The sequence below is a fragment of the Thiohalobacter sp. COW1 genome, assembly GCF_016629505.1.
In the GTDB taxonomy this organism is placed as follows: domain Bacteria; phylum Pseudomonadota; class Gammaproteobacteria; order Thiohalobacterales; family Thiohalobacteraceae; genus Thiohalobacter; species Thiohalobacter thiocyanaticus_A.
Genome location: NZ_AP024239.1, coordinates 2,974,789 through 3,085,920 on the forward strand (window position 1 = coordinate 2,974,789; position 111,132 = coordinate 3,085,920).

At 64.9% G+C, this 111,132-nt stretch carries 111 protein-coding genes, 1 tRNA gene, 1 other RNA gene and 2 riboswitches (2 of these 115 cut by a window edge); of the genes, 69 read left to right on the plus strand and 44 right to left on the minus strand.

Annotated features, from left to right (window positions below; genetic code table 11):
- The 3 genes from COW1_RS14075 to COW1_RS14085 all read left to right on the plus strand — a co-directional run.
- Positions 1 to 488, plus strand: partial view of a chemotaxis protein CheB gene (locus tag COW1_RS14075; protein WP_201344538.1) — the end only. It extends 550 nt beyond the left edge of the window; only the last 488 of its 1,038 coding nucleotides appear in the window; the start codon falls outside the window, past its left edge; its stop codon occupies positions 486 to 488.
- A gap of 17 nt (positions 489 to 505) precedes the next feature.
- Entirely contained in the window at positions 506 to 979 is a 474-nt protein-coding gene (locus tag COW1_RS14080) for a chemotaxis protein CheW (RefSeq protein WP_096367347.1), read from the plus strand.
- Positions 980 to 1,384: 405 nt separating this feature from the next.
- The gene (locus COW1_RS14085; protein WP_201344539.1) at positions 1,385 to 2,836 is read left to right on the plus strand and encodes a DASS family sodium-coupled anion symporter; all 1,452 of its coding nucleotides are present in this window, start codon (positions 1,385 to 1,387) and stop codon (positions 2,834 to 2,836) included.
- Between the two features lie 41 nt (positions 2,837 to 2,877).
- Here COW1_RS14085 and COW1_RS14090 read toward each other — a convergent pair whose 3' ends face one another.
- Positions 2,878 to 3,255, minus strand: a complete 378-nt coding sequence (locus tag COW1_RS14090) for a hypothetical protein (RefSeq protein ID WP_201344540.1) — start codon at positions 3,253 to 3,255, stop codon at positions 2,878 to 2,880.
- A 238-nt stretch (positions 3,256 to 3,493) separates the two neighbouring features.
- On the opposite strand from COW1_RS14090, the gene COW1_RS14095 reads away from it, so the two are divergent.
- From COW1_RS14095 to COW1_RS14105, 3 genes are all read left to right on the plus strand, one after another.
- The gene (locus tag COW1_RS14095; RefSeq protein ID WP_096367344.1) at positions 3,494 to 4,957 is read left to right on the plus strand and encodes a sensor histidine kinase; all 1,464 of its coding nucleotides are present in this window, start codon (positions 3,494 to 3,496) and stop codon (positions 4,955 to 4,957) included.
- The gene (locus tag COW1_RS14100; protein WP_201344541.1) at positions 4,954 to 6,357 is read left to right on the plus strand and encodes a sigma-54 dependent transcriptional regulator; all 1,404 of its coding nucleotides are present in this window, start codon (positions 4,954 to 4,956) and stop codon (positions 6,355 to 6,357) included. Before COW1_RS14095 ends, COW1_RS14100 begins: the two co-directional genes overlap by 4 nt.
- A gap of 233 nt (positions 6,358 to 6,590) precedes the next feature.
- Entirely contained in the window at positions 6,591 to 7,007 is a 417-nt protein-coding gene (locus COW1_RS14105) for a DUF4168 domain-containing protein (protein WP_096367342.1), read from the plus strand.
- 112 nt (positions 7,008 to 7,119) lie between these two features.
- On the opposite strand, the gene COW1_RS14110 is transcribed toward COW1_RS14105, so the two are convergent.
- The 4 genes from COW1_RS14110 to metK all read right to left on the minus strand — a co-directional run bounded on the left by COW1_RS14110 (position 7,120) and on the right by metK (position 11,829).
- The gene (locus tag COW1_RS14110) at positions 7,120 to 7,851 is read right to left on the minus strand and encodes a 16S rRNA (uracil(1498)-N(3))-methyltransferase (RefSeq protein WP_201344542.1); all 732 of its coding nucleotides are present in this window, start codon (positions 7,849 to 7,851) and stop codon (positions 7,120 to 7,122) included.
- A 147-nt stretch (positions 7,852 to 7,998) separates the two neighbouring features.
- Entirely contained in the window at positions 7,999 to 8,856 is an 858-nt protein-coding gene (gene metF / locus COW1_RS14115) for a methylenetetrahydrofolate reductase [NAD(P)H] (RefSeq protein WP_096367340.1), read from the minus strand.
- 100 nt (positions 8,857 to 8,956) lie between these two features.
- Positions 8,957 to 10,369: an adenosylhomocysteinase gene (gene ahcY, locus COW1_RS14120; protein ID WP_096367641.1), complete on the minus strand. Its 1,413-nt coding sequence runs from the start codon at positions 10,367 to 10,369 to the stop codon at positions 8,957 to 8,959.
- Between the two features lie 15 nt (positions 10,370 to 10,384).
- Positions 10,385 to 10,514: riboswitch (S-adenosyl-L-homocysteine riboswitch) on the minus strand.
- Positions 10,515 to 10,659: 145 nt separating this feature from the next.
- The gene (gene metK / locus COW1_RS14125) at positions 10,660 to 11,829 is read right to left on the minus strand and encodes a methionine adenosyltransferase (protein ID WP_096367339.1); all 1,170 of its coding nucleotides are present in this window, start codon (positions 11,827 to 11,829) and stop codon (positions 10,660 to 10,662) included.
- Positions 11,830 to 11,980: 151 nt separating this feature from the next.
- On the opposite strand from metK, the gene COW1_RS14130 reads away from it, so the two are divergent.
- The 8 genes from COW1_RS14130 to COW1_RS14165 all read left to right on the plus strand — a co-directional run bounded on the left by COW1_RS14130 (position 11,981) and on the right by COW1_RS14165 (position 21,230).
- Positions 11,981 to 12,544: a thioredoxin family protein gene (locus COW1_RS14130; RefSeq protein WP_201344543.1), complete on the plus strand. Its 564-nt coding sequence runs from the start codon at positions 11,981 to 11,983 to the stop codon at positions 12,542 to 12,544.
- A gap of 281 nt (positions 12,545 to 12,825) precedes the next feature.
- A complete protein-coding gene (locus COW1_RS14135) occupies positions 12,826 to 13,260 on the plus strand; it encodes a hypothetical protein (protein ID WP_096367337.1) in 435 nt (144 codons plus the stop codon).
- Positions 13,261 to 13,591: 331 nt separating this feature from the next.
- Positions 13,592 to 15,580: a transketolase gene (tkt, locus tag COW1_RS14140; RefSeq protein WP_096367336.1), complete on the plus strand. Its 1,989-nt coding sequence runs from the start codon at positions 13,592 to 13,594 to the stop codon at positions 15,578 to 15,580.
- 155 nt (positions 15,581 to 15,735) lie between these two features.
- Positions 15,736 to 16,737, plus strand: coding sequence for a type I glyceraldehyde-3-phosphate dehydrogenase (gap, locus tag COW1_RS14145; RefSeq protein ID WP_201344544.1), 1,002 nt, complete (start codon positions 15,736 to 15,738; stop codon positions 16,735 to 16,737).
- Positions 16,738 to 17,022: 285 nt separating this feature from the next.
- Positions 17,023 to 18,207, plus strand: a complete 1,185-nt coding sequence (locus tag COW1_RS14150; RefSeq protein ID WP_096367334.1) for a phosphoglycerate kinase — start codon at positions 17,023 to 17,025, stop codon at positions 18,205 to 18,207.
- Between the two features lie 91 nt (positions 18,208 to 18,298).
- Positions 18,299 to 19,744 carry a pyruvate kinase gene (pyk, locus tag COW1_RS14155; protein ID WP_096367333.1) on the plus strand — a complete coding sequence of 482 codons (1,446 nt, stop codon included), beginning with the start codon at positions 18,299 to 18,301 and terminating at the stop codon, positions 19,742 to 19,744.
- A 151-nt stretch (positions 19,745 to 19,895) separates the two neighbouring features.
- A complete protein-coding gene (gene fba, locus COW1_RS14160) occupies positions 19,896 to 20,960 on the plus strand; it encodes a class II fructose-bisphosphate aldolase (RefSeq protein ID WP_096367332.1) in 1,065 nt (354 codons plus the stop codon).
- Positions 20,961 to 21,032: 72 nt separating this feature from the next.
- The gene (locus COW1_RS14165; RefSeq protein WP_201344545.1) at positions 21,033 to 21,230 is read left to right on the plus strand and encodes a hypothetical protein; all 198 of its coding nucleotides are present in this window, start codon (positions 21,033 to 21,035) and stop codon (positions 21,228 to 21,230) included.
- A 75-nt stretch (positions 21,231 to 21,305) separates the two neighbouring features.
- Here the strand turns inward: COW1_RS14165 and COW1_RS14170 are convergent, their stop codons facing one another.
- On the minus strand, positions 21,306 to 21,644 hold the full coding sequence (locus tag COW1_RS14170; RefSeq protein WP_201344546.1) for a hypothetical protein: 339 nt from the start codon (positions 21,642 to 21,644) through the stop codon (positions 21,306 to 21,308).
- A gap of 29 nt (positions 21,645 to 21,673) precedes the next feature.
- Between COW1_RS14170 and COW1_RS14175 the strand changes: the two genes are divergently transcribed.
- Positions 21,674 to 22,858: a cation:proton antiporter gene (locus tag COW1_RS14175; protein ID WP_096367330.1), complete on the plus strand. Its 1,185-nt coding sequence runs from the start codon at positions 21,674 to 21,676 to the stop codon at positions 22,856 to 22,858.
- Positions 22,859 to 22,972: 114 nt separating this feature from the next.
- Positions 22,973 to 23,266: a GIY-YIG nuclease family protein gene (locus COW1_RS14180; RefSeq protein ID WP_096367639.1), complete on the plus strand. Its 294-nt coding sequence runs from the start codon at positions 22,973 to 22,975 to the stop codon at positions 23,264 to 23,266.
- Between the two features lie 126 nt (positions 23,267 to 23,392).
- On the opposite strand, the gene COW1_RS14185 is transcribed toward COW1_RS14180, so the two are convergent.
- The 4 genes from COW1_RS14185 to modA are packed head-to-tail and all read right to left on the minus strand — an operon-like array spanning position 23,393 to position 26,904.
- Positions 23,393 to 24,379: a serine/threonine protein kinase gene (locus COW1_RS14185; protein ID WP_201344547.1), complete on the minus strand. Its 987-nt coding sequence runs from the start codon at positions 24,377 to 24,379 to the stop codon at positions 23,393 to 23,395.
- 6 nt (positions 24,380 to 24,385) lie between these two features.
- A complete protein-coding gene (gene modC / locus COW1_RS14190; protein ID WP_201344548.1) occupies positions 24,386 to 25,465 on the minus strand; it encodes a molybdenum ABC transporter ATP-binding protein in 1,080 nt (359 codons plus the stop codon).
- On the minus strand, positions 25,462 to 26,142 hold the full coding sequence (modB, locus tag COW1_RS14195) for a molybdate ABC transporter permease subunit (protein WP_201344549.1): 681 nt from the start codon (positions 26,140 to 26,142) through the stop codon (positions 25,462 to 25,464). The genes modC and modB overlap by 4 nt, the downstream gene beginning before the upstream one ends.
- 6 nt (positions 26,143 to 26,148) lie before the next feature.
- Positions 26,149 to 26,904 carry a molybdate ABC transporter substrate-binding protein gene (gene modA / locus COW1_RS14200; RefSeq protein ID WP_201344550.1) on the minus strand — a complete coding sequence of 252 codons (756 nt, stop codon included), beginning with the start codon at positions 26,902 to 26,904 and terminating at the stop codon, positions 26,149 to 26,151.
- A 157-nt stretch (positions 26,905 to 27,061) separates the two neighbouring features.
- Here modA and COW1_RS14205 point away from each other — a divergent pair, with 157 nt between their 5' ends.
- Positions 27,062 to 27,310 (plus strand): hypothetical protein, encoded by a 249-nt coding sequence (locus COW1_RS14205; protein ID WP_369801214.1) that lies wholly within the window; start codon positions 27,062 to 27,064, stop codon positions 27,308 to 27,310.
- 36 nt (positions 27,311 to 27,346) lie between these two features.
- On the opposite strand, the gene COW1_RS14210 is transcribed toward COW1_RS14205, so the two are convergent.
- A complete protein-coding gene (locus COW1_RS14210) occupies positions 27,347 to 29,188 on the minus strand; it encodes a SulP family inorganic anion transporter (RefSeq protein WP_201344551.1) in 1,842 nt (613 codons plus the stop codon).
- Between the two features lie 274 nt (positions 29,189 to 29,462).
- On the opposite strand from COW1_RS14210, the gene COW1_RS14215 reads away from it, so the two are divergent.
- The gene (locus COW1_RS14215; RefSeq protein ID WP_096367324.1) at positions 29,463 to 29,810 is read left to right on the plus strand and encodes a hypothetical protein; all 348 of its coding nucleotides are present in this window, start codon (positions 29,463 to 29,465) and stop codon (positions 29,808 to 29,810) included.
- A 6-nt stretch (positions 29,811 to 29,816) separates the two neighbouring features.
- Here COW1_RS14215 and COW1_RS14220 read toward each other — a convergent pair whose 3' ends face one another.
- The 8 genes from COW1_RS14220 to COW1_RS14255 form a co-directional block, all read right to left on the minus strand.
- Complete coding sequence (locus COW1_RS14220) at positions 29,817 to 30,878, minus strand: HD-GYP domain-containing protein (protein WP_201344552.1); 1,062 nt, start codon at positions 30,876 to 30,878, stop codon at positions 29,817 to 29,819.
- A 157-nt stretch (positions 30,879 to 31,035) separates the two neighbouring features.
- A complete protein-coding gene (locus COW1_RS14225) occupies positions 31,036 to 31,626 on the minus strand; it encodes a phospholipid-binding protein MlaC (protein ID WP_096367322.1) in 591 nt (196 codons plus the stop codon).
- Between the two features lie 54 nt (positions 31,627 to 31,680).
- On the minus strand, positions 31,681 to 32,367 hold the full coding sequence (locus COW1_RS14230; protein ID WP_201344553.1) for a hypothetical protein: 687 nt from the start codon (positions 32,365 to 32,367) through the stop codon (positions 31,681 to 31,683).
- 121 nt (positions 32,368 to 32,488) lie between these two features.
- A complete protein-coding gene (locus tag COW1_RS14235) occupies positions 32,489 to 32,941 on the minus strand; it encodes a ligand-binding protein SH3 (protein WP_096367320.1) in 453 nt (150 codons plus the stop codon).
- A gap of 267 nt (positions 32,942 to 33,208) precedes the next feature.
- Entirely contained in the window at positions 33,209 to 33,709 is a 501-nt protein-coding gene (locus tag COW1_RS14240) for an Hsp20/alpha crystallin family protein (protein WP_096367319.1), read from the minus strand.
- Positions 33,710 to 33,740: 31 nt separating this feature from the next.
- Positions 33,741 to 34,064 (minus strand): chaperone modulator CbpM, encoded by a 324-nt coding sequence (locus tag COW1_RS14245; RefSeq protein WP_201344554.1) that lies wholly within the window; start codon positions 34,062 to 34,064, stop codon positions 33,741 to 33,743.
- Complete coding sequence (locus COW1_RS14250; protein WP_096367317.1) at positions 34,054 to 35,022, minus strand: DnaJ C-terminal domain-containing protein; 969 nt, start codon at positions 35,020 to 35,022, stop codon at positions 34,054 to 34,056. The genes COW1_RS14245 and COW1_RS14250 overlap by 11 nt, the downstream gene beginning before the upstream one ends.
- Positions 35,023 to 35,112: 90 nt before the next feature.
- Positions 35,113 to 35,559, minus strand: coding sequence for an Hsp20/alpha crystallin family protein (locus COW1_RS14255; protein ID WP_096367316.1), 447 nt, complete (start codon positions 35,557 to 35,559; stop codon positions 35,113 to 35,115).
- Positions 35,560 to 36,111: 552 nt separating this feature from the next.
- Here COW1_RS14255 and COW1_RS14260 point away from each other — a divergent pair.
- The 4 genes from COW1_RS14260 (at position 36,112) to COW1_RS14275 (ending at position 40,063) form a co-directional block, all read left to right on the plus strand.
- On the plus strand, positions 36,112 to 38,265 hold the full coding sequence (locus tag COW1_RS14260) for an adenosylcobalamin-dependent ribonucleoside-diphosphate reductase (RefSeq protein ID WP_096367315.1): 2,154 nt from the start codon (positions 36,112 to 36,114) through the stop codon (positions 38,263 to 38,265).
- Positions 38,266 to 38,381: 116 nt separating this feature from the next.
- Positions 38,382 to 39,074: an NrdJb gene (locus COW1_RS14265; protein ID WP_096367314.1), complete on the plus strand. Its 693-nt coding sequence runs from the start codon at positions 38,382 to 38,384 to the stop codon at positions 39,072 to 39,074.
- 60 nt (positions 39,075 to 39,134) lie between these two features.
- Positions 39,135 to 39,359 carry a hypothetical protein gene (locus COW1_RS14270; RefSeq protein ID WP_096367313.1) on the plus strand — a complete coding sequence of 75 codons (225 nt, stop codon included), beginning with the start codon at positions 39,135 to 39,137 and terminating at the stop codon, positions 39,357 to 39,359.
- 86 nt (positions 39,360 to 39,445) lie between these two features.
- A complete protein-coding gene (locus COW1_RS14275) occupies positions 39,446 to 40,063 on the plus strand; it encodes an alpha/beta hydrolase (RefSeq protein ID WP_157745714.1) in 618 nt (205 codons plus the stop codon).
- 17 nt (positions 40,064 to 40,080) lie between these two features.
- Here COW1_RS14275 and COW1_RS14280 read toward each other — a convergent pair whose 3' ends face one another.
- The gene (locus COW1_RS14280; protein WP_096367311.1) at positions 40,081 to 40,260 is read right to left on the minus strand and encodes a hypothetical protein; all 180 of its coding nucleotides are present in this window, start codon (positions 40,258 to 40,260) and stop codon (positions 40,081 to 40,083) included.
- Between the two features lie 249 nt (positions 40,261 to 40,509).
- Between COW1_RS14280 and COW1_RS14285 the strand changes: the two genes are divergently transcribed.
- From COW1_RS14285 to COW1_RS14295, 3 genes are read left to right on the plus strand one after another with little or no spacing between them, the layout of a single operon-like run.
- Positions 40,510 to 42,246 (plus strand): AAA family ATPase, encoded by a 1,737-nt coding sequence (locus tag COW1_RS14285; RefSeq protein ID WP_201344555.1) that lies wholly within the window; start codon positions 40,510 to 40,512, stop codon positions 42,244 to 42,246.
- A 5-nt stretch (positions 42,247 to 42,251) separates the two neighbouring features.
- Positions 42,252 to 42,959, plus strand: a complete 708-nt coding sequence (locus COW1_RS14290; protein WP_201344556.1) for a general secretion pathway protein GspB — start codon at positions 42,252 to 42,254, stop codon at positions 42,957 to 42,959.
- 49 nt (positions 42,960 to 43,008) lie between these two features.
- The gene (locus COW1_RS14295) at positions 43,009 to 43,485 is read left to right on the plus strand and encodes a TerB family tellurite resistance protein (protein WP_096367308.1); all 477 of its coding nucleotides are present in this window, start codon (positions 43,009 to 43,011) and stop codon (positions 43,483 to 43,485) included.
- A 122-nt stretch (positions 43,486 to 43,607) separates the two neighbouring features.
- Here COW1_RS14295 and COW1_RS14300 read toward each other — a convergent pair whose 3' ends face one another.
- Entirely contained in the window at positions 43,608 to 43,961 is a 354-nt protein-coding gene (locus tag COW1_RS14300) for an HU family DNA-binding protein (RefSeq protein ID WP_201344557.1), read from the minus strand.
- Between the two features lie 412 nt (positions 43,962 to 44,373).
- Between COW1_RS14300 and COW1_RS14305 the strand changes: the two genes are divergently transcribed.
- The 3 genes from COW1_RS14305 to COW1_RS14315 all read left to right on the plus strand — a co-directional run bounded on the left by COW1_RS14305 (position 44,374) and on the right by COW1_RS14315 (position 49,804).
- Positions 44,374 to 48,465, plus strand: a complete 4,092-nt coding sequence (locus COW1_RS14305; RefSeq protein WP_201344558.1) for a cyclic nucleotide-binding domain-containing protein — start codon at positions 44,374 to 44,376, stop codon at positions 48,463 to 48,465.
- 123 nt (positions 48,466 to 48,588) lie between these two features.
- On the plus strand, positions 48,589 to 49,464 hold the full coding sequence (locus COW1_RS14310; protein WP_201344559.1) for a PfkB family carbohydrate kinase: 876 nt from the start codon (positions 48,589 to 48,591) through the stop codon (positions 49,462 to 49,464).
- Entirely contained in the window at positions 49,457 to 49,804 is a 348-nt protein-coding gene (locus COW1_RS14315; protein ID WP_201344560.1) for a Rieske 2Fe-2S domain-containing protein, read from the plus strand. The genes COW1_RS14310 and COW1_RS14315 overlap by 8 nt, the downstream gene beginning before the upstream one ends.
- Positions 49,805 to 49,921: 117 nt before the next feature.
- On the opposite strand, the gene COW1_RS14320 is transcribed toward COW1_RS14315, so the two are convergent.
- From COW1_RS14320 to COW1_RS14330, 3 genes are all read right to left on the minus strand, one after another.
- On the minus strand, positions 49,922 to 50,104 hold the full coding sequence (locus COW1_RS14320; protein ID WP_096367304.1) for a hypothetical protein: 183 nt from the start codon (positions 50,102 to 50,104) through the stop codon (positions 49,922 to 49,924).
- A gap of 223 nt (positions 50,105 to 50,327) precedes the next feature.
- Positions 50,328 to 51,014, minus strand: coding sequence for a deoxyribonuclease V (gene nfi / locus COW1_RS14325; RefSeq protein ID WP_201344561.1), 687 nt, complete (start codon positions 51,012 to 51,014; stop codon positions 50,328 to 50,330).
- Positions 51,011 to 51,301: a DUF6763 family protein gene (locus COW1_RS14330; protein ID WP_201344562.1), complete on the minus strand. Its 291-nt coding sequence runs from the start codon at positions 51,299 to 51,301 to the stop codon at positions 51,011 to 51,013. Before COW1_RS14330 ends, nfi begins: the two co-directional genes overlap by 4 nt.
- Positions 51,302 to 51,616: 315 nt before the next feature.
- Between COW1_RS14330 and djlA the strand changes: the two genes are divergently transcribed.
- Entirely contained in the window at positions 51,617 to 52,450 is an 834-nt protein-coding gene (djlA, locus tag COW1_RS14335; RefSeq protein WP_242466444.1) for a co-chaperone DjlA, read from the plus strand.
- A gap of 203 nt (positions 52,451 to 52,653) precedes the next feature.
- Here the strand turns inward: djlA and COW1_RS14340 are convergent, their stop codons facing one another.
- Positions 52,654 to 53,118, minus strand: a complete 465-nt coding sequence (locus COW1_RS14340; protein WP_370590869.1) for a CopD family protein — start codon at positions 53,116 to 53,118, stop codon at positions 52,654 to 52,656.
- A gap of 3 nt (positions 53,119 to 53,121) precedes the next feature.
- Positions 53,122 to 53,931, minus strand: a complete 810-nt coding sequence (locus tag COW1_RS14345; protein WP_201344563.1) for an alpha/beta fold hydrolase — start codon at positions 53,929 to 53,931, stop codon at positions 53,122 to 53,124.
- 287 nt (positions 53,932 to 54,218) lie between these two features.
- Here COW1_RS14345 and rpe point away from each other — a divergent pair, with 287 nt between their 5' ends.
- The 6 genes from rpe (at position 54,219) to trpC (ending at position 60,362) form a co-directional block, all read left to right on the plus strand.
- Positions 54,219 to 54,905, plus strand: coding sequence for a ribulose-phosphate 3-epimerase (gene rpe / locus COW1_RS14350; protein ID WP_096367298.1), 687 nt, complete (start codon positions 54,219 to 54,221; stop codon positions 54,903 to 54,905).
- 126 nt (positions 54,906 to 55,031) lie between these two features.
- The gene (locus tag COW1_RS14355; RefSeq protein WP_201344564.1) at positions 55,032 to 55,709 is read left to right on the plus strand and encodes a phosphoglycolate phosphatase; all 678 of its coding nucleotides are present in this window, start codon (positions 55,032 to 55,034) and stop codon (positions 55,707 to 55,709) included.
- 288 nt (positions 55,710 to 55,997) lie between these two features.
- Positions 55,998 to 57,482, plus strand: a complete 1,485-nt coding sequence (trpE, locus tag COW1_RS14360; protein ID WP_201344565.1) for an anthranilate synthase component I — start codon at positions 55,998 to 56,000, stop codon at positions 57,480 to 57,482.
- A gap of 286 nt (positions 57,483 to 57,768) precedes the next feature.
- Positions 57,769 to 58,347, plus strand: coding sequence for an aminodeoxychorismate/anthranilate synthase component II (locus COW1_RS14365; protein ID WP_201344566.1), 579 nt, complete (start codon positions 57,769 to 57,771; stop codon positions 58,345 to 58,347).
- Positions 58,348 to 58,533: 186 nt separating this feature from the next.
- On the plus strand, positions 58,534 to 59,565 hold the full coding sequence (gene trpD / locus COW1_RS14370; RefSeq protein WP_201344567.1) for an anthranilate phosphoribosyltransferase: 1,032 nt from the start codon (positions 58,534 to 58,536) through the stop codon (positions 59,563 to 59,565).
- Positions 59,562 to 60,362, plus strand: coding sequence for an indole-3-glycerol phosphate synthase TrpC (gene trpC / locus COW1_RS14375; protein WP_201344568.1), 801 nt, complete (start codon positions 59,562 to 59,564; stop codon positions 60,360 to 60,362). The genes trpD and trpC overlap by 4 nt, the downstream gene beginning before the upstream one ends.
- Positions 60,363 to 60,834: 472 nt before the next feature.
- Here trpC and crp read toward each other — a convergent pair whose 3' ends face one another.
- Positions 60,835 to 61,473, minus strand: a complete 639-nt coding sequence (crp, locus tag COW1_RS14380) for a cAMP-activated global transcriptional regulator CRP (protein ID WP_201344569.1) — start codon at positions 61,471 to 61,473, stop codon at positions 60,835 to 60,837.
- A gap of 398 nt (positions 61,474 to 61,871) precedes the next feature.
- Between crp and COW1_RS14385 the strand changes: the two genes are divergently transcribed.
- The 3 genes from COW1_RS14385 (at position 61,872) to speD (ending at position 63,804) form a co-directional block, all read left to right on the plus strand.
- On the plus strand, positions 61,872 to 62,312 hold the full coding sequence (locus tag COW1_RS14385; RefSeq protein ID WP_201344570.1) for an OsmC family protein: 441 nt from the start codon (positions 61,872 to 61,874) through the stop codon (positions 62,310 to 62,312).
- A 225-nt stretch (positions 62,313 to 62,537) separates the two neighbouring features.
- Positions 62,538 to 62,942 (plus strand): VOC family protein, encoded by a 405-nt coding sequence (locus tag COW1_RS14390; RefSeq protein WP_096367289.1) that lies wholly within the window; start codon positions 62,538 to 62,540, stop codon positions 62,940 to 62,942.
- A 64-nt stretch (positions 62,943 to 63,006) separates the two neighbouring features.
- A complete protein-coding gene (speD, locus tag COW1_RS14395) occupies positions 63,007 to 63,804 on the plus strand; it encodes an adenosylmethionine decarboxylase (protein ID WP_096367288.1) in 798 nt (265 codons plus the stop codon).
- Positions 63,805 to 63,961: 157 nt separating this feature from the next.
- Here speD and coq7 read toward each other — a convergent pair whose 3' ends face one another.
- Positions 63,962 to 64,609, minus strand: a complete 648-nt coding sequence (coq7, locus tag COW1_RS14400; protein ID WP_096367287.1) for a 2-polyprenyl-3-methyl-6-methoxy-1,4-benzoquinone monooxygenase — start codon at positions 64,607 to 64,609, stop codon at positions 63,962 to 63,964.
- A 138-nt stretch (positions 64,610 to 64,747) separates the two neighbouring features.
- On the opposite strand from coq7, the gene COW1_RS14405 reads away from it, so the two are divergent.
- The 7 genes from COW1_RS14405 (at position 64,748) to COW1_RS14435 (ending at position 73,459) form a co-directional block, all read left to right on the plus strand.
- Positions 64,748 to 65,056 carry a ferredoxin gene (locus COW1_RS14405; RefSeq protein WP_096367286.1) on the plus strand — a complete coding sequence of 103 codons (309 nt, stop codon included), beginning with the start codon at positions 64,748 to 64,750 and terminating at the stop codon, positions 65,054 to 65,056.
- A 533-nt stretch (positions 65,057 to 65,589) separates the two neighbouring features.
- The gene (rplM, locus tag COW1_RS14410) at positions 65,590 to 66,018 is read left to right on the plus strand and encodes a 50S ribosomal protein L13 (RefSeq protein WP_201344571.1); all 429 of its coding nucleotides are present in this window, start codon (positions 65,590 to 65,592) and stop codon (positions 66,016 to 66,018) included.
- Positions 66,019 to 66,032: 14 nt separating this feature from the next.
- Positions 66,033 to 66,425 carry a 30S ribosomal protein S9 gene (rpsI, locus tag COW1_RS14415; RefSeq protein WP_096367284.1) on the plus strand — a complete coding sequence of 131 codons (393 nt, stop codon included), beginning with the start codon at positions 66,033 to 66,035 and terminating at the stop codon, positions 66,423 to 66,425.
- Between the two features lie 38 nt (positions 66,426 to 66,463).
- Positions 66,464 to 66,537 (plus strand) — tRNA-Gln (locus COW1_RS14420).
- A 723-nt stretch (positions 66,538 to 67,260) separates the two neighbouring features.
- Positions 67,261 to 67,899, plus strand: coding sequence for an OmpW family protein (locus COW1_RS14425; RefSeq protein WP_201344572.1), 639 nt, complete (start codon positions 67,261 to 67,263; stop codon positions 67,897 to 67,899).
- Between the two features lie 342 nt (positions 67,900 to 68,241).
- Positions 68,242 to 69,264 carry a porin gene (locus COW1_RS14430; RefSeq protein WP_157745713.1) on the plus strand — a complete coding sequence of 341 codons (1,023 nt, stop codon included), beginning with the start codon at positions 68,242 to 68,244 and terminating at the stop codon, positions 69,262 to 69,264.
- A 343-nt stretch (positions 69,265 to 69,607) separates the two neighbouring features.
- Positions 69,608 to 73,459 (plus strand): DUF3683 domain-containing protein, encoded by a 3,852-nt coding sequence (locus COW1_RS14435; RefSeq protein WP_201344573.1) that lies wholly within the window; start codon positions 69,608 to 69,610, stop codon positions 73,457 to 73,459.
- Between the two features lie 229 nt (positions 73,460 to 73,688).
- On the opposite strand, the gene rpiA is transcribed toward COW1_RS14435, so the two are convergent.
- Together rpiA and COW1_RS14445 are read right to left on the minus strand one after the other, a co-directional pair.
- Positions 73,689 to 74,351 carry a ribose-5-phosphate isomerase RpiA gene (rpiA, locus tag COW1_RS14440; protein WP_096367280.1) on the minus strand — a complete coding sequence of 221 codons (663 nt, stop codon included), beginning with the start codon at positions 74,349 to 74,351 and terminating at the stop codon, positions 73,689 to 73,691.
- A 31-nt stretch (positions 74,352 to 74,382) separates the two neighbouring features.
- Positions 74,383 to 74,568: a hypothetical protein gene (locus COW1_RS14445; RefSeq protein WP_201344574.1), complete on the minus strand. Its 186-nt coding sequence runs from the start codon at positions 74,566 to 74,568 to the stop codon at positions 74,383 to 74,385.
- A gap of 118 nt (positions 74,569 to 74,686) precedes the next feature.
- Here COW1_RS14445 and ilvA point away from each other — a divergent pair, with 118 nt between their 5' ends.
- Positions 74,687 to 76,201 carry a threonine ammonia-lyase, biosynthetic gene (gene ilvA / locus COW1_RS14450; protein WP_201344575.1) on the plus strand — a complete coding sequence of 505 codons (1,515 nt, stop codon included), beginning with the start codon at positions 74,687 to 74,689 and terminating at the stop codon, positions 76,199 to 76,201.
- Between the two features lie 202 nt (positions 76,202 to 76,403).
- Here the strand turns inward: ilvA and COW1_RS14455 are convergent, their stop codons facing one another.
- The 6 genes from COW1_RS14455 to COW1_RS14480 form a co-directional block, all read right to left on the minus strand.
- Positions 76,404 to 76,625 (minus strand): hypothetical protein, encoded by a 222-nt coding sequence (locus tag COW1_RS14455; RefSeq protein WP_201344576.1) that lies wholly within the window; start codon positions 76,623 to 76,625, stop codon positions 76,404 to 76,406.
- Between the two features lie 168 nt (positions 76,626 to 76,793).
- Complete coding sequence (locus COW1_RS14460; protein WP_201344577.1) at positions 76,794 to 77,252, minus strand: EVE domain-containing protein; 459 nt, start codon at positions 77,250 to 77,252, stop codon at positions 76,794 to 76,796.
- Between the two features lie 132 nt (positions 77,253 to 77,384).
- Positions 77,385 to 78,005 (minus strand): 5-formyltetrahydrofolate cyclo-ligase, encoded by a 621-nt coding sequence (locus COW1_RS14465; RefSeq protein WP_201344578.1) that lies wholly within the window; start codon positions 78,003 to 78,005, stop codon positions 77,385 to 77,387.
- Positions 78,006 to 78,206: 201 nt separating this feature from the next.
- Positions 78,207 to 78,392: non-coding RNA, 6S RNA (gene ssrS, locus COW1_RS14470), on the minus strand.
- Between the two features lie 201 nt (positions 78,393 to 78,593).
- Positions 78,594 to 78,914 carry a cell division protein ZapA gene (locus tag COW1_RS14475; RefSeq protein ID WP_096367275.1) on the minus strand — a complete coding sequence of 107 codons (321 nt, stop codon included), beginning with the start codon at positions 78,912 to 78,914 and terminating at the stop codon, positions 78,594 to 78,596.
- The gene (locus COW1_RS14480) at positions 78,911 to 79,120 is read right to left on the minus strand and encodes a TIGR02449 family protein (RefSeq protein ID WP_096367274.1); all 210 of its coding nucleotides are present in this window, start codon (positions 79,118 to 79,120) and stop codon (positions 78,911 to 78,913) included. The genes COW1_RS14475 and COW1_RS14480 overlap by 4 nt, the downstream gene beginning before the upstream one ends.
- 156 nt (positions 79,121 to 79,276) lie before the next feature.
- Between COW1_RS14480 and COW1_RS14485 the strand changes: the two genes are divergently transcribed.
- The 13 genes from COW1_RS14485 to COW1_RS14545 all read left to right on the plus strand — a co-directional run bounded on the left by COW1_RS14485 (position 79,277) and on the right by COW1_RS14545 (position 95,513).
- Positions 79,277 to 79,840: a UPF0149 family protein gene (locus COW1_RS14485; protein WP_096367273.1), complete on the plus strand. Its 564-nt coding sequence runs from the start codon at positions 79,277 to 79,279 to the stop codon at positions 79,838 to 79,840.
- Positions 79,841 to 79,983: 143 nt separating this feature from the next.
- Positions 79,984 to 81,291: a Xaa-Pro aminopeptidase gene (gene pepP / locus COW1_RS14490; protein WP_201344579.1), complete on the plus strand. Its 1,308-nt coding sequence runs from the start codon at positions 79,984 to 79,986 to the stop codon at positions 81,289 to 81,291.
- Positions 81,284 to 82,516: a 2-octaprenyl-6-methoxyphenyl hydroxylase gene (gene ubiH, locus COW1_RS14495; RefSeq protein ID WP_201344580.1), complete on the plus strand. Its 1,233-nt coding sequence runs from the start codon at positions 81,284 to 81,286 to the stop codon at positions 82,514 to 82,516. Before pepP ends, ubiH begins: the two co-directional genes overlap by 8 nt.
- A gap of 101 nt (positions 82,517 to 82,617) precedes the next feature.
- On the plus strand, positions 82,618 to 83,841 hold the full coding sequence (locus COW1_RS14500) for a UbiH/UbiF/VisC/COQ6 family ubiquinone biosynthesis hydroxylase (RefSeq protein ID WP_201344581.1): 1,224 nt from the start codon (positions 82,618 to 82,620) through the stop codon (positions 83,839 to 83,841).
- Positions 83,842 to 84,000: 159 nt separating this feature from the next.
- Positions 84,001 to 85,107, plus strand: coding sequence for a hypothetical protein (locus COW1_RS14505; RefSeq protein ID WP_201344582.1), 1,107 nt, complete (start codon positions 84,001 to 84,003; stop codon positions 85,105 to 85,107).
- Positions 85,108 to 85,168: 61 nt separating this feature from the next.
- A riboswitch (glycine riboswitch) is annotated at positions 85,169 to 85,266 on the plus strand.
- Between the two features lie 186 nt (positions 85,267 to 85,452).
- Positions 85,453 to 86,547, plus strand: coding sequence for a glycine cleavage system aminomethyltransferase GcvT (gcvT, locus tag COW1_RS14510; protein WP_096367268.1), 1,095 nt, complete (start codon positions 85,453 to 85,455; stop codon positions 86,545 to 86,547).
- A gap of 207 nt (positions 86,548 to 86,754) precedes the next feature.
- On the plus strand, positions 86,755 to 87,150 hold the full coding sequence (gcvH, locus tag COW1_RS14515; RefSeq protein ID WP_201344583.1) for a glycine cleavage system protein GcvH: 396 nt from the start codon (positions 86,755 to 86,757) through the stop codon (positions 87,148 to 87,150).
- A 119-nt stretch (positions 87,151 to 87,269) separates the two neighbouring features.
- Entirely contained in the window at positions 87,270 to 88,667 is a 1,398-nt protein-coding gene (gene gcvPA / locus COW1_RS14520) for an aminomethyl-transferring glycine dehydrogenase subunit GcvPA (RefSeq protein WP_201344584.1), read from the plus strand.
- A gap of 299 nt (positions 88,668 to 88,966) precedes the next feature.
- Complete coding sequence (gene tpx, locus COW1_RS14525) at positions 88,967 to 89,464, plus strand: thiol peroxidase (protein ID WP_096367265.1); 498 nt, start codon at positions 88,967 to 88,969, stop codon at positions 89,462 to 89,464.
- A gap of 208 nt (positions 89,465 to 89,672) precedes the next feature.
- Positions 89,673 to 91,121: an aminomethyl-transferring glycine dehydrogenase subunit GcvPB gene (gene gcvPB, locus COW1_RS14530; RefSeq protein WP_201344585.1), complete on the plus strand. Its 1,449-nt coding sequence runs from the start codon at positions 89,673 to 89,675 to the stop codon at positions 91,119 to 91,121.
- A 2-nt stretch (positions 91,122 to 91,123) separates the two neighbouring features.
- Complete coding sequence (locus tag COW1_RS14535) at positions 91,124 to 91,489, plus strand: diacylglycerol kinase (RefSeq protein ID WP_370590870.1); 366 nt, start codon at positions 91,124 to 91,126, stop codon at positions 91,487 to 91,489.
- A 317-nt stretch (positions 91,490 to 91,806) separates the two neighbouring features.
- Positions 91,807 to 92,745: a carbohydrate kinase family protein gene (locus COW1_RS14540; protein ID WP_201344586.1), complete on the plus strand. Its 939-nt coding sequence runs from the start codon at positions 91,807 to 91,809 to the stop codon at positions 92,743 to 92,745.
- A gap of 311 nt (positions 92,746 to 93,056) precedes the next feature.
- Positions 93,057 to 95,513, plus strand: coding sequence for a bifunctional diguanylate cyclase/phosphodiesterase (locus tag COW1_RS14545; RefSeq protein WP_201344587.1), 2,457 nt, complete (start codon positions 93,057 to 93,059; stop codon positions 95,511 to 95,513).
- Positions 95,514 to 95,602: 89 nt separating this feature from the next.
- Here the strand turns inward: COW1_RS14545 and COW1_RS14550 are convergent, their stop codons facing one another.
- The 3 genes from COW1_RS14550 to COW1_RS14560 are packed head-to-tail and all read right to left on the minus strand — an operon-like array spanning position 95,603 to position 97,152.
- Positions 95,603 to 96,298 carry a hypothetical protein gene (locus COW1_RS14550; protein ID WP_201344588.1) on the minus strand — a complete coding sequence of 232 codons (696 nt, stop codon included), beginning with the start codon at positions 96,296 to 96,298 and terminating at the stop codon, positions 95,603 to 95,605.
- Between the two features lie 2 nt (positions 96,299 to 96,300).
- Positions 96,301 to 96,900 (minus strand): TetR/AcrR family transcriptional regulator, encoded by a 600-nt coding sequence (locus COW1_RS14555; RefSeq protein WP_201344589.1) that lies wholly within the window; start codon positions 96,898 to 96,900, stop codon positions 96,301 to 96,303.
- Positions 96,901 to 96,918: 18 nt separating this feature from the next.
- Entirely contained in the window at positions 96,919 to 97,152 is a 234-nt protein-coding gene (locus COW1_RS14560) for a sulfurtransferase TusA family protein (protein WP_096367258.1), read from the minus strand.
- Between the two features lie 315 nt (positions 97,153 to 97,467).
- Here COW1_RS14560 and COW1_RS14565 point away from each other — a divergent pair, with 315 nt between their 5' ends.
- Positions 97,468 to 97,809 carry a zinc ribbon domain-containing protein YjdM gene (locus COW1_RS14565; protein WP_201346119.1) on the plus strand — a complete coding sequence of 114 codons (342 nt, stop codon included), beginning with the start codon at positions 97,468 to 97,470 and terminating at the stop codon, positions 97,807 to 97,809.
- Here the strand turns inward: COW1_RS14565 and COW1_RS14570 are convergent, their stop codons facing one another.
- Positions 97,810 to 99,870, minus strand: coding sequence for a thioredoxin domain-containing protein (locus COW1_RS14570; protein ID WP_201344590.1), 2,061 nt, complete (start codon positions 99,868 to 99,870; stop codon positions 97,810 to 97,812).
- A gap of 83 nt (positions 99,871 to 99,953) precedes the next feature.
- Between COW1_RS14570 and COW1_RS14575 the strand changes: the two genes are divergently transcribed.
- The 9 genes from COW1_RS14575 (at position 99,954) to COW1_RS14615 (ending at position 108,406) form a co-directional block, all read left to right on the plus strand.
- On the plus strand, positions 99,954 to 100,682 hold the full coding sequence (locus tag COW1_RS14575; RefSeq protein ID WP_201344591.1) for a glycosyltransferase family 2 protein: 729 nt from the start codon (positions 99,954 to 99,956) through the stop codon (positions 100,680 to 100,682).
- Positions 100,679 to 101,344 carry a TVP38/TMEM64 family protein gene (locus COW1_RS14580; protein WP_201344592.1) on the plus strand — a complete coding sequence of 222 codons (666 nt, stop codon included), beginning with the start codon at positions 100,679 to 100,681 and terminating at the stop codon, positions 101,342 to 101,344. Before COW1_RS14575 ends, COW1_RS14580 begins: the two co-directional genes overlap by 4 nt.
- A complete protein-coding gene (locus COW1_RS14585; RefSeq protein WP_201344593.1) occupies positions 101,341 to 102,957 on the plus strand; it encodes a glycosyltransferase family 39 protein in 1,617 nt (538 codons plus the stop codon). Before COW1_RS14580 ends, COW1_RS14585 begins: the two co-directional genes overlap by 4 nt.
- The gene (locus COW1_RS14590; protein WP_201344594.1) at positions 102,957 to 104,105 is read left to right on the plus strand and encodes an MFS transporter; all 1,149 of its coding nucleotides are present in this window, start codon (positions 102,957 to 102,959) and stop codon (positions 104,103 to 104,105) included. Before COW1_RS14585 ends, COW1_RS14590 begins: the two co-directional genes overlap by 1 nt.
- A 131-nt stretch (positions 104,106 to 104,236) precedes the next feature.
- The gene (locus tag COW1_RS14595; RefSeq protein ID WP_201344595.1) at positions 104,237 to 105,448 is read left to right on the plus strand and encodes a class I SAM-dependent rRNA methyltransferase; all 1,212 of its coding nucleotides are present in this window, start codon (positions 104,237 to 104,239) and stop codon (positions 105,446 to 105,448) included.
- Positions 105,449 to 105,450: 2 nt separating this feature from the next.
- On the plus strand, positions 105,451 to 106,242 hold the full coding sequence (lgt, locus tag COW1_RS14600; protein WP_096367253.1) for a prolipoprotein diacylglyceryl transferase: 792 nt from the start codon (positions 105,451 to 105,453) through the stop codon (positions 106,240 to 106,242).
- 212 nt (positions 106,243 to 106,454) lie between these two features.
- Entirely contained in the window at positions 106,455 to 107,249 is a 795-nt protein-coding gene (locus COW1_RS14605) for a thymidylate synthase (RefSeq protein WP_096367252.1), read from the plus strand.
- Positions 107,246 to 107,737 carry a type 3 dihydrofolate reductase gene (folA, locus tag COW1_RS14610; RefSeq protein ID WP_304941084.1) on the plus strand — a complete coding sequence of 164 codons (492 nt, stop codon included), beginning with the start codon at positions 107,246 to 107,248 and terminating at the stop codon, positions 107,735 to 107,737. Before COW1_RS14605 ends, folA begins: the two co-directional genes overlap by 4 nt.
- A gap of 240 nt (positions 107,738 to 107,977) precedes the next feature.
- Positions 107,978 to 108,406 carry a hypothetical protein gene (locus tag COW1_RS14615; RefSeq protein WP_096367250.1) on the plus strand — a complete coding sequence of 143 codons (429 nt, stop codon included), beginning with the start codon at positions 107,978 to 107,980 and terminating at the stop codon, positions 108,404 to 108,406.
- A 171-nt stretch (positions 108,407 to 108,577) separates the two neighbouring features.
- Here the strand turns inward: COW1_RS14615 and COW1_RS14620 are convergent, their stop codons facing one another.
- The 4 genes from COW1_RS14620 to pgl form a co-directional block, all read right to left on the minus strand.
- Entirely contained in the window at positions 108,578 to 109,414 is an 837-nt protein-coding gene (locus COW1_RS14620; RefSeq protein WP_201344596.1) for a symmetrical bis(5'-nucleosyl)-tetraphosphatase, read from the minus strand.
- Between the two features lie 201 nt (positions 109,415 to 109,615).
- On the minus strand, positions 109,616 to 109,996 hold the full coding sequence (gene apaG / locus COW1_RS14625) for a Co2+/Mg2+ efflux protein ApaG (protein WP_096367248.1): 381 nt from the start codon (positions 109,994 to 109,996) through the stop codon (positions 109,616 to 109,618).
- Positions 109,997 to 110,113: 117 nt separating this feature from the next.
- On the minus strand, positions 110,114 to 111,100 hold the full coding sequence (gene glk, locus COW1_RS14630) for a glucokinase (protein WP_201344597.1): 987 nt from the start codon (positions 111,098 to 111,100) through the stop codon (positions 110,114 to 110,116).
- Positions 111,097 to 111,132: the 3' portion of a 6-phosphogluconolactonase gene (gene pgl, locus COW1_RS14635; RefSeq protein WP_201344598.1), read on the minus strand. It continues 708 nt past the right edge of the window; the window shows 36 of its 744 coding nt (coding positions 709–744); the start codon falls outside the window, past its right edge — the gene reads right to left on this strand; the stop codon is at positions 111,097 to 111,099. The genes glk and pgl overlap by 4 nt, the downstream gene beginning before the upstream one ends.

A 111,132-nucleotide genomic window follows, 5' to 3' on the forward strand; every position in this document is an offset into this window, starting at 1 on the left:
TGGTGCTGGCGCAGCACATCGGCGATGCCTTCGTGCCGCTGCTGGCTGAGCAGCTGCAGCGCATGACCGGCATCCCGGTGGCCGTGGCCCGCGAAGGCAGCCCGATCCTGACCGGCCAGGTCACGCTGGTGCCGGTCGACCGGCGTTTCACCCTGACCGATCAGGGTCTGATCGCCCTGACCGGGGAAGTCATTCCCGGCACTTACCGCCCCTGCATCGATGACGTCATGGAACAGGTGGTGGGGTATTACAAGCACAGTACCTGCGCCGTCGTCTTCAGCGGTATGGGCGATGACGGCAGCCGCGGCGCGGGTGCCATCGTCCGTGCCGGCGGTACAGTTTTCGCCCAGTCCGCCGACACTTGTGTCATAAGCAGCATGCCGGATGCCGTGCGCCGCAGCACCACGGTGGGCGAATCCGCTGCGCCCGAGGCGCTGGCGCGGCGCATGCTGGACTGGATCGCCGATCGCAGGCAGTCCGACAACTAGGCCCTGGAGGTCACGCCATGGACGTCGTACAGGACAAGGTTCGCAGTCTTCTGGTCCCGCTGCGGGACCGTACCCTGCTGGTCCCCAATATCGCCATCGCCGAACTGATCCCCTGGCAGGACCTGGCGCCGGTTGATAGCGCCCCCGACTGGCTGATGGGGATTCTGAACTGGCGCGGGTACGAACTGCCGGTGATTTCCTTCGAGGCCGTGCGCGGCGATGCCCGGCCCGCGACCGATGACCAGACGCATATCGCAGTGATGAATTCGGTCAGGGGCGAGCAGGGTGTGCCCTTCTATGCGCTGGTCACCGCCGGCATCCCCCACCTGGCGCGCCTGGGCGAGGGCGAGTTGCAGCATACCGGCGCCTTCGACGGTGTTGCGGCCAGCGGCGAACTGGCGCGGGTGCAGTTCGACAACCAGCGCGCCATCATCCCCGACCTGGATGCGCTGGAGGCGCTGGCGGCGGACTACGTCCGCCAGGTCGCCTGATCCGGCCGTCTAGGCCGAAAGAGCAAAAAGGGGTCGGTGACAAAAGAGAGTAATTCGTATCATTATTTGTCACCGACCCCTTTTCTCACAAAAGAGAGTAATTCGTATCATTATTTGTCACCGACCCCTTTTCTCCCTTTTCTCTTTTCTCCGTCATTGCGAGGAACGAAGTGACGTGGCAATCTCCTGCTGCAGGATCAACCGGTTGGTGATTGCCGCGCTTCTCCCATAGACTCCCTTCGGGCTTCATTATGGGTACCCCATCCTTCGGGTCCGGGCACCGCAATGACGCTCAAGTAAGTGCCATTCGTCGCCCTGTTTTCCGTCTTTTCCTTTTGCTGCATTGCTGACCGGCTGACATCCGCGTAGATTGCCCCGGATCGTGATCGGGCTCCGGATTTCTCTATGACGCCTTCTCCACAACCCTGGCGCCAGCGCCTGGGCCTGTTTCTGGGGCCGGGGCTGTTCCTGTTCATGGCATTGATGGAAACGCCGGCCGGGATCTCTGCAGTTGCCTGGCAGGTGGCCGCGCTCACTGCCCTGATGGCGGTCTGGTGGGTGACAGAGGCCGTGCCCATCCCGGTGACGGCGTTGCTGCCGGTGGCGCTGTTGCCCCTGCTGGGCGTGATGGATATCGCCGATGCCGCCGCGCCCTATGCCAATCCGCTGATCTTCCTGTTCCTGGGCGGGTTCATGATCGCGGCCGCCCTGCAGCGCTGGAACCTGCACCGGCGCATCGCCCTGCACATCCTGGGGCTGACCGGCCATGGCCTGGACCGGCTGGTGGCCGGTTTCATGACCGCCACCGCGGCACTCAGCATGTGGGTGAGCAATACCGCCACGGCGGCGCTGATGCTGCCGATCGGGGTTTCGGTGCTGGTGTTGCTGGAGGAGCAGGAGGTGGCCCCGGAGCACGGCCGCAACTTCGCCCGCGCCCTGCTGCTGGGCATCGCCTTCGGTGCCAACATCGGCGGCATGGCCACCCTCATCGGCACCCCGCCCAACGCCCTGCTGGCCGGTTATCTGGCCGAGCAGTATGGGGTGCAGATCGGCTTCGTGCAGTGGATGGCGGTGGGGCTGCCCGCCGCCCTGATCCTGCTGCTGGCCTGCTGGTGGGTGCTGTGCCGCCGGGTCTTTCCCCTGCCATCATGGCGTATCGAGGGCATCCAGGATCTGATCGCCCGCCAGCAGGCCGCGCTGGGTGGGATGACCGTGCCCGAACGCCGGGTGGCGCTGGTATTCGCCGCCGTCGCTCTGGCCTGGCTCGGCCGGCCCCTGCTGGAGACGGCACTGCCGGGTGCCGGGTTGAGCGACCCGGGAATCGCCGTTCTGGGAGCGCTGCTGCTGTTCCTGATTCCCGCCGGCGGCGGGTTCAGGGGCGGGCTGCTGCAGTGGGAGGCGACCGCCCAGCTGCCCTGGGGCGTGCTGGTACTGGTCGGCGGCGGGCTCAGTCTGGGCACGGCGATCAGCAGCAGCGGCCTGTCCGGCGCGGTGGTGGTCGGTCTGGGCGATCTGGGGGGCTGGCCGGTATGGGCGGTGATCGGTCTGGTGGCCCTGGTGGCCATGCTGCTCAGTCATGTCACCAGCAACACTGCCACCGCTGCCACCCTGCTACCTCTGGCCGCGGCACTGGCGTTGAGCCTCGGCCAATCCCCCCTGCTGCTGACCGTCCCCGTGGCGCTGGCGGCCTCCTGCGCCTTCATGCTCCCGGTGGCCACGCCGCCCAACGCCATCGTGTTCGGCAGTGGGCGGCTCGAGGTGCCCGACATGGTGCGGGCCGGCTGGCAGCTGAGCCTGCTGGCGCTGGCGGTGGTGACCCTGGTGGTGCTGACGCTGGTGGAAGCTGTGCTGAGTTGAGCGTTTGCAGGGAGCGCCGCAAGGGAGGCTTGAGATGCAACTCAGGGCAGGGCCTGGCCGCCGATTCTCAGGCGGGTGTCGGTATAGCGTTCGGCCTGCTCCTCGTCGAGCATGGCCAGTTTGCTGATGACCACGGCCGGGCCGGGATCGATGACGGAGCGGGTCTGGGAATCGTGCAGGCTTTCGCCTTCGGCATCCAGGAATTGCAGGGTCAGGGTGGCGTAATGGGATTGGTCGCAGCGGTTTCTGACCCTGGCCTGCCACTCGATTTCCACGATGCCGTAACCCTCATCCGGTTCGCCCACGCTGTATTCGATCAGCTCGATGCAGTCCTCGGTCGGTGTCTCCCCGGCCAGGCTGAGGGCCGGGACGGCAGTGCTGGCAATCATGCCCAGCACCAGCAGCAGATCGGCTTTCATAATCGCTCCATCCTTTCGTCTGGCCCGTTGATTGCAGCTTCCATGCCACGGGCTGTCCGGCGGACGCCGGTCTTGTCCCGGGCTGGGTGTGATATTCAGTTCATATTGAGAATAGGCGAGAATTCAATAAATTGAATTCAATACCCGGGGTCATGCCGGGGTTGTCGAGAGGCCGCCGGGCTACGCCATGAGCGCCCATGTGCCAGAATGGCGCATGCATGAATCAATGGAGAACAGAATGGGACTCCAACACTACAACCTGCGCGCTGCCTTGCTGGTTTTCGTCCTGTTGCCCGTGCTGGCCCTGGCGGGATTGGCCGGCTGGTATACGCTGCAGCTGCTGGAGAGGCAGGGCGAGAAACGCATGCGGGACGAAATCGACCTGATCGCCCGCGCCATCCGTCAGCCCCTGGGCTATGCCATTGAACAGGGGCGCGAGGGCAGCCTGGCCCAGGCCCTGGACTCGGCCAGCCGCATCGGACGGGTCTACGGGGTCTATGTCTATGATTCCGACGGCAACCGCATCGGCACCAGTGGCCCGACGGCGCCCGCGGCCGGCAGTCGCCGCGCTGCGGAACTGGTGTCCGAGGGAGACCGCCGGGACGAATTTCAGCGAGTGGAGGGGGGCGAGGACGTCTATTCCTATTTTCTGCCCCTGGCCGACAGCGGGGGGCGCATCAGCGGTCTGCTCCAGGTCACGCGGCGGACCAGCGAGTTCCGGGACTATATCGCCCGTCTGCGCACCCAGGGGCTGGCGGCGTTGGTGCTGACCTCTCTGCTGCTGACCGTTGTCATCTATATCGGTCATCACAAGGCGGTGGGCTCGCATGTTCGCGCCATGCTGACGGCGATGCGCCAGGTCAGTCGCGGGCAGCGTGACCGGCGTCTGCCCATGCACGGCCCGCGCGAATTGAATCAGCTGGCGGTGGGCATCAATCGGATGCTTGAGAGCCTGACCACCCAGCGCGAGGTATTGGATGAACACCGGCGCGAGCAGGCCAGGCTGGAGGATCGACTGCACCAGTCCGAGCGCATGGCGGCCATCGGCCGTCTGGCTGCAGGGGTGGCGCACGAACTGGGCGCACCGCTCAACGTGGTCGACGGAAAGGCCCAACGCGCTCTGCGCCAGCCGGGGCTGGATCCCCATCTGGTCCGGGGATTGGAGGATATTCGCGCTGAGGTCAGACGGATGAATTTCATTGTCCGCCAGTTGATGGATTTCGGCCGCAATAATCCGCTGCAATGCCAGCCGGAGCGCGCCGACCGGCTGATACGCACGGTCCAGGCCCAGTGCGGCGACGCGGCGGCAGGTCGCGATGTCGTCCTGGAGATGGTTGGGCAGCCGCCGGCGCCGGTGTTGCCACTGGACCGGCTGCGGATGGAGCAGGCGCTGTCGAATCTGTTGCGCAATGCCCTGCAGGCGGCGACCGCACGGGTGCGTCTGGGATGGTTTGTCGAAGGCGATCAGGCGGGTTTCAGCATCGAGGACGACGGCCCGGGCATTCCGGCATCGGAGCGGGAGAAGATCTTCGAACCTTTTTACACCACCAAGGGGGTGGCCGAGGGGACCGGCCTGGGACTGGCCGTTGCCGCGGCTGCGGTCAAGGACCACGGTGGCCGGATCGAGGTCGATCCGGGTTCCATGGGTGGGGCGCGGTTCCGGATCCTGTTGCCCCTGGCCGATGCCGAGGTGCAGTCATGAGTTCAGCGCAGACAACAGCCGCCGCCCCGCAACGGGCCTTGGTGGTGGAGGACGATGCCGCCCTGCGCACGCTGCTGGTGGAGGAACTGGAGGATGCCGGTTATGCCGCCGAGGCGGTACCGGATGCCGAACAGGCCTGGCAGCGCCTGCAGGCCCGGGAACAGGACCTGGTGATCAGCGACCTGCGCCTGCCCGGCGCCGATGCCATGACTCTGCTGGGCCAGGTGCGGCAGTTGCCGGCCGCGCCCGGCTTCATCATCATCACCGCCTTCGGCACTGTCCCCCAGGCGGTGGAGGCGCTCAGAGAGGGGGCGGATGATTTCCTGACCAAGCCGGTGGACCTGGAGCACCTGCTGATGAGCGTGCGCCGGGTGAGCGAGACCCGGCGTCTGCGGCTGGAGTTGGCACGGTATCGGGCGCTGCTCGGCGAGGCGGACTTTCACGGCATGGTCGGCCGCAGTGCGCCCATGCAGCGCCTCTATGGCCAGATCCGTCAGATCGCCCGTGCCGCGGGTCCGGTGCTGATCGAGGGCGAGAGTGGCACCGGAAAGGAACTGGTCGCCCGCGCCCTGCATCGGGAGAGCGAACGCGCGGATGGCCCCTTTGTTGCCATCAACTGCGCCGCCATTCCCGCCGAATTGCTGGAGAGCGAACTGTTCGGGCATGCCGCCGGTGCCTTCTCCGGAGCGCAGAAGGCCCGGCGTGGCCTGTTCCTGGAGGCCAGTGGCGGCAGCCTGCTGCTGGACGAGATCGGCGAGATGCCGCTGGCGATGCAGGCCAAGCTGCTGCGGGTGCTGCAGGAGCAGACGCTGCGGCCGGTTGGCAGCGACCGCGAGGAAGGGGTCGATGTGCGCATCCTGGCCGCGACCAACAGCGATCTGGCCAGTGAGGTGAATGAGGGCGGCTTCCGTGAGGACCTCTACTACCGGCTCAACACCTTTGCCCTGCAGGTCCCGCCGCTGCGGGAACGGGGTGAGGACCTGGAACTGCTCACGGCGCGTTTCATCGATCAGTTCAGCGCCCGCCAGGATCATTCAGTGCAGGGCATCACTCAGGCCGCGCTGCGCCGGCTCCAGGCCTACAGCTACCCCGGGAATGTGCGCGAACTGGCCAATGTCATCGAATGGGCGGTGACCTTCTGCCATGAGAGCCAGATCGATCTGGTGCATCTGCCGGAGCGGCTGTCCGGGACGGTGACGCTGGAGTCCGCGCCGGCAGCCGACGCGCCCCCGCCCTGGCGGGGAGAGGATGAACCCCTGCCTACACTGGCCCAGGTTGAACGGCGCTACATCGACCATGTGCTCGAACAAGTCGATGGCAACAAGCGCCAGGCTGCCCAGATTCTGGGCATCGGGCGCCGTACCCTGTACCGCCGCCTGGGCGAGAGTGACACCGACTGATCCGGGCGTCCGGCACATGTGCCGCTTTGCCACAGCCCTGATGCGATAAAGCGGCTGCCCGCAGTTCACGGGCGCGCAGCCCGAATGGCCCTTCACGCGTTCTGTCCTGTCTGCAACTCCTTGATGTTTATTTTGTATTCCTGTTGTCCACCGGAGGGATCAGCGCTGCAGAAAGCAACTGGCATGGTGGTTGCTCCTGTCCTGTGTGCCATTCAATGAACACGGAGTAGACCATGATCAAATCTGTACTCGCACCCGTTGCAATCGCCCTCTGCGGACTGGGGCTGTCCTTCAGCGCGCAGGCTCAGGAATATGGCCAGGGTCAGGGGGGCGGCTACCCGCAACAGGGACAGCCGCCCGCTGCCCAGCAGCCCGGAGGTGCCACTGCGCCCCAGGTGGATCTCAGCGATCAAGAGATCAGCCAGTTCAAGGCGGCGTTCGACGAGATCAGCACCATCCGTCAGGCCTATGCCGGCGAACTGCAGAATGCCGAGGATCCGAACAAGGCGCGCGAACTGCAGCAGCGGGCGCAGTCCGAGATGGTGGAGGCCGTCGAGGATTCCGGGCTGTCCGTGCAGGACTATAACCGCATTGCCGGTGCCATCCAGCAGGACCCCGAACTGCGCAGCCAGGTACTGGGTACCAACTGAACCTGACGGTTCTGCCTCCTCCTTCATGATTGCCCCGCTTGGCGGGGCTTTTTTTGTTTTGGAGCGAGGAGTGAGGCAGGTCAGGTTAGCGTAGTCTAACCTGACCTGCGTGCTAGCGCAGATCCCCGTACAGGCACTGCAGGGCAGCCAGGGCGGCCAGTCCGGCGGTCTCGGTGCGCAGGATGCGCGGGCCCAGGCGTACCCCCTGAAAGCCGGCGGCGCGGGCCTGGTCCCGCTCGGCCGGGGCCAGTCCGCCCTCGGGGCCGATGAGCAGGCTGAGGGCTGGCGTCTGCGCCAGGTCGTGCGGGCCGCGCTCAGCGATCGGGTCCAGCAGCAGCCCGAGCCGGTCCGGGGCATGCGCGGCCAGCGTCGCATCCAGCGTCTGCATGCCGGCCAGTTCCGGCAGGCGGTTGCGGCCGCACTGCTCGCAGGCGTGGATGATGATGCCCCGCCAGTGCTGCATGCGCTTGTCCAGGCGCTCGCCGCTGAGCTTGACCTGGCTGCGTTCGGTGGCCAGCGGCACGATGCGGTTCACCCCCAGTTCCACCGCCTTCTGCAGGATCAGGTCCATCTTCTCGCCGCGCGCCACGCCCTGCAGCAGTTCGATGTCCAGCGGGGATTCGCGTTCCTGTGCGATATGTTCGCCGACACTGACCTGAGCGCCTTCCCGGCGGGTGTCCTCGAGCGTGGCATGGTATTCGCCGCCATCGCCGTTGAACAGGATCAGGGCAGCGCCCGGTTTCAGCCGCAATACCTTCACGGCGTGACGCTGGGCGCGTTCGTCGAGCTGGGTGGTGGTGCCGCTGGCGAGCGGCTGGGGCAGGTAGATGCGGGGCGTGGGCATTACGCCAGCGCACGGGGTTGGGGGCAGTGACGGGAAACGCAGAGGACGCGGAGACGCCGAGACGCAGAGAATTCAATCCTGTTCATCTTTGCGCCTCTGCGTCTCTGCGGCCTTTGCGTTAATGTCGCCGAGGTATGGAAGGATCCGTCAGTCCCTGACCGGCAGACCCAGGTTCTTCCAGATGGCGATGGTCGGTGCCGAACGATTCATCACATAGAAATGGATGCCGGGCACACCGGCGTCCAGCAGGCGCTGGCACAGCGCGGAGACGACCTCTTCGCCGAATTTGCCCAGCGACTCCATATCGTCGCCGTAGGCGATCAGGCGCTGGCGGATCCAGCGCGGGATCTCGGCGCCGCAGGCGTCGGAGAAGCGGGCCAGCTGCTTGTAGTTGGTGATGGGCATGATGCCCGGCACGATCGGCAGGTCGATCCCCATCCTCTCGCAATCATCGACGAAACGGAAATAGGCGTCGGCATTGAAGAAGTACTGGGTGATCGCGGTATTGGCGCCCGCGTCGACCTTGCGCTTGAAGTTTTCCAGATCCTCGAAGGCGGTCGGTGCCTGGGGATGGAACTCCGGATAGGCCGCAACCTCCAGCTTGAAGGTATCGCCGGTCTCGGCGCGGATGAACTCCACCAGTTCATTGGCATAGCGGAATTCGCCGGTGTCGCGCATGCCGGAGGGCATGTCGCCCCTGAGGGTGACGATACGGCGCACGCCCGCGTCCTTGTAGCGCTGCAGCAGTTCACGGATGTTGTCCCGGGTCGAGCCGATGCAGGACAGGTGCGGCGCGGCGTCGCCACCGGACTTGATGATCTCGGCGACGGTCTCGTAGGTGCCTTCCTGGGTGCTGCCGCCGGCACCGAAGGTCACGGAATAGAAATTGGGATTGAGCTTGTCCAGCCGCGAACGGGCCAGGCGCAGTTTCTTGGCGCCTTCCTCCGTTTTGGGCGGGAAGAACTCAAAGCTGTAGGATTTCTCGTACTTTTGCTGAGTTTTCATAGGTAGGCTTCTGATCTGTTGGCAGGTGGTTGAAGACAGTAGGCGATGGCGGGGCGACGGCGTCTGCCGTCGCCCCTCGCCGGTGTTTCAAACTGCCTGATCAGTAGCGGTAGTGCTCGGGCTTGTACGGACCCTCGACCGGCACGCCGATGTAGTCGGCCTGTTCCTTGCTCAGCTTGGTCAGCTTCGCACCGATCTTCTCCAGGTGCAGGCGGGCGACTTCTTCATCCAGGTGCTTGGGCAGGATGTAGACATCGTTGTCGTACTGGTCACCCTTGGTGAACAGCTCGATCTGTGCCAGCACCTGGTTGGTGAAGGAGTTGGACATCACGAAGCTCGGGTGGCCGGTGCCGCAGCCCAGATTCACCAGGCGGCCTTCGGCCAGCATGGTCACGCGGTGACCGTCGGGGAAGACGATCTGGTCGACCTGCGGCTTGATGTTGATCCACTCGTGCTTGCGGGTCTGCTCGATCTGGATCTCGTTGTCGAAGTGACCGATGTTGCAGACGATGGCCTGATCCTTCATGGCGGCCATGTGGTCATAGGTGATGATGTCCTTGTTGCCGGTGGTGGTCACGAAGATGTCGCCCAGCGGTGCGGCCTCTTCCATGGTCACCACGCGGTAGCCTTCCATCGCGGCCTGCAGGGCGCAGATCGGATCGATCTCGGTCACCCACACGGTCGCACCCAGGCCACGCAGCGACTGAGCCGAGCCCTTGCCGACGTCGCCGTAGCCGCAGACCACGCCGATCTTGCCGGCGATCATGGTGTCGGTGGCGCGCTTGATGCCGTCGACCAGAGACTCACGGCAGCCGTACAGGTTGTCGAATTTGGACTTGGTCACCGAGTCGTTGACGTTGATGGCGGGGAAGGCCAGTTCGCCCTTCTTGGCCATGTCATACAGACGGTGCACGCCGGTGGTGGTCTCCTCGGTCACGCCCTGGATGTTCTTCTTGATGTTGGAGTACCAGTTCGGGGACTCCTTGAGCTTGGCCTTGATGGCGTTGAACAGGGCCACTTCCTCTTCGCTGCTCGGGTTGTCCAGCACGGAGAGGTCGGACTCGGCCTTGGTGCCCAGCATGATCAGCATGGTGGCGTCGCCGCCGTCGTCCAGGATCATGTTCGGGGTCTCGTCGCCGAACTCCATCAGCTTGTGGGTGAAGTCCCAGTACTCTTCCAGACTCTCGCCCTTGTAGGCGTAGACCGGCACGCCGCTGGCGGCGATGGCGGCGGCGGCGTGATCCTGGGTGGAGAAGATGTTGCAGGACACCCAGCGCACTTCGGCGCCGAGCGCGACCAGCGTCTCGATCAGCACGGCGGTCTGGATGGTCATGTGCAGGCTGCCGGCGATGCGCGCGCCCTTGAGCGGCTGCTCGTCACGGTATTTCTCGCGCGTGGCGATCAGACCGGGCATTTCGGTCTCGGCGATATCGATTTCCTTGCGACCCCAATCGGCGAGATTGATGTCGGCAACCTTGAAGTCAGTGAAGTTCTTGTCCATCACGGCGTTCATGTAGTTGGTCTCCCAAGTTACCGAGCGCAGTTGTTCATCCTGAACCCGCTTTCTCCGAGCCTGGCAGGAGGCGGCGGAGTTTATGGGTCGGGGCGGGCCCTGATCCCATAAACTCCGCGCTCCTGTTGCAACGCTCCTCGAAGCGCGGTTGACTGTTCTCTAACAGTCGTTACATAAAAAACCTGTTAAGGAATTTCTGATCATTCCTTTTCCCGTCATTCCCGCGAAGGCGGGAATCCATGGTTTTCAGAAACCTGGATGCCCGTCTGCACGGGCATGACGGATTGAATTCAATGCAGGCCGGCGCCGTCGCGCAGCAGTTCGGCCTTGTCGGTGCGTTCCCACGGCAGGTCGATGTCGTCCCGACCCAGGTGACCGTAGGCAGCGGTCTGCTGATAGATCGGCTGCAGCAGATCCAGCATGGTGATGATGCCCCAGGGGCGCAGGTCGAAGTGCTCGCGCACCAGGGCGGTGATTCTGTTTTCCTCGATGTGGTGGGTGCCGAAGGTCTCCACCGTGATCGAGGTCGGCTCGGCCACGCCGATGGCGTAGGACACCTGCAGTTCGCAGCGGTCGGCCAGCCCCGCGGCGACGATGTTCTTGGCCACGTAGCGGCAGGCGTAGGCCGCGCTCCGGTCCACCTTGGACGGATCCTTGCCGGAGAAGGCGCCGCCGCCGTGGCGGGACATGCCGCCGTAGGTGTCGACGATGATCTTGCGTCCGGTCAGGCCGCAGTCGCCCATCGGTCCGCCGATCACGAAGGTGCCGGTCGGATTGATGTGGATCCGGTTCGGGTCGCACCCCGTCAGCCAGCCTTCCGGGATCACCGGTTTGATGATCATTTCGTAGACGGCTTCCTTGAGTTGCGGCAGCGAAATCTCCGGCGAGTGCTGGGTGGAGAGCACGATGGCCTCCACCCCCACGGGCTTGAGATCCTTGTAGCGGAAGGTGACCTGACTCTTGGCGTCGGGGCGCAGCCAGGGCAGTTCGCCATTCTTGCGCAGTTCGGCCTGGCGCCGCACCAGCCGGTGGGCATAGGTGATCGGCGCCGGCATCAGCACTTCGGTTTCGTTGCTGGCGTAGCCGAACATCAGGCCCTGATCGCCCGCGCCCTGCTGCTCGCGCGTCGCCCGGTCCACGCCCTGGCGGATGTCGGGCGACTGCTCGCCGAGGGCGTTGAGTACGGCGCAGGTATGGCCGTCGAAGCCGATGTCGGAACTGGTGTAGCCGATGCCGTTGACGGTGTTGCGTACCAGCTCCTCGTACTTGAGACTGGCGCTGGTGGTGATCTCGCCGGCCAGGACCACCATGCCGGTCTTGACCAGGGTCTCGCAGGCCACGCGGGCGTGCGGGTCCTGGGCGATGATGGCGTCCAGGACGGCATCCGAGATCTGGTCGCACATCTTGTCCGGATGCCCCTCCGAGACGGACTCGGAGGTGAACAGGAAGTCGTTTGACATGTATTTTGCGTTGCAGCCTCAAAGAGCCCGCTATAGTAACAAATATTTGTGCAAATATATAGCCGGGTCCTTACGTCACCGGTCACGGACGTTATAATGTCCATCAGGTGCGAATTGACTGAAACCCTAATGAAAGCGAGGAATTAGCGATATGGTGTCGTTGGAAACCCCCGTATGCGACTTCGGCCGGCCGGCGGTCGATTTCTCCCTGCCCGGCGTGGACGGCAGGACCTGGACCCTGCAGGACTGCCGCGGCGAGAAGGGGCTGCTGGTGATGTTCATCTGCAACCACTGCCCCTATGTGAAGGCCGTGCGCGATCGCATCGTGCGCGACGCCCGGGAACTGAAGGAGAAATACGGCATCAACAGCGTGGCCATCATGTCCAATGACCCGAGCGACTATCCCGAGGACAGCTTTGACAACATGAAGCAGGTGGCCGAGGAGTTCGATTTCCCCTTCCCCTACCTGCTGGACGAGACCCAGGAGGTGGCCAAGGCCTATGGCGCGGTCTGCACCCCGGATTTCTTCGGCTACAACGCCGACCTGGAACTGCAGTACCGGGGCCGGCTGGATGAAAGCCGCAAGGAGGCCGCCGCGCCCGATGTGAAGCGCGACCTGTTCGAGGCCATGGTCCTGGTGGCCGAGACCGGGCAGGGCCCGGCCGAGCAGATCCCCAGCATGGGCTGCTCCATCAAGTGGAAGGAAGAGGCCTGAGGGTCAGGACTCCCCCGTCATTGCGAGGCGCGAAGCGCCGTGGCAATCCCGGTCGGCGGCTATGCCGTTACGAGATTGCCACGCTTCTCCCACAGAATCCCTGCGGGCTTCATTGTGGGTACCCCACCCTTCGGGTCTGGGCATCGCAATGACGGGGTGTCTTTTACTAATTGTTTTTAAGGTTAAATTTTCCATCTCTGCGCCCCTGCGCCTCTGCGTTGAAGGGTTTTTTGCAAAACGTGCTTGCCACTCGTGCCCGAATGGCGCCCATAATAAGGTATATGAACGGGTTCGAGACCTTCTTTCGGGATGAGCCGATCGAGGCCCGGGAACTGACTCTCCCGGCCCGTACCTACAATCTGGCCCACGTTGCCCTCCAGCGCTCGGGCCGGGACTGCGTCTTCGTACCCATCCGCAGCATGCAGTTCATGGCGGTGATCGACGCCGAGGAGATCATCTTCGTCGACATCGAGGCCAAGCACCTGGTCGAGGTGGCCTGGAGCCACTTCCGTCCCCAGGCCCGCGCCGCCCTGGATCAGCCCGTGCCCTACCGGCTGGAGATCTACCTGGACAAGGGCCGGGAGAGCGCCAGGCGGCTCCAGGGCGAATTCGCCAAGGCGCTGGAAGAAATGGAAAAACGCCATCTGAGCCGGCAGCAGTCCGAGCACGCCGGCGAAGTCCTTCCCCTGCCGGGCAGACCGCCTTCCCGTTCCTGAGCCGGCACCGGGCTAATGCCCGTATAAAATCGGCCTCCGCCCCCCGCTATTGCGACACCGCACCAACTAGGGGAAAATACGCCGCTCTCCCGGGCCCGGGTGATGCCACTTCCAGCGCGCCCCCGAGGTTGTTGAGGCCGTAGACGGCCCGGTCCCCGCGCGGACCGGATGCGTGACAGTCCATGCGCCCTGCGAGCCGGTACGGCTGTCGAGGGTGCATTTTCGTTTTACCGGGAAGAAAAATTTACCAGGAATTACGGCGGCGACGCCCGGCAGGGGCGGTGCTGCGACTTCACAAGATTTCTTAATAAAGCGTTTACAGGAGAGAGCTATGCCTTCTCGCAGAGAGCTTGCCAATGCCGTTCGTGCACTGAGCATGGACGCCGTCCAGAAGGCCAAGTCCGGCCATCCCGGCGCCCCCATGGGCATGGCGGACATCGCCGAGGTGCTGTGGAACGACTTCATGAAGCACAATCCGGCGAACCCGGGCTGGTATGACCGCGACCGCTTCGTCCTGTCCAACGGCCACGGCTCCATGCTGATCTACTCCCTGCTGCACCTGACCGGCTATGAGCTGCCGATGGAAGAGCTGAAGAACTTCCGGCAGCTGCACTCCAAGACCCCGGGCCATCCCGAGTACGGCTACACCCCCGGCGTCGAGACCACCACCGGCCCGCTGGGTCAGGGCATCAGCAACGCCGTGGGCATGGCCCTGGCCGAGCGCACCCTGGCCGCGCAGTTCAACCGCGACGGCCATCACATCGTCGACCACTACACCTACGTGTTCATGGGCGACGGCTGCATGATGGAAGGCATCTCCCACGAATCCTGCGCCCTCGCCGGCACCCTGGGCCTGGGCAAGCTGATCGCCTTCTGGGACGACAACGGCATCTCCATCGACGGCCACGTCGACACCTGGTTCACCGACGACACGCCCAAGCGCTTCGAGGCCTATGGCTGGCACGTGGTGCGCGGCGTCGACGGCCACGACCCGGAAGCCGTGGCCAAGGCCATCCACGAGGCCAAGTCGGTCAATGACAAGCCCACCCTGATCTGCACCAAGACCGTCATCGGCTATGGCGCGCCCAACCTGTGCGGCAGCCACGACTGCCACGGCGCCCCGCTGGGCGAGGACGAGATCAAGGCCACCCGCGAGAACCTGGACTGGAAGCACGATGCCTTCGTGATCCCGGACGAGATCTATGCCGGCTGGGACGCCAAGGACAAGGGTTCGAAGGCCGAGGCCGAGTGGAACGAGAAGTTCGCCGCCTACAAGGCCGCCTTCCCCGATATGGCCGCCGAGTTCGAGCGCCGCATGAAGGGTGAGCTGCCGGCGAACTGGAACGAGACCGCCGAGGCCTTCATCAAGAGCTGCGACGAGGCCGGCGCCTCCGACCCGACCCGCAAGGCCTCGGGCAACGCCATCAAGGCCTTCGCCAAGGTGCTGCCCGAGTTCGTCGGCGGCTCGGCTGACCTGACGCCGTCCAACAACACCTCCTGGCCGGAGTGCAGGCAGATCACCAACACAGTGGCCGACGGCAATTACATCTCCTACGGTGTGCGCGAGTTCGGCATGTCCGCCATCATGAACGGCATGGCGCTGCACGGCGGCGTGAAGCCCTTCGGCGGCACCTTCCTGATGTTCTCCGAATATGCCCGCAACGCCCTGCGCATGGCCGCCCTGATGAAGGTGCCGACCCTGTTCGTCTACACCCACGACTCCATCGGTCTGGGCGAGGACGGTCCCACGCACCAGCCGGTCGAGCAGATCTCCACCCTGCGCCTGATGCCCAACATGTCGCTGTGGCGTCCCTGTGACACGGTCGAGACCGCCGTGGCCTGGAAGGCCGGCATCGAGCGCAACGACGGCCCGACCTCGCTGATCTTCTCGCGCCAGAACCTGGCCCACATGTCGCGCAGCGCCGACCAGATCGCCAACATCGCCAAGGGTGGCTACGTGCTGCGCGACTGCGACGGCGAGCCGGAGGCCATCATCATCGCCACCGGCTCCGAGGTCGAGATCGCCATGCAGGCCGCCGACAGCCTGAGCGGTCGGAAGATCCGCGTGGTGTCCATGCCCTCGACCGACGTCTTCGACGCCCAGGATGCCGCCTACAAGGAATCCGTGCTGCCGAAGAGTTGCACCAAGCGGGTGGCGGTCGAAGCCGGTGTCACCGATTACTGGCGCAAGTACGTGGGCCTGGACGGCGCCGTGATCGGCCTGGACCGCTTCGGCGAGTCCGCGCCTGCCGGACAGCTGTTCAAGGAGTTCGGCTTCACCGCGGAGAACGTCGCCAAGACGGTGGAAGGCATTCTGTAAGGACTTCTACCCAACAACCGTCATTGCGAGCGAAGCGTGGCAATCTCGTAATGCGGCAGGAGCGGTAAGAGATTGCTTCGTCACTTCGTTCCTCGCAATGACGGCCAAGACAAAGATTTCGTGACTAAGTAGATACTCAGAAATGGAGACAGACAATGGCAATTAAGATCGGTATCAATGGTTTCGGCCGCATCGGCCGCATGGTCTTCCGCGCCGTGGCGAAGGATTTCCCGGAGATCGAGATCGTCGGCATCAACGACCTGCTGGAGCCGGACTACCTGGCCTACATGCTGAAGTACGACTCCGTGCACGGCCGTTTCGACGGTGACATCTCCGTCGAGGGCAACAACCTGGTCGTCAACGGCAAGAAGATCCGCCTGACCGCCGAACGTGACCCGGCCGCCCTGAAGTGGGGCGATGTCGGCGCCGAGATCGTGGTCGAGTCCACCGGTCTGTTCCTGACCGAAGAGACCGCGCAGAAGCACATCGACGCCGGCGCCAAGAAGGTCGTGATGTCCGCCCCGTCCAAGGACGCCACCCCGATGTTCGTCTATGGCGTCAACCAGGATGCCTACAAGGGCGAGACCATCGTCTCCGCCGCTTCCTGCACCACCAGCTGCCTGGCCCCGGTGGCCAAGGTGCTGCATGACAAGTACGGCATCAAGCGCGGCCTGATGACCACCGTCCACGCCGCCACCGCCACCCAGAAGACGGTCGACGGTCCTTCCCAGAAGGACTGGCGCGGCGGCCGCGGTATCCTGGAGAACATCATCCCGTCCTCCACCGGTGCCGCCAAGGCCGTGGGCAAGGTCCTGCCTGATCTCAACGGCAAGCTGACCGGCATGGCCTTCCGCGTCCCGACTTCCGATGTCTCCGTGGTCGACCTGACCGTCGAGCTGGACAAGGAAGCCAAGTACGACGACATCTGCGCCGCCATGAAGGCCGCCTCCGAGGGCGAGCTGAAGGGCGTGATGGGCTATACCGAGGAGAAGGTGGTGTCCACCGACTTCCGTGGCAACAGCGCCCCGTCGACCTTCGATGCCGAGGCCGGCATCGCCCTGGACGGTACCTTCGTCAAGGTCGTGTCCTGGTACGACAACGAGTACGGCTACACCTGCAACATGATGCGCTTCGTGGAGCACGTCGCGAAGAACTGATGCCGCAGGTATCAGGGGCCAGGGGCAAGGGATCAGCGACAAGCTGTCCCCGGCCCCTGTAACCTGAGCCTTCTGCGGTTTCAGGATGAACGATGGTTGATTTATGCCGTCATCCCGGCGAAGGCCGGGATCCAGAAGCCGCAGTCGGTTTTCAAACCGCTGGATTCCGGGTGGAGCCTGTGCTGGCGTAGACCGGTACCGGAATGACGTGGTGGCTGGAAAACGATTCGTCATGCCCGTGGGCATCGCAAATCGCTTTCAACAAATTAAACACAGGAGTTGTGCATGACTTCCTTTACCAAGCTCACTGACCTCGACCTGTCCGGCAAGCGGGTGCTGATCCGCGCCGATCTGAACGTCCCGGTGAAAAACGGCAAGGTGACCTCCGATGCCCGCATCACCGCCTCCATGCCGACCATCGAGCACTGCATGAAGGCCGGGGCCAAGGTCATGGTGATGTCGCATCGCGGCCGTCCCGAGGAGGGCGTGGCCGACGAGGAGAACTCCATGCAGCCCATCGCCGAGGACATGGCGGCCAAGCTGGGCAAAGACGTGCGCCTGGTCAGGGATTACCTGGACAAGGCCCCCGAGGTCGCCGGCGGCGAAGTGGTCCTGCTGGAGAACGTGCGCTTCAACAAGGGCGAGAAGAAGGACGACGAGACCCTGGCCAAGAAGTACGCCAGCCTGTGCGACGTCTACGTGATGGATGCCTTCGGCACCGCGCACCGCGCCCAGGCCTCGACCCATGGTGCCGGCAAGTTCGCCCCGGCCGCCTGCGCCGGTCTGCTGCTGGCCGAGGAACTGGAGGCCCTGCAGAAGGCCCTGGCCAATCCCAACCGGCCCATGGTCGCCATCGTCGGCGGCTCCAAGGTCTCCACCAAGCTGACCGTGCTCGAATCCCTGTCCACCAAGGTGGACCAGCTCATCGTCGGCGGCGGCATCGCCAACACCTTCATCAAGGCCGCCGGCCACAATGTCGGCAAGTCCCTCTACGAGCAGGACCTGGTGGCCGAGGCCAAGCGTCTGATGGAGGCGGCTGCCGCCAAGGGCGGCGAGATCCCGGTGCCGGTGGACGTGGTGGTCGGCAAGGAGTTTTCCGAGAATGCCGAGGCCGTCACCAAGAAGGTGGACGAGGTCGCCGACGACGACATGATCTTCGACGTCGGTCCCGAGACGGCCGGCCGCTACGCCGAAATGCTCAAGAATGCCGGCACCATCGTCTGGAACGGCCCGGTCGGTGTGTTCGAGTTCGACCAGTTCGGCGCGGGCACGAAGGCGCTGGGTCTGGCCATCGCCGAGTCCAACGGTTTCTCCATCGCCGGCGGCGGCGACACCATCGCCGCCATCCAGAAGTACGACATCTACGACAAGGTGTCCTACATCTCCACCGCCGGCGGTGCCTTCCTGGAGTTCCTGGAAGGCAAGACCCTGCCGGCCGTGGCCATGCTGGAGGAGCGCGCGAAGGGGTGATTTTCAGTGAGGTGTGAGGGGGTGAGGAGTAAAACCGGTCCCGGTCGTCTCACGCCTCACTCCTTACTCCTTACTTCCAACAGGAAAACACATGCTGCGACGCACCAAGATAATCGCCACGCTCGGTCCGGCGACCGACGACCCCAAGGCCCTCGATGAACTGATCCAGGCGGGCGTGGACGTGGTCCGCCTGAATTTCTCCCACGGCTCCCACGAGGAACATCGCAACCGCTGTGAGACGGTGCGCAATCGCGCCCGCGCCCACGGCCGTCAGGTCGGCGTGCTGGTGGATCTGCAGGGGCCGAAGATCCGCATCGAGCGCTTCCAGGAAGGCAGCGTGGTGCTGGAGGAGGGCGAGCGCTTCATCCTCGATTCCAACCTGGCGCCGGATGCCGGCGACAAAGACCGCGTGGGGCTGACCTACAAGCAGCTGCCCGATGACGTCAACCGGGGCGACACCCTGCTGCTGGATGACGGCCAGGTGGTACTCTGGGTCGAGGACGTGCGCGAGACCGAGGTCGAGTGTCGGGTGGTGCTCGGTGGTCCGCTGTCCAACAACAAGGGCATCAATCGCCAGGGCGGCGGCCTGTCGGCCAAGGCCCTGACCGACAAGGATCGCATCGATATCCGCGTTGCGGCCGACATGCAGGCCGACTATGTCGCCATTTCCTTCCCGCGTTCGGCCGAGGACGTCAACGAGGCGCGCGAGCTGCTGCGCCAGGCCGGAGGTCACGGCGGCCTGGTCGCCAAGATCGAGCGCGCCGAGGCGATCCACAACCTGGAGGAGATCATCGAGGCCTCCGACGCCGTGATGATCGCCCGCGGCGATCTGGGCGTGGAGATCGGCGACGCCGAGCTGCCGGCGGTGCAGAAACGCATTATTTCCGCGGCCCGCAACATGGACCGGGTGGTGATCACCGCCACCCAGATGATGCAGTCCATGGTCGAGAGCCAGATCCCGACCCGGGCCGAGGTCTTCGACGTGGCCAACGCCGTCATCGACGGCACCGACGCGGTGATGCTCTCGGCCGAGACCGCCACCGGCCGCTACCCGGCCAAGGCCGTTTCCGCCATGGACCGCATCTGCAAGGGCGCGGAGCGCCAGCGCAGCGCGCTGTGGCAGGAGCGGCGCCAGAAGGTGCGTTTCAACCGCATCGACGAGGCCATCGCCAAGGCCGCCATGTATACCGCCAACCACCTGGGTGTGAAGGCAATCGCGGCCCTGACCGAGTCCGGCGCCACGCCGCTGTGGATGTCGCGCATCAGTTCCGGGATCCCGATCTACGCCTTGACCCGCCATGTGGAGACGCGTAGAAAGGTAACCCTTTACCGCGGCGTCTATCCGGTCAGCTTCGATGTCACCACCACCGATCACGCCGAGGTCAACCGCGAGGCCATCGACGAACTGATGCGCCGCGGCGCGGTACGCGACGGCGACCTGGTGATCATCACCAAGGGCGATCTGGCCGGGGTGCTGGGCGGCACCAACGCCATGAAAATACTGCGGGTCGGTGAACACGAGACCCGGGAGCAGTAAACCCGGCGAGTCCGGCCGGAAACCGAATAACCGGACTTTTTATACAGCTGAAGCGTCGTCCGTGTCCTGATTACAATGACAGGTTCCCGGGATCCGGGCGTCGACGAAAGATTTCGAAAACCTTTAAAACCCAAATCCCAAGGAGAACGTCATGGCCTTGATATCCCTGCGTCAATTGCTCGATTACGCCGCCGAAAACGATTTCGGCATGCCTGCCTTCAACGTCAACAACATGGAGCAGGTCCACGCCATCATGCAGGCGGCCGATGAATGCAACAGCCCCGTTATCATGCAGGGTTCGGCCGGTGCGCGCTCCTACGCGGGCGAGCCCTTCCTGCGTCACCTGATCACCGCCGCGCTGGAGATGTACCCGCACATCCCGGTGGTGATGCATCAGGATCACGGCTCGGCACCGTCCGTCTGCCTGCGCTCCATCCAGTCCGGCTTCAGCTCCGTGATGATGGACGGCTCGCTGATGGAGGACATGAAGACCCCCTCCACCTACGAATACAACGTCGACGTGACTCGTCGCGTGGTCGAGATGGCCCACGCCGGCGGCGTGTCCGTCGAGGGTGAGCTGGGCTGCCTGGGCTCGCTGGAAACCGGCATGGCCGGCGAGGAAGACGGCTCCGGCGCCGAGGGTGTGCTGGATCACTCCCAGCTGCTGACCGATCCCGAAGAGGCCGCGCAGTTCGTCAAGGAGACCGGGGTGGATGCACTCGCCATCGCCATCGGCACCTCCCACGGCGCCTACAAGTTCACCCGTCCCCCGACCGGTGACATCCTGGCCATCGAGCGCATCAAGGAGATCCATGCCCGCATCCCCAACACCCACCTGGTGATGCACGGCTCCTCCTCGGTGCCGCAGGACTGGCTGAAGATCATCGACGAGTTCGGCGGCGACATGGGCGAGACCTATGGCGTGCCGGTCGAGGAGATCCAGGAAGGTATCAAGCACGGCGTGCGCAAGGTCAACATCGACACCGATCTGCGCATGGCCTCCACCGGTGCCATCCGCAAGCATCTGGCCGAGAACCCGAAGAACTTCGACCCGCGCAAGTTCCTCAAGGCCTCCACCGCGGCCATGAAGGACATCTGCAAGGCCCGTTACGAGGCCTTCGGCTGCGCCGGCCACGCCGACAAGATCAAGCCCATGAGCCTCGAGGCCATGTTCAAGCGCTACGAGTCCGGCGAACTGGATCCCAAGGTCAACTGATCGAGGTTGTTCCCGGGACACGGAAGGGCGGCTGCGGCCGCCCTTTTTTGTGTCTGCTGCACACAGGTTGCCATGATCGATACCGACCGGCTTCCATACTGGGTGAACTGGCTGGCCCAGGACCGCGACGGGACCTGGTGGGGCTTCGAGGCCGAACCCCATCAACACCACTGCGGCTGGTACGAGAACGAGGTCGGCCGCAGCCTGCGCATCGCCAGCGCCGAACCCAACCCCGACTGGGCAGCCAGCCTTCGTTCCCGCGATTCGTAGGATGGGTGGAGGCGCCCTGCGCCGCAACCCATCACTGGCTCGCGTGTTGATGGGTTGCGCTGCGCTTCACCCATCCTACGTCTGGTTCCAGCTGGTAAATGCCGACAGCCAGGAATCGATATCGGGGTAGGCCTCACCGCGTGCCTTCTGCTGCACGGCCAGGTCGATCAGCAGGCTGCGCAGTTCCCGCACATGCATCTCCCACAGGGTCGCGTCCATCCCGGGATTGTCGTCCATGGCCGCATTGGCCACCGAGCCGGCCCCGCCCCACATGCGCTTCGAGTTGAGCTGCTGCCAGCCTGCATCGGGGTCGGCCTCGAACAGCGCAATCACCTCCCGCAGCCAGTCGGCGTGATCCTCTGGATGGGCATCGAGTTGTTCGGCAATACGCTCGAGGAGTATGGTGTCCGTCATTCCGCCAGTGTAACGCGAAGGAAGACAGGATGCAGATCAGCACCTTCCTGATCACTCTGGGCGGCCTGCTGCTGGCCGGACTCGCGGTCGAGGCCATCGGCCGCCATACCCCGCTGCCGCGCGTGACCCTGCTGCTGGCCTTCGGTTTTGCCATCGGACCGTCGGGCTGGGACATGCTGCCCGATATCCATGGCCGCTGGTTCCCGCTGGTGGCCGACATGGCGCTGCTGATGATCGGTTTCCTGTTGGGCGAACAGCTGGTGCGCCTGCTCAGCGGCAGACTGGGCCGGGTGATCCTGACCGTCTCCGTTTTCGATGTGATACTTACCGCCCTGGTGGTGCTGGGTGGGCTCTGGCTGCTGGGTGTGCCGCTGGTCACGGCCCTGCTGCTTGCCGGTATCGCTGCCGCCACCGCGCCGGCGGCAACCACGGATGTGATCGAGGAATCCGGTGCGAAAGGGCCGTTCACCTCGGTGCTGGTCGGTGTGGTCGCCATCGACGACGCCTGGGGCATGATCCTGTTCAGCCTGCTGTTGGCCGCCGCCCTGGTACTGGGCGGCAATGGCAGCGGCCTGGACGGACTGTGGCTGGGCCTGTACGACGTCGGCGGCGCACTGCTGCTCGGTCTGTGCCTGGGTGTACCCATGGCCTATCTCACCGGACGCATCCGCCCCGGACAGCCGACCCTGGCCGAGGCGCTGGGCTTCGTGTTCCTGTGCGGCGGCCTGGCGGAGTGGTTGCAGGTCTCCTTCCTGCTGGCCGCGATGGTCATGGGCGCAGTGGTCTACCGCCTGGCCAGCCATCATCTGCGTCCGTTCCACGAAATCGAGCATATCGACTGGCCGTTCAAGATCCTGTTCTTCATCCTCGCCGGCGCCTCGCTGCATCTGGAGTCATTACTCGATGCCAGCTACATTGCCGGCGCCTACATTCTTCTGCGCATCCTGGGCAAGCTGGCCGGCGCGGCCACCGGGGGCTATATCGGCAAGGCGGACCGCAGCGTGCGTCGCTGGCTGGGCCCGGCCCTGCTGCCCCAGGCCGGTGTGGCGATGGGCATGGCCCTGGTGGCCTCCCAGCGCTTCCCGGAACTGTCGGAAAGCATCCTCGCCATCGCCATTGGCGCGACCGTCTTTTTCGAGTTGCTCGGGCCCGTGATCACGCGTTATGCGCTCGGACAGGTGGGGGAAGGCAGAAAACGTGGGACGGGTGGTTGATGTCAGCTGGCGGGCACACAGCGGACGTTAAAAGTTCCACGTCATTGCGAGGAGCGCAGCGACGTGGCAATCTCCCAAAGATACAGCCGAACCATCATCGTCAAGGATGACGAAATGGAAAAAAAGCCCGCTGTGTATATCCTGTGCAACCGGCCGAATGGCACTTTGTATATTGGTGTCACAAGCAATCTTCCAAAACGCATCTGGGAGCATAGAAGCAAGACAGTCAAGGGATTTACTGCAAAATACAATGTAACGCGACTGATCTGGTTTGAGCTTTTTGAAACAATGGACCTGGCCATTGAAAGAGAGAAGCAGCTGAAGGGCAGGCCGAGAAAAGCGAAGGTTGCGTTGATAGAGGATGGAAACCCGGTATGGCGGGATCTTTTCGAGGAAATTTGTGGCTGAAGGAGATTGCCACGTCGCTTCGCTCCTCGCAATGACGGGTAATCAGAGACCGCTTCTGGTCGTTAGCTGACTTCCCCTTGCTCTATCCTGAGATTTCCCCGCCCCGAGTAGCAATGACGAGCTGGATCAAATGGTCAGCGGCGGCTCGTTCATGGCCGCGGCCTGCTCACGCAGTCCCAGGATGTGTTCCTCCCAGTAACGGTCGGTATTGAACCAGGGGAAGGCCTGGTGGAAGGCGGGGTCGTCCCAGCGCCGGGCCAGCCAGGCGGCGTAATGGATCATGCGCAGGGTGCGCAGGGGCTCGATGAGCGCCAGTTCGCGGCGGTTGAATTCCCGGAACAGTTCATAGCCCTCGATCAGTTCACTCAAAGCGAGAGCCATCTCACTGCGCTCGCCGGAGAGCAGCATCCAGATGTCCTGCACGGCGGGGCCGGTGCGGCAGTCGTCCAGGTCGACGAAGTGCGGGCCGGCTTCGGTCCAGAGGATGTTGCCGGGGTGGAAGTCGCCATGCAGACGCAGGGTCTCGATTCTGCCGGCGGCTGCATAGGCCGCCTCGATCTGCTGGAGCAGGTCCTCGACCAGGCTGCGGTAGGCGACATCCAGGTGCGGGGGGATGAAGCCGCCTTCGAGGATGTACTGGTACGATTCAACCCCGAAGCTCTGTACATCCAGCCGTGGACGGTGCGCAAAGGGCCGGGTCTGGCCGACATTGTGCACCCGCGCCAGATAGCGGCCCAGCCATTCCAGGTTTTCGGGGTCGTCCAGGTCGGGCCAGCGGCCGCCACGGCGCGGGTACAGGGCATAGCGGAAACCCGCGAAGCTGAACAGGGTCTCGCCCTTGTCATCGGCCAGTGGTGCGACCACCGGTATCTCGGCTTCCACCAGTTCCTGGCAGAAGGCGTGTTCCTCGCGGATGGCGGCATCCGACCAGCGATTGGGGCGATAGAACTTGGCCACCAGAAAACCGGCGTCCTCCAGTCCGATCTGATAGACCCGGTTCTCGTAGCTGTTCAGCGCCAGCAGGTGGCCGCTGGTGCGAAAGCCCTGCGCATCGACGGCGTCGAGTATGGTGGCCGGGCCCAGTTCGGCGTAGGCATGTTGCAGTTCATCCATGCGGCATCATACCAGCAGGGCGACGCTCTTGATCTGGGCGAAGACCGGCGTGTCGGGTTCCAGCTTCAGGGCGGCGACCGATTTGTGGGTGATATGGGCGAGCAGCGGGGTGCCGCCCAGATCCAGGCACACCAGTGCCTGGGCCGGGTTGAGCGGGCGGATCTCGCTGACCCGGGCGGGCAGGATGTTGAGGATGCTGCTGTCGGCGGCCGGGCTCAGCGTCAGGCTGACATCACGGGCCAGGATGCGAACGCGCCGGCGCTCGCCCACCGCCAGTTCGGTGCCGGTGGCCAGGCTCAGTTCCCCGCCGGCAAAGCGCAGCCGGGTGAGGTGCCAGTCGGCGTCATGGCCGTCGACCGTCGCCTCCAGCACGGTTTCGGCCTGCTCGCCGCGGGCCAGCGGCAGATCGGTGCGGGTCAGCATGGCGCTCAGGTCGCCTGCCGCCCGGATCCGCCCGGCCTCCATCAGCAGCAGCCGGTCGGCGATGCGCGCCACTTCATCGCCGTCATGGCTGACATAGAGCACGGGCAGGGCCAGTTCCCGATGCAGGCGCTCCAGGTAGGGCAGGATGGCGCGCTTGGCCCCGGCATCCAGCGCGGCCAGGGGTTCGTCCAGCAGCAGCACCCGCGGCCGGGTCAGCAGGGCGCGGCCGATGGCCACCCGCTGGCGCTGGCCGCCGGACAGCTGGCCCGGGCGGCGGTCAAGCAGTCCGGTCAGTCCGAGCAACTCGATCACGGTAGCGAAAGCCGGCCCGGCGGCGGTGCCGTTCGTGCGGCCGGCGCGCTTCCAGCCGTAACGCAGGTTGGCGCGCACGCTCAGATGCGGAAACAGCTGGCCTTCCTGGATGACATAGCCGATGGGACGCTGATGGGGTGGCCGGAAGGTCTGTTCGTCCTGCCAGCTGTCCTGTCCCATCCGCACTTCGCCGTCGTCGCAGCGCTCCAGCCCGGCGATCAGCCGCAGCAGGGTGGACTTGCCGCAGCCGGAGGGGCCGAACAGGGCGGTTATGCCGCGGGCCGGCACCTCGCCCGCGGCCTGCAGCCGGAACTCCCCGCGCCGATGATCGAAACGGAACCACAGGCTCATGGCCGGCCCAGTCCGAAGCGGCGGTTGAAGCGGTAGACCAGCAGCAGCATGCCAAAGGAGAACACCAGCAGGCTGCCGGCCAGCCAGTGGGCCTGGCCATAGTCCAGTGCCTCGACATGGTCGTAGATGCTGATCGACAGCACCTGGGTCGCGCCGGGAATGTTGCCGCCGATCATCAACACCACGCCGAACTCGCCCACGGTATGGGCGAAGCCCAGCACCACGGCGGTGAGCACGCCGGGCCGGGCCAGCGGCAGCACCAGGCTGAAGAAGCGGTCCAGCGGCGCGGCGCGCAGAGTGGCGGCGGCGTCCAGCAGTCCGACCGGGATGGCGCTGAAGCTGGCCTGCAGCGGCTGGACCACGAAGGGCAGGGAATAGATCACCGAGCCGATGACCAGGCCGGGGAAGGAGAACACCAGTGTCGGCCCGCCCAGCATATCCAGCAGGGCGCCGACCGGCCCGTGGGGACCGAGCGCCACCAGCAGGTAGAAGCCCAGCACGGTGGGCGGGAGTACCAGCGGCAGGGCGACCAGGGCCTCGATCGCCACCTTCCAGCGCCGCTGCGTGCGCGCCAGCCACCAGGCCAGGGGCGTACCCAGCAATAGCAGGATCAGCGTGGTCACCGTGGCCAGCTTCAGCGTGACCCACAGGCTGACAATGTCGGCGGGGCTGAACATCGGGGGTCAGTCGGCAGGCGTGCTGTAGCCGTAGCCGTGGATCAGGGTGCGGGCCTGCTCACTGCGCATGAAACGCATGAAGTCGCGGGTTGCCGTGGACTCGCTCAGGCGGACGGCCTGTTGCTCGATCGGGTCGTAGAGCGAGGCCGGTACCACCCAGTGGCTGCCGGAGATTGCGTTTCCGGCATTGCGGGGCAATTGGGACAGGGCCACGAAGCCCAGTTCGGCGTGGCCGGAACTGACGAAGTGGAAGGTCTGGCCGATGTTCTCGCCGCGCACCAGCCGCGACTGCACGTGCCCCCACAGCCCCATCTCCGCCAGTGCCTGGCGTGCAGCCAGGCCATAGGGGGCGAGGCGGGGATTGGCGATGGCCAGATGCGCATAATCATCCCGGCCCAGGGCCTTGCCTGCGGCGACGATCCGCCCCGGTTCCGGACTCCACAGCACCAGCCGGCCGACGGCATAGGTGAAGCGGCTGCCGCTGACGGCCAGACCCTCGGATTCAAGCCGCTGCGGCCGCTCGCGATCGGCGGCGAAAAAGGCATCGAACGGCGCGCCATGACGGATCTGGGCGTAGAGCTTGCCGGTCGAGCCGATGCTGAGCCTGACCCGGTGCGGGTGTTCCGCCTCATAGGCTTCGACCAGCGCCTGCATGGGCCGGGCGAAGTTGGACGCCACGGCCAGGGTCAGAGTGTCGGCCGTGGCCGGGAGCGGCAGGACGAGCCAGAGAGGAATGAGCAGATAGCGAAACCAGACGGGCATGAGGGTTCCTTTGTCTGAATCACCGTCATCCCGGCCTGCACCGGGATGACGGTAGGTGGGGCCTTGAGTGGACGCCATTCGGATCTGTTACGTATTTGCCGTCGCCCCGACGGCGCGCTAAGGTTGAGTTCCGGTCCCTTGATGAGTATGAGCCGTCATGAGCCTGCGCGGTTACGTCCCACCCGATCCGCAGACCTCGGTGTCCGAGGTCCGCTATGCCGTCATCCAGACCCCGCGCCGGAATCGCAAGCGCTTTCCTGCCGGCTGCGTGCATCTGGTCGAGGACGGCGAGACGGCGGTGGCGCAGGCCGATCCTGCGCGCAACCTGCATCCGGCCCAGGTCATCGGGCCATCCAAATCATCGGAAGGTCAGTATATCTTCTATCTGGTCGAGTGGCTCACCTGAGCCGGTCGCCTTACGCTATACCCGCCCGTGTCCCGTTCAGGTGCCGCTGTCGAACAGCGGCTGCTGGGCGTCGACACGGCGGCGTTGATCCGACGGCGTCGGTTCACGGCTGGCGCATTCATTGAAGATGCGCGCCGTGCAGTGACGGCAGATATCCACATCCAGCCGCTCGAATACGGTGCGAATCGCCTCACCCTTACCCTCGAAGATATTCTCGGCGCCGATGGCATCCAGATAGGGGCCGCGCTCCAGCGGCTCGCACACCCCGGGCTTGATCCGGATCAGATACAGCCCGCCGGCCATCCTGCGTCGCGCCTCCGCCTCCTGGGCCAGCAGTTCGGCCCCGGCCACGTCGATGAAGTTGATGCCGGTGGCGACGATCATCAGGTGCTTCTGTTCGGGATGGCGGTCGCGGATCTCGCGCAGCCGTTCCTGGACATGATTCACCGCGCCGAAGAACAGCGACCCGTCGATGCGCAGGATCTTCACCTGCGGACATTCGGGCAGACTGGGATCGGTGTTGAACTTGCGCTTGGGCAGGCGCGGATCCGGCACCCGGGGCACGATGCGCGGCCGCGAGGTCCGGCCCAGGTAGATCACCAGCGACAGGATCACGCCCAGGAAGATGGCGAACTCCAACTCCAGGAACAGGGTGGCCAGGAAGGTCACGATCAGGATGCTGCTGTCGGAGCGGCTGGCGCCCAGAATCGTGCGGATGTGGTGGAAGTCGATCAGTCCCCAGGCCACCAGCAGCAGGATGCCGGCCATGGCCGCATTGGGCAGGTAGGCGGCGTAGGGGGCGACCAGCAGGACCACGGCCATCAGCAGCACACCGGCCGAGATGGCCGCCAGCGGGGTCCTGGCGCCGGACTGGTAATTCAGCCCGCTGCGGTTGAAGGAGCCGGTGGCGACGTAGGCCGAGAAGAAGCTGCCGGCGATGTTGGACAGGCCCTGGCCGACGAATTCCTGGTTGCCGTTGACCAGCTGGCCGGAGCGGGCCGCGATGGACCGGGCGATGGAGACCGCCTCGGTCAACGCGAACAGGGTCACCGCCAGCGCCGTGGGGGCCAGTTCCTTGATGGTGGCCAGGTCGAAGGCCGGGGCCGACAGCGGCGGCAGCGAGCGCGGCAGGGCGCCGACGGTGACGATGCCGGTGACCTCGGGTCCGAAACTGCGGTTGAACAGGACCGAGACCAGGCTGCCGATCAGCATGGCCACGATCATGTAAGGGGCGCGCGGCAGGTAACGCTTGACCAGGATGCCGCTGATCAAGGTGACTGCGCCGACCGTGGTGATCCACAGATTGATGTCATCGAAGTTCCGGTACAGTCCGATCAGGGTGTCATGGAAGTGGCCGCCGCGCGGCAGTTCGATGCCGAAGAAGTGCTTGAGCTGGCTGCTTGCGATCAGCAGGGCTGCGCCGGCGGTAAAGCCGATGATCACCGAGTGGGAGATGAAATTGACCAGGGTGCCCAATCGGGCGAGTCCCATGATCAGCTGGATGGCGCCGACCATGCAGGTCAGGGTCAGGGCCAGCTGCACGTATTCCGCGCTGGCCGGTTCGGCGAAGGCGGACAGGCCGGAGAAGACCACGATGGAGGCGGCGGTGGTCGGTCCCGAGACCAGGTGCCAGGAGGAGCCGAACAGGGCGGCGATGATGGCCGGCACCATGCCGGCGTAGAGGCCGTATTCCGGCGGCATGCCGGCGATGGTGGCGAAGGCCACGCCCTGGGGCAGGACCACGATGGCGCCGGTCAGGCCGGCCATGAGGTCGGCGCGGATGGTGCGTGGGGTGAGCTGCGGCAGCCAGGTCAGGAAGGGCAGCCATTGCAGCAGCCAGTCCGGTGCCGGGCGGGAGGGTCTGGAAACGTCTGACATGAGCGGGGGTGGCGCCTTGAATCAATGAGTTAGGGGGGCCGGGCGCGGGTCCCGCCCCGGCAGTCTGGCCCGGCATTATACCCGAAATCGACGCTTGCTGTCGTGGAGGGGGAAGGTGGCCGGCCTAACAGAGGTTTGTAAAGTCGAGCGGCGAGCGGCCGCTATGCAGGGACCGACCGCGGCCGCCTGGGCCGGTCGGTTGACGTCAGTCAATGTGTCATCCGGCTGTAACAACGACAATATATAAAACGAACAAGACTCACAGGATGGAACCATGGATCATCGATATTCCCGCCGCTTTGCCACCCGGGCGGTGGCCGTCATCTGCCATCATGCCATGCCGGTCGCCATCGGGGTGGTCGTGAACTGCAACCGCACCGGGGTGTATATCCAGACCAGCTACCAGCCCGGTGATCATGAGCACTGCATCGATTTCGAACTGACCCTGAACCGGGATGGCCGGACCTGGCGCCAGGCCCTGCGTGGGTTGATCGTGCACCGGGATGCGAACGGGATGGGGCTGATGGTGGAGGCGGAGGAGTTCAGTGACGTCCTGGAACTGCTGCGCCCGCAGTTGCCGGAACAGGCAGTGGCCGACCGGGTTGCCCTCCCGTTCCCGTGACGGGTGTCAGGGGCCGACCGTCAGGCCCTGCTGCAGGGCCTCGGCTTCCCGCCAGGTCCGCTCCAGGCGCAAACCTTCCGGCCACTGGCCCGTACTCAGCACCCGGACGGCGCAGTGTTCGCCCTCGGCCGGCACCAGCTGCGGGGCCTCGCTGACCTTGAGCCGTTTGATCCAGGGCCGGTCCACCCGGTCTCCCCGTGCCACGACCAGTGCCAACTCGCGATTGCGTAGTTCGATCAGACTGCCGGGCGGATAGATGCCCAGCGTCTTGACCAGCAGGCGTGCCAGCGCATCGTCCACCACCCGCCCGGCACCCATGAACAGGTTGCGCATGGCCTCGTGCGCCGGTCGCCCGTGGCGGTATCCGCGCGGCGAGACCGCGGCGCAATAAATATCGGCGGCACCGATCAGCCGGGCGCCGAATGGCAGCGCTGCGCCGCGCAGCGAGAACGGGTAGCCGGAACCGTCAAAGCGTTCATGATGCAGGGCGACGGCCTCCAGCCAGTCGGGATCCGTCACCCCCAGGGCCTTGAGGATGCCGACCGAGGTGAGTGGGTGGCGGCGGATGAGCAACCGGTCCAGCGAGGCCGGCGGGCCGTGCAGGTGAAACAGTTCGGCCTGCAATGCGCACATGGAGATGTTCTGGGTCAGTGCCGCGCACAGCAGCGGGTGGCGTTCGTCGGTTCCCAGTCCGGCGGCCTGAGCCCCGAGGCAGACCACCACCGCACAATGAATGGCATGCAGCAGCGGATAGCCCTCGCCGTTGCGGATGAACAGGTAGGCAAGGGCCGTGTCTGCGTTGAGTTTGACGGCGTCTTCCACGGCATCGGCCAGCATTTCCACGCGGTCGTCTATGTGCTGACCGGCGTGGGCGCTCAGCAGGGTGGCGCGCAGGTTGGCATGGACGGCGTCGAGTTGCTCGAGTACCGGGCCGCCGGGGTCCTGGAAGCGGAAACTTGTGGACATGGCGCCGGCCGCGCTCAGCTGCGGACACCAGAGGGCCGACAGATCGGGCGCGATGCGTCCGATCAGGCCGTGAAGCCGGGGCCGTGAATGTCCTTGATCCATAGGTTATGCCTGCGATGCGGTGAGGCTGGCGGCAGGGTGGTCAGGAGTGCCGCAGATTGAGATCGGCGGCTGACGATGGAAACTTTAATCGGCGGCCCGACGCCTGTTAGCGGCCGGCTGCAGGCGGCCGCGGCCCGCACCCACGGGGCGCGGGTCCCTAGGCCCGCCGCTCGGCGAGCTGGCGGATCAGGGCGTCCAGGCCCTGCTGGCGGATGGTCTGCTGGAAACTGCTGCGGTAATTGATGATCAGGCTGATGCCGTCGATCATGATGTCATACACCTGCCATTTCTCCCCGTTCAGGCGCAGGCGGTAATCCACCGGGATGGGCGGGCCATCGGGCCGTACGATCCGGGTGTTGACCAGGGCGCGGTCGTCATCCTCCATGCGTTCCCTGAGGTATTCGACCTCCTCCCCGGAATACTCGCTCAGGGAGGTGGCGTAGGTGCGGACCAGCAGGCTGCGGAACTCGCGGGTGAAATCCCGGCGCTGCGCTTCACTGGCCTCGCGCCAGTAGCGGGCCAGTGTAAGCCGGGAAAAGGCCTCGAAGTCGACGTGCGGCAGAATGACCCGCTCGATCAGACCATTGAGCTGTTCCGGGCTCAGTTCGCCGTTCTGGCGCAGTTCGGCGAACACCTGCTCCGAGGTTTCACGCACCACCTTCATCGGCGATTCCCCGGCCTTTGCGCTTGCCAGCAGCAGCCACAGTACGGGCAGCAGAATCAGTTGCAGCGTCAGTGTTGTTTTCATATTGCGGAGGATCCCTGGATATCGATCTTGCGGGTGTGACCGGCCGGTCCGTTGTTAGTTCCGTCGCGTCCGGGGATGGGCCTGGCGGCGGAACAGGCGTGGATTATGGCGGATGAAGGCCAGTATCCAGCGCTGCAGGAAGGAACGCCGCCGTGCGGTTTTCAGGTAAATATAGCCCAGTACGGCGATGGTCAATGCACCGACGGCGTCGACGATCAGGTCCCACATGGTGTCGGTCAGCCCGGAGGCGTCGCCGAACATGGGCTTCTGCATGTTCAGGCCGAACAGGCTGTCCATGCTGAATTCGAAAATCTCCCACAGGGTGCCCATGCCGAGCGCGAACAGAAAGGCGAAGAAGGCGACAAAGCCGGCCTTCATGTGCAGCCCGACTTCCTCGATTTCGTTCAGCACATGCACCAGCAGGAAGCCGACGATGCCGAGCAGAAAGCCCGATGCCGTATGCAGCACGATGTCCCACCACCAGAAGCGGGTATAGAAACCGCGCACCTCGCCCAGGAACAGCGAGGTGAACACGAAGGCGATGGCGAGCAGTTCGAATTCGGACGGGATGACGACCCGGAAGCGTTGCGCCAGCAGCAGCGGGGTGAAGGTGATCAGCAGGATGCCGATGGTGACGGCCGCGGTGAGCCACTGCTGCTCCCACAGGGCGCCGGCGACGCCGACGATGAGGATGGCTTTCAGCACCAGGCTGGTGCGGCGGTGGCTGAGAAAGAGCTTCATGGGTCCAGCCTAGTCATGCGCCAGCGCCGGGGTCAAATCATGGCGTGGCGGCGGCATCACAAAAAAAGGGGGCGCATGGTGCGCCCCCAGGGGGGTGGAGGAGAGCAGGAGTGCCGGAGGATCAGGCAGCCTGGTATTTCTCCTTGGCCTCGCGCGCGGCACGGGCCTCATCCTCGCTGTAGGCCTTGCCGGACCACATCATTTCGTAGGCGATCTCTTCGTTGCCGTTCTCGCACAGTTCCAGGACTTCCTGGAACAGCGGCTGGAAGCTCTCGGAACGGTGCGATGCCTCGTGCTCCTCGAAGGAGTTCCAGAAGGTGACGATCAGGGCCTCCTTCCCGGCCAGCGGGCTTTCCACGGCCTGGCCGATGGACGAGCCCTCATTGGAGACCTGGCCGCTGTTCACGCAGACGAAGCCGCCGACGAAACCGGTGTCGGAGTGGTAGGTCTTCACGTTCTCGCACAGCATCGCCACGCGTTCCTGCAGATCGTCCAGGCTGTACTCGGGTTTCAGGATGACGCGGTTGACCGTGATGACACCGTCATGCGCAAAGTTCGGAATAAAACCACTCATGGTTCACCTCCTGGGTTAGAGATTCAGTACATTACGATTCCCTAATCTAGTTAACCTGACTGTTTAAGTCAAGTATTAGGGCAGTAATCAATCAGATTTATAAACCGGGATGAGGAAAGGAAATCGCCGTCTATCTAGTCGTTTTTATTGGCTAATTCGATATTAAATCGGATATTTTTATAGTTGGCATTAAAAATTATCTATTAAATAATCATTATTCCGACAATATAAATGCCGGCTGCGGCGGAAAGCGGTCGGCATCCCGGGTCAGTGCTGGACCTCGATCCGGCGCTGACGCGCGCGCGGGGACTTGGGCAGGGTGACAGTGAGGATGCCGTCGCGATAGCGGGCACGGGCGCCGCTGTCATCGACCTCGGCAGGCAGGGGCAGGGCGCGTTCGAAGCGGCCGTAGGCGCACTCCATGATGTGGTAGCGGCCCTGGGTCTGTTCGCGCTGGACACGCTTCTCGCCGCGCACGACCAGGTGATTGTCGATCACGCTGATGTCGAGGTGCTCCTTGTCCAGGCCGGGGACCTCCAGACGCACGCTGATGTTGTCGTCGTCTTCCTGCAGTTCGGCGGCCAGCAGGCCCCAGCGCGAGGCCTGCTGCTCGATCTGGTCCTCGCGGGTCTGCAGTTCGCCGCGTCTGGCGCCGGGCTGGAACCGGGTCAGGGCGTGGCCGGCACGCTGCTGCAGCTGCTGCCAGCCTTCGCTGAGGCTGTCCCAGAAACGCCCCAGCCCCTGCTTGAGTTGCTGCAATGTGCTCATGATGTCCTCCTTGCTTCAGGGCCAGGCAACACTACCAATCGAGTTGACGCTCCAGCAGGGCGATGCGCTGGTTGGCCTGGCGCAGCTGTTCCAGCAGCTCGATGACCAGGGCGCTGCCGGCCAGGTTCACATCCAGATCCTGCTCCAGCCGCAGGGCCAGCAGGGCGCGGTGCAGCGATACGGCCGGGAAGCGCCATTGCGCCGGGCTGCGTCCGCGCGGCACGAGCAGCCCTTCCTCGACCATGCGGATCACATGATCGGCATGCAGCTGGCAGGCCTGGCATAACTCGGCCAGCCCGAGTTCTCCGGTCTCGTCCAGCAGTACGCCGGTGATGGCGTCCGTTTCATGCGGCACCCTGGTAGTCCTCCAGCTGCTGTCGTGGATTGAAAGGGACCTCCCGGGCCAGGGCCTGATACAGTTCGCGGGCCCGGCCGGAGTCCAGCGGCGGATTGACGATGCGCAGCACCACGTACTGATCGCCGGCCGGATTGCCGGGCAGGCCCTTGCCCTTCAGGCGCAGCTTCCTGCCGCTCTGCGAGCCCGCCGGCAGGCTCAGGTTGACCCGCCCGGCCAGGGTGGGGACTTCGACCCGGGTGCCAAGGGCCGCTTCCCAGGGTGTGACCGGCAGGGTCAGGTAGAGATCGCGGCCCTCGATCTGGTACAGCGGGTGGTGCTCGAACTCGATTTCCAGATACAGGTCGCCGGCCGGACCGCCGCCCATGCCACCCGCGCCCTGTCCGGCCAGGCGGATCTGCTGACCGGCGGTGATGCCGCGGGGGATGCGCACATCCAGCGAGCGCGGTTTGACCGTGGCCCGGCCCCGGGCATCGATCACCGGGGTCTGCAGCTGAATGCGGCGGCTGGCCCCGTGGAAGGCATCCTCCAGGCTGATCAGAATCTTCGCGTGATGATCCTCGCCGCGCAGCCCGCCGTGGCTGCGGGCATAGCGGGTGTGGCGGCCGAAGGGGCCGCCGGCCCCGAACAGGCTTTCGAAGAAATCGCTGAACTGGCGCGCGTCGGCGTCGGTGAAGCCGCCGCCGGAGAACTCGAAGCCGGCGTCCCAGTCCGGCGGCGGCCGGAAGTCCTGGCCTGCCTGCCAGTTCTGCCCTAACTTATCGTAGGCCGCGCGCTTCTCCGGGTCCTTCAGGACTTCGTAGGCCTCGTTGATCTCCTTGAACCGGGTCTCGGCATCGGGCTCGGAGCTGACATCAGGATGGTACTTGCGCGCCAGCTTGCGGTAGGTGCGCTTGATCTCATCCTGGTCGGCATCGCGTTCCAGTCCCAGGATCCTGTAGTAGTCCTTGAACTCCATCGTGGCTTCTAACCGTGATCAAGCTGCGACGGCCGGGCTGGTTGATGGCGCCCGGACGCGCAGGCGTCCGGGTAGGCGTTTCGGCCTGCTTCAGCCCTCGACCTGAATGCGCCGGGGCTGCTGTTTTTCATGTTTCGGGATCACGACTTCCAGCACCCCGTCCCTGGCCTTGGCGCTGATGGCCTCGGCATCGGCGGTATCGGGCAGGCTGAAGCGGCGGAAGAAACTGCCGCGCACGCGCTCGATGCGCTTGTAGCCCTCGCGTTCCTCTTCGGTTTCCTGCTTGCGCTCGCCCTTGATGGTGAGGATGCCGTTTTCCATGTGCACCTCGATGTCCTTGGGATCGACGCCCGGGATGTCGGCATGGATCACGAAGCGATTGTCCTCCTCGCGGATATCCACGGCGGGCACCCAGTCGGCGGTGGCGACCTGGGATTCGTCCTCGCCGCTCTTGCGCAGCCTGCTGTCGAAGAGTTGATTCATTTCCCGATGCAGTTGATCGAGCATGTTCCAGGGTTCGTAACGTACCAGTGCCATGATGTTTCTCCTTGCAGCTGTCCGGTGGGTGTTGCCTGACAGCTATATAGGAACCGGCTGCATCGGCTTCAAGGGCCCGGGCCGGGTGGCGGGCGATAACATGATCTGGCTCAAGCGCAAGGATGGCGGGCGAGTTGCATGGGGGTGGCGCTGGACTATGTTCGGCAATGGGGGCAGGCGGTCGTGAAGGAGGCGGACAGCTAATATTAGAAACACAATATATTGTGTTTTTTCGGGCCGGTGAACCGATCTGTGGATAACCTGTGCGCAGCCGTCGTTTTGAGGTGGAAAACCTGTTAACTTCTTGTATAAATAGCAAAATAGTGATTTTGGCCAGAGCTATTGACAGGTCCGGCAGGGGCGCTTACTCTTCTTTCCCAGACACAAGATATTGTGTCTCACAACAACAGGTATCGACGGCCGGCGACAGCGACTTGAGCACCGGGGCAGACGCCCCCCGGCAGGCCGGACGATTATCCGTAACAACCCGCACCCCGGGCGAGGCTGCCAGCCAGGCGCCGGCGCCCGCCGTCAGGGAACCCAGGAGGCTCGATGAAGACAGCACACCTCAAGGCCGTGTCGAAGAACGCCGTGGATATGCCGCTGCAGGAAGCATCCCAGGATATCTGGGATAAGAAGTACCGTCTCAAGACCAAGAACGGTACGCCGGTCGATGCCGACATCGACGGGACCCATCAGCGCGTGGCCCGGGCACTGGCCGAGGTGGAGGCGACGCCGGAGAAGCGCGAGTTCTGGTACGAGAACTTCCTCTGGGCCCTGCGCCGCGGGGCGATTCCGGCCGGCCGCATCATCTCCAATGCCGGCGCCTGGGAGCACAAGCCGGCCACTTCCACTATTAACTGCACGGTGTCGGGCTCCATCCGCGACTCCATGGACAACATCCTGGAGAAGGTTCACGAGGCCGGCCTGACGCTGAAGGCCGGCTGCGGCATCGGCTACGAGTTTTCCACCCTGCGGCCCAAGGGCGCCTATGTGGCCGGGGCCGGGGCCTACACCTCCGGGCCGCTGTCGTTCATGGATATCTACGACAAGATGTGCTTCACCGTCTCCAGCGCCGGCGGCCGCCGCGGGGCGCAGATGGCCACCTTCGACGTCGGCCATCCGGACGTGCTGGACTTCATCCGCGCCAAGCGCGAACACGGCCGCCTGCGTCAGTTCAACCTCAGCCTGCTGATCACCGAGGACTTCATGGAAGCGGTCAAGCAGGACGCCGACTGGCGGCCGGCCTTCCCGCTGACCCAGGACGAGGTCGAGGCCGGCGGTATCGATCTCGGCGATCCGGAACAGGTGGTCTGGCGTCACTGGCCGGTGAAGAACGGTTACATCACCAACGATGCCGGCAAGGTGGCCTGTCGGGTCTACAAGGCGCTGAAGGCGCGGCGGTTGTGGGACATGATCATGGCCTCGACCTATGACTTCGCCGAGCCGGGCTTCATCCTGATCGACAAGGTCAACCAGATGAACAACAACTGGTTCTGCGAGGATATCCGCGCGACCAACCCCTGCGGCGAGCAGCCGCTGCCGCCCTACGGCTCCTGCCTGCTGGGCTCGGTCAACCTGACCAAATTCGTGGTCGATCCCTTCACCGAGCATGCCCGCTTCGACTGGGACGAGTTCAGCAAGGTGGTCGGGGTGTTCACCCGCATGCTGGACAACGTGGTCGAGATCAACGGTCTGCCGCTGGAGGGCCAGCGCGACGAGATCCTGCGCAAACGCCGCCACGGCATGGGCTTCCTCGGCCTGGGTTCCACCCTGACCATGCTGCGCATGAAATACGGTGCGCCGGACTCGCTCGAGTTCACCGAGCGGGTGGCGCGCGAACTGGCCCTGGAGGGTTGGCGCCAGGCGCTGGAACTGGCGAAGGAGAAGGGTCCGGCCCCGATCATGGACGAAGAATTCGCCGTCACCGAGGCGATGCTCGACATCCGCCCCGATCTCAAGCGCGACGGCTTCAAGGTCGGCGATCGCCTGCCCGGCCGGGTGTTCCATGCCAGATACAGCCAGTACATGCAGCAGATCGCCGAGTACGAGCCGGCGCTGGTACAGGAACTGGCCGAGGTGGGCGCGCGCTTCACCCACCACTCCTCGATCGCGCCGACCGGGACCATCTCCCTGTCGCTGGCCAACAACGCCAGCAACGGCATCGAGCCGTCCTTCGCCCATCACTACTATCGCAACGTGATCCGCGAGGGGCGCAAGACCAAGGAGAAGGTGTCGGTGTTCTCCTACGAGTTGCTGGCCTACCGCGAACTGGTCAACGAGCGGGCGATGCCCTACTCCGAGGATCCGGAGGAGCAGCTGCCGGACTACTTCATCACCGCCGAGGACATCACGCCCAAGGAACACGTGGATATCCAGGCCGCGGCGCAGAAGTGGGTGGATTCCAGCATTTCCAAGACCGCCAATGTCCCGACCGACTATCCCTACGAGGACTTCAAGGACATCTACATGTATGCCTACGAGAAGGGGCTGAAGGGTTGCACCACCTTCCGCTTCAACCCCGAGGCCTTCCAGGGCGTGCTGGTCAAGGAGAAGGACCTGGAGAGTACCACCTATGTCTTTACCCTGGACGACGGCAGCAAGGTCGAACTCAAGGGCAACGAGGAGGTTGAATACGACGGCGAAGTGCATACCGCCGCCAACCTCTACGATGCCCTCAAGGAAGGCTATTACGGGAAGTTCTGACGAATAGATACTGGAGAACAGCTGCAGGATACAAGAGGCAGGATACAAGTCGGATTGTCTGGTTCTTGCTTGTGTCCTGCATCTTGCCTCTTGCAACTCACCGCAGGTGTAAAAAAATGACTGTCAAGATCGACAAGAAGATCGTGGACTACGGTGTGGCGAAGGAGAACGCGCCCGACGCGGCCGCTGTCGCGGAGGAAAAGGAGGAGGACAAGGTCGTCCACCTCACCGAGAAGCTCGAACGCCCGGAGATGCTGCTGGGCTCGACCTACAAGATCAAGACGCCGCTGTCCGAGCATGCGCTGTATGTCACCATCAACGACATCATCCTCAACCCAGGCACCGAGCACGAACTGCGCCGGCCGTTCGAGATCTTCATCAACTCGAAGAACATGGACCACTTCCAGTGGATCGTCGGCATGACCCGGATCATCTCCGCCGTGTTCCGCAAGGGCGGGGATGTGACCTTCCTGGTCGAGGAGCTGCGCTCGGTGTTCGATCCGCGCGGCGGCTATTTCAAGAAAGGCGGCAAGTACATGCCCTCGCTGGTCGCCGAGATCGGGGATGCCATCGAGTGCCACCTGCGCATGATCGGCATGCTCAAGGACGAGGGTCTGGACGCGCATCAGCAGGCGCTGGTCGAGGAGAAACGGGCCCAGTACGAGGCCGCGGTGAAGTCCGCCGAGACCCGGGACCCGGACGATTTCCCCGAGGGCGCCCAGCTGTGCGGCAAGTGCCACACCAAGGCGATGATCCAGATGGATGGCTGCATGACCTGCCTCAATTGCGGCGAGTCGAAATGCGGCTAGAGTACTAGACTGTAAACAGGGTCCCAGCACGGGCTCGGTTCGATCTGCAGGTGAACTGCCATGTTGCTTCAGCACAAACCCATACCGGGTTACTGGTATACCAATATCGTCGGCCAGCTGGTTCAGGTCCGGGCCATCGTCTATTCCGGTGCCCGGCTCAGTTCCATTGCCCTGGAATACGCCAACGGCAAGCGTGATTTCGTTGATCTCGACGGCTGGTACTACCTGGACCTGTCCATCCACTCGCCGCGGCTGGAACGGCGGGAACGGGTCAGGGACCTGTAAGGCCCTGACCGTGTCGTTCCCGGCCCCCGCGGCCGCGGGGGCATTGCGTCCGTTGCTGTCCGATATCCGTCACGGTCCCATTGCCGATGCCCGTCACTGAAAACCGGGAAACCCTCGCCGGCCCGGCGGGGGAGTTGCAGGCGCTGACCGCCCGGCCGGAGACGGTCGCCGGCGTGGCCGTCATCTGCCATCCGCACCCCCTCTATGGCGGCACCCTGCGCAACAAGGTGGTGCACTATCTCGCCCGCACCCTGAACGAGTTGAACATCGCCACGGTCCGCTTCAATTTTCGCGGCGTGGAGCAGAGCACGGGCAGCTATGACGAGGGGCGCGGCGAGCAGGATGACTGCCGGGCGGCGATCGCCTGGGCCCGGGCCTGGCAGCCGGACCGGCCCCTGTGGCTGGCCGGCTTTTCCTTCGGCGCCTATGTGGCGCTGGCAGTGGCGCGGGAGGCCGGGGCGGCGCAGCTGATCACGGTCGCGCCGCCGGTGTCGGTGTTCTCATTCGAGGAGGTCGAACTGCCGGACGCGCCCTGGCTGCTGATCCAGGGGCTGGAGGACGAGGTGGTGTCGGCGCAGCAGGTGCTGGAGTGGGCCCGCAACTGCCGGCCGCAGCCGGAGATCGTGGCCCTGGAGGGGGTCTCGCACTTCTTTCACGGCCGCCTCAATCTGTTGCGGCAGACGCTGCTCGAGCGGCTCGGCTGAATATCCGCGCGGCCGGCTCAGAAACCGACCGGACGCTGCTGCGCGAAGCGGAATACCGCCGAGGCCGAGGGAAAGGTCTGGAGCAGCATGTGGTTGTCGATGGTGGCGACCCAGTAGGCGGGCAGCGCGCCGCCCTTGAATACGGGCTTGGCCGTCACCTCAGTGCCATTGATACGCTTGTTGACCGGCATGTTCATGTGTCGACCCTCCTGACGCGAATGCGTGGCGGAGCCGCGCAGACAGGATAGTCAAACCCCAGCAACACCCGTGCCTGATTTTTTATCTGTATGAATAACAAATAAGATTTGTGCGTGACATCCAGGAGGCGGGACGCCGGCCAACGCGGGTGTAAAAATGCCTGACGTGATTCCGGCCGGGAACGGCAGGGACATGGCAGGACAATCCACCTTTGTTATGCTGGGGCCGCGCCTACAGGTCGAGAGCCGATGTATCTCAAATTCTACGGACTGGACAGCAAGCCCTTCTCCATCGCCCCGGATCCGCGCTTCCTCTATCTGAGCGAGCGTCACCGGGAGGCGCTGGCGCATCTGCTGTTCGGGCTGGGTGAGGGCGGCGGCTTTGTCCAACTCACCGGCGAGGTGGGCACCGGCAAGACCACCCTGAGCCGGGCGGTGCTGGAGCAGGTGCCGCCGCATGTCGACGTGGCGATGATCCTCAACCCCCGGATCAACGAACACGAGCTGCTCGCCACCCTCTGCGATGAACTCGGGGTGGCCTATCCCGCCGCCAGTACCAGCATCAAGCTGTTGACCGATGCGCTGACCCGCCACCTGCTGCGTACCCATGCCGAGGGGCGCAAGACAGTGCTGCTGATCGACGAGGCGCAGAATCTCAGCCGCGAGGTGCTGGAGCAGGTACGGCTGCTGACCAACCTGGAGACCGCCGACGAGAAACTGCTGCAGATCATCCTTATCGGTCAGCCGGAACTGAAGGTCCTGCTGGCGCGCGAGGACCTGCGTCAGCTGGCCCAGCGCATCACCGCGCGTTATCACCTGGAGCCGCTGACCCGGGACGAAACGCGTGCCTATATCCAGCACCGGCTGCGGGTGTGCGGCGGGCCCATTGACCTGTTCACGCCCGGGGCGATGGACGAGGTCCAGCGCCTGTCCGGTGGCGTGCCGCGGCTGATCAACATCCTCTGCGACCGGGCCCTGCTGGGGGGGTATGTCGAGGAGCGGCGCAGCATCGACCGGCGTATCCTGCGCCGGGCCGCGCACGAGGTGCTCCCCGGGCGCCATGAGGCAGCTTCGACTCGCCAGCCGCGGCTGGCGACGGCCGCGATTGCCGTACTGGTACTGCTGGCGGTCGGCCTGCTGGCCGGTATCGCCTGGCCGTCGCTGTCATCACCGGCGCGTACCCTGATGGCCTGGCTGGCGCCTTCGCAACCCGCGGTCCAGGCTGCCGCCGGGAATGTCGAGACGGATTCCGGCGCGCCTGAAACCCCGGCGTCCGCGCGGCCCGGACTGGAGGCCGCGCAAGAGCGGGCCGCGGCGGTGTCCGCTGCCGTCGCGGATACCGGCGCAGTGGATGCCGCCGCCCGCCTCGAGCGCCACCTGAATGAGGCGGACGCACCGGCCGCCACGGCCTGGAACCACCTGTTCGGCCGCTGGGGCCTGGAGGCCGCCCTGACGCCGGGGCGGTCGGCCTGTGAGCAGGCCCGCGACCTGGGACTGCGATGCCTGCACCGGACCGGCAACTGGAACCAGCTGCGCCAGCTGGATCGGCCGGCCGTGCTGCAGCTGCTCGCCGGCGACGGCCGGCGGGTGCCGGCGGCGCTGGACGGGCTGGATGACGCCAGCGCCCGGCTGCGGCTGGACGGACAGCTGCTGACGCTGCCGCTGGCCACGCTGGACCGCTACTGGATGGGGGAATATGTCCTGCTGTGGCGCTCGCCCATCGACCGTGAACTGCTGCGCCAGGGCGATGTCAGCGAGGAAGTGGCCTGGGCGCGGCGGGTACTGGAGGAGCAGGATCTGCTCGCGCCGGTCGCAAACGTGCTGCGCCCGCGCTTCGATGCCGGGTTGCAGCGGGCGGTGGAACGGTTCCAGGCCGGGCAGGGATTGCAGCAGGATGGGGTGATCGGCGCCCTGACCCTGATTCAGCTCAACAATGCCGACCGTGACAACCGGGCGCCGCGTCTGCGCAGTGCGCCGCGGGGGTGAGCCGCATGTCCTATATCCTCGAAGCGCTGAAGAAATCGGAACAGGAACGCCAACTCGGCGCGGTGCCCCGGCCCGAGGCCGGCATTGCCATGGGGCGACGCCCGGCCCGGCCCTGGTGGCCCTGGCTGTTGTCGGGCGTGTTGCTGGTCAATGCCGCCATCCTGCTCTGGCTGGTGCTTCGCCCGCAGACGCCGGTGCCCCTGTCACAGCAGGAGACAACCGGGAGCCGGGCGGCAGCGTCCGCGTCCGCCGCCGCCGCGCAACCGGACGAGGCCGCCGAACCGGCCGCCGCCCGTTCCCGGATGCCGCTGCCGACGGCGGCTGCAGCCGTGTCGGCGCTCCCGCCGCAGTCCCCGCCCCCGGCAGTCGAATCCGTTGCCCCGGCCCCGGTTGCCCCGGCCCAGCCGTCCAGGGGCAGTGTACGCTGGATGGCGCCACCGGAACCGGAAGCGCCGGCGCAGCCCGCCGAGGCGGTGCCGCCGCAGGCGCCGCGCTGGGATGAGCTGAGCGCGGCCGAGAAAAACGGCCTCATCCGGCCACGGCTGGACGTGCACGTCTACGCCGAATCGCCGGCGCAGCGCTTCGTGCTGATCGACCTCAAGCGTTACCGCGAGGGCGAACAGCTGGCCGGGGGCGGTCGGCTCGAGGCCATCACCCCCGAGGGCGTGATCATCGAGGCGCGCGGCACCCGCTACCGGGTCGACCGGCCCTGAGGGAAAAACGCGCGTCGTTCCAGTCACCAGTCGAGGGGAACCCCTGCCGATGCTTGATCGTATCCAGTCCTTTTTCAACGATATCATCCAGGCCGAGGTCGAGGCTGCCGCGCCGGATACCCATGCCCACGGCATCCGGCTGGCGACAGCAGCCCTGCTGATCGAAATGGCGCGGGCCGACTTCGATGCCTCGGATCAGGAACGCCTGCTGGCCGGCGATCTGATCGCCGGCCGCTTCGGCCTCACCCAGTCGGAACTGGATGAACTGATGAGTCTGGCGGAACTGGAGGTGCGCGAGGCGGCCTCCCTGTACGAATTCACCCGCCTGATCGACAAGCGGCTGTCATACGAGGAAAAGCAGGAAATCGTCGGGATGCTGTGGGAGATGGCCTATGCCGACGGGGTGCTGGACAAGTACGAGGAGCACCTGGTGCGCAAGCTGACCGATTTACTGCATATTCCGCATCAGCAGATGATGCGGCTCAAGCATGCAGTCAGGGAAAGGCTGGGCATCGAAGAATTCTAGCGCTGCGTGGTGAGCAGCGGGGCGCCGGTCATGCGGCCTGCATTCGGCGCGGCGGTATTACAGGGGGCAGGGGCCATGCCCGGGTTTTCCCGGGCATGGTCCCGTCAGCCCTGACCCCGGGGTCAGACCATGTCTTTCAGGTTCTTCAGCGGGGTGACCTTCACGACGTTACGGGCCGGCTTGGCCTTGAACACCATTTCTTCGCCGGTGAAGGGGTTGATACCCTTGCGCGCCTTGGTGGCGGGCTTGCGCACGACCTTGATCTTCATCAGGCCGGGAACGTTGTAGAAGCCGGGACCGTTGCGCTTGAGGTCACGCTTGATCAGCATCGAAAGGGCGTCGAATACGGCGCCGACGTCTTTCTTGGTCAGGCCGGTCTTGTCGGCAATGTAGGAGAGGGTTTCGGATTTGGTGGTGGCTTTGGGGGCTGCCTTGGCGGCGGCTTTCTTCTTCGCGGTCTTCTTCTTTGCGGCCATTAATTTAAGCTCCTCTGTTTATCATCATCGAGTGCGTATTGAATAGGCATGGATGTGGTGACGCCCGTTAAGATAGCACAATTGAACTGCAGGGGAAGGGGGTTTGAAGCTTTTATTGCAGTATTTTCCGCATTACAGCCAGTAGTCCCGCAACGGCCGCACCTTCCGGTCGCGACAGTGTGGATCCTGTGCCGGCGTGAATGCGCCAGTGTGCATGCAGGAAATCACGGCGGTCCATGGCCCGTTGTCATCCCGCAGGCCCGGTCCGTGACGATGCCAACCGGGCCACAGATTCATCCCGTCGCCGTACTCAAGATCGAGTCCCCGCACGCCGATAGCCAGAGTGGAATGTCGCCTCCCGGCAGGAGGCGGGCGCGGCTTGGTGTGTCACAGACAGGACGGTTCAGACTGCATGGGAGCAGCAAAAAAAATCATAGATAAAAAGACCTTACAGACCCTCGTCCCCTTCAATGCGATGTCGCCCATGCACTTCAACGAGGTGGCGCAGAAGACGGTTGTCGAAGAGGTTGGTGCGGGTCGTTATCTGTTCAAGGAAAAGGATCGCGACAACCGCGCTGTCTATGTCCTGGAAGGCGAGGTCAACCTGCTGGCCGGCGGCGAGGTCGTGGGCTCGGTTGTCGGCGGCACCGACGCCGGCCTGCATCCGCTGGCCAACCAGCAGCCGCGCCAGGTCGCGGCGCGGGCGGCCACCAAGGTCACGATTGCCTACATCGATTCCAGCCTGCTGGACATCTTCCTGACCTGGGATCAGTCCTCCGGATACGAGGTGGCCGAACTCGATGACGAGGACGGCGAGGACTGGATGACGAAACTGCTCCAGTCGCAGGCCTTCCTGAAGCTGCCGCCCTCGAATATCCAGCGTCTGCTGATGCGCATGGAAACCTTGCCGGTCAAGGCCGGAGAGGCCATCATCGAGCAGGGGCAGGAGGGTGATTATTTCTACATCATCAAATCCGGTCGCTGCGAAGTCACACGCAAACCATCGGCCAACGCCAAGCCGGTGAAGCTGGCCGAACTGGCCGACGGCGATGCCTTCGGCGAGGACGCGCTCGTCTCCAATGCCAAGCGCAATGCCAGCATCACCATGCTCACCGATGGCATGTTGATGCGCTTGTCCAAGCAGGACTTCACCGAACTGCTCGAAGAGCCGCTGGTCAACAAGGTCGATTACGCCGCCGCGGCCCGTCTCGCAGAGGGGGGCGATGCCGAATGGCTGGACGTGCGCCTGCCCGGCGAATACGCCAATTCCCATGTCCCCGAGGCCCGCAACATACCGCTGTCGGCCCTGCGTCTGGAACTCGATCAACTCGATCACCAGAAGAAATACATCGTGTGCTGCGACACCGGCAGCCGCAGCGCCAGCGCCGGATTCCTGCTGAGCCAGCGCGGTTTCGACGTCTACGTGCTCAATGACGGCCTGGTCACTGTGCCGGCCGGCGTCATGACCGGGACCGCAGTGACGGCCGCCGCCGCGCAGGAGCCGCCGCCGGCTTCGGAACCGCCGTCACAAGGGGCGGCAACGGCCGCTGCCGGAGTGGTCGAGCTCGAGCCGCGCGACGAGTCCGAACCGGTGCCGGCGCCCGCGGACGAGGCGCAGGCATCCAATACCTATGAGCGCGAACTGGCCCGCTTCAAGCAGTTCCGCGAGGATGCCCTGAAGAAGATTCAGCAGGCCCGCGAAGAGGCGCAGAGCGCAGCCGAGGCCCGTGATCAGGCCGAGGCCCGCGTCGCCGCCCTGCGCGAGGAACTGCAGGCCGTGCAGGCGCGCCTGGACAGCCAGGGCGAAGCCGCGAGTCAGGCCGCGGACCAGGACGAGCGTATCGGCAGCCTCAAGGCCGAACTCGATGAACTGAGCGAGCACAGCGGTGAACTGCGCAAGTCGCTGGAAGCGGCGCAGGCGGAGAACCGCGAACTGCAGACCCAGCTCAAGGAGACGCAGCAGAACCTGGCCGCCGAACAGGACGCCGCCGAGCAGCAGTTGAACGATTTCTCACGGCGGCTGGAAGAGTACGAGGCCGCGGCGGGACAGGCCGAACAGGACCGCCAGGCGCACGCTGCCCTGGAGGCCGAACTGGAACAGGCCCGGGCCCGGATCAGCGAACTGCAGCAGGACGGTGACAGCCAGCTGCAGGCGCTGCGTGAGCAGGAACAGGCGCTGCAGTCGCAGCTGAGCGAGGCGGCCGCGCGGGCCGAGAACGCCGAGCAGGAACGCGACCAACTCAAGGCGCAGCAGGCGGAGCAGGCCAGTGCGGAGCAGGAACGCGTCGCTGCGCTGGAGACGGAACTGGAACAGGCCCGGGCCCGGATCGGCGAACTGCAGCAGGACGGCGACAGCCAGCTGCAGGCGCTGCGTGAGCAGGAACAGGCACTGCAGTCACAGCTGAGCGAGGCGGCTGCACGCGCCGAGAGCGCCGAGCAGGAACGCGATCAGCTCAAGGCGCAGCAGCAGCAACAGCAGTCGGAGCTCGAGGCCGCCCAGTCCCGGGGTCAGGACCTGGAACAGGCGCACAGCGCCGTCCAGGCAGAAGTCGAAAGACTGCAGCAGGAACTGGAGCAGACTCGCAGCGAACTGGCCGCCCGGGAACAGTCAGGGGATGAACAGCAGCAACAGCTGCAGCAGGCCAATCGCGACCTGCAGGCCCGCCTGGATGAACTCATGCCGCGGGCGGAGACGGCCGAGGCCGAACGTGACCGGCTGCAGCAGGCGCAGACCGAGACCGCCGCCCGGATCGAGGCGCTGGAATCGCAGTTGCAGGCGCGGGACGCGGCCGAGCAGGAGTTGCAGCAGCAACTCGAGGCGGCCCGCGGTGAACTGACCGCCGCCCAGGCGGTGCGCCAGGATCTGGAGCGCCAGCTGCAGTCGATGGAGCAGGACGGCGATGCCCAGCTCACCGAACTGCGCCAGCAGTACCGTGCCCTGCAGGAACAACAGCAGGATGGTGAGAAACGGGCCGCCGAGGCCGGGCAGGCGCGGGATGAACTGCAGACCCGGGTGGCCAGCCTGGAGCGCGAGCGTGATGCCGCCCTGGCCACGCAGGAGGCGCAGCTGCAGGCCCTGCAGAGCGAGCTCGACGAGGCGCGCAGGGCCCGGGAAGAGCAGCAGACAGAACTCGAGCGGCAGCATGAGCAGACCCGGGATCTGGAGACCCGTCTGGAGGCGCGTGAGCGCGAGGCGCAGGAGGCCGCCGGGACGCTCGAGACTGAACGCGGGCGCGCAGACGCACTGGCCGGGGAGCGTGACGAGTTGCAGGCGCAGCTGAGCGCGTTGCGCGATTCCCAGTCTGCCGAGGCCGCCCGGCAGAGCGAACAGCTGGAAGCACTGCAGGCCTCGTTCCAGGCCCTGCAGACGGAGCGCGACGAATTACAGGCCGCATTGACGACCGAGCAAGATGGCCGCGGCGAGTTGGATGCACAGCGTGTCGCACTGCAGGAACAGCTGGCCGCGCGCGAAACGGAGCAGGCGCGTCAGGAGGAGGCCCACCAGGCCCTGGCCCAGCGGCTGCAGGAACTGGAAACCGAACTCGAGCAGCAGCGCGGCACCCTGGCCGAGCGCGAGCAGCGCAACGAGTCGCTGCAGGCTGAACTGGACGCCGCCCGGCAACAGCACGACAGCGCGCTGGCCGAGACCGAATCCCGCCATGAGGCCCTGCAGCGGGAACTGGCCGGGCTGCAGTCGCAGCTGGACGCGGCCGCGTCTGAGCAGGCGCGCCGCGACGGCGAGGCCGAAGCCGCGCAGACGGAACTGACGTCCCGGCTCGAATCGCTGCAGACGGAACTGGAATCTCGCAGCAGCGAACTGGAACAGCTGCGGCAGGACCGGGCCGGCCTGGAAACCGAGCGCGACAAGCTGCAGGCGGAACTGGAGGCGGCGCGGGCCGAAGTCGAAGGGCGGGTTGCCAGCCTGGAGACAGAACTGGAACAGCTGCGGCAGGAGCGGACCGGCCTGGAAGGCGAACGCGACAGCCTGCGGGATGAACTGAATACGGCACGCACCGAAGCCGGGGAACAGATCGCCGCCCTGCAGGCCGAACTCGAGCAGCTGCGTGAAGTCACCACTCAGGATCTGCAGGCCATGCAGCAGACCACTGCCTCGCTGCAGTCCGAACTGGAGCAGGCACGCAGGGCCGCTGCCGGACGGGCCGCGCCGGGCGAGGAGGTGGAGCGGCTGCAGCTGCTGCTGGACGAGGCCCGGGAGCAGGCCGGCCAGTACCAGGCCGAACTGGACCGGCTGCGGGCCGCCCAGGCCGGCGCGGCGGCGGATCAGGGTGAACTCGCGCGGCTGCAGACCGAGTTGGCCACGCTGCGTTCGCAGGCCGAGACCGACCGGCAGGCGGCCGGGGAGGAGATCGAGCGGCTGCGCGACCAGCTCATCGTGCTCGAGGCGGCGCAGGAAAGCGCAAACACCGACGAAGACGCGGAGCCGCGCCGCGGCGGCCTGGTGGCCGGGCTGTTCGGCGGGCGCCGGCGCCGCGAGGAGTCGTAGGCCGGGACGCGCGCAGCGAGTCATCCAGGAGCCGCGCGGTACCGGGGTCCCGGCAGTCGCCGGGATGACGGTCAGGGATATCGCGACCGCAATTCACGCCATTATTGGGTAAACTGCGCGCCCATGGCCCGCATCCTTGCCGTCGGCATCGCCACCCTCGACATCATCAACCGAGTGGACAGTTATCCGCCCGAGGACAGTGAAGTGCGGGCGCTGTCCCAGCGCCGGGTGCGCGGCGGCAACGCCACCAACAGCCTGGTGGTGCTGAGTCAGTTCGGTCATGCCTGCGCCTGGGCGGGGGTGCTGGTCGATGAACCCGACGCCGCGCCTGTCCGCGCGGATCTTGACCATTACGGCATCGATTATTCCGCCTGCCGCCGGCTTGCCACCGGCAAGATGCCGACTTCCTATATCCTGCACAGCCAGGCGACCGGCAGCCGCAGCATCGTGCACTATCGTGATCTGCCCGAGTACGACCTGGAAAGCTTCCGCCGCATCGACCTGACCCCGCTGGACTGGGTGCATTTCGAGGGCCGCAATGTGGAGCAGACCGAGGCCATGCTGGCGTACCTGCGCACCCAGCGTCCGGACCTGCCGGTGTCCCTGGAGATCGAGAAGCCGCGGCCCGGCATCGAGCGGCTGTTTCCCCACGCCGGTCTGCTGCTGTTCTCGCGCGACTATGCCCGGGCGCAGGGCCACGGCGCTGCCCCCGCGCTGCTGCAGGCGGTGGCCGCGCAGAGCCCGGGGGCCGACCGCGTCTGCGCCTGGGGCGAGGCCGGGGCCTGGGCGCTGGACCGGGGCGGGCGACTGCATCACAGTCCTGCCGTCGCGCCGCCGCAGCTGGTCGACACCCTGGGGGCGGGGGATACCTTCAATGCCGCCCTGATCGACGCCCGCCTGCAGGGCATGGACTGGCCGGCCGGTCTGGTCCGGGCCTGTCGCATCGCCGGCGCCAAATGCGGCCGCGAGGGCCTGCATGGAGTCACTGCCGATGCCTGACGCCCGCCTGTGCCGCTTCGACGAACTGGCCGATCCCGGCAGCCGCGGATTCGAGGTCGAACTGAACGGCGTGCCCGAGTCCATCCTGGTGGTACGCCGGGGGGGATCGGTGTACGGCTACATCAATCGCTGCCCGCATGCCGGCAGCCCGCTGGACTGGATGCCGGATCAGTTTCTCAGTCTGGACCAACGCCACATCCAGTGCGCGACCCATGCTGCCCTGTTCACCCTTGATGGGGGGGAATGCGTGGCCGGACCCTGCGTGGGCGACCGGCTCACGCCGGTGGCGCTGGAACTGGTCGATGGCTGGATCTGTCTCGGCCGGCAAGCGCAGAGCTAGATGTCATTCCGGCTGGCAGCGCAGCCAGGGCGCAACTCCGGCCGGGTTCAGGGAACAGGCGAAAAAAAACCCGCCGCGAGGGCGGGTCGAAGGAGGATTCAATGCAATCCGTATCGCTCAGTCGGGGAAGCGGGTGAGTGTACGGCGTACCAGTTCCGGATCGGGACCCTGAACAGCAGGCTGAAGATGTTCCTGCAGTTGCAGTGCCGGTGCCGGCGGAATGGGGGACTGCGCTGCGGCCGTCGGGGCGGGCGCGGTGAATTCCAGCTCTGTTCCTTCCTGCATGTCCAGTATCAGCATGATGCACCTCCTGGTACGGCCGGCTCTGCCCTTCGTAAAGCTTAGCGGCCTGACAACATCAAGGTTGAGGCGGGGGCGGGCGGTTTCAAGGGTCTCGTGCCTATGAGATTGAATGTGGGGGATATTTTGTTGAGGAGTGAGGAGTAGGATGGGTGGAGGCGCTTGCGCCGTAACCCATCGTCTCCGCCTGTGTAACGATGGGTTGCGCTGCGCTCCACCCATCCTACCCGATCTGAGGTGTTTCTTTCTCCGATGCCAGCCGGTGTGCCGCGCGCGTGGTCTCGGGCAGGCGGTAGCGCGGGGCGCAGGCCAGGACATAGTCGATCGCCGTGGCCAGGCTGACGCAGTGGCCGATGGAGACGAACAGGGGGCGGGTACGGGAGCGGGTTCGCAGTACAGCGCCGATCACCTCATCGCCGTCATGCAGCGGGCTCCAGTCGCCGCGCTCCGGGCCCGGCTCCTGGTAGTGCCCGATCAGGCGCGACTTGGCCACGCCGATGGTCGGAATGCCGCTCAACACACCCAGGTGACAGGCCAGGCCGAAGCGACGCGGATGGGCCAGCCCCTGGCCGTCGCACAGGATCAGATCGGGTGCATGGCGCAGCCCGCTCAGCGCCTCCAGCAGCGCCGGCACCTCGCGAAAGGACAGCAGTCCCGGGATGTAGGGGAAACGGGTGGGGCGCTTGAGCAGCAGGCGCTCGCGCAGGGTGAGGGCGGGGAAATCGAGCACGGCGACCGCTGCCCGGGTGGTCCGCCCGCCGGCTTCGAAGCCGATGTCGACGCCGGCCACCCGCTCGACCGGGCCCAGGCGATCCTCACGGATGACTTCGCGTGCCAGTTCGGTCTGGATCCCGCACGCCAGCGCCGGGCTCACGGCCCAGGGATGTGCCGCGGCGACAGGGAGGTTCAATCCAGGGTGTCGAGCGGGTTGAGCCAGTCGTCGTGGCGGGTGAACTCCAGATCCACCCCATAGTCCTCACGCTCGATGTCCAGTGAGCCGGACCAGTCCTCCGGCGGCTCGCCCGGAACGATGGGCAGTTCCCGCCAGGCGTCCATGTCCAGTTCCTCGACGGTGCCGTCGAAGTACTGGATCTCCACGGTCTGGTCGTCGGGGTCGACGGCCACGATTTCGAACTGCTCTCCCGTTTCGCTGGCCTGATACCAGTCACCGATGCGGGGGTCGAACTCGGTTGCCATGGTCGCTTACCTCTTGCAGGCGCCTGGGTTAGTATGCAGTCGGTTTCGCTGCGGGGCTGGTTGAGGGACCCCTGATGCATCCGTCATGTTCGCGCAGGCGGACATCCATGATCCATGCAGCACGTGGATACCCGCGCAGGCGGGAATGACGCAGGTAGCAACGATCAGACTTCCCTTAACATAGGACCTGCCGGCGGTACGCGCAAGCGCCAACCTGGAGATCATGACAGTGAAGGTCCTAGTACTTGATTCGTCTGAATTTGCCGTACCGGCACGGCACGCTGGCGGCGGCCTGCCCGATGCGCCCGGCGCGCGATGGGAGCGGTCGCGGTGAGTTGGTGGGGCAAGCTCATCGGCGGCGCCTTCGGCTTCATGCTGGGCGGCCCGTTGGGGGCCTTGCTGGGCGGGGCGCTGGGGCACCAGTTCGACAAGGGCCTGCGCGGCATGGACCAGCTCGGCGGCAGGGGGCCGGGGCCGGGTGATCAGGCCCGGGTGCAGACGGCCTTCTTCACCGCCAGCTTCGCCGTGATGGGTCACATCGCCAAGGCCGACGGCCGGGTCTCGCGCGACGAGATCTCACTGGCGGAGGCGGTGATGGATCGCATGCGGCTCTCGCCCGAGATGCGCAGGACCGCCATCCGCCTGTTCCACGAGGGCAAGGGCTCCGGGTTCGATCTGGATGCGGTGCTGGATCAGTTCCGCCGCGAAGCCCATCGCCGCCGCCACCTGCTGCAGATGTTTCTGGAAATCCAGCTGCATGCCGCCTATGCCGATGGCAGCATCGATGCGGCCGAGCGGCGCATTCTGGACCGGATCCGGGAGCGGTTGGGTTTTTCCCGCCATGAGTTCGAGCACCTGGAGAATCTGGTCAAGGCCGCGCGCTTCTTCACCGGCGAGGGCGCGCGTCCCGGCGCCGGTGCACCGCCCTCGCGCGATCGGCTGGCAGAGGCCTACAAGGTACTGGATGTTGCCGAGAGCGCCTCTGACGCCGAGGTCAAGAAGGCCTACCGGCGGCTGATGAATCAGCATCATCCCGACAAGCTGGTGGCCAAGGGGCTGCCCGAGGAGATGATCGAACTGGCCACCGAGAAGTCGCAGGAGATCCGCGCGGCCTACGATACCGTCATGGAGTCGCGGGGGAAGAAATAGGGTAGCCTCGTGTCTCTGGTCCTGTCCTCATCCGTCATTCCGGCGCAGGCCGGAATCCATTGACCCCGTGGTTTCTGGATCCCGGCCTGCGCCGGGATGACGCTGCCATCAATAGTCGCGGCGTGCGTCGGGTTACGCCTTGCCGGCTAACCCGACCTACTATTGCGGTTTTGTGGCCTTTGTGTGCCGGGTGGTTCAATCGTTCACAGGTACCGCCCTGCCGCCACAATCACCACCAGCACCAGCCCCAGCGTGAGATTGATGCCGATCAGCTTGCGGATGATGGCCAGCTGCTGGCCTCCGGCCGGCCAGTCGCCGGCCGCCACGGCGCGCCTGAGCCGTTTGTAGGGGGCGAAGAAGACATGCATGAACAGCAGGATCATCAGCCAGCCGATGCCCTGCATCAGGTGGATGTGCATGCCCGCCCGGCCCATGCCGCCGAACACGTCGAACAGCATCCAGTAGCCGGTGACCGGCAGCAGGATCACCGCCAGCCACACCCAGGGAAAGAACTTCGCAAAGGTCTGCGACCACAGCGGCAGCCGCAGCGGCGGCTCCAGCAGGCTGGCGGCCACCGGCCGCAGCGCCATCCAGGCGAAGAACATGCCGCCGATCCACACCACCGCGGCGAGCAGGTGCAGGCTGATCAATACGGGCATCAGGGTCATGGGTTACTCCTTTTCCTGTTCGAGATTGTCGGTGGTGGATTCGAGCCAGCCGCGCACCCGGCGCACCAGGACCGCTTCCAGGCCGGTGAAGAAATGGTTGGCGCCGGTGACCTCGACCTGGCGATAGGCGTCGTTGCCGGCCCGGCGGGCGGCGCGGGCACGCGCCTCGCGGCCGGCCAGCACGCTGTCCAGGTCGCGACTGCCGGACAGGTCCAGCACCGGCAGGGTGATCCGTTCCAGATGGGCGGCGGCGTTCAGATGCGGGTCCTCTGCACTGCCCCCCATGCCGATCAGGACCAGCCCGTCCGCCTCCAGCCCGGTGTCGCCGGCCAGGGCGGCGGCGGCCATGATGGCGCCCAGGCTGTGGGCGACAATGAAGACCGGGCGGTCGCCGCGCTCCTGCAGCCAGCCCAGGGCGCTGCGCAGCCGCGGTGCGGCCTCCGGCACCAGCGGGGCATAGTCGGCCGGTACGGCGTCGTTGGGCAGGACCGGCATCTGCACTGACAGGGTGGCCCAGCCATGCTCCGGCAGCCGCACCCGCAGCGGCTGGATCACCTCCTGCCAGTCCGGGTGGGCGCCCATGCCGTGGACCAGGATCACGGCCCCCTTCGGCGCGCCGGTCAGGTCCGGGGTGTGGATGGCCAGGAACTGCGCGTCGTCCGGGCCCAGCCATACCGCCTCCCCGTCGATGAGCATGTCCACGATCTGCCCGGCCCAGCGCTGCTCCTTGGCGCGGTCGCCGGCGGCGAAGCCGGCCGGGGCCGCCAGCAGCAGGCTGCAGGCCAGAAAAAACAAGCCCTTGATATGTTTCATCCTGCGCTCCGACAGCCCCCCGGGACTACACCGGAAGGGCTCTTGCTTAAACCTGATTACACGCGTCATTGCGAGGAACGAAGTGACGCGGCAATCTCCAACCGATTGATTCTGCAGTATGAGATTGCCGCGCTGCGCTCGCAATGACGGCGAAGCAGGCGCCGTCCGGGGTCATACCCGGTTGATTTGCGTGGCAAAGGCTGAAAATCCGCCGATATTGAGGTACAGTGCGCAACTTTATTCGCTAGCGCGAGTTGCCTGCAACCAGAATCAGGGGATCGAACACCATGGCAGATTACATGATCGCACCGTCCATCCTGTCGGCGGACTTCGCCCGCCTGGGCGAGGAAGTGGACAATGTGCTCAAGTCCGGTACCGACATCGTGCACTTCGATGTCATGGACAATCACTATGTGCCCAACCTGACCATCGGCCCGCTGGTCTGCGAGGCCCTGCGCAAGCACGGCGTGACCGCGCCCATCGACGTGCATCTGATGGTCAAGCCGGTCGATCGCATTGTGCCTGACTTCGCCGCTGCCGGTGCCACCTACATCACCTTCCACCCGGAGGCCTCCGATCACGTCGACCGCACCCTGCAGCTGATCAAGGCCGAGGGCTGCAAGGCCGGCCTGGTGTTCAACCCGGCCACCCCGCTGGATTACCTCAAATACGTCATCGACAAGGTCGACATGGTGTTGCTGATGTCGGTCAACCCCGGCTTCGGTGGTCAGAGTTTCATCCCCAGTGCGATGGACAAGCTGCGCGAGGCGCGCAAGCTGATCGACGCCTCCGGCCGCGACATCCGGCTGGAGATCGACGGCGGAGTGAAGGTGGACAACATCCGCGAGATCGCCGCCGCCGGCGCCGATACCTTCGTTTCCGGCTCGGGCATCTTCGGCAAGGGCCAGGATTCCGACCCGAACCGCTACGACAGCATCGTCAAGCAGATGCGCGACGAGCTGGCCAAGGCCTGACGGATCAAAACCATTTAACGCGGAGGCGCGGAGGCGCAGAGGTCGCAAAGTTTTTTATAGTATTTTTGATTTTCTTGCGTTCTTTGCGCCTCCGCGCCTCTGCGTTGAAAGATTTTTACAAGTCAAATGATCAATAAACCCGACATGATCCTCATCGACGTGGACGGCACCCTGGTGGACAGCGTCCCGGACCTGGCCTGGTGCGTCGACGCGATGATGCAACAGCTCGACATGCCGACCCACGGCGAGGCGAAGGTGCGCAACTGGGTCGGCAACGGGGTGGAGCGGCTGGTGCGCCGGGCCCTGATCGGCCAACTCGAGGGCGAGCCGGATGCGGCCCTGTTCGAGCGTGCCTATCCGATCTTCCTGGAACTGTATGCCGAGAACACCTCCAAACGCAGCGTGCTGTATCCGGGGGTGCGCGAAGGCCTGGATTATCTCAAGGCCGCCGGCTACAAGCTGGGCTGCGTGACCAACAAGGCGGCCCGTTTCACCGAGCCGCTGCTGCGCGATCTGGGCGTGGCGGACTATTTTGCGATCATCGTCAGCGGTGATACGCTGCCGCAGAGCAAGCCCGATCCGGCGCCGCTGCTGCACGCCGCCGAATTCTTCGGTGTCCAGCCGACGCATTCGATGATGGTGGGCGATTCGGTCAGTGACGTGAAGGCGTCGCGCGCCGCCGGCTTTCAGATCGTGTGCATGAGCTACGGCTACAACCACGGCAACGATATCCGCGATGCCCGTCCGGACGCGGTGATCGATGCCCTGACCGAGATCCGCGGCCTGCTGGAGCAGGCGGCCTGATGCGTTTGAACACCAAAGGCCGTGAAGACGCACCAAAATCCTCGTCATTGCGAGCGAAGCGTGGCAATCTTCTAAAAGCATTGCTGTCTGGACGGGATTGCCACGGCGCTGACGCGCCTCGCAATGACATTGGATTTTCCTTCGTGTTCTCTGCGTCCGTTGCTGTAAGTACCGTATAGATAAAAAACAACCCATGCAGACGGATTCGACATATCAGCCCCGGCGATGGCGTAAGTAATACGTCAGTCGTACCGCTGTATCCGTTGAATTCGTCTCTTGAGGTGTCTGATGGACATTGCCCGCTTCCGCGAGCTGGCCCGCGAGGGCTATAACCGCATCCCGCTGGCCCGGGAAATCCTGGCCGATTTCGATACGCCGCTAAGTGCTTACCTGAAGCTGGCCGACGGGCCCTATTCCTATCTGTTCGAGTCCGTGCAGGGCGGCGAGAAATGGGGCCGCTATTCCATCATCGGGCTGCCCTGTTCGCGGGTGATCCGTATCCACGGCCACGAGATCACCAGCTGGCAGGACGGCGAGGCGGTCGCCACCGAGACGGTGGCGGATCCGCTGGCCTGGATCGCCGATTACCAGCAGCAGTTCCGGGTCCCGGAGCTCGAGGGCCTGCCGCGCTTCACCGGCGGCCTGGTCGGGTATTTCGGCTACGACACCATCCGCTACATCGAGCCGCGCCTGGCTGCATGCCCCAACCCGGATACCCTGCAGGTGCCGGACATCCTGCTGATGGTGTCCGAAGAGGTGGCGGTGTTCGACAACCTGCGCGGCAAGCTGTTCCTGATCACCCATGTCGAGCCCGACGGGGAGGACGCCTATGCCCGCGGCCAGGCGCGCCTGGATGCCCTGGTGCAGCAGCTGGACCGGCCGCTCAAGCACCAGGTCAATGGCAGTCCGGTCGCGGTCGAGGAGGCTGATTTCGTCTCCGGCTTCACCCAGGCCGGGTTCGAGGAGGCGGTGCAGCGGACCAAACAGTACATCGTCGACGGCGACGTGATGCAGGTGGTGCTGTCCCAGCGCCTGTCCATTCCATTCAGGGCGCGGCCGCTGGACCTGTACCGGGCGCTGCGCACCCTCAACCCCTCGCCCTATATGTTCTATCTGGACCTGGGGGATTTCCACGTGGTGGGCTCCTCGCCGGAGATCCTCACACGGCTGGAGGACGGCGAGGTCACGGTGCGCCCCATCGCCGGCACCCGCCCGCGCGGCGCCGACGAGGCCGAGGACCGGCGGCTGGAAGCCGATCTGCTGGCCGACCCCAAGGAACTGGCCGAGCACCTGATGCTGATCGATCTGGGCCGCAACGACGTCGGCCGCATCGCGAAGACCGGCAGCGTGCAGCTGACCGAGAAGATGGTGATCGAGCGCTACTCGCATGTGATGCACATCGTCTCCAATGTCACCGGAGAACTGCGCGAGGGCATGAGCGCCATGGACGTGCTGCGCGCCACCTTCCCGGCCGGCACCGTGAGCGGCGCGCCCAAGATCCGCGCCATGGAGATCATCGACGAACTGGAGCCGGTCAAGCGCGGCGTCTACGCCGGCGCGGTCGGTTATCTGGCCTGGAACGGCAACATGGATACCGCCATCGCCATCCGCACCGCCGTGATCAAGGATGCCGCCCTGCACATCCAGGCCGGCGCTGGCATCGTGCACGACTCCATCCCCCGCAACGAATGGGACGAGACCATGAACAAGGGCCGCGCCATCTTCCGCGCCGTGGCCATGGCCGAGGCCGGGCTGGATGGGAGCCATAAATGATTTTTTAACGCAGAGACGCCAGGACGCAGAGAACGCAAAGGATTGCGTATGCATGAGAACAGAATTTCGTCGAAATGCTGATGCACTTCCATGTGCCTCTGTTAAAACAGGGAATATCGCGGGTCATGAATAATTCATGGATACCATGATTATTCCGTCATTCCCGCCTTCGCGGGAATGACGGCGTTTGTGGGGTTATGCCCGGTATCCCCGGCTGCTGTGTGATAAGAGGTTCCATATAGTATTCTCTGCGTTCCCTGCGCCTCTGCGTTGAACAGGTTTTCCCATGCTGGTAATGATCGACAACTACGACTCCTTCACCTACAACCTGGTCCAGTACCTGGGCGAGTTGGGGGAGGACGTGCGGGTGTTCCGCAACGACCGGATCACGGTGGCGGAGATCGAGGCCATGCGCCCGGATCACCTGGTGATCTCGCCCGGCCCCTGTACGCCGACCGAGGCCGGGATATCGGTGGAGGCGATCCGGCATTTCGCCGGCAGACTGCCGATTCTGGGCGTATGCCTGGGGCATCAGAGCATCGGCCAGGCCTTCGGCGGGCGTATTGTCCACGCCGGCGCCATCATGCACGGCAAGACCTCGCAGGTGTATCACAAGGATGTCGGTGTCTTCCATGACCTGCCCAGCCCGCTGGAGGCGACCCGTTATCACTCGCTGGTGATCGAAAAGGAAAGTCTGCCCGACTGTCTGGAGGTGACGGCCTGGACCCTGGACGAGGCCGGCGAGCTGGACGAGATCATGGGCGTGCGTCACCGGGAGCTGCCGATCGAGGGGGTGCAGTTCCACCCCGAGTCGATCCTCACCCAGCACGGCCATGCCATGCTGCGCAATTTCCTGGAAACCTGATGGTGGTCGGGAACCCGCAAAAAACGAAGAGCGCCACGGAATACACGGAAAACACGGAAAAAATTCATTGCTGCTTCTCTCATCGCCAGGCGCGCAGCGCCCTGGCGATGACAAACAAACATTCCGTGTTTTCCGTGTATTCCGTGGCGCTCTTGAGTTTCCAGAGAGTTAATAGGAGATGAATTGATGGACATGCAGGCCGCCATCCGCGCCGTGACCGAACGGTGCAACCTGGACCGCGACCAGATGAGCGCGGTCATGCGCCTGATCATGACCGGCCAGGCCACGCCGGCCCAGATCGGCGGCTTCCTGGTCGGCCTGCGCATGAAGGGCGAGACGGTCGACGAGATCGTCGCCGCGGCCCGGGTGATGCGCGAACTGGCGACCCGGGTCGAAGTCAACGGGCCGCACCTGCTGGATACCTGCGGCACCGGCGGCGACGGTGCCGGCACCTTCAACATCTCCACCGCCACCGCCTTCGTCGCCGCGGCGGCCGGGGCCCGGGTGGCCAAGCACGGCAACCGCTCGGTCTCCAGCAAGTCCGGCAGCGCTGACGTACTGGAGGCGGCCGGCATCAATCTGGATCTGACCCCGGTCCAGGTGGCGGAGTGCGTGGAGCAGGTCGGGGTCGGCTTTCTGTTCGCGCCCCTGTATCACGGCGCCATGAAGCACGCCGTCGGCCCGCGGCGGGAGATGGGCGTGCGTACCCTGTTCAATGTGCTGGGGCCGCTGACCAATCCGGCCGGCGCCCCGCACCAGGTGCTGGGCGTGTATGACCGCGCCTGGCTGCGGCCGCTGGCCGAGGTGCTGAAGGAGCTGGGCAGTGTCCATGTGCTGGTGGTGCATGCCGAGGACGGCATGGACGAGATCAGCATCGGCTCGCCGACCTGGATCGCGGAACTCAGGCATGGCGTGATCGAGGAATATGCCATCGAACCGGAGCAGTTCGGTCTGAGCCGCGGCGACGTGACTGCGCTGGGCGTGGCCGATGCCGACCAGAGCCTGAGCGTCATCCGCGGCGTGTTCGCGGGTGAGCCCGGCCCGGCCCGGGACATCGTCCTGCTCAACGCCGGCGCGGCCATCTATGCCGCCGATCTGGTGGATTCCCTGGAGGCGGGGGTCAAGCGGGCTGCCGAGGTGATCGATGCCGGCCATGCCGGCGAGCGCCTCACCGCGCTGGCCGAGTTCAGCCGCAGCCTGAAGGCTACATCGGCATGAGTGCGGAAGTCCCGGACATCCTGCGCCGGATCCTGGACCGCAAGGCGGAGGAGGTGGCCGAGCGCCGGCAGCGGCTGCCGCTGGCCGAACTCGAGGCTGGTCTGGCCGAGGCCTCGCCGGTGCGGGGTTTCGCCGCCGCCCTGGACAGCCGCATCACCCAGAATCAGGCCGCGGTGATCGCCGAGATCAAGAAGGCCTCGCCCAGCAAGGGGGTGCTGCGGGCCGACTTCGACCCCGCTGCCATCGCCGCCAGCTATGCCCGCGGCGGTGCCGCCTGCCTGTCGGTGCTCACCGACGTGGATTTCTTCCAGGGCGCGGATGCCTATCTGCAGCAGGCGCGCGCGGCCTGCCCGCTGCCGGTGCTGCGCAAGGACTTCATGCTCGATCCCTACCAGGTGGTCGAGGCGCGCGCGATCGGCGCTGACTGCATCCTGCTCATCGTCGCCGCGCTGGAGGATGCACGGATGCAGGAACTGGCCGGTCTGGCCCAGGACCTGGGCATGAACGTGCTGGTGGAGGTCCACGACGCCGCCGAACTGGAACGCGCCCTGCGCCTGCCCTGCCGGCTGGTCGGCATCAACAACCGCGACCTGCGCAGCTTCGATGTGAGTCTGGACACCACCCTGGACCTGCTGGCGGGGATTCCCGGCGACCGGCTCGTGGTCACCGAGAGCGGCATCCATACCCCGGCCGACGTCGCGCTGATGCGCGAGCACGGCGTGCACGCCTTTCTGGTCGGCGAGGCCTTCATGCGGGCGGCGGAGCCGGGGGCGAAGCTGGCGGAGTTGTTCTTTTGAGGTGGGTGCTGTGTAACGCAGAGGGCGCAGAGACGCTGAGGCGCGGTGAACAATCCAGGATAAAAACCCGGCCAGTTTCCCTTTACGTCATGCCCGCGCAGGCGGGCATGACGGATATCATTTGGCTCCGTAGGTCGGATTAGCCCGAAGGGCGTCATCCGACGTTGTACCCGGACACTGTCGGGTTACGCTGCGCTAACCCGACCTACGAGACTGGTACGTATTTCCCGTCATCCCGGCGAAGGCCGGGATCCAGATACCGCGGCGGGTCCTGGATTACTCGCTGCGCTCGCCCTACTACCCTGAAGGGCATAAAGGGCCGCCCTGAAGGGCGTTCAACGCGCTGCGCGCTTTTGTCCCGCCTGCGCGGGAATGACGGGAGGGGGAATGGTCGTTGGGTGTTTTCCTTGGGCTCTTCTTTGCGCTTTAGCGCCTCTGCGCCCTCTGCGTTTACAGCGCCAAAGTTGGATAGTCAGCGCGTCCCGAACACCACGATGGTCTTGCCCCGGGCCGTGATCAGGCCCTGTTCCTCCAGGCTCTTGAGTACCCGACCGACCATTTCGCGCGAGCAGCCGACGATGCGGCCGATCTCCTGGCGGGTGACGCGGATCTGCATGCCGTCTGGGTGGGTCATGGCGTCCGGCTCCCTGCACAGGTCCAGCAGGGTGCGGGCCACGCGGCCGGTGACATCGAGGAAGGCCAGATCGGTGACCTTGCGGCTGGTGGTGCGCAGGCGTGCCGCCATCTGGGTGGCGAGCGCGAACAGGATCTCGGCATCCTCCTGGGCGATCTGGCGGAACTTGGCGTAGCTGATCTCGGCCAGTTCGCACTCGGTGCGGGTGCGCACCCAGGCGCTGCGGGTGACGTTCTCGCCGAACAGGCCCATCTCGCCGAAGAAGTCCCCCTTGTTGAGGTAGGCGAGGATGATCTCGTGGCCGTTCTCGTCCTCGTTGAGCACGGTCACCGACCCGTCCACAATGTAGTAGAGCACGTCGGGGGCATCACCGGCGTAGATGATGACGCTCTTGGACGGGTAGCGCCGCCGGTGGCAATGCTCCAGGAACTTGTCGATGGACGCATTTCCGGTGGATTTGATTGGCTTGGTTTCCATGGTCATGCCGGCTTATCGGGCTTGCGCCCTATCTCCTTGAGCGGACTCAGACTATACATAGTGCCCTGGCATGCGTCTATTATCACCTTCAGAGCCCCGCATACGGGCCAAGGCAAGGCGCAGTCCGCAGGAAATGGCGCGCCCTTTTCAAGGGCTGCAACGCCGCATTGGCGTGTATGCGGGGCTCCCTCCGGGCAAGGCGAGAAGCGGCCGGCTGCGTTGTTGCGCTCGCTTGAATTAGCGATGGCTAGTCCTGCGCTCGCGCGCCTAGCAGCTGGCCGCTTCTCGCCTTGCTGAAGGTAATAATAGACGCATGCCAGGGCACTTGGGCAGGTCCTGTGGGCTGTCGATCTGTGATAGGCTTCACGAAATTTTCCTGTACAACGCCCGGAGGCACTATGAAGGCGCGGGTCAAGTGGGTGGAGGCGGCGACCTTCATCGGCGAATCGGGCAGCGGCCATGCCGTGGTCATGGACGGGCCGCCGGACAGCGGCGGCCGCGATCTGGGCGTGCGGCCGATGGAGATGCTGCTGCTGGGCATGGGCGGCTGTACCGCCTTCGACGTGGTGCATATCCTGCGCCGGGCGCGCCAGCCCATCGAGGACTGCGTGGTCGAGCTGCAGGCCGACCGGGCCGCCGAGCCGCCCAAGGTGTTCACCCATATTCATGTCCATTTCATCGTCTCCGGCCGGGGGCTGGCCGAGCGCCAGGTGGCCCGTGCCGTGAGCCTGTCGGCGGACAAGTACTGCTCGGCCTCGATCATGCTGGGCAAGGCCGCTACCATTACCCATGATTATGAAATCATTGAGCTCGGGGAGTCGGAGTCGCCAGGAGACTAAGGGCCGGGCCGGACGGCAGGGTCCTGAACTGATTCCCGTTTTACCAGTATTGCCGTCATTCCGGCGCCGGCCGGGATCCAGAGACTGCGGCGGCTTCTGGATTCCGGCCGGCGCCGGAATGACGGTAACGGGTATGCAGGAAGGTGCCGTCGGACTGGTTTTGGTTCTTTCCTTCGCAGCGACGCGCACCCGAGTAGTTCAATTCACCCTGATCCGAGGAACACCATGACTCAACGCCCCCCCGCAACCCTGGGCCTGCGCCACGTGGCCCTGTATGCCAATGACCTGGACGCCAGCCTGCACTTCTACCGCGACCTGCTGGGCATGGAACTGGAGTGGCAGCCGGATGCCGACAACGTCTACCTCAGCAGCGCCGGCCAGGACAATCTGGCCCTGCACCGCGAGGCGGGCAAGGGCGGCGGCGAGACCCGGCTGGACCATATCGGCTTCATTCTGCGCCGGGCCCAGGACGTCGACGCCTGGCACGACTTCCTGGTGGCGAACGGGGTTGTCATCAAGGCCGCGCCCCGCACCCACCGCGACGGGGCCCGCAGCTTCTACTGCGCCGACCCCGAGGGGAATATCGTCCAGATGATCTACCATCCCCCCATCGCCGGGAATGTGACATAATCCGCCGCTTTCAGCGACACCCAACGGCACTGGCAAGGAGAGTGTGATCATGGTGAGAGGTTCGATGCGAAAACTGCGCCTGCACGGCTTCAACAATCTCACCAAGACCCTCAGTTTCAATATCTACGATATCTGCTATGCCAAGACTGCCCGGCATCGCAAGGAATACATCGAGTACATCGACGAGGCCTACAACGCCGAGCGCCTGACCCAGATCCTGACCGAGGTGTCCAACATCATCGGTGCCAATATCCTCAACATCGCCCATCAGGACTACGATCCTCAGGGGGCGAGCGTGACCATGCTGATCTCCGAGGAGCCGGTGCTGTCCGAGGAGGATCTGGCCAACGTCGAGCGGCCGGGTCCGCTGCCCGATGCCGTCGTGGCGCACCTGGACAAGAGCCACATCACGGTGCATACCTATCCGGAAAGCCATCCCGACGGCGGCATCAGCACCTTCCGCGCCGACATCGACGTCTCCACCTGCGGACGCATCTCGCCGCTGCGGGCGCTGAACTTTCTCATTCACAGCTTCGAGTCGGATATTCTGACCATCGACTACCGGGTGCGCGGCTTCACCCGCGATGTGAAGGGCAAGAAGCATTTCATCGATCACAAGATCAACTCCATCCAGAACTTCATGTCGCGGGATACCCGCAACCGCTACCAGATGATCGACGTCAACGTCTATCAGGAGCACAGCTTCCACACCAAGATGATCCTCAAGGAATTCGACCTGGACAACTACCTGTTCGGGACCGGCGTGGAGGAGCTGAGCGGCAAGGAGGAGAAGGAGATCCGCAAGCGCCTGCAGAAGGAGATGATGGAGATCTTCTACGGGCGCAACATCACCAAGCTGTAGGTTCCCGGACCTGTGTGATGTCAACGCAGCGAGGTAGGATGGGTGGAGCGAAGCGCAACCCATCGTGGTCCGACGGCCAGGTGATGGGTTATGGCGCTGCGCGCCTTCACCCATCCTACATAAGGCATTCCGGCTTCCAGCCGAAGGGTGGGCTTGCTCAGACCCAGTAGGTCGTCCCCGTCATGACCTTCGATGACAGCTTCATTGCCAGGCGGATCGGGCCGGGCAGGGGGGCGCCGCCGGCGGCCATGGCGGTGTGGCCGTGCTGGGCCTCGTCGACCCGCATCTGTTCCAGCACGGCGCGGCTCCTGCGGTCATTGGGAGAGAGCCGCTGCAGGTGGCCGTCCAGGTGGGCGATGACCTGCTTCTCGGTCTCGCCCACAAAGCCCAGGCTCCACTTGTCGCCCACCGCGCCGGCCGCCGCCCCGATGGCGAAGGCCCCGGAGTAGAAGAAGGGGTTGAGGTAGCTGGTGTGACCGCCGAGTTGCTCGATGCGCTGCTCGCACCAGACCAGGTGGTCGTTCTCCTCGCGCGCGGCCCGTTCCATGTTCTCCCGCACCGCCTCGAGTTTCGCGGTCAGCGCCTGGCCCTGGTACAGCGCCTGGGCGCAGACCTCGCCGGTATGGTTGATGCGCATCAGCCGGGCCGACTCCAGCCGGTCGGCCTCGGACAATTCGCCCTCCGGCTCGGCCGCGGACGGATCCGGCCGCCCGGTGGTGTCGGGACGGCCGAACAGGGTCCGCAGTGCCTGATCGAAGTTGGCAATCAGATGATCGAAGGGACTGTAACTGCGCTCGCTGGCCATGTCTGCGATAATAGCACAGCAGATTTAGGTCGGATTAGCCCGCAGGGCGTAATCCGACACCCGGAAATGTCGGGTTACGCTACGCTGACCCGACCTGCGATCGTCCCTTGTGTCCGGCTGCCTGGAATCCGCATCCCGATGAGCTACTACAAACATCACGTATTCTTCTGCACCAACCTGCGCGAGGACGGCACGGCCTGCTGTCAGAAATTCGATGCCCAGGCCATGCGCGACTATGCCAAGCAGCGCACCAAGGAACTCGGCATCGCCGGCCCGGGGCAGTGCCGCATCAACACCGCCGGCTGCCTGGACCGCTGCGCCGAGGGCCCGGTGATCGTCGTCTACCCCGACGAGACCTGGTACACCTATGTGGATCAGGAGGACATCGACGAGATCATCGAGGAGCACCTGGTCAACGGACGCCCGGTCGAACGCCTCAAGATCTGAAACCTTTTCCAGCGATTCCTGTCCTACCCCGTAGGATGGGTGCAGGCGCGCAGCGCCGTAACCCATCAATCGCCTGGCGGAAAACGATGGGTTGCGCTGCGCTCCACCCATCCTACCGGCCAGTCCTGCCGCTCCGCGGCGCCGGGCGGAAAAAATTCCGCAGCAGGGGTTGACAAGTGAATCGGCATATTAGAAACTACTCACATACTGAGTTGCCGGATCCCCCTCATTAGCCGGCGATTCAGTACTCCTCCATCCTCCTTTGGTGGTTATACTTCGGCGTGGCGCCCCTCCCTCTTGGCCACGCCTTTTTTTTGCCTGGAATATATTCAAGAGCGCCACGGAATACACGGAAGATACTGAAATTAAGAATATTTAATGCCACGCAGCCGTGTGGCAGATAGTGGATGCTGGTCAAGCATCTTCCGTGCTTTCCGTGTATTCCGTGGCGCTCCTGCATGACTTGTATCCAGGGGCGGTTTTCTGTAGTATTCCGCGTCTTTCCAACGCTGGTCTGTGGAGCAGGACTTACGATGAAGACTTATACTGCCAAGCCGGAAACGGTGAAGCGTGATTGGTATGTGGTTGATGCAGCAGGTAAAACCCTGGGGCGTCTGGCCACCGAGGTCGCCCGTCGCCTGCGCGGCAAGCACAAGCCGGAGTACACCCCGCACGTGGATACCGGCGACTACATCATCGTGGTCAATGCCGACAAGGTCGCCGTGACCGGCAACAAGGAAACGGACAAGATGTACTATCACCACACCGGGTACATCGGCCACATGAAGTCCATCAGTCTGGACAAGCTGCGCGCCAAGGCGCCGCAGGAGATCATCGAGACCGCGGTCAAGGGCATGCTGCCCAAGAACCCGCTGGGCCGGGCCATGTACCGCAAGCTCAAGGTCTACGCCGGCCCCGAGCACAACCACGCTGCCCAGCAGCCCAAAACACTGGAACTCTGAGACAGGAACGCGCCATGCCGCAGGAACAACACTACGCCACCGGTCGCCGCAAGACCTCCACCGCCCGCGTCTATCTGCGCCCGGGCAGCGGCAACATCGTCGTCAACAAGCGCCCGCTGGATGAATACTTCGGCCGCGAGACCGCCCGCATGGTGGTCCGCCAGCCCCTGGACACCACCAACACCGGCGAGCAGTTCGACATCTATGTCAATGTCGAGGGCGGCGGCATGAGCGGCCAGGCCGGCGCCATCCGTCACGGCATCACCCGTGCGCTGATCAAGTACAACGAGGACAACCGCAGCCCGCTGCGCCGCGCCGGCTTCGTCACCCGCGACGCCCGCGAGGTCGAGCGCAAGAAGGTCGGTCTGCGCAAGGCCCGTCGCGCCACCCAGTTCAGCAAGCGCTGATCGCGATCGGCTGCGGGCGTCTGTCCGCAACCTGTTCTTGGGGGATCGTCTAGCGGCAGGACTGCGGACTCTGACTCCGCCAACCTAGGTTCGAATCCTAGTCCCCCAGCCAATAAACGCGAAACCCGCCTTCTGGCGGGTTTCGCGTTTATGGGGGACTGGGATGAGAACCTCAGGTTCGACACCCGAGCGGTAGCGAGGGTGAACGTCCGCAGCGCAGCGCAGGACGGCCCCGAAGGGGTGAGGCGCCTCAGGCGCCGAATAATCCTAGTCCCCCAGCCAATAAGAAGCCCCGCCCCTGTGGCGGGGTTTTTTATGGTTCATCGCGCATTTCCGTGGGAGGTCGGCATTATCCGCTATAGCCGGCACGCGGGATCGTTCCACTCATGTCATCCCCGCGCAGGCGGGGATCCAGGGGTCTGGACGGTCTTGCCGTTTATGTGAACCTCGTCATCCCCGCGCAGGCGGGGATCCAGGGGTTGCCTGTCCTGTCTGGACTGGATCCCCGCCTGCGCGGGGATGACGGTGTAGGAACTAGTCATGCAGGTTGGGTCTGCGAGTCAGCGAAGCATAACCCGACACTGCATCGGCAGGATGTGTCAGTGAACGCCTGGCCTGACCTGACGTTTGCTCCGTTCCTTCCGTGCACACCCGGGCGTATCCGCCGCGTTCAAATTTGCCCCAGATCAATAAACCGCCGCATGTCCCCATTCCCCTGAAGCAACTGTTGATGTGCGTCATGGTTGCACAGCAGTGCTGTGCATAGTCTGCCGCCCATGCCCTGATGCGCAGGCGCATAACATGTATTTTAAATATGATTTAAAGGGGATGACTAATGTCCAGGACGATCAAGACAACGGCACTGACCGCGGCACTGGCCATGGCGCTGGGTGCGGGTACGGCAAATGCGCTGGAGCAGGGCGATATCCTGGTCCGCGGCGGGTTGGGTTACGTTCAGCCGACCAGTGAAAGCGAGCCGACCGGCCTCGGTCTGAATGTGGAGGCGAATGACGACATGAACTTCGCCTTCACCCTGACCTACATGGCGACCGACCATGTGGGCATCGAACTGCTGGGTGCGGCCCCGTTCGAGCATGACGTCAATGTTGCCGAAAACGGCCTCAATGTCGGCTCGACCAAGCACCTGCCGCCGACCCTGACCGCGCAGTACTATTTCCAGCCCAGCGCGAAGATCCGGCCCTATGTCGGCATCGGCATCAACTACACCACCTTCTTCGATGAGGATCTGGATCCGGCCGTTCTGCCCAACAGCAACCTGGACCTGGATGACTCCATCGGTCTGGCGCTGCAGGCGGGCGTGGACATTGACCTGACCGAAAACTGGTTCCTCAATGGTGCGGTCTGGTATATGGACATCGATACCGATGCCAGTATCAGGGGTGCGGCGAACACCGATTTCGAGGTAGGCATCGATCCGGTGGTGTTGTTTGCAGGCATCGGCTACCGCTTCTGATCTGCTGGATTAAGAAGGCCGCAGAAGCCCTGGAAAGAACGCAGAAAACAGCTGTTTTGTGCGCGCTGAACCGGGCGACTGCGGCTTTTTTGCGCCCCAGGTATTAGAAATAATCTATACCCACATAAAAAATAAAAATAATTAAAACTCAATATTTTGTATCCCCTGCCGTTATTGACCCGACAACACACAGTATCTGGTGTTGTACTTTTGCGACAGAAAAACAACATTGTGGTTTTTTTGGGATAGACTGTTGCACAAGTGCGAAAACTGGAGTAGCTTTACTTCGCGATTCAATTCAATCCTTTCGTACCATCTGTAATGGATAAGGGGAAACACCAAATGGACAAGAAGCTTCTTTCTACCGCGATCGCCGGCGCTCTGGCCGCTTCCATGAGCGTGGCCGCCAACGCCGACGTCACCCTGTTCGGTCACCTGGACACCAGCCTGGACTACACCGATATTTCCGGCGGTACCGATGACATCAACATGAACTGCACCACCTGCTCCGTCGGCGTCAAGGGCTCCGAGGATCTGGGCAACGGTCTGAAGGCTATCTTCAAGCTGGACTTCCAGTTCGACATGACTGAGCGTAACCCCTCGGGTGGTGCCGGCAACAGCGCCAACAACGCCATCACCGATCGTGACCAGTGGCTGGGCCTGGACGGCGGCTTCGGCAAGATCCGCTTCGGCACCATCAGCACCGGCTACAAGAGCACCGGCGCCATGATCGACCCGCTGTACCGCACCAGCCTGCAGGCGCGTGACCACGGTCTGCAGTCCAGCGGCCACACCGGCGTGGGCGAGAACGGCCGCGGCCGTATGGAAAACCACGTTCGTTGGGACAGCCCGAGCATGGGCGGCTTCCAGGCCATCGTCGACTACAGCTTCGACTCCAACGATGTCGATGCCGACGACGGCGACGACACCTACGCCCTGACCGGCCTGTACAACAACGGCCCGATCCTGGCCTATGCCTCCTACATCACCAACGACCATGGCAACGAAGACAGTGCCTGGAAGGTCGGCGGTTCCTACGCCATGGGTAGCTTCAAGGTCTTCGGTCAGTACGAAGGCGACGACGGTCTGCTGTCCAACCCGGAAGTCAAGCCGAACAACATCGACGGCGCCGACGTCTGGCACCTGGGCGGCACCTTCACCATGGGCAATAACATGCTGTATGCAGCCTATGGTCAGGGCGACGACGACAGCACCGCTGTCGACACCGGCTACGACAGCTGGACCCTGGCTGCCACCCACAGCATGAGCAAGCGCACCATGGTGTATGTTGGCTACAACAACATCGATGCCGATGCCGGTGGCGAGCAGGACAAGTTCTCGCTGGGTGTGAAGCACAAGTTCTAATAACGGCGCAAGCCGGTATGCAAGAGCTTGACGGGGCCTTCGGGCCCCGTTTTTTTGTGCCTTGAATTCGTAAAACCCTGCATCCCCAGGCCGAAGTTCTGTAGGTCGGGTTAGCCCGAAGGGCGTAACCCGACATCGGAGCCGGATGCCGCCGCCGATGATGTCGGGTTACGCTGCGCTAACCCGACCTACTATGCTGAAATACATGGAGTATTCCGTGCCTTCCGTGTATTCCGTGGCGCATTCAAGGGTTTTAACCACCCCACCTGAAACCCGCCCCGCCTCTTTGCTACAATAAGCATCCTCTAATCTACGCAATACTCGAGATTTCCCCGGATTACCCATGACCAGTACACCCGCTCGCATCCGCGAGATTCCCTACAACTACACCTCCTTCTCCGACCGCGAAATCGTCATCCGCTTTCTCGGTGCGGAGATGTGGGAGGTGCTGAACGAGTTGCGGGGCGAGCGCCAGACCGGCCGCTCGGCGCGCATGCTGTTCGAGGTGCTGGGCGACATGTGGGTGATCTATCGCAACCCCTATATCCAGGACGATCTGCTGGATAACCGCCGGCGCTGGGGCTCGCTGACCCACGCCCTGCATCATCGGCTGGACCAGATCGAGGCACGCGCCGACGGCAACGACAAGGCTCTGCGCCTGGCCGGCGCGGCGCGTGAGGCGGTGCGCCGGTTCGAGGCCTGGTTCCCTCGGACCCGCGAGCTGCGCAAGCGCATCCGCCGCCGGCTGGGGCGCATCACCCGCAAGGACAACATCGATTTCGGTGGTCTGGCCCGCGTCTCGCACGCCACCGACGCCACCGACTGGCGTGTGGAGATGCCGTTCGTGGTGGTCAACCCGGACACCGAGGAGGAGGTCGGCCCCATCATCCAGGCCTGCCTGGAGCTGGGCCTGGCCATCATCCCGCGCGGCGGCGGCACCGGCTACACCGGCAGCGCCGTGCCGCTGGTGGACGAGTCCGTCGTGATCAATCTGGAGAAGCTCGAAGCGCTCGGCCCGGTCGAGCAGATGGAACTGGAGGGCGTGGACGGCAAGGTCGCCACCATCCGTACCGGCGCCGGCGTGGTGACCAGGCGTGTAGCCGAAGCGGCCGAGGCGGCCGGTTTCGTGTTCGCGGTCGATCCCACCTCGCAGGACGCCTCCACCATCGGCGGCAATGTCGCCATGAACGCCGGCGGCAAGAAGGCGGTCATGTGGGGCACCACGCTGGACAACCTGGTGTCCTGGCGCATGGTCACGCCGGATGCCAACTGGATGGAGGTCGAGCGGCTCAACCACAACCTGGGCAAGATCCACGATCAGGAGACGGTGAGCTTCCGCATCCGCCGTTTCGGCCCGGACGGCAGAACCGAGATCGCCGAGCCCGAACTGCTGGAGATGCCGGGCCGCAGTCTGCGCAAGGAAGGCCTGGGCAAGGACGTGACCGACAAGTTCCTCGGCGGCCTGCCCGGGGTGCAGAAGGAAGGCTGCGACGGCATCATCACCTCGGCGCGCTTCGTGCTGCACCGGATGCCGGCGCACACCCGCACCCTGTGCCTGGAGTTCTTCGGCAGCGACCTGCACAAGGCGGTGCCCGCCATCGTCGAGACCAAGGACTATCTGGATGCCCATCCGGAGGTGACCCTGTCCGGTCTGGAGCACCTGGACGAGCGCTATGTGAAGGCGGTCAACTACAGCACCAAGGCGCCGCGCCGCGAGCTGCCCAAGATGGTGCTGCTGGTGGATGTCTCCGGCGATGACGAGGACCGGGTGGCCGAGGCCGCCTCGCAGGTGGTGCGCATGGCCAATGCCCGCGGCGCCGAGGGTTTCATCGCCACCAGCCCGGAGGCGCGGCGCCGCTTCTGGCTCGACCGCAGCCGCACCGCCGCCATCGCCGCCCACACCAATGCCTTCAAGATCAACGAGGATGTGGTCATCCCGCTGGAGCGCCTGGCCGAGTACCAGGAGGGCATCGAGCGCATCAACATCGAGTACTCCACCCGCAACAAGCTGCGCATGATCGACGCTGTGCTGGAGTATCTCGCCGGCGAGCTGCAGGAGCTGCGCAACGATCCCGATTTCGAGGACAGCGAGGAGAACCGCCAGATCGAGGCCGATAAGAAGGCCGCCGCCCGCGAGCACCTGCAGACGGTGCGCAGCCGCTGGCTGGCCATCCTGGATCACATGGATGACTCCGCCCTGGAGCAGGATGCGCTGCTGGACGAGCCCGCCCGCGCCGCGCGCCAGTCCACGGATACGCTGCTGAACCTGCTGCTGCGCCGCGATCTGCGCATCTCCTACCGCAATGAGGTCGCCGCCCCCCTGCGCGAGATCTTCGCCGGCCGCGAATGGGATGCGCTCATGCGCCGGCTGGATGCCATCCACAGTGATATCCGCTCCAGCCGTCTGTTCGTCGCCACCCATATGCATGCCGGCGACGGCAATGTGCACACCAACATCCCGGTCAATTCCAACGATTATCAGATGCTGCGCGAGGCCGACCAGATCGTCGACCGGGTGATGCAGCTGGCGCGCGCGCTCAACGGCGTGATCTCGGGCGAGCACGGCATCGGCCTGACCAAGATCCAGTACCTGGAGCCGGAGGCCATCGAGGCCTTCGCGAGCTACAAACAGAAGGTCGACCCCGAGGGCCGCTTCAACACCGGCAAGCTGCTGGCCGGCTCGGGCCTGGCCAACGCCTACACCCCCTCGCTGCGGCTGGTGCAGCAGGAGGCGCTGCTGCTGGAGGAAAGCGAACTGGGCACGCTCAACGATTCCATCAGCAACTGCCTGCGCTGCGGCAAGTGCAAGCCGGTGTGCACCACCCATGTGCCGCGCGCCAACCTGCTGTACTCGCCGCGCAACAAGATCCTGGGTACCGGACTGATCATCGAGGCCTTCCTGTACGAGGAGCAGACCCGGCGCGGCCTGTCGGTGCAGCACTTCAACGAGATGAACGACGTCGCCGACCACTGCACCATCTGCCACAGGTGCCTCAATCCCTGCCCGGTGGACATCGACTTCGGCGATGTCAGCATCACCATGCGCAGCATCCTGCGTGACCGTGGCCAGAAGCGTTTCAGCCCGGCCACTTTCGCGGCCATGACCTATCTCAACGTCACCGACCCGCGCACCATCAAGCTGATCCGCAAGCTGATGATCGAATGGGGCTACAGGGGGCAGCGCTGGGCCTACCAGCTGGCGAAGCGCCTGCCGCTGATGCAGAAGAAGGCGCCGCCGGCGGCGACCTCCAAGCCGATGACGGTGACCGAGCAGGTGATCAACTTCATCCGCAAGCCGATGCCCGACGATATCCCGCACGAGACCATGCGCGCCCAGCTCGGGCTGGAGGACGACAAGCTGGTGCCCATCCTGCGCGACCCGGGCAAGGTCGACGACGACTCCGATGCGGTGTTCTATTTCCCCGGCTGCGGCTCGGAGCGCCTGTTCAGCCAGATCGGCATGGCCACGCTCGCCATGCTGTACGAGGTCGGCGCCCAGACGGTGCTGCCGCCCGGCTACCTGTGCTGCGGCTACCCGCAGAAGGCCGGCGGCCAGACCGAGAAGGGACGGAAGATCACCACCGACAACCGGGTGCTGTTCCACCGGGTGGCCAACACCCTGAACTATATGGATATCAAGACGGTGGTGGTCTCCTGCGGTACCTGCATGGATCAGCTGATGGAGTATCAGTTCGACCGGATCTTCCCCGGCTGCCGGCTGCTGGATATCCACGAGTACCTGATGGAGAAGGGCATCTCCACCGAAGGCGTGGAGGGCGTGCAGTACCTGTACCACGACCCCTGCCACACCCCGATGAAGAAGCACCAGCCCACCCAGGTGGCGGAGAAGCTGCTGGGTCAGTCGGTGCAGCTTTCCGATCGCTGCTGCGGCGAGGCCGGCACCTTCGCCGTGTCGCGTCCGGATATCGCCACCCAGGTGCGCTTCCGCAAGCAGGAGGAGATCGAGAAGGGCATCGAGCAGCTCACCGGCGAGAAACAGGTGCGCAACGGCAACGTCAAGATGCTCACCTCCTGCCCCGCCTGTCAGCAGGGCCTGTCGCGCTACGCCGACGACACCGGCATCGAGACGGACTACATCGTCATGGAACTGGCCAACCGCATGCTGGGCGACGGCTGGCAGAAGCGTTTCATCGACCGGGTGAAGGAAGGCGGGGTGGAGAGGGTGCTGCTGTAGTTCAAGAGCGCCACGGACTACACGGAAAGCACGGAAATTATTATTGGAGAGAGCCGAAGCGGCTTCGTCTGGCCTTAAGTCCGTCATCCCCGCGCAGGCGGGGATCCAGTGACCACGGCGGTATGTGGATCCACGCCTGCGCGGGGATGACGGCGGATCTTAACACCAGCCCGAGACGTTGCATTGGCTCTGTCCGTGTTTTCCGTGTAGTCCGTGGCGCTCTTGATCTTCACTTGCCGCCGAGCGTCTGCACCCCTTCCGCCGTACCCAGCAGCAGCACGTCCGCCGGGCGCAGGGCGAAGATGCCGACCGTGACCACCCCGGCGAGGTTGTTGATCTGCGCCTCCAGCTTTGTCGGTTCCATGATCTGCAGGCCGTGCACGTCCAGGATGACGTTGCCGTTGTCGGTGGTGAAGCCGGCGCGCAACTCCGGGCGGCCGCCCAGCTTGGTCAATTCGCGGGCGATATAGCTGCGGGCCATGGGGATGACCTCGACCGGCAGCGGGAAGTTGCCGAGCACGTCGACCAGCTTGGAGCCGTCGGCGATACAGACGAACTTCTTCGCCACCGCGGCGACGATCTTCTCCCGGGTGAGTGCGCCGCCGCCGCCCTTGATCAGGTGCAGGTGTTTGGTGGCCTCGTCGGCGCCGTCGATATAGACCGACACCTCGTCCACGTCGTTCAACTCGTAGACCGGGATACCGTGGCCCTTGAGGCGCTCGGCGCTGGCCACGGAACTGGCCACTGTCCCCTCGATTTTACCCTTGATCTTCGCCAGTTCGTCGATGAACAGGTTGGCGGTCGAGCCGGTGCCGATGCCGATGACCGTGCCGGGCACCACGTATTCGATGGCGGCCTCGGCGACCTTTTGTTTGAGTTCGTCCTGGTTCATGTCCCGCTCCTGATATGGCAATCCCCTAATCTTAACCCGCCATGGGATTGAAAAAAAAGTCAAAATCAAGAGCGCCACGGAATACACGGAAAGCACGGACAAATAACAACTGACCCGTCATTGCGAGGCGCATAGCGCCGTGGCAATCTCTTGCCGGCTGAGGTTTCATTGCGAGATTGCCGCGCTGCTCCCATAGAATCCCTTCGGGCTTCATCATGGGTACCTCCGGGGCAGGGTATTGCAATGACGGAGGCGATTTGCAGTTTCTGTGAGATTTTCCGTGCTTTCCGTGTATTCCGTGGCGCCTTTGCCGGGATATCTGCTATCGTAGCGCCATGCCGGAACGCACCCTCAAGCTCATTCTCAACGCCCGCGTCTATGACGTGGCGCGCGAGACGCCGCTCGACCCGGCGCCGCGGCTGTCCCGGCGGCTGGGCAATCGGGTCTGGATGAAACGCGAAGACCTGCAGCCGGTGTTTTCCTTCAAGCTGCGCGGGGCCTACAACCGCATTGCCCATCTCGACGATGACGCCTGCGCCAGGGGCGTCATCGCGGCCTCGGCCGGCAACCATGCCCAGGGCGTGGCGCTGGGGGCGCAGTACCGCGGCATCAAGGCCCTGATCGTAATGCCGCGCACCACGCCCCAGATCAAGGTGGATGCGGTGCGCAGCTTCGGCGCGAGGATCGTGCTGCACGGCGACAGCTATGACGAGGCCTACGCCCACGCCATGGAACTGGTGGAGAAGCAGGGACTGACCTTCGTTCACCCCTTCGATGATCCGCTGGTCATCGCCGGCCAGGGTACGGTGGGCATGGAGATTCTGCGTCAGTTCTCGGGCGATCCGGACGCGGTGTTCGTCCCGGTGGGCGGCGGCGGGCTCATTGCCGGCATTGCCGCCTACATCAAGACCCTGCGTCCGCACATCCGCATCGTCGGGGTGGAACCGGAAGATGCCCCCAGCCTGTACACGGCCATGCAGCGCCAGCGCCGGGTCACGCTCAAGCAGGTCGGCATTTTCGCTGACGGCGCGGCTGTGCGTACCGTCGGCAAGGAGCCCTTCCGCATCGCCCGCAAACTGGTCGACGAGGTCATCCTGGTCAGTACCGATGAGATCTGTGCGGCCATCAAGGACATCTACGACGACACCCGCTCCATTGTCGAGCCCGCCGGCGCCCTGTCGGTGGCGGGGATGAAGCGCTATGTCGAAGCTAATGGCACCGCGGACCAGGATCTGGTCACCATCAGCAGCGGGGCCAACATCAATTTCGACCGCCTGCGCCACGTGGCCGAGCGGGCCGAACTGGGCGAGCGGCGCGAGGCCCTGCTGGCCGTGACCATCCCCGAGCGCCCGGGCAGCTTCCGCGCCTTCTGCAAGGCCATCGGACAGCGCAGCATCACCGAGTTCAACTACCGCTATTCGGATGCCACGGAGGCCCACGTGTTCGCCGGGGTGGAGATGACCGGCGGGGAGGAGGAGCGCCGGGAGTTGGTCGAACGGCTGCAGGCCGAGGGCTATCCGGTGCTGGACATGACCGACAACGAGATGGCCAAGCTGCACATCCGTCACCTGGTCGGCGGTCATGCCGGTGGGCTGGAGGACGAGATCCTGTACCGGTTCGAGTTCCCCGAGCGCCCCGGCGCCCTGCTGAAATTCCTCACCGCCATCGGTCAGCACTGGAATATCAGTCTGTTCCACTACCGCAACCACGGCGCGGCCTACGGCCGGGTGTTGGCCGGCATCCAGGTGCCGGCGAAGGACCGCAAGCGCTTCCGCGAGTACCTGGACAAGGTCGGCTATCCCTACTGGGAGGAGGACGGCAACCCGGCCTATGAGTTGTTTCTGGGCTGAAGATCAGGAGCGCAGAGCGCCACGGAATACACGGAAAGCACGGACGAAAATAATGTAGTTGTAGCTGAAAGGTGCTTACCTGAGTCAAATATGGCCTGTCATTGCGAGGAGCGGAGCGACGAAGCAATCTCCCAATGTGTTGCGGCGAGCGTCACGAGATTGCCGCGTCGCTCCGCTCCTCGCAATGACGTGAAACAGCGGATCAGCAGGACGTTACATCCGCATGCAGGCCCATTCGGTTCAATTGATTGATGATGGGCATGGGCATGCCGCGCTGCGGCTCGTACTCCACCAGGAGGTCATGCGGCAGCCGGCTGTTGACCTCGACGTCGGTGACGAAGGACAGGCCGCCGATCGTCTCATGCAGTTCCTGCAGCTGTTCCGGAGTCAGTTCCTCGTCGATATGGATATAGATGGTATGCATCACAACGGCCTCCTGCGCCTTCCGGGCGCGATCGCCGGCATCGATCGGGATGCCTTTACCTTCCTATAGTAGAGGCCGTGGAGCGGGTCAAGCGAAAGCGTCGACCTGAAATCACATTATTCCTGTCCGTGCTTTCCGTGTATTCCGTGGCGCTCTTTTTTTGTGGGTTCACTCCAGCCCGAGGATGAAATCCCACTGCCGCTTCGTCACCGGCATGATGGACAGCCGGTTGCCCTTGCGCACCAGGGGCATGTCCTCCAGTTCGTTGTATTGCTTCAGTTCCGACAGCGGGATGTTGCGCTTGAGCTTGCGCACGTACTGCACGTCCACCATGAACCAGCGGGGATTGTCCGGATCGCTCTTGGGGTCGTGGTATTTGGCCTCGGGATCGAAGGCGGTGTGGTCGGGATAGCCCTCTTTCACGACCTTCATGATGCCGACGATGCCGGGCTCGTCACAGTTGGAGTGATAGAAGAAGACCTGATCGCCCTTTTTCATTTCGTCCCGCATCATGTTGCGCGCCTGATAGTTGCGCACGCCGTCCCAGTGCTCGGTCTTTTTCGGCGCCTGTTTCAGATGGTCGATGCCGAAGACGTCGGGTTCGGATTTCATCAGCCAGTAGTTCATCTTTATCTCCTGTTTGGGCTGAGGCCTGTATTTGCCCCCGGCGGCTTTAACGCAGAGGCCGCAAAGGCGCAGAGACGCAAAGATATTTATTATTCGATTACTCTGCGCCTCCGCGTCTCTGCGTACTCTGCGTTATTCCCGCCCGAGTTTGGAAGTGGTATTAAAATCGAACAGGGATATCCTGGCCTCCGTTGCCACCCCGGCCAGCGGCACGTCCCAGGGCTGGTGGTCGAGTTGCGGCTGGCGCTGGAACTCGTAGGCCAGCCCCAGCAGCCGGGGGCGGCGGTAACTGCGGTGGCGGGCCAGATAGGCGAAGCTGCGGTCGTAGAAGCCGCCGCCCATGCCCAGGCGGTTGCCCTGGTTGTCGAAGGCGACCAGCGGGGCCAGCACCAGATCGAGCCGATGGGGCGAGACGCGGGTGTGGGCGGCGCGCGCCGGCTCCAGGATACCGAAGCGGTTGGGGACCAGTTTGTCCCCGGGCCTGTAGGGCGCGAACCAGAGCCGGTTCTCGCCGCAGGGCAGCAGTACCGGCAGGTAGAGGATCTTGCCCATGGCCCAGGCGCGCTGCATCAACGGGGTGGCGTCGACTTCGCCGTCCACCGCCAGATAGGCGGCAATGTGGCGGCTGGCATAGAACAGCTTGTGCCGGTGCAGGCGGCGGTCCACGGCCTCGGCGAGTTGCTGCCGCTGGCGGGGGCTGAGGGCGCGTCGGGCCTGGCGCATGCGGCGGCGCAGCGATCTGCGGTCGGTCATGTTTTTATGTCAAAGATCAAGAGCGCCACGGAAAACACGGAAAGCACGGACGTGAAAGATCTATGGTAGGTCGGGTTAGCAAAGCGTAATCCGACATGTGCCGCGGAAAGTGTCGGGTTACGCCCTGCGGGCTAACCCGACCTACGAATACATTGTTCACGTCCGTGCTTTCCGTGTTTTCCGTGGCTATAAATAAAGGCGGCACCCTCCGCCCGTACCGTTGCGGCCGTTGACCTTGAACCGTAAGTTCAAGTTGGGAACTTCGCAGCGTACCTTCAGGCTTACCGCGCATGGCGGTCGTGCGCACCGGCCGCTGAAGCCTGTTCCCGAGGTCAAAGATTGTCGGCTCAAGAATTACCTGACCGCTGACCTGTAGCGCAGGGGGTGCCGTGAGGACAGTATAACGCATCCGGGGGCGGGGCTCTCAAGGGGTGGTCAAGAGCGCCACGGAATACACGGAAGACACGGAAATTCCTGTGTTTCATTGCCGGGTCGCTATGCGCCCGGCAAAGAATGAAATGCTTGCGCTTTGGTTTTTGTCCGTGTTTTTCCGTGTATTCCGTGGCGCTTTTTATTATTTCGGAAAAATCACAATTCCAGCTGGTTGCCCTTGTTCAGGGCCAGCTCGATCTTTTCCTGCAGGCTGCGGATGCGGGTGCTGATGTTCTGATAGTAGTCCTGCTTGCGGTTCTGCTTCTCGAGCAGTTCATGTGCCAGGTTCAGCGCGGCCATGACGGCGATGCGGTCGGTGCCGATGATCTTGCTGTTGTCGCGGATCTCGCGCATCCTGGCGCTGAGGTATTCAGCCGAGGCGATGAGACCGTCGCGTTCCTCCTCGGGGCAGGAAATGCGGTAGTCCTTGTCCAGGATCTTGACGGTGATCGGCTTGGCATCCGTCCCCTGGCTCACGTGCTCTGCTCCATGGCCTTGAGGCGGCTGATCATGGCCTCGACCCGGCTGCGGGCCATTTCGTTGCGCTCGACCAGCTGGGACCGTTCCGAGGTCAGGCTGTGCTGCTGGGCGCGCAGGGAACGGTTCTCCTCCTTGAGCCGCTCGACCGTGCGGATCAGTTCGTCAATGCGGAATTCCAGGCGCTTAAGTTCCTGTTCCGCCATTTGTTGTACGCTGTCCTTTTCCATGGCGTTCACTATAGATCGGTGGCTTGACAGGGTCAATTGTCCGTGTGTCAGCGGCCTGCATGGCGTTGCTCAGGATTGGGGCCGCAGATATGTCATAATGGCGGCGAATTCTGCCGAATCTTGATTCCCGCCATGACGACGACGACCGACAGCTATCAACGCCTGGAAGCCAGCCTGGCCCGGGCCCGCTCCGAGCTTGACGCCGCCGAGGCCCAGGGCCTGTTCTGCGGCCTGCTGTGCGCGTCCGGACGGGTCAATGAAACACAATGGCTGAGCGAGATCTTCGAGGAGGGCGTCGATACCGACAGCGCCGCGGTCGAGGCCTGCCGCAAGGAGCTCAACAGCCTGGCGGAGTCTCTGAGTACGGCGCTGTACTCGGGCGACATGGAACTGGAACTGATGCTGCCGGATGACGAGGCCCCGCTGGGCGACCGTACCGAGGCGCTGGGCAGTTGGTGCCACGGTTTCCTGTTCGGCCTGGGACTGGGCGGCGTCCGCCAGGATGAGATCCGTTCGCCCGAGGTGCGTGAGCTGTTGCAGGACATGGGTGAGATCGCCCGCCTGAACCTGGACGGGGAAGAGGGCAGCGAGGAGGACGAGGCCGCGCTGACCGAGATCGTGGAGTACCTGCGGGTCGGGGTGCTCTACATCGCCGAGATGCTGCAGCCCCTCCAGGCGCCGCCGCGGCTGCAGTAGGGCCCGTCATTGCGAGGAGCACAGCGACGTGGCAATCTCCAGCTGATTCAGTCTTCATTATGGGATTGCCGCGCTGCGTTTATGCCCTTCCGGACATTCGTCCATGACGGGAAAGTTGCGCGCAACCTGCCAGGGAACACGCCATGACCCCGAAGGAATTCGCCCGCCGCCGCCGCCAGCTGATGCGCATGATGGGGCCGGATTCGGTGGCCATACTGCCCACCGCGCCCGAATGCATCCGCAACCGGGACGTGGAATTTCCGTTCCGCCCCGACAGCGACTTCTACTATCTCACCGGGTTTCACGAACCTGAGGCAGTGCTGGTGCTGGCGCCGGGCCGTGAGCACGGCGAATTCATCCTGTTCTGTCGCGAGCGCGATCCGGTCAGGGAGACCTGGACCGGACGCCGCGCCGGCCCCGAGGGCGCCTGCAACGATTACGGCGCCGACGATGCCTTCCCCATCGGCGACATCGACGACATCCTGCCCGGGTTGATGGAAGGCCGCGAGCGGGTGTTCTACACCATGGGCCTGCGGGCCGACTTCGATCAGCGCATGCTGGGCTGGCTCAACCGCATCCGCGCCGCCAGCCGCGGCGGTGAGCGCACCCCGGACGAGCTCATCGCCCTGGAGCACCTGGTGCATGACATGCGCCTGTACAAGAGTGCCTCCGAGTTGCGCACCATGCGCAAGGCGGCCAGGATCGCGGCCGCCGCCCATGTGCGTGCCATGCAGGCCACCCGCCCCGGGCTGATGGAATACGCCGTCGAGGCCGAGTTCGCCCACGCCTTTCGCCGCGAGGGCTGCGAGCACGCCTATTCGCCCATCGTCGGCGGCGGCGCCAACGGCTGCATCCTGCACTACACCGAGAACAATGCCCGGCTCAACGAGGGTGAACTGCTGCTGATCGACGCCGGTGCCGAGCATGATTACTACGCCTCCGACATCACCCGCACCTTCCCGGTGGGCGGCCGTTTCAGCAAGCCTCAGCGCGCGCTCTACGAACTGGTGCTGGACGCCCAGCATGCGGCCATCGAGGAGGTGCGGCCCGGCAACCACTGGAACGATCCCCACGACGCGGCGGTGAAGGTGCTGACGAAAGGGCTGGTGCAGCTCGGCCTGCTCAAGGGCAATGTACGCAAGCTGGTGAAGGACGAGGCCTACAAGCGCTTCTACATGCACCGCACCGGTCACTGGCTGGGCATGGATGTGCACGATGTCGGCGACTACAAGGTCGGCGGCGAATGGCGGGTGCTGGAGAAGGGCATGGTGATGACCGTGGAGCCTGGGCTGTACATTCCCGCCGGCATGAAGGGCGTGGCGAAGAAGTGGTGGGACATCGGCATCCGCATCGAGGACGACGTGGCGGTCACGAAGGACGGCTACGAAATCCTCAGCACCGGCGCCCCCAAGGCGGTGGACGAGATCGAGGCCATTGTCGGCAGTGACTGAGCATTACGACATCCTGATCGTCGGCGGCGGACTGGTCGGGGCCAGCCTGGCCTGCGCTCTGGCGGGTGCCGGACTGCAGCCGCCGCTGCGCATCGGGATGATTGAGGCCGCCCCTTTCGGCAGCCGCAGTCAGGCCAGTTTCGATGACCGCGCCATCGCCCTGGCCGCCGGCTCGCGTCGGATCTTCGAAGGCATGGGATTGTGGGCCGACATCGCCCCGGCCGCCACGCCCATCGAGCATATTCATGTCTCCGACCGCGGCCGTTTCGGCTTCACCCGTCTGGATCGGCGCGAGGAGGGCGTCCCGGCGCTGGGCTATGTGGCCCTCAGTCGTGAACTGGGGCAGGTGCTGGCTGCGCGGGTGCGGCAGCTTGACTCGCTTGAACTGATAACACCGGCCGAAGTCACCGCCATCGACAACACGGACACAGCGGCGCGCGTGCGCCTGCGACATGAGGGCGCGGCGGTCGAGGTCACGGCCGACCTGGTGGTGGCCGCCGATGGCGCCCGCTCGAGGGTACGGGAGACGTTGGGCATCGTCGCCACCGAATGGGATTACCGCCAGACCGCGATCATTACCAATATCCGTACCGCCCGGCCCCATCAGCAGGTGGCCTACGAGCGCTTCACCGACCAGGGCCCGATTGCGCTGCTGCCCATGTCGGAGGGGCGCTGCTCGGTGGTCTGGACCCTGCCGTCGGCGCAGGTCGATGAGATCATGGCGCTCGACGATGCCGGCTTCCTGGCCCGGCTGCAGGCGCGTTTCGGCTATCGGGTGGGGCACTTCGAGCGGGTCGGCCGGCGCGACGCCTATCCGCTGCGTCTGGTGCGGGCGCAGGAATCGATTCGCCCGCGCCTGGCGCTGATCGGCAATGCCGCCCACACCCTGCATCCCATCGCCGGCCAGGGTTTCAATCTGGGTCTGCGCGATGTGGCCGCGCTGGCCGAGGTGATCTGTGATGCCCGCCGTGCGGGACGGGACATCGGCGCGGCGGCAGTGCTGCAACGCTACGCCGACTGGCGCCGGGCCGATCACCGCCGGGTGATCGCCTTCACCGACGGTCTGACCCGGCTGTTCACCCAGCCACTGGCGCCGGTGGCGCTGCTGCGCGATGCCGGCATGCTGGCCATGGATCTGTGTCCGCCGGCCAAGCGGCTGTTCGGTCGCCTGACCATGGGCCGCAGCGGCCGGCTGCCGCGGCTGGCGCGGGGGGTGGAATTGTGAAGGCCTTGATGGGTTTCGGCGCGAAGCGCCTTCACCCATCCTACAGGGCATGCGTAGGATGGGTGGAGCGCAGCGCAACCCATCGTTCAGGCAGGTGACAGATGCAGACAAGCGAACGCTCCCATGACGTTATCATCGCCGGCGGCGGCGTGGTCGGAGGCAGCCTCGCCTGCGCCCTGGCCGATGCCGGCCTGCGGGTCGCGCTGATCGATACCCGCGAGCCGGTGACCGACTGGCCGGCCGACAGCATCGACCAGCGGGTCTATGCCGTCACCTGCGCCTCCCAGACCCTGTTCGAACGGCTGGGGGTGTGGGAGGGCATTCGTCAGCGCGGCGTGAGCCCCTATCAGGCAATGGAGGTCTGGGATGCCGCCGGCCCCGGTCGCATCCACTTCGACGCTGCGGAACTGGGTGAGCCCTGGCTGGGCCATATTGTCGAGCAGCGTGTCATCCAGGCCGCCCTGCTCGACGGCCAGCGGGCGCGGTCGGGGCTGGAACGCATCTGTCCGGCGGTGCTGGCCGATTTCCACGTTGACCCTGCCGGGGTGTCGGTGCGGCTGGAAGACGGCCGCGAACTCACCGCCGCCCTGCTGGTCGGTGCCGACGGCGCCGGTTCCCGGGTGCGGGAGTTGGCCGGTATCGGGATCGAGACGCATGATTATGAGCAGACCGCCGTGGTCGCGGTGGTGACCACCGATCGCCCGCATGCCGGGACCGCCTGGCAGCGCTTCCTGCCGACTGGGCCGCTGGCCTTCCTGCCGTTGCGCGACGGGCGCTGCTCCATCGTCTGGTCCACCACGCCGGAAGAGGCCGAGCGTCTGCTCGCCCTGCCGGAGGATGAATTCTGTATCGAGTTGGGGCGGGCCTTTGACTACGAACTGGGCGCGATCACGCGCGTGAACGCACGGGGCGGCTTCCCGCTGCGCCGTCTGCATGCCGTGGATTATGTGCAGCAGCGTCTGGCCCTGGTCGGCGATGCCGCCCATGTCATTCATCCGCTGGCCGGGCAGGGCGTGAACCTGGGACTGCTGGATGTGGCCGCGCTGGCCGAGGTGGTGGCGGACACTGCAGCGGCCGGCCGCGATATCGGTGCCCATGCCAACCTGCGCCGCTACGAGCGCTGGCGCCGCGGCGAGAATGCCCTGATGCAGTCGGCCATGGACGGCTTCAAGTGGCTGTTCGCCAGCCCGCTCACCCCGGTGCGCCTGCTGCGCAACCTGGGCCTGGGCACGGTGGACCGCCTGACTCCGGTCAAGTCCCTGCTGGCCCGGCATGCCATGGGTCGAGCCGGCGATCTGCCGCGGCTGGTGCGGCCGGACAGCTGATCGTAGGATGGGTGAAGCGCAGCGCAACCCATCATCCCGGTTGCGATGGGTTGCGCTTTGCTCCACCCATCCTACACATGATGTGTGACCGGTGATCTTGTGCGCATCGTCTACACTTGCCGCATGCGATTGCTCTGGTCCCTGCTGTTGACTGTCCTGATGGCGACATCGGCCGGCGCCGAGCCGCGCCCGCACCCCCGCCTGCAGCAGCTGGGCCCGAACCAGGCGCTGGACCTGGGCCGCTATGAATGCCCCAACGGCGAGGATCGCGACACCAGCAACTGCGCCACCATTACCGACTACAGCGGCCTGGTCTATCACCCGGCCCGGCATCAGCTGCTGCTGTTCGGCGGCGGCCATGCCGCCACCTACCGCGACGACGTCGAGGTCCTCGACCTGGCCAGCCTGGAATGGCGCTCGGCCTATGCGCCGACCCCCTGCGAGGAGCGCCGGCTGGACAATGTGGATGTCGAGGCCGGGCGCTGGATCAGCAGCAACCACCCCATCGCCCGCCACAGTTACGACCTGCTGACCATCGCCGGCGAGGCGGCCGAACTGTTCCTGTTCGCCAAGGTCCAGGGGCGGGGGCGCGGCTGCCACCGGCTCCCGGAGGGGCAGCCCTACGTCATCGCCGAGGGTCGGGTGGCGGCCTACGACCCGGACCGCCGCCGCTGGCGCTATACCCAGGTCCCGTCCCTGGGCTATCCCTTCGCCGCCGAGACCGACCCGGTCAGCGGCCGGGTGCTGCTGGTGGACCGGCGCAGCCTGCGCAGCTTCGACCCGGCCAGCGGCCGCATGACCACGCACCTGGAATTCAGCCATCCCGACATGCACTGGGCCCGCAGTCTGGTCTATTTCCCGCCGCTGGATCGCTTCTACTATATGGTTCAGGGCGGGCGCGCGAAGGGCAGGCAGGTGCTCGAGGGCGTCTACGAGATCACTCTGAATCGTACCGACTGGTCGGAAAGCCGGATACGCCGGCTGGCGCTCGAATCCCCCGGCGAGACTGCTCACGCCTGGGCCTACGATCCGGTGCATGAACTGATCGGCGGCGGGGTGCGAGAGGGGCATTTCTTTGCCTTCGATCCACGCCGCGGCGAGTGGCATGTTGCTGAAATAAAAACAGATTCAGGGGTCCCTGTGGGCACGGTGAGCGACTACGCCCTGGCCTTCGATCCGGTCAGCGGGGTCTATCTGTGGCGCAGCGACCGGCGCTCGGGACGCCGTACCTGGGCCTATCGCTGGGGAAATACCCTGACTGATTGAGGTTTTAAGGGGGCGGACTTGGATTCTCGCAGGCAGCCGGGTATAGTCAATCCATCAACTGATTACCGCTGCGGGAGAGAGCCCCTCCTGATCCACCACGGGGCCGCCGAAGGCGCAACTCGCCCGGAAACGCTCAGGCAGAAGGACCGTCGCGGTACGTTGACTCTGGAGAGCGGTCTGCCCCGACTATCGGACTGGCAGGCCCACCGAAGGGGCGGGGCGTCCGGCAGGCGCCTACACTCTCAGGTTGGAAAGCCCGGCTTTCCGTGGACAGAGGGGCGACGGTTTCCATTAACCCGTCGCGCCTGCATTATCGCCGCGGCCAAGCAGTCGAGAGTCAACACCATGGGCAGACATACCCCGTTGTACGACCTGCACGTCCGCCAGGGCGGCAAGCTGGTCGATTTCGCCGGCTGGGACATGCCGATCAACTACGGCTCCCAGGTCGATGAACACCACCAGGTCCGCAGGGACGTCGGCATGTTCGACGTCTCGCACATGACGGTGGTGGACCTGCACGGCGACAACACCCGCGCCTTCCTGCGCAAGCTGCTCGCCAACAATATCGATCGTCTCCAGGCGCCCGGCAAGGCGCTGTACAGCTGCATGCTCAACGAGCAGGGCGGCGTCATCGACGACCTCATCACCTATTATGTCCGCGAGGACTGTTTCCGCATGGTGGTCAACGCCGCCACGCGGGACAAGGATCTGGACTGGATCCGCCGCCAGGCCGAGCCCTTCGGCGTCGAGGTGCAGGAACGCGACGACCTGGCCATGATCGCCGTCCAGGGGCCGAACGCACGGGAACACGTGCTGAACCTGTTGCCGGCCACCCTGCGCGACGGTGCGGCCGAACTCAAGCCCTTCTTCGCCGCGTTGAACGGCATGCAGGAATCCGGCTGGTTCGTGGCCCGCACCGGCTACACCGGCGAGGACGGCTTCGAGATCGTCCTGCCCGAGGCCGATGCCCCGCGCCTGTGGCAGGCCCTGTTCGACAATGGCGTCAGCCCCATCGGGCTGGGCGCGCGCGACACCCTGCGCCTGGAGGCCGGCATGAACCTCTACGGTTCCGACATGACCGAGGAGACCACGCCGCTGGAGTCCGGCCTGAGTTGGACCCTGGCCTGGGAGCCCGCCGAGCGTGACTTCATCGGCCGCGCGGCGCTCGAGGCCCAACGCGAGGCCGGGGTGGCAAGCAAGCTGGTCGGCCTGGTGCTCGAGGGCAAGGGCGTGATCCGCAATCACCAGAAGGTGATCACCGAGGCCGGCGAGGGCGAGGTGACCAGCGGCAGCTTCTCGCCCACGATCGGCGGCTCGATTGCGCTGGCACGCATCCCGGCCGCGGCCGGTGACAAGGTCGAGATCGAGATCCGCGGCAAGCGCATCCCGGCGCGCGTGGTCAAACCGCCCTTCGTCCGCCATGGCGAGGTCAGGGTCTGACTGAAGATCAGGAGCGTCACGGAGATCAAGAGATCAAGACACCAAGAGCGCCACGGAATACACGGAAAGCACGGAAAATATGAATGTAACACCGTTAGTATCATCGCCTGGGCGCTACGCGCCCGGCGATGACAGAAAACATTCAGTGTTTTCCGTGTATTCCGTGGCGCTCTTTAAATTACACCTCACAACGAAGAGGACAGATAGATGAGCGAAGTACCCGGCGAACTCAAATACACCAAAAGCCATGAATGGGTGCGCATCGAGGCCGACGGCAGCGTCGTGGTCGGCATCACCGATCACGCCCAGGACCAGCTCGGTGACATGGTCTATATCGAGGTGCCCGAGGCGGGAACCAGTTTCGCCGCGGGCGATGCCTGCGCCGTGGTGGAATCGGTGAAGGCGGCCTCCGATGTCTATGCGCCCATCGCCGGCGAGGTGACCGAGGGCAACGACGCCCTGGCCGACAGCCCGGAACTGGTCAATCAGGACCCCTTCGGGGACGGCTGGCTGATGAAGCTCAATCCGAACGACAGCAGCGAGCTTGATGCCCTGATGGACGCCGAGGCCTATCAGTCCTATCTGGAGTCCGAGGAGCACTGATTCATGCCCAGAGTAGGATGGGTGGAGCGAAGCGCAACCCATCATTGCCTGGCCGCGATGGGTTACGGCGCTGCGCGCCTTCACCCATCCTACATTTGAGAATCTGCAGCTGATTGACTATGCCCTTTATCCCGCACACTGAAGACGATATCCGCGCCATGCTCGAGGCCATCGGGGCCGAGAGCATTGAGGCCCTGTTCGACGAGATCCCGCAGGATCTGCGCATCAAGCACCTGGACGGAGTGCCCGAGACCCTGGGCGAGCCCGAACTGGCCCGGCTGATGCTGGAGCGCGCCGAACAGGACGGCCGGCCGCTGAACTTCATCGGCGCCGGCGCCTACGAGCACCACATCCCGGCGGCGGTGTGGGAGATCACCACCCGTGGCGAGTTCTACAGCGCCTATACGCCCTACCAGGCCGAGGCCAGCCAGGGCACGCTGCAGGTGATTTACGAATACCAGACCATGATGACGCGGCTGATGGCCATGGACGCCTCCAACGCCTCGCTCTACGACGGCGCCTCGGCGCTGGCCGAGGCGGTGCTGATGGCGGTGCGGGCCAATCGCAAGTCGAAGTCGCGCAAGGTACTGATGCCGGTGGCCGTGCATCCGACCTATCGCGCCACCACCCGCACCATTGTCGACAATCAGGACATCGATCTGGTCGAGGTCCCCTACGATCCGGCCGGCGGCCATACCCCGGTCGAGGCACTGAAGCAGTACGAGGGCGAGGACATCACCGCCCTGGTGATCGCTCAGCCCAACTTCTTCGGCATCCTCGAGGACGTGGACGACCTGACCGACTGGGCCCACGCCAACGGCGCACTGGTCATCGCCGTGGCCAATCCCATGGCCGCGGCCCTGCTCACCCCGCCGGGGCGCTGGGGCGAGAAGGGCGCCGACATCGCCTGCGGCGAGGGCCAGCCGCTGGGCGTGCCGCTGTCCTCCGGCGGGCCCTACTACGGTTACATGTGCTGCCGCAAGGAACACGTGCGCCAGATGCCCGGGCGCATCGTCGGCCGCACCGTCGACCGCGACGGCCGCACCGGCTACACCCTGACCCTGCAGGCACGCGAGCAGCATATCCGCCGCTCCAAGGCGACCTCCAACATCTGCACCAATCAGGGCCTGCTGGTGACCGCCTCGACCATCTTCATGGCCATCGTCGGCGGCGCCGGGCTGCAGCGCATTGCCGCGGCCAGCCATGCCAACACCCGTGCGCTGGTGCAGCGGTTCCAGGACAATCCGGCCATCGGTCCGGTGTTCAACCGCCCTTATTTCCACGAGTGCGCGCTCAAGGTGGGGGCGTCGCTGGACGCCGTCCTGCCGGCGCTGGCCGGGGACAATCTGATCGCCGGCTATGACCTGGCGCAGGACTATCCCGAGCTGGAGGACTGTCTGCTGGTCTGCGCGACCGAGACCAAGACCGGGCAGGACCTGGATCATTATGCGGAGCAGATGAGCCGGGCCATCAGTGACGCCACGGCCGGCCGCACGGCGAAGCCGAAGATGGCCTGAACAGGCGCAGGATGAGGAGGTCCAGAACAACACGATAGCCACGGAAAACACGGAAAGCACGGACAATTTCAAGTAGGTTGGGTTAGGCGCGAAGCGCCGTAACCCAACAAGACCCCGTACCCAGGTCAGCCGCAGCGAACTTGAAAATGTCCGTGGAATTCGTCGGCTTGCGCCCTGAGGGCCAACCCGGCCTGCGTCTTCATTATTTCTGTCCGTGCTTTCCGTGCTTTCCGTGTTTTCCGTGGCTATAGATTCCGGAATCGGGATGTCATCAACACACAGGCACCAGGAGGTGGACCATGGCACAAATCACGCTGGAAGGTAATCCGATCAACACCATCGGCGAACTGCCGGCCGTCGGCAGCCAGCTGCCTGACTTCAAGCTGGTGGACAAGGATCTCAATGACGTGAGTCTGGCCAGCTTCAAGGGCAAGAAGAAGCTGATCAACATCGTGCCCAGCCTGGACACGGGCGTATGCGCCGCCTCCACGCGCAAGTTCGACCAGCTGGCCGGCGGCCGCGATGACGTGGTGGTGCTGACCGTCTCCGCCGACCTGCCCTTTGCCCTGGGTCGCTTCTGCAGCGCCGAGAACATCGACAAGGTGCAGGCCCTGTCGATGATGCGCGACCGCAATTTCGGCAAGGACTACGGTGTGCTGATCACCGACGGCCCGCTGGCCGGCATCAACTCCCGTGCCGTGGTGGTGGCCGATGAGAACGACCGGGTGGTCCACGCCGAGCAGGTGCCCGAGATCACCCAGGAGCCGGATTACGACAAGGCCATCGCGGCGTTGTGAGTTTTTAAGATCAAGAGCGCCACGGAATACACGGAAAACACGGAATAATATGATGTAAAAGCGCCGCAAAGCGTGTGGTTTGCAGAATATGTCGTTGCCGGGCGCGTAGCGCCACGGCAATGATAAAAACTTTTCCGTGCTTTCCGTGTATTCCGTGTATTCCGTGTATTCCGTGGCGCTCTTATACAACCAGTGAGACATCTGAATCATGCTGATTTTTGAACATTCCCGACCCGGCCGCGAGGCCCCCGGCCATTCGCCGCGCGAACTGGCGGATGTCAGCGACATCCCCGCCGGCCTGCGGCGCGAGGACGTGCCCGGGCTGCCCGAGGTGTCCGAGCTGCAGGCGGTGCGTCATTACACGCGGCTGTCGCAGAAGAACTTCTCCATCGACACCCAGTTCTATCCGCTGGGCTCCTGCACCATGAAGTACAATCCGCGGGCCTGCAACACCTACGCCATGCTGCCCGGCTTCCTGGGCCGGCATCCGCTGGCGCCGGCCGCGACCGGCCAGGGCTTCATGGCCTGCATGTACGAGTTGCAGGAGATGCTCAAGGACATCACCGGCATGAAGGCGGTCTCGCTGACACCGGCCGCCGGCGCCCAGGGCGAGTTCACCGGTGTCGCCATGATCCGCGCCTATCACGATGCGCGCGGCGACAGCGAGCGCAGCGAGATCATCGTCCCGGACGCCGCCCATGGCACCAACCCGGCCACCGCCACCATGTGTGGCTACAAGGTGCGTGAAATCCCGACCATGAAGGACGGGGACGTGGATCTGGAGGCGCTGAAGCAGGCGGTGGGGCCGCAGACGGCGGGCATCATGCTCACCAACCCCTCGACGCTCGGCGTATTCGAGCGCCGGATCCAGGAGATCGCCCGTATCGTGCACGAGGCCGGCGGCCTGCTCTACTACGACGGTGCCAACCTCAACGCCATTCTGGGCAAGGTGCGCCCCGGCGTGATGGGTTTCGACGTCATCCACATGAACCTGCACAAGACCTTCTCCACCCCGCACGGCGGCGGCGGCCCGGGCGCCGGACCGGTGGGCGTGTCCGAGCGCCTGGAGCCGTTCCTGCCGGTACCGATGGTGGGCCGCGACGGCGACCGCTATCACTGGATCACCGAAAAGGAGAAGCCGCAGAGCATCGGCCGGCTGTCGGCCTTCATGGGCAATGCCGGCGTGCTGCTGCGTGCCTACATCTATGCGCGGCTGCTGGGCCGCGAGGGCATGCACCGCGTCGCCGACTTCGCCACGCTCAATGCCAACTACCTGATGGTGAAGCTGCGCGAGGCCGGCTTCGACCTGGCCTTCCCCGGTCGCCGCGCCACCCACGAGTTCATCGTCACCCTCAAGCGCCAGAAGAAGGAACTGGACGTGACCGCCATGGACTTCGCCAAGCGGCTGCTGGATTACGGCTATCACGCCCCGACCACCTACTTCCCGCTGCTGGTGCCGGAGTGCCTGCTGATCGAGCCGACCGAGACCGAGGCGCGCGAGGAACTGGACGGCTTCGTCGAGGCCATGGTGAAGATCCAGGAAGAGGCCGAGACCAATGCCGAGGTGCTCAAGGAGGCCCCGCACACCCAGCCGGTGCGGCGTCTGGATGACGTGCGCGCCGCGCGCGAACTGGATCTGGCCTGGGCGGAGAACTGAATGTGGGCAAGCCGGATGGCAATACCGGTTTCACCCGCCTGATCAACGCCACCCGTTTCTCCTGGCGCGGCTGGCGCGCGGCGCTGCGCCACGAGGCCGCCTTCCGCCAGGAGATGGCCGCCACCCTGGTGTTCGTTCCCCTGGCCCTGTGGCTGGGAGAGTCCGGGGTGGAAAAGGCCCTGATGATCGCCAGCTGGATGCTGGTGCCCATCGTCGAACTGCTCAACTCGGCCATGGAAACGGCCGTGGACCGGATCAGCGACGAGCACCACCCCCTGGCCGGGCGCGCCAAGGACATGGGCTCGGCGGCGGTGCTGACCAGTCTGCTGACCGCCGGTGCGGTCTGGGGGTTGATTCTGTTTTTTTGAGATGGCCACGGAAAGCACGGAAAGCACGGAAAGCACGGACAAAGGCATAACCATTCAACAGGTGGAACCCGGCAGAATACATGGCTTCGGTATTACACCGTCATTCCCGCGTAGGCGGGAATCCATAAACCGCCGCGGCAACTGGATCCCCGCCTACGCGGGGATGACGGTGTCTCTGGTTCTGCAGGCGGCTTGTTGGGTTACGGCGCTGCGCGCCTGACCCAACCTGCTTTGAATTGTCCGTGCTTTCCGTGTATTCCGTGGCTATTACTCTGGTTCTTATCGAATTCATTTAAAGCTGTAACGGAGGTATCCGAATGTCTGCTCTGATTTGTGGTTCCATGGCCTATGACACCATCATGGTGTTCCACGACAAGTTCAAGAACCACATCCTGCCCGACAAGGTCCACATCCTGAACGTGGCCTTCCATGTGCCGGACATGCGCCGCGAGTTCGGCGGCTGCGCCGGCAACATCGCCTACAACCTCAAGCTGCTGGGCGGCGAGGGCAAGCCCATGGGCACGGTGGGCGCGGACTTCGGCCCCTATGCCGAGTGGATGGACCGGCACGGCATCGCGCGCGACTACATCAAACAGATCAACGAGACCTACACCGCGCAGGCCTTCATCACCACCGACATGGACGACAACCAGATCATCGCCTTTCACCCCGGTGCGATGGACCTGGCGCATCAGAACCGGGTCCAGAACGCCAGCGGCGTGACCCTGGGCATGGTCTCGCCCGACGGCCGTGACGGCATGCTCGAGCACGCCACCCAGTTCGCCGAGGCCGGCATTCCCTTCATCTTCGACCCGGGCCAGGGCCTGCCCCTGTTCGGTGGCGACGATCTCAAGGACTTCATCGACAAGGCCAGCTATGTCTGCGTCAACGACTATGAGGGCGAACTGATCCAGGAACGCACCGGCTGGTCGCCGCACGAGATCGCCGAGCGGGTCGAGGCCCTGATCATCACCCGCGGCGCCAAGGGCTCGGAGATCTATCTCAAGAACAAGCGCATCGACATTCCGGCCGCCAAGCCGCACGAAATCAATGATCCGACCGGCTGCGGCGATGCCTTCCGCGCCGGCCTGCTCTACGGCCTGATGAATGATATGGATTGGGAGACCACCGGTCGCATCGCCGCCATGATGGGGGCGATCAAGATCGAGAAGCACGGCACTCAGAACCACGGCTTCAGCCGCGCCGAGTTTGAGGAGCGCTACAAGGAAAGCTTCGGCCACGGACTGGCCTGGTAAGTCGTCAAGCAACCAACGTCATCCCCGCCTGCGCGGGGATGACGTTGTTCAACCGTGGCCGCATATCCCGGTGCCCGAGGGACATGCAGTGAAAAGGCTTGACGTCGCGGAGCAGGCACGCCCTTCCTCTCGCCTCTCGCCTCTCGCCTCTCGCCTCTCGCCTCTCGCCGATCCCCCTCAAGTTATAATTGTTTCAAACCGTTAACATCGATATTGATGCCCGCTCCCATCCCCGCTAATATCCATTAAATTAATATGGTTATAATGGCCGGAGGCAATGGCAAGATAACTTCAGGTCTCTGAAAATAAAGATGAATACGCGTCTGGAAGAGGTGCTCCAGCCGTCCTGGCTGGGCTATCTGGCAGAGCCTTCCGCGGGCTGGCGCGGCTGGGTGGTCCCGCTCGGTCTGAGCCTGCTGCTGGTGTTGATCAGCCAGACCAACTTCGTCCTGTTCCATACCCTGGCCGAACTGTTCGCCATCATGGTGGCTGTCATCCTGTCGGTGGTGGCGTGGCACACCTACAGTTTTTCCCGCAACCACTACCTGATGTATCTGGGGGTGGGGTATTTCTGGGTGGCCATCCTGGACCTGCTGCATACATTGAGCTTTCCGGGTGTGAGTGTGATCCCCGCGCCCGATGCCGGGATGACGATCGAGTTCTGGATCGTGACCCGCTATTTCGAAGCCCTGCTGCTGCTGAGCGGCCCGCTGTTCTTCACCCGCAGGATCCAGCCGGTGTCGCTGCTGCTGCTGTTCGGCCTGATCGCCTGGCTGCTGGCGAGCTGGGTCTTCTCCGGCGTCATTCCAGATGCCTATGTCGAGGGCGAGGGGCTGACCCGGTTCAAGATCCTCAGCGAATATGCGGTGATTCTGCTGCTGATGGCCTCGGCCTTCCTGTTGACCTGGTACCGCAACCACATGGACCGGGACATCTACGTTCTGATGATCGGCGCCATCCTGCTCACCGTGGCCGCGGAACTGACCTTCACCCTGTACCACAGTGTCTACAGCACTCCGCTTCTGATCGGGCACATTCTCAAGCTGCTGTCCTTCTGGCTGATCTACTACGCCGTCATCCGCACCACCCTGACCACGCCCTACCGGGTGCTGGCGCGCGGGTCCAGCACCTATGACGCAATTCCCGACCCGACCCTGCTGGTGGATGCCGACGGTATCATTCGCCAGGTGAACCGGGCGGCGGCCACCCGGGCGGGCCGGGAACCGGAGGCGGTGGTCGGGCGGCACTGCCATGACCTGTTCCACTCCGCGCAGTATTCCCAGGGCGAGTGCGTCATCTGCCAGCATGTCCACAGCAGTCAGTCGCTGGCCGGCTATGAGCAGTACCTGAGCGAGACGGGCGAGTGGCGCGAGTACTCGCTGGCACCGTTCGGCCTCGTCGACGGTTTCAGGGGCATGGTACATGTCGCCACTGATATCACCGCCCGCAAACGTGCCGAGGAACAGCTGATCCGTCAGGCGAACTATGATCAGCTGACACACCTGCCCAACCGGGCGCTGGCCATGGACCGGCTGCAGGTCGGACTGAGTCGGGCGGCGCCCAACCATACCCAGGTCGCGGCCATGTTCATCGACCTCGACAACTTCAAGAACATCAATGATTCGCTCGGCCACCGGGTGGGCGACGAGCTGCTGGTGGAGGCGGCGGGGCGTTTCCAGGCGACGCTGGAGCCGGGCGAGACCCTGGCGCGCTGGGGCGGGGATGAATTCCTGATCCTGCTGCCCGAACTTCAGGGGCTGGAACGCGCCGAAGCCGTGGCCGAACAGATCCTGCAGGCGATGTCCCGGCCCGTACAGATCGAACAGCGTGAACTGATCGTCTCCGCCAGTATCGGCATTGCGGTCTACCCGGATGACGGCCAGGACCCGGACGTGCTGCTCAGCGACGCCGATACCGCCATGTACCGGGCCAAGGCGGCCGGCAGAAACACCTATCGCTTCTTCACCCCGGAGATGAATCGTGATGCTGCCCTGCGCCTGGAGCTGGAAAGCGAGCTGCGCCATGCGGTCGAGAAGGGGGAACTGTATATGGTCTATCAGCCCCAGATCGAGTTCGGATCCCGCCGGGTGGTCGGCTGCGAGGCGCTGATGCGTTGGAACAATCGCCGTTTCGGCGAGGTGCCGCCGGACCGCTTCATCCCGCTGGCCGAGGAAAGCGGTCTCATCAATCCCATCGGTGAATGGATGCTCAATCGGGTGCTGTCAGACATGTCGGCCCTGAACCGGACTCTGGGGCGGCATCTGGCCGTCTCCATCAACATCTCCTCGCGCCAACTGCGGGAGCCGAGCTTCCTGGAACGCTTCCGCCATTACCTGGAGCAGTACGCGCTGGCACCGGGCGATCTGCTCATCGAGATCACCGAAAGCCTGCTGGTCGAGGACGACGAGGCCACCATGGGCTGTCTGGATGCCCTGGTCCGTATGGGCATGCGTCTGTCCATGGATGACTTCGGCACCGGCTATTCCTCGTTGAGCTATCTCAAACGCTTCCCCTTCAGCGAAATCAAGATTGACCGGGACTTCGTGCGCGATATCACCACCGATCCCGGCGATGCAGCCCTGTGTCTGGCCATTATCGCCATGGCGAAGGGGCTGGGTATGCAGGTGGTGGGCGAGGGCGTGGAGACCGAAGCACAGTGTGAATTCCTGCGCGACAACGATGCCGATATCGGTCAGGGATACCTGTTCAGCCGGCCGCTGCGGCTGGAAGACCTGTGTGAATATCTTGGCGTCAAGCGTGAGGCGTGAGGCGTGTAGAGAATGTAGGTCGGGTCAGCCTGCAAGGCGTAACCCGACATCCCGCGGCAGCTTGTCGGGTTACGTTGCGCTAACCCGACCTACAGTTTCTCCTCCCACACCTGCCCGTCCATCTCCAGCCGGTATCGGGTCGGGGTGATCATGAACCGCCCCTGCAGGGTCTCGATATCCTGTTCCAGCATCCAGGCATCGGCGCGTTCCAGCAGGCGCTGCAGTGCCAGGGCGATGGCCGGACGCTGTGCGTACTCCAGGCCCAGGCGCCGCCAGGCCTGTTCCGCGCACTCCCGTCCCTGTTCGCCGAGCTCGAAGAATCGATCGATGAGACGTTCGCGTAATCCGGCTGTGCCGACCGCCTCCCCGAGTTGGCGCATGCGTCCGGCCGCCGTGCCGGCCTCCGGCAGCTGCCGCGCCAGGTCCGGCGGCAGAAAGGTCTCCAGCGCCTCGCCGTTGACCCGTCCCTGCAGGATATCCTCATCCACCATCTGGGCATAATCCGGGCGGATGTCCGTGCCGGTGCGTTCGCGCAGCTGAGCCAGGGCCATGGCCTCGTCGCGGTGGCCGCTCAGGGTGAAGCCGCACAGATGATGGTCGACGATGTCATGAATCAGCACCGAGGTGGGGATGTTGCCGCCGGTATAGGCGGTGCTGGCGATGACGAATGCATCGTCGATGGCGATGTCCAGCTTCCAGCCGCGCGCACCGAAGCCGTCCTGCCATTCGCGGCGGTAGGTCACCGGTACATCGGCCGGACCGGTTGTCTCTGCAGGTTGTGTCATTGTCATGATTCCGTACTGTATCCAACGGCGTTCAGAAACAGCCCGATCAGCTGTTCGATCAGATCATCAAGGGCAATGTCACGATAGCGCGGGGCGTCGAGGATGCATTTGGCGTAAAGGGCCTCGCGCACCATGCCCTGGAACATCAGGCTGGCGGTGCGGCCATCCACCCGACCGACCTGATTCCCGGGGGCCAGTTCGGCCAGGCTGATTTCGATGAAGTCGGTGAAGCTCTTCCAGCGGGACTCGAAAAACCGCTGGGCCACCGCCGCGTCCTCAAGCATGCCGTGCAGTTCCATGCGCAGGTAGTCCGGGTCGCGTGCCACACTGGCGGCGAACACCCGGGTCATGCGCAGCAGTACGCTGGCGAAATCCTCCGGCCCGCAAAGGGCTGCCTCCACGTAGCTTTCGCGCCGGCCGGCGATCTCGTCCAGCGCGGCCCCGTACAACGCCTCCTTGGAGTCGAAGTGGCGATAGAGCACGGCGGGGCTGACGCCCAACCGGCGTGCGATCTCATCCACCGACACCCCGTGAAAGCCCCGGTCGGCAAACAGCACCTTTGCCACCGCCAGGATCGAGGCCCGGCGTTCCGGGGCTTTCATGCGCCGGGTCATGTCGGGTCATGAAGTCTTGCGGATGAGGAATTCATATTCCCCGTTGCCCTCCCGGCTCGCGACCAGTTCGTGGCCGGTCTGCTGACAGAAGGCATCGAAATCCTTCACCGAGCCCGGGTCGGTGGCCACCACCTTGAGTACCTGACCGACGTTCATCGGGGTAATCGCCTTTTTCGCCCGCACAATGGGGAGGGGGCAGTTCAGGCCGCGTGCATCCAGTTCCTGGTCAAAGTCGCTCATGATTTGCCTCCATATATTTCAGTGAGTTGGAAATATATGCATGCACATCCCTGCATATAAGTGAGCGTTTACTAACTTAGGTGAAGTAAGGCATGCCGTCAAGTCACCACGGTATGGGGATGTACTGGTGCCGGGTTTGGGCTGTGCCCGGAGTGGAGAGATGGCGGGGTCTGCCTGGTCGCCGTGAACCCACCCTGTCAGGTTCTGTCCCGTGGCGGCAAACGGCTCGGAGTCCCGGGGTTTGAGGAATCGAGGGGATCGGCGATGGCGTATACTTTCCGCTCCGTTCGACAGGATGAAGTGAAAACCATGAGTATAAGTGAGTTACCCAGATGTCCGCAGTGCGGGTCGCAGTACACGTACATGGATGGCAGTCTGTACATCTGCCCCGAGTGCGCGCACGAATGGTCAATTGATGGCGAGGCAGAGACTGCTGATATGGGGCAGGTGGTCAAGGATGCCAATGGCAATGTCCTGCAGGACGGCGACAGCGTGGTTGTGATCAAGGACCTGAGGATCAAGGGTTCGTCCTCGGTGGTGAAGGTCGGCACCAAGGTAAAGAATATCCGGCTGGTCGAGGGCGATCACAATATCGATTGCAGGATCGACGGCATTGGCGCCATGCAACTGAAATCGGAATTTGTGAAGAAGGCCTGATCAGGCCAGTGCCTCGCGGAGTTCTTCCCGCCTGCTGATCGGCGGCGAGCACCGGGTGCCCGTACAGATATAGGCGATTGTTCCTTCCCGCGGTATTTTCTCGGCAAGTGCATCGGGCAGATCCGCGGCGTCATTCGGGATCGCCAGACACAGGCGCCTGGGGGCGCAGGCGGCGGCGCAATCCATCTGCCAGTCCTGGACGGCCTCGGTCTCGCCGCGCAGTATGACGGCCTCGCCGGGGTCGAGGAATTCCTCCAGGGCGTCGATCAGGCGGGTGCAGGCGAAGGCGTTCTGCTCCATCGGCAGCCACAGGGCGCGCAGGGTGGCCTCGGCGGCGTCCAGGTAGCGCGGCTCCGCCAGCAGGTGACCCAGGCGGACAAGCACGTGCGCCGCTACGCCGTTGCCGGCGGGCTGGGAGTCGTCATGCACCGGTTTGGGCCGCTGGATCAGGGCCTCGTGGTCGTCGGCGGTGAAGTAGAAGCCGCCGTCGTCGGCCTGGAAATGCCTGAGCACAACCTCGGTGAGTTCCAGGGCGAACTGCATGTCAGCGCTGTTCCAGCGCACCTGCAGCAGTTCCAGGATGGCGTCGATCAGGTAGACGTGATCGTCCAGGTAGGCATTCAGATGCGCGCGTCCGTCCTTGCAGGTGGCCAGCAGCCGGCCGTCCTGCCACAGGGTGTTGCGGATGAACTCCAACGCCTGTTCGGCTGAGTCGGCATAGTCGGGCCGCTGCAGCTGGCGGGCGGCGATGGCCATGCCGCGGATCATGAGAGCGTTCCAGGCGGTGAGGATCTTGTCGTCGCGGCCGGGGCGCACCCGCTGCTCGCGCAGGGTGAAGAGTTTGTCCCGGGCACTGTCCAGCCGGCGTTCGACCTCGGCGGTATCGATGTTCAGATCGGCGGCAATGGTATCGATGCGCGCGAATACATGCGGATACCACCGGCCCTCGAAATTGGCCGCGCGCTCCAGGCCGTAGCGCGGGGCGAAGGCGGCGTATTCCTCCGCGCTCAGCGCGGCCTGCGCTTCGTCCGGCGTCCAGACATAGAACCTGCCTTCCTCGCCTTCGGAGTCGGCATCCAGGCTGGAGTAGTAGCCGCCTTCCGGAGATTGCATCTCGCGCATCACCCATGCGGCCGTGCTGTGTGCCGTGCGGGCGAACAGCGGCTCGCCGGTGGCGGCATGCAGCTGGCTGTACAGCGCCAGCAGTGGGCCGTTGTCATAGAGCATCTTCTCGAAGTGCGGGATCATCCAGTCGTCGTCGGTGGAATAGCGGCAGAAGCCGCCGCCGATCTGGTCGTTGATCCCGCCCAGGGCCATGCGCTCGAGGGTGTGGGTGAGCATCTCCAGGGCGCGTGTGTCGGGGTTGCCCTGCCGGCGGCTGCGATCCCAGTGGCGCAGCAGCCGTTCCAGGCTGCCGGGGTGTGGAAACTTGGGTGCCTGGCCGAAGCCGCCGCGGGCCGCATCGTATTGCTCTTCCAGCTGGCGGCGCGCCACGTCCAGCGGCAGCAGGCTCAACTCGGCGGACTCGACCCGCTGCGGCGCGGCGATGGCCTGCATGGCGCGCATCAGGTCCTGGTTCTGGGTGGCGATGGCGTCCTTGCGTTCGCGGTAGAAGTCCGCGACCCGCTGCAGCAGTTCGGTGAAGCCGGGCAGGCCGAAGCGCGGCTGTTTGGGAAAGTAGGTGCCGCCGAAAAAGGGAATGCATTCCTCCGGGGTGAGGAACATGGTCAGCGGCCAGCCCCCGTTGCGCTGGGTGAGCAGGCTGTGGGCGACCTGGTAGATTTTGTCCAGGTCCGGGCGTTCCTCGCGGTCGACCTTGATGTTGACGAACAGTTCGTTCATCACCTGTGCGACCCCGGGATCCTCGAAGCTTTCGTGGGCCATGACATGGCACCAGTGGCAGGCCGAGTAGCCGATGGAAAGCAGGATGGGCTTGTCCTGGTTGCGGGCCAGTGCCAGGGCCTCCTCTCCCCAGGGATGCCAGTCCACCGGATTGTCGGCATGCTGCAGCAGGTAGGGGCTGGTCTCGCCGGCCAGGTGATTGGTCTTGACGTCAGTCATGCGGCCTCCGGACCTAACCTATATAATCTGGTGCCGACTATACCGGCCGGTTCCGGCCGAACTCAATTACACCGAGACGGCACATGGATTTATCGGTCGTGGTACCGGTCTTCAACGAAGCGGACAATATCCGGCCCCTGCTGGAGGAGATCCGCGCTGCGCTGGAAGGCCGCTTCGACTACGAGGTGATCTATGTGGACGACGGCAGCCGCGATGCCACCCTCACGCAGTTGCGCGACTGCCGGTATGAGTTTCCGCGCCTGCGCATCCTGTCTCATGCCGCCAGCTGTGGCCAGAGCGCGGCCATCCGCAGCGGGGTGCGGGCGGCGCACGCGCCCTGGATCGCCACCCTGGACGGCGACGGCCAGAACGATCCCGCCGATATCCCCCCGCTGTGGGCGCGGTTGCGTGCCGATCAGGGCAGTCCGCCCCTGTGGCTGATCGCCGGCTGGCGGCGACAGCGCCGCGACAGCGCGGCCAAACGCCTGGCCTCGCGCGTGGCCAACGGGGTGCGCCGCCGGCTGCTGGGCGACGACACGCCGGATACCGGCTGTGGACTGAAGCTGTTCCGCCGCGACGTCTTCCTCGAGTTGCCAGACTTCGATCACATGCACCGTTTTCTGCCTGCGCTGGTGCAGCGCGCCGGCGGTCGGGTGGTGTCGGTGACGGTGAATCACCGGCCGCGGGCGCGCGGGCAGAGCAAGTACGGGGTATTCGATCGGCTCTGGGTCGGCATCGTGGACCTGTGCGGGGTGGCCTGGCTGCAGCGTCGGGCGCAGCGGCCCCTGGTCTCGGAGGTGGACGCGGAGTGAACCGCCGTCTGCTGCTGCGGGGGCTGATGCTCATGGCCGGCTTCGTGCTGGCCGGGCTGGTGATGAGCCGCTACCTCAATACCGCCTGGATCGATACCCATGTGCGCGGCCAGGCCTGGGGCGGGCTGGCCTATGTCGCGGTCGGCGCCCTGTTCATCGGTGCCGGCCTGTCGCGCCAGTTCGTTTCCTTTCTCGGCGGCTATGCCTTCGGTTTCATGCCCGGGGCGGTGTACGCCCTGCTGGCCTCGGCGCTGGGTTGCATGCTGGCCTTCGGCTTCGGCCGTCTGGCCGGCCGGCGGCTGCTGCGGCCGCGGCTGGCCGGACGCATCCGCCGGGTGGACCGCTTCATCCATGACAACCCCTTCTCCATGACCCTGCTGATCCGGCTGCTGCCGGTGGGCTGGAACCTGATGGTCAACCTCGCCGCCGGAGTCTCCAGCGTGCGGCCGGCGCCCTTCTTTCTCGGTTCGGCCATCGGCTACATCCCGCAGACGGTCGTGTTTGCCCTGCTCGGCAGCGGCATGACCCTGCAGCCGGTGCTGCGCACGACGCTGTCGATCGTACTGTTCATCATCTCCGGCGCCCTCGGCATCTATCTCTATCGGCGCTACCGTCGCGGCCGCACCCTGGACGAATCCCTGGACCGGGAACTGGGGGCATGAGTTCTGTCCGTCTGCCGGTGCCGGATGCGGCCGTCCTGCCGGCCCTGGTGGCCGCGCTCATGGCGGTGGTGCTGTGGCTGCGGCCCCTGCTGCCGGTGGACGAGACCCGATATGTGGCGGTGGCCTGGGAGATGTGGCTGCGCGGCGATTTCCTGGTGCCCCATCTCAACGGCCAGGCCTACCATCACAAGCCGCCGCTGCTGTTCTGGCTGATCCAGGCCGGCTGGGCGGTCTTCGGCGTCAACGACTGGTGGCCGCGTCTGGTCGCGCCCCTGCTCTCGCTTTTCAATCTTGTGTTAGTCGTTATGCTGGCACGGCGGCTGTGGCCGCAGTTGGCGCTGGTGAGACAGCTTGCGCCCTGGCTGCTGCTCGGACTGCCGCTGTGGACGGCCTTTCTCACCCTGGTGCAGTTCGATCTGCTGCTGGTGGCCTGCACCCTGGCCGGGATGCTCGGGCTGTTGTCCGCGGCGGACGGCGCACGGCGCGGCTGGTGGTGGCTGGGGCTGGCGATCGGACTCGGCGTACTCAGCAAGGGACCGGTGATTCTGCTGCACCTGCTGCCGACGGCGCTGTTGGCCCCCCTGTGGACAGATGTCCGTCACGGCTGGCGGCGCTGGTATGCCGGCCTGCTCGGTGCCGTGGCGGTGGGCGCGGCGATCGCGCTGGCCTGGGCGGTGCCTGCGGGGATTGCCGGCGGCGCTGCCTATCGCGATGCCATCTTCTGGGGACAGACCGCGGGCCGGGTGGTGGATTCCTTCGCCCATCGCCAGCCCTGGTGGTGGTATCTGCCCTGGCTGCCTGTGCTCCTGCTGCCCTGGCTGTTGTGGGGGCGGCTCTGGCGCGGCCTGCGCTGCGGCGACTGGCGCGGGGAGCGGCAGCTGCGCTTCCTGCTCGCCTGGCTGCTGCCGGTGTTGCTCGCCTTCAGCCTGGTCAGCGGCAAGCAGGTCAAGTATCTGCTGCCGCTGGTCCCGGCCGCCGTGCTGCTGCTGGCGCGGCTGGCCGCTGCCGCTCCCGGGTTGCCGCGGCGGCCGGGACTGGCGGCGGCCTGGCTGATGCTCGGCGGCGGGCTGCTGGCCCTGGCGCCCATGCTGGTCCGTCCCGAGGCGGCGTTCTGGGTGCGGGATCTGCCGCTATGGCCGGGACTGGTCCTGGTGGGGGCCGGCCTGCTGACCCTGGCCGTGCCGCCGGTGTCGGTCCCGGCCCAGGCACGGCTGACCGCTGTGGCCACGGTACTGGTGGTGATGGCCGGCCATCTGACCGTTCTGCCGGCCGCGGCCCCTGCCTATGACCTGTGGCCGGCCGCCCGGCGTATCGCCGAACTGCAGCAGGCCGGTGCGCCGGTGGCGCATGCGGGCAGATATCATGGCCAGTTCCAGTTTCCGGGCCGGCTGCAGCGGCCGCTGACCGAGCTCGAGCGGACGGCGGTGACTGACTGGGTGCGCGCCCATCCCCGGGGCTATGTGATTCTCTACCAGGCCGACTGGCCGGGACTGGGCCCGGGTGCGGTCGCGCTCTGGCCCTATCGCAGCGATGCCGCCGACCTGGCGCTGTGGCGTGCAGCAGACCTGGCCGGCGCCCTCGAAGGGTCCGGCCGGGACACAGGGGCGCGCTGATGCAGCTGGGCCTGATCGTACTTGCCCTGTACCTGCTGATGCTGCCGGTCACCGGCATGGTGCCTGTACTGCGCGAACTGACGGTGGGCCGCTACCCGGACCTCGGTGAGTTCGCCCAGCACCTGTTCATGTCGGCCAACATGCTCGGCGCGCTGCTGTGCGTGCCGCTGGCCGGGCTGCTGTCCGACCTGTGGCAGCGGCGCCGGCCGATCATCGCCGGCGCCTTCGCCCTGAACGCCCTGTCGCTGTTCATGCTGCTGCAGGACTGGAGTTATCCCGTCTATCTGGCCTGGCGCTTCGTCGAGGGCTGTGCCCATATCACCGCATTGAGCCTGCTGATGACCCTGGCCGCGGACCATGCCCGCCGCCGCGGCAGCGGCGCGGTGATGGGACTGGTGGGGGCGGCCATCAGTCTGGGCGTGGCCAGCGGCGCCCCCCTGGGCGGCTGGCTCGGCAACACGGGGGCGGAACGGGTACTGCAGTGGGGGACGGGGCTGATGCTGCTGCTCACGCCGCTGTCCGCACTGGCGCTGCGCGACCTGCCCGTCGGGCGCAGCCACGGCGGACTGGGCCAGCTGCTGCGGGCATTGCCGGCCAACCGGCCGCTGCTGCTGCCCTATGCCTTCGCCTTCGTCGACCGGCTGACCGTGGGCTTCATCGTCTCCACCCTGTCGCTGTACCTCAGCCAGGTGATCGGCCTGGATGCGGGCCGCATCGGGCTGACCATGGCCCTGTTCCTGATCCCCTTCGCGTTGCTGACCTTCCCCGCCGGACTGTTGTCGAAGCGCTGGAACCCGCTGTTGATGATGCTGCTCGGGAGCGCGGCCTACGGCCTGACCCTGGCGGCGGTGGGGCTGGTGCCGGGCGCATCCATTCCCGGGCTGATGTTCGCCGGCGGCGTGACCGCCGCGCTCATGTACGCCCCCTCGCTGGTGCTGGTGGCCGAGTTGTCGCGGCCCGAGCACAAGGCCTTGGCCATGAGCGGGTTCAATTTCGCCGGCTCGCTCGGCTTTGTGCTGGGCCCGCTCACCGGCGGCAGTCTGGTGAGCCTGTTCGGCAGCTATACCCCGGCCTTCGTGATCGTCGGCGGGCTGGAGGTGCTGTGCGCGCTGGTCTTCCTGCCGCTGGCGCTGCGTCGCCGGCCGTAGGATGGATGAAGGCGCTTGCGCCGTAACCCATCGAACACCGCGCGCGATGGGTTGCGCTGCGCTTCACCCATCCTACCCCGGCCCTGTCCGACTTCGGTACAATGGCGGGCCTGACCGAGAAGGCCCGCCCCATGTCCCTTGCCGAAACTGCATCTGTGCTTGCCCCCCTGCGCCTGAAAAAACGCGAGGAGCGCCGGCTGCGCGCCGGCCACCTGTGGATCTACAGCAACGAGGTGGACACCCGGGCTACGCCCCTGACCGGCTTCGCGCCCGGTCAGCCGGTGCGCATCGAGGCCCACAACGGCCGACCGCTGGGCAGCGGCTATGTCAATCCGCATTCGCTCATCTGCGCCCGGCTGATCAGCCGTGATCCGGACCAGGTGCTGGACAAGTCGCTGCTGGTGCACCGGCTCAAGGTTGCCCTGTCCCTGCGCCAGCGCCTGTTCGATCAGCCCTGCTACCGGCTGTGCTACGGCGAGGCCGACGGCCTGCCGGGGCTGGTCGTCGACCGCTATGGTGATGTGCTGGCGGTGCAGCTGACCACCGCCGGCATGGAGGCCATGAAAGCGGCCGTGATCGTCGCGCTGGAACAGGTGCTGCAGCCGCGTGGCATCCTGCTGCGCAACGACGTCGAGGTGCGCCGGCTGGAAGGGCTGGAGACCTATGTCGAGACGCTGGGTGAGGTGCCGGAGCCGGTCGCGCTGAGCGAGAACGGGGCCCGGTTCGAGGTGTCGCTGCAGACAGGGCAGAAGACCGGCTGGTTTTTTGATCAGGCCGACAACCGGGTTCGGCTGCGCCGCTATGCGCGGGACGCGCGGGTACTGGATGTCTTCAGCTATGTCGGCGCCTGGGGCGTGCAGGCCGCACTGGCCGGGGCCGCGGCCGTGACCTGCGTCGACAGTTCGGGCGAGGCGTTGGCGCGGGCCGGGCACAATGCCGGGCTGAACGGCGTCGGCGACAAGATGCAAACCTGCCAGGGCGATGCCTTCGAGGTGCTCAAGGCCCTGCGCGAGGCCGATGAGCGCTTCGACCTGGTGATCCTGGATCCGCCGGCCTTCATCAAGCGGCGCAAGGACATCGAGGCCGGCACCGAGGCCTACCAGCGGCTGAACCAGCTGGCCATCCGGCTGCTGGGCCGGGACGGTTTCCTGATCACCGCCTCCTGCTCGCACCACATGCAGCCGGAGGCCTTCCGCCGGACGGTGCACCGGGCGGCGCGCCATGTGGACCGGCGGCTGCAGATCCTGGAATGGGGGCAGCAGGCGGCGGATCATCCGCGCCATCCCGCCATCGTCGAGACCGACTACCTCAAGGCGATGTACTGTCGCGTGGTGCAGGACTGAGCATGCTGACCTATCCCGATATCGATCCTGCCATCGTCCGCTTCGGCGACTTCGCCCTGCACTGGTACGGCATGATGTACCTGGTGGGTTTCATCGGCGGCTGGTGGCTGGGCCGGGTACGGGCGCAGCGGCCCGATTCCGGCTGGCAGGCACAGGAGATCGGCGATCTGCTGTTCTACGTCGCCCTGGGCGTGATCCTGGGCGGCCGGATCGGCTATATCCTGTTCTACAACTTCGGCCTGTTCCTGGAGGACCCGCTGATGCTGCTGCGCATCTGGCAGGGCGGTATGTCCTTCCACGGCGGGCTGCTGGGCGTGCTGCTGGCGATGTGGCTGTACGGGCGCCGGACCGGCCGCAGTTTCTTCCAGGTCACCGACTTCATCGCCCCGCTGGTGCCCATCGGCCTGGGCGCCGGGCGCATCGGCAACTTCATCAACGGCGAGTTGTGGGGGCGGCCCACCGATCTGCCCTGGGGCATGGTGTTCCCCTTCGTGGACAGCCAGCCGCGGCATCCGTCCATGCTATACGAGGCCCTGCTGGAGGGGCTGGTGTTGTTCATCATCCTGTGGTGGTTCTCGTCGGGGCCGAGGCCGCGCATGGCGGTCTCGGGACTGTTCCTGCTGTGTTATGGTGGTTTCCGGTTCGCGGTGGAGTTCGTGCGCGAGCCCGACCGGCACCTCGGTTATCTGGCCTTCGACTGGCTGACCATGGGGCACCTGCTGTCGGTGCCGATGGTGCTGTTCGGCGCGCTGCTGCTGTGGCTGGCGTATCGTGGGCGTCGCAGTGAGGAGTGAGGAGTGAGGAGTGAGGAGAAAATCGTGAAAGTGGCGGCCATATCTTCCCGGGCCGCCGCGCTATCTTTGCCCGTCATCCCCGCGCAGGCGGGGATCCAGTGGCCGCAGCGGTATCCGGATACCTGCATGCATCGGAATGACGCGCCAGTCAGGGTTTCCTGCAGTGCTTCACTCCTCACTCCTCACTCCTCACTCGAACAAGAGGCAACAACGTGAAGCAGTATCTCGATCTCATGCGCCATGTGCGCGAGCACGGCGTCAAGAAGGAGGACCGCACCGGCACCGGGACGCTCAGTGTGTTCGGTCACCAGATGCGGTTCGATCTGGGCGAGGGTTTCCCGGTGGTCACCACCAAGAAGCTGCACCTGCGCTCCATCATCCACGAACTGCTGTGGTTCCTGCAGGGCGATACCAATGTCAAATACCTGCATGACAACAAGGTGAGCATCTGGGACGAGTGGGCCGATGACAACGGCGATCTCGGGCCCGTCTACGGCTATCAGTGGCGCAGCTGGCCGACGCCCGACGGGCGCCACATCGACCAGATCGCGCAGGTGGTGGAGCAGCTCAAGCACAACCCGGACTCGCGTCGCATCATCGTCAGCGCCTGGAACGTGGCCGATATCGAGCGCATGGCGCTGCCGCCCTGTCATGCCTTCTTCCAGTTCTATGTCGCCGAAGGCCGGCTGTCCTGCCAGCTCTACCAGCGCAGCGCCGACATCTTCCTCGGTGTGCCATTCAATATCGCCTCCTACGCCCTGCTGACCCTGATGCTGGCGCAGGTGTGCGATCTGCAGCCGGGGGATTTCGTGCATACCCTGGGTGATGCGCATCTGTACCTGAATCATCTGGAACAGGCCGACGAACAGCTCACGCGCCGGCCCTATCCGCTGCCGGTGATGCGGGTCAATCCCGAGGTGAAGGATATCTTCGGCTTCCGTTTCGAGGACTTCGAACTGGTCGGCTACGAACACCATCCCCATATCAAGGCGCCGGTGGCGGTGTGATCATCGCCTTCGTCGTCGCTATGGATCGCAACCGGTTGATCGGCAGTCGCAACGGCCTGCCCTGGCACCTGCCGGCCGATCTGGCGCATTTCAAGCGGGTGACCCTGGGCAAGCCCATCATCATGGGCCGCAGGACCCATGAATCCATCGGCCGGGCGCTGCCGGGGCGGCAGAACATCGTGGTCAGCCGCAATCCGGCCTATCGGGCCGCCGGCTGCGATGTGGTCGATTCATTCGATGCCGCGCTGGAAGCGGCCGACGCCGCCGCGGAGGTCATGGTCATCGGCGGCGCCGAACTCTTCGCCCTGACCCTGGAGCGGGCCGGACGTATCTATCTCACCGTGATCGAACACGACTTCGAGGGCGATACCTGGCTGCCGGAGTGGGACCCGACCGACTGGGTCGAGGTCAGTCGCGAAGCGCATGCACCGGATGACAGAAACCCCTATCCCTATCGCTTCGTCCAGCTGGAGCGCCGGCGCGACTGACGTCGCCGCAGGGTGCCCCTGCGCCCTTTCACTGGAGTCCTGATTTCACCTGCTTGCGGCAGTTTTCCGGCACGGTTTCCCCGTCTGCCTCACCGGTGAATGTGACCTGCATCACAGATCCGTCAAGCCGCCCGTTTCCCCCATAACAATCGCTGTGGTGTCTGCTATTAATTAAGCCTGAATTCAGCTTGGCGGGCGCATGCTGTAGCCATCCTGAACACAACAGTATGGAGAGTTGAAATGAACGCAGTACGCAAAACCATCGTCCTTGCCATCGCAGCATTGACCCTGGCCGGCAGCGGCGCGGTGCTGGCTGCCGGCGGCGGTGGCGGTGGCGGCAATGGCATGGGCAAGGGCTACAGCAATGACAATTACGGCCAGGAGCGCAGCGCCGAGGTCCGTGAGCGCAACGAGGAGCGCAAGCTGGAACAGGACCGCGACATGGATCAGGACCGGGAACGTTATCGCGACCCGGAGGCCGAGCGCGACGCCATGAAGGCCAAGGCGAAAGCCAAGGGCCAGGGCGAGGGCAACGGCCAGGGCATGGGCTATGGCAAGAACGGCGAAGGCAAGGGCGGGCAGGTTCAGCAGCGCGACCAGGATCGCATCCATCAGGATGACGATGCGCCCCAGGGCAAGACCAAACGCTGGTGGTGGCCCTTCGACTGACGCCCGCGGGCAGTAAACGAATACACTTCCTCTGGCCTGCACTGAGGTCTTGGCCCTCCCTTCGGGGAGGGCCTTTTTTTGTTGAGTGAGGAGGATGGGTGGAACGAAGTGCAACCCATCACTTGGATCTGTCATGGCGATGGGTTTCGGCGCTGAGCGCCCGCACCTATCCTACCCGGGCCGGCGGGTGCCGGGGCAATCGATGCTGATCCGCTGCGGCGTCGGTGTGTCCAGACGCAGGGCGGTGAGCTGCCGGCCCCACACGCAGCCGCTGTCCAGCGCAAACACGCCGGGGGCGTCGGTGGTCCCCCCCAGCGAGGCCCAGTGCCCGAACAGGAGCTTCAGATCGTGGCTGGCGCGGCCGGGGACCTCGAACCAGGGCAGGAAGCCGGGCGGCTGTTTCCCGGGCGGACCGCTGTGGCGGAATTCCATGGTTCCCTCCCGGGTGCAGAATCGCAGCCGGGTGCAGGCATTGACGATGCAGCGCAGGCGGTCATGGCCGCTGAGATCCGCCGACCAGGTATCGGGTTGATTGCCGTACATGTGGGCGAGGAAGTCGCGGCAGCGGTCGTCGTCGCGCAGCACGGTTTCCACTTCGCGGCTGCAGGCCAGGGCCAGTTCCAGGTCCCACTGCGGCGGCAGCCCGGCATGCACCAGGCAGTAGCCCAACGCCGCATCGTGATGGACCAGCGGGCAACCGCGCAGCCAGTCCAGCAGCGCTTCGCGGTCGGGTGCCTCCAGGATCGGCAGCAGGGTGTCACGGGTCTTCAGCCGGTCGGCATAGCGGCTGATGGCAAGCAGATGCAGGTCGTGATTGCCCAGCACGCTGATGGCGGCCGCGCCCAGCCCGCGGATGAAGCGCAGCGTCTCCAGTGACTTCGGGCCGCGGTTGACCAGATCGCCGGCGAACCAGAGCCGGTCGACGGCCGGGTCGAACTGCAGCCGGTCCAGCAGCCGCCGCAGTTCGTCCAGGCAGCCCTGGACGTCACCGATGGCGTAGACGGCCATGGCGGCGGGTTACCTGGGGTGTTTGTTCAACGCAGAGGCGCGCAGGCGCAGAGGACGCCAGGGATATTATGGATTCCGACATGCACCGGAATGAACCGAACAGTGTCGGACGAATTTCACTGCTACGGCTGCAATCATACAAGGAAGAATCTCTGCGTTCTCTGCGCCTGCGCGCCTCTGCGTTGCGGTTTTGAAGTCCGTTCAATGCAGCGTACGCGGAATGGACAGGGTGAAGGCGGGGATCTCGGCGTCGAATTCCACGCCGTCGTCGGCGATCATCTGGTAGCTGCCGCGCATGCTGCCCACCGAGGTCTCGATCATGGTCCCGCTGGTGTACTGGAAGCGCTCGCCGGGCGTCAGGTGGGGCTGCTCGCCAACCACACCCTCGCCGCGCACCTCCTGGGTCTTGCCGTTGCTGTCGGTGATGATCCAGTGCCGCGTGAGCAGCTTGGCGGCCACGCTGCCGGTATTGTGGATGGTGATGGTGTAGGCGAAGACGTAGCGGTTGTCCTCCGGGCTGGACTGTTCCTCGATATAGCTGGTCTGTACCTCGACCTCGATATGATAGGGCGTGCTGCTCATGATGTGTCCTGTCGGTTCGCGAGTTGCATAGGATACGTATCGCGACCGCGTCTGCCAAAAACGGATCGAATAACCCCGGCCCGGAAGCGGCAATGGCCGCGGCAGACGGGCGTCGGTTCAGTCCGCGGCCGCCAGCTGCAGTGCGCCCAGCAGGCCCGGCTGGGGATGAGTGATGATGTGTACCGGAAAGCCCTGCATGAGTTCGCGCATCGCCCCCTTGGCATGGAAGGCGGCGAGGAAGCCCGGCCGTTGCAGCTGTTCCAGCAGGCGCGGGGCGATGCCGCCGGCGAGGTAGAGGCCGCCGTGGGGCAGGGTGGCCAGTGCCCAGTTGCCGGCCTGGGCGCCGTACAGACGCACGAATTCGGCCACGGCCTGTTCGGCTGCCGCGTCGCTGCCGGCGGCGGCTGCAGCGGTGATGCGCGCTGCGGCATCCGCGGCCGCCGGATCGATCGCGGGCGTGCCGTCGATCTGCCGGCACAGGAAACGGTACAGGCGCACCAGGCCGGGGCCGGACACCAGGTGCTCCCAGGAGACGCTGCCCAGCTCCGCCGCCAGCGCCTGGCGCAGTTCCCACTGCAGCGGGGTCTGCGGCGCGAAGTCGGTATGCCCGGCCTCGGCGGCGATGACCTCGCTGCCGCCGCTGGTGCAGGTCACCACGTTGGCATGGCCCAGGCCGGTGCCGGCGCCGATCACGGCGCGGTTGGCGCCGATGACCGGCCGGCCGGGCTGCAGGCAGGCCAGATCGTCCGGTTGCAGGGCGTCCAGTGCATGGCCGACGGCGGCGAAGTCGTTGATCAGCCGCACCCGCCCCAGGCCGTGGTGACGGGCAAGCGCAATGCTGTCCAGATCCCAGGGCAGGTTGGTCACCCGTGCCCGGCCCTGGTCCGGGCGGCCCAGCACCGGTCCGGCGACGGCCAGGCAGGCCCGGGCCGGCGGCGCTTCGCAGCTGTTCAGATAGTCGGCCAGCAGGTTGTCGAACGCGGCGAAATCGCTGCTGGCATAGCGACGTTCGTTGCGCCAGTCGCGCAGGTTCCCGGCCGGGGCCAGCACCAGCCGGGTGTGGGTGCCGCCGATGTCCCCGGCCAGGACCAGTTCCCGGGTCATGCCTGCAGGCCTCCCGCCGCTTGCGCGTCGAG

Bases quoted from the DNA above. Each gene is read 5' to 3' on its own strand.
- COW1_RS14585 (WP_201344593.1), top strand. From the start codon at position 101,341: ATGAGTTCTGTCCGTCTGCCGGTGCCGGATGCGGCCGTCCTGCCGGCC.
- modB (WP_201344549.1), bottom strand. From the start codon at position 26,142: ATGTTCAGCCCCGCCGACATTGTCAGCCTGTGGGTCACGCTGAAGCTG.
- COW1_RS14180 (WP_096367639.1), top strand. From the start codon at position 22,973: ATGGAAAAAAAGCCCGCTGTGTATATCCTGTGCAACCGGCCGAATGGC.
- COW1_RS14540 (WP_201344586.1), top strand. From the start codon at position 91,807: ATGTCTGCTCTGATTTGTGGTTCCATGGCCTATGACACCATCATGGTG.
- tkt (WP_096367336.1), top strand. From the start codon at position 13,592: ATGCCTTCTCGCAGAGAGCTTGCCAATGCCGTTCGTGCACTGAGCATG.
- COW1_RS14220 (WP_201344552.1), bottom strand. From the start codon at position 30,878: ATGGATCAAGGACATTCACGGCCCCGGCTTCACGGCCTGATCGGACGC.
- pepP (WP_201344579.1), top strand. From the start codon at position 79,984: ATGACCCCGAAGGAATTCGCCCGCCGCCGCCGCCAGCTGATGCGCATG.
- crp (WP_201344569.1), bottom strand. From the start codon at position 61,473: ATGGAAACCAAGCCAATCAAATCCACCGGAAATGCGTCCATCGACAAG.
- COW1_RS14500 (WP_201344581.1), top strand. From the start codon at position 82,618: ATGCAGACAAGCGAACGCTCCCATGACGTTATCATCGCCGGCGGCGGC.
- COW1_RS14290 (WP_201344556.1), top strand. From the start codon at position 42,252: ATGTCCTATATCCTCGAAGCGCTGAAGAAATCGGAACAGGAACGCCAA.
- COW1_RS14570 (WP_201344590.1), bottom strand. From the start codon at position 99,870: ATGACTGACGTCAAGACCAATCACCTGGCCGGCGAGACCAGCCCCTAC.
- COW1_RS14100 (WP_201344541.1), top strand. From the start codon at position 4,954: ATGAGTTCAGCGCAGACAACAGCCGCCGCCCCGCAACGGGCCTTGGTG.
- ilvA (WP_201344575.1), top strand. From the start codon at position 74,687: ATGCCGGAACGCACCCTCAAGCTCATTCTCAACGCCCGCGTCTATGAC.
- metK (WP_096367339.1), bottom strand. From the start codon at position 11,829: ATGTCAAACGACTTCCTGTTCACCTCCGAGTCCGTCTCGGAGGGGCAT.
- COW1_RS14455 (WP_201344576.1), bottom strand. From the start codon at position 76,625: ATGCATACCATCTATATCCATATCGACGAGGAACTGACTCCGGAACAG.
- COW1_RS14405 (WP_096367286.1), top strand. From the start codon at position 64,748: ATGAGCTACTACAAACATCACGTATTCTTCTGCACCAACCTGCGCGAG.
- COW1_RS14435 (WP_201344573.1), top strand. From the start codon at position 69,608: ATGACCAGTACACCCGCTCGCATCCGCGAGATTCCCTACAACTACACC.
- rpsI (WP_096367284.1), top strand. From the start codon at position 66,033: ATGCCGCAGGAACAACACTACGCCACCGGTCGCCGCAAGACCTCCACC.
- COW1_RS14460 (WP_201344577.1), bottom strand. From the start codon at position 77,252: ATGAACTACTGGCTGATGAAATCCGAACCCGACGTCTTCGGCATCGAC.
- COW1_RS14485 (WP_096367273.1), top strand. From the start codon at position 79,277: ATGACGACGACGACCGACAGCTATCAACGCCTGGAAGCCAGCCTGGCC.
- modC (WP_201344548.1), bottom strand. From the start codon at position 25,465: ATGAGCCTGTGGTTCCGTTTCGATCATCGGCGCGGGGAGTTCCGGCTG.
- COW1_RS14255 (WP_096367316.1), bottom strand. From the start codon at position 35,559: ATGGCACTGGTACGTTACGAACCCTGGAACATGCTCGATCAACTGCAT.
- COW1_RS14280 (WP_096367311.1), bottom strand. From the start codon at position 40,260: ATGAACATGCCGGTCAACAAGCGTATCAATGGCACTGAGGTGACGGCC.
- COW1_RS14365 (WP_201344566.1), top strand. From the start codon at position 57,769: ATGCTGGTAATGATCGACAACTACGACTCCTTCACCTACAACCTGGTC.
- COW1_RS14575 (WP_201344591.1), top strand. From the start codon at position 99,954: ATGGATTTATCGGTCGTGGTACCGGTCTTCAACGAAGCGGACAATATC.
- COW1_RS14310 (WP_201344559.1), top strand. From the start codon at position 48,589: ATGGCCCGCATCCTTGCCGTCGGCATCGCCACCCTCGACATCATCAAC.
- COW1_RS14320 (WP_096367304.1), bottom strand. From the start codon at position 50,104: ATGCTGATACTGGACATGCAGGAAGGAACAGAGCTGGAATTCACCGCG.
- COW1_RS14555 (WP_201344589.1), bottom strand. From the start codon at position 96,900: ATGAAAGCCCCGGAACGCCGGGCCTCGATCCTGGCGGTGGCAAAGGTG.
- COW1_RS14430 (WP_157745713.1), top strand. From the start codon at position 68,242: ATGGACAAGAAGCTTCTTTCTACCGCGATCGCCGGCGCTCTGGCCGCT.
- COW1_RS14225 (WP_096367322.1), bottom strand. From the start codon at position 31,626: ATGAAAACAACACTGACGCTGCAACTGATTCTGCTGCCCGTACTGTGG.
- trpC (WP_201344568.1), top strand. From the start codon at position 59,562: ATGAGTGCGGAAGTCCCGGACATCCTGCGCCGGATCCTGGACCGCAAG.
- COW1_RS14215 (WP_096367324.1), top strand. From the start codon at position 29,463: ATGGATCATCGATATTCCCGCCGCTTTGCCACCCGGGCGGTGGCCGTC.
- COW1_RS14590 (WP_201344594.1), top strand. From the start codon at position 102,957: ATGCAGCTGGGCCTGATCGTACTTGCCCTGTACCTGCTGATGCTGCCG.
- gcvH (WP_201344583.1), top strand. From the start codon at position 86,755: ATGAGCGAAGTACCCGGCGAACTCAAATACACCAAAAGCCATGAATGG.
- COW1_RS14235 (WP_096367320.1), bottom strand. From the start codon at position 32,941: ATGAGTGGTTTTATTCCGAACTTTGCGCATGACGGTGTCATCACGGTC.
- COW1_RS14085 (WP_201344539.1), top strand. From the start codon at position 1,385: ATGACGCCTTCTCCACAACCCTGGCGCCAGCGCCTGGGCCTGTTTCTG.
- COW1_RS14105 (WP_096367342.1), top strand. From the start codon at position 6,591: ATGATCAAATCTGTACTCGCACCCGTTGCAATCGCCCTCTGCGGACTG.
- gcvPB (WP_201344585.1), top strand. From the start codon at position 89,673: ATGCTGATTTTTGAACATTCCCGACCCGGCCGCGAGGCCCCCGGCCAT.
- COW1_RS14095 (WP_096367344.1), top strand. From the start codon at position 3,494: ATGGGACTCCAACACTACAACCTGCGCGCTGCCTTGCTGGTTTTCGTC.
- COW1_RS14355 (WP_201344564.1), top strand. From the start codon at position 55,032: ATGATCAATAAACCCGACATGATCCTCATCGACGTGGACGGCACCCTG.
- rpe (WP_096367298.1), top strand. From the start codon at position 54,219: ATGGCAGATTACATGATCGCACCGTCCATCCTGTCGGCGGACTTCGCC.
- COW1_RS14595 (WP_201344595.1), top strand. From the start codon at position 104,237: ATGTCCCTTGCCGAAACTGCATCTGTGCTTGCCCCCCTGCGCCTGAAA.
- tpx (WP_096367265.1), top strand. From the start codon at position 88,967: ATGGCACAAATCACGCTGGAAGGTAATCCGATCAACACCATCGGCGAA.
- COW1_RS14175 (WP_096367330.1), top strand. From the start codon at position 21,674: ATGCAGATCAGCACCTTCCTGATCACTCTGGGCGGCCTGCTGCTGGCC.
- COW1_RS14300 (WP_201344557.1), bottom strand. From the start codon at position 43,961: ATGGCCGCAAAGAAGAAGACCGCGAAGAAGAAAGCCGCCGCCAAGGCA.
- COW1_RS14260 (WP_096367315.1), top strand. From the start codon at position 36,112: ATGAAGACAGCACACCTCAAGGCCGTGTCGAAGAACGCCGTGGATATG.
- trpE (WP_201344565.1), top strand. From the start codon at position 55,998: ATGGACATTGCCCGCTTCCGCGAGCTGGCCCGCGAGGGCTATAACCGC.
- COW1_RS14250 (WP_096367317.1), bottom strand. From the start codon at position 35,022: ATGGAGTTCAAGGACTACTACAGGATCCTGGGACTGGAACGCGATGCC.
- fba (WP_096367332.1), top strand. From the start codon at position 19,896: ATGGCCTTGATATCCCTGCGTCAATTGCTCGATTACGCCGCCGAAAAC.
- speD (WP_096367288.1), top strand. From the start codon at position 63,007: ATGCGAAAACTGCGCCTGCACGGCTTCAACAATCTCACCAAGACCCTC.
- COW1_RS14480 (WP_096367274.1), bottom strand. From the start codon at position 79,120: ATGGCGGAACAGGAACTTAAGCGCCTGGAATTCCGCATTGACGAACTG.
- COW1_RS14150 (WP_096367334.1), top strand. From the start codon at position 17,023: ATGACTTCCTTTACCAAGCTCACTGACCTCGACCTGTCCGGCAAGCGG.
- COW1_RS14560 (WP_096367258.1), bottom strand. From the start codon at position 97,152: ATGAGCGACTTTGACCAGGAACTGGATGCACGCGGCCTGAACTGCCCC.
- COW1_RS14090 (WP_201344540.1), bottom strand. From the start codon at position 3,255: ATGAAAGCCGATCTGCTGCTGGTGCTGGGCATGATTGCCAGCACTGCC.
- COW1_RS14620 (WP_201344596.1), bottom strand. From the start codon at position 109,414: ATGGCCGTCTACGCCATCGGTGACGTCCAGGGCTGCCTGGACGAACTG.
- glk (WP_201344597.1), bottom strand. From the start codon at position 111,100: ATGACCCGGGAACTGGTCCTGGCCGGGGACATCGGCGGCACCCACACC.
- ahcY (WP_096367641.1), bottom strand. From the start codon at position 10,369: ATGAACGCCGTGATGGACAAGAACTTCACTGACTTCAAGGTTGCCGAC.
- gcvPA (WP_201344584.1), top strand. From the start codon at position 87,270: ATGCCCTTTATCCCGCACACTGAAGACGATATCCGCGCCATGCTCGAG.
- COW1_RS14205 (WP_369801214.1), top strand. From the start codon at position 27,062: ATGAGCCTGCGCGGTTACGTCCCACCCGATCCGCAGACCTCGGTGTCC.
- COW1_RS14505 (WP_201344582.1), top strand. From the start codon at position 84,001: ATGGCGACATCGGCCGGCGCCGAGCCGCGCCCGCACCCCCGCCTGCAG.
- COW1_RS14130 (WP_201344543.1), top strand. From the start codon at position 11,981: ATGGTGTCGTTGGAAACCCCCGTATGCGACTTCGGCCGGCCGGCGGTC.
- COW1_RS14615 (WP_096367250.1), top strand. From the start codon at position 107,978: ATGAACGCAGTACGCAAAACCATCGTCCTTGCCATCGCAGCATTGACC.
- COW1_RS14185 (WP_201344547.1), bottom strand. From the start codon at position 24,379: ATGGATGAACTGCAACATGCCTACGCCGAACTGGGCCCGGCCACCATA.
- djlA (WP_242466444.1), top strand. From the start codon at position 51,617: ATGGGAGCGGTCGCGGTGAGTTGGTGGGGCAAGCTCATCGGCGGCGCC.
- COW1_RS14390 (WP_096367289.1), top strand. From the start codon at position 62,538: ATGACTCAACGCCCCCCCGCAACCCTGGGCCTGCGCCACGTGGCCCTG.
- modA (WP_201344550.1), bottom strand. From the start codon at position 26,904: ATGCCCGTCTGGTTTCGCTATCTGCTCATTCCTCTCTGGCTCGTCCTG.
- apaG (WP_096367248.1), bottom strand. From the start codon at position 109,996: ATGAGCAGCACGCCCTATCATATCGAGGTCGAGGTACAGACCAGCTAT.
- lgt (WP_096367253.1), top strand. From the start codon at position 105,451: ATGCTGACCTATCCCGATATCGATCCTGCCATCGTCCGCTTCGGCGAC.
- COW1_RS14165 (WP_201344545.1), top strand. From the start codon at position 21,033: ATGATCGATACCGACCGGCTTCCATACTGGGTGAACTGGCTGGCCCAG.
- gcvT (WP_096367268.1), top strand. From the start codon at position 85,453: ATGGGCAGACATACCCCGTTGTACGACCTGCACGTCCGCCAGGGCGGC.
- COW1_RS14305 (WP_201344558.1), top strand. From the start codon at position 44,374: ATGGGAGCAGCAAAAAAAATCATAGATAAAAAGACCTTACAGACCCTC.
- COW1_RS14285 (WP_201344555.1), top strand. From the start codon at position 40,510: ATGTATCTCAAATTCTACGGACTGGACAGCAAGCCCTTCTCCATCGCC.
- COW1_RS14545 (WP_201344587.1), top strand. From the start codon at position 93,057: ATGAATACGCGTCTGGAAGAGGTGCTCCAGCCGTCCTGGCTGGGCTAT.
- COW1_RS14265 (WP_096367314.1), top strand. From the start codon at position 38,382: ATGACTGTCAAGATCGACAAGAAGATCGTGGACTACGGTGTGGCGAAG.
- coq7 (WP_096367287.1), bottom strand. From the start codon at position 64,609: ATGGCCAGCGAGCGCAGTTACAGTCCCTTCGATCATCTGATTGCCAAC.
- COW1_RS14385 (WP_201344570.1), top strand. From the start codon at position 61,872: ATGAAGGCGCGGGTCAAGTGGGTGGAGGCGGCGACCTTCATCGGCGAA.
- COW1_RS14270 (WP_096367313.1), top strand. From the start codon at position 39,135: ATGTTGCTTCAGCACAAACCCATACCGGGTTACTGGTATACCAATATC.
- COW1_RS14080 (WP_096367347.1), top strand. From the start codon at position 506: ATGGACGTCGTACAGGACAAGGTTCGCAGTCTTCTGGTCCCGCTGCGG.
- COW1_RS14315 (WP_201344560.1), top strand. From the start codon at position 49,457: ATGCCTGACGCCCGCCTGTGCCGCTTCGACGAACTGGCCGATCCCGGC.
- COW1_RS14135 (WP_096367337.1), top strand. From the start codon at position 12,826: ATGAACGGGTTCGAGACCTTCTTTCGGGATGAGCCGATCGAGGCCCGG.
- gap (WP_201344544.1), top strand. From the start codon at position 15,736: ATGGCAATTAAGATCGGTATCAATGGTTTCGGCCGCATCGGCCGCATG.
- COW1_RS14210 (WP_201344551.1), bottom strand. From the start codon at position 29,188: ATGTCAGACGTTTCCAGACCCTCCCGCCCGGCACCGGACTGGCTGCTG.
- COW1_RS14295 (WP_096367308.1), top strand. From the start codon at position 43,009: ATGCTTGATCGTATCCAGTCCTTTTTCAACGATATCATCCAGGCCGAG.
- COW1_RS14170 (WP_201344546.1), bottom strand. From the start codon at position 21,644: ATGACGGACACCATACTCCTCGAGCGTATTGCCGAACAACTCGATGCC.
- rpiA (WP_096367280.1), bottom strand. From the start codon at position 74,351: ATGAACCAGGACGAACTCAAACAAAAGGTCGCCGAGGCCGCCATCGAA.
- COW1_RS14465 (WP_201344578.1), bottom strand. From the start codon at position 78,005: ATGACCGACCGCAGATCGCTGCGCCGCCGCATGCGCCAGGCCCGACGC.
- trpD (WP_201344567.1), top strand. From the start codon at position 58,534: ATGGACATGCAGGCCGCCATCCGCGCCGTGACCGAACGGTGCAACCTG.
- COW1_RS14340 (WP_370590869.1), bottom strand. From the start codon at position 53,118: ATGACCCTGATGCCCGTATTGATCAGCCTGCACCTGCTCGCCGCGGTG.
- COW1_RS14330 (WP_201344562.1), bottom strand. From the start codon at position 51,301: ATGGCAACCGAGTTCGACCCCCGCATCGGTGACTGGTATCAGGCCAGC.
- rplM (WP_201344571.1), top strand. From the start codon at position 65,590: ATGAAGACTTATACTGCCAAGCCGGAAACGGTGAAGCGTGATTGGTAT.
- COW1_RS14345 (WP_201344563.1), bottom strand. From the start codon at position 53,931: ATGAAACATATCAAGGGCTTGTTTTTTCTGGCCTGCAGCCTGCTGCTG.
- COW1_RS14110 (WP_201344542.1), bottom strand. From the start codon at position 7,851: ATGCCCACGCCCCGCATCTACCTGCCCCAGCCGCTCGCCAGCGGCACC.
- metF (WP_096367340.1), bottom strand. From the start codon at position 8,856: ATGAAAACTCAGCAAAAGTACGAGAAATCCTACAGCTTTGAGTTCTTC.
- COW1_RS14550 (WP_201344588.1), bottom strand. From the start codon at position 96,298: ATGACACAACCTGCAGAGACAACCGGTCCGGCCGATGTACCGGTGACC.
- COW1_RS14425 (WP_201344572.1), top strand. From the start codon at position 67,261: ATGTCCAGGACGATCAAGACAACGGCACTGACCGCGGCACTGGCCATG.
- COW1_RS14275 (WP_157745714.1), top strand. From the start codon at position 39,446: ATGCCCGTCACTGAAAACCGGGAAACCCTCGCCGGCCCGGCGGGGGAG.
- COW1_RS14230 (WP_201344553.1), bottom strand. From the start codon at position 32,367: ATGAAGCTCTTTCTCAGCCACCGCCGCACCAGCCTGGTGCTGAAAGCC.
- COW1_RS14240 (WP_096367319.1), bottom strand. From the start codon at position 33,709: ATGAGCACATTGCAGCAACTCAAGCAGGGGCTGGGGCGTTTCTGGGAC.
- COW1_RS14445 (WP_201344574.1), bottom strand. From the start codon at position 74,568: ATGATGAAGCCCGAAGGGATTCTATGGGAGCAGCGCGGCAATCTCGCA.
- pyk (WP_096367333.1), top strand. From the start codon at position 18,299: ATGCTGCGACGCACCAAGATAATCGCCACGCTCGGTCCGGCGACCGAC.